Consider the following 115,343-nt stretch of genomic DNA (forward strand, 5'->3'; position numbering starts at 1 on the left):
ATGTCCGGAATGGGTGGCATGAGCGGTATGTCCGGAATGGCTGGTGTTCCTGAAGGCTGGGCATGTCTGGAGTGGGCACCTGCTCAATCAGGTATGAGTGGCATGTCAGGCATGGGTGGCATGTCTGGAATGGGTGGCATGAGCGGCATGTCTGGAATGGGTGGCATGAGCGGCATGTCTGGAATGGGTGGCATGAGCGGCATGTCCGGAATGGGTGGCATGAGCGGCATGTCCGGAATGGGTGGCATGTCAGGTATGTCCGGTATGCAAGGACAAAACTGGGTTCCTCCAAAAAATTAATTAACTCATACTCATCGCTCATTGGGTTACAGAAACTACGGTTTTTGTAACCCAGTCACACAGGGAGTCGCTATTATGCATTCAGGTAGGGAAAAGTGGCCGCTGGTAGCCTTAGCTGTCGCCATTCTTTCGGGGGTTGGTGGCTTGGCTGCTATTGGAGGGGGCTTGTTGTTCGGCAAGGAAAAAGCACCAGAACTATTACTCAGTCAATATTACATGGCAGCGACCACCTCCAGTGTACCTGCAACACCTACAAATACTAGTACCAGTGTTAGCACTGAAAATACTACAACGGTTGCTACCTCAGCAGCTACAGCCCCGGCTGCTACAACATCGACACCAGATCCTGCGCCAACAGCAGTCGCACCTAGTCCTGCTGTTGCGGTAGTCTCTAATGAGGAAATTGCTAAAGAAACGCAAACCAATGCGGATAAATTATTGAGTGAAGTATCCCCAGAGCCAGTAAAAGTTAATTATGAAAATGCGCGTTGGGATCCGATTCACTTTAAGCCAGCTATTGAAAAAGCCAGTAATGCCGAGTGCCTGAAATGCCATCAAGAAGTACTGACTAGTAAGGTACGTGATAGCTCTCCGGCAGGGTTAAATAAAAAGGATACCTTAGCCTGGTATCAAACCTTAGATACCTATCAAGGTGAGCAAATGACCTTTCACCAACGTCATTTAACCGCACCTTTTATTAATAAAGTAGCCACTATGCAATGTATTACTTGTCATCAAGGTAATGATCCGCGTGAGGAAACAGGTACAGGATCAGTTGATGTGCAAAGTGATTTAACCCTACGCAAAATGGTGAATCCACAAGTATGCTTAATGTGTCATGGACAATTTCCTCATGAAGTGATGGGGTTACCTGGGCCTTGGTCACAAAGTGGGGCTGCTTTCCAAAATAACTGTTTATTATGCCATGCAGCGATTCGGACTAATCGTCATCAAGTTAACTTCCTAAAAGCGCATGAAATCGAAAAAGAAGGCATGGCTAGTAGTGATAGTTGCTATGGTTGCCATGGTGGACGAGCTTGGTATCGCATTAGTTTCCCTTATCCGCGTCATCCTTGGCCGGGCAGCGGTGCTGTACCCGATTGGGCAAAAGATCGCCCTACTGAGTCCGACTATCGATTTGTGATTCAAGGGACTACTCCAGCACCTGCTACTGCAACTAAACCATGAGAAGCCAGCCATGACTACACTTGATTGGAAAGATAAATTAAAAGCGGCTTTACAAATGGATCGCCGTACCTTTTTAAAAACCTCTGCTTTAGGTTCTGCTGCCCTAGCAGCGGGTGGGTTAGCCGTAAAGCCTAAAGAAGCTAAAGCTTTCGCTTATGAGCCTTATCCCCGTGATAATGACTTAACTACCGTCGTTACCAGTTGCGCTCATAACTGCGGCTCACGCCATATGTTAGTCGCGCATAAAAAAGGTGATGTGATCGTGCGCTTGTCTACCGATGATGGGCGTTATCAGAAAGATGGTGAATTTGGCAAAGATACTTTTGAAGAACCGCAAATTCGTGCCTGTTTACGGGGGCGTTCTTATCGGTCACGTTTATATTCACAAGAGCGTTTACTCTATCCCATGATACGAGTAGGTGAGCGGGGTGAGGGTAAATTTAAGCGTGCCTCTTGGGATACTGCCTTGGATTTTGTTGCAGGCAAAATGGAAGAGCTTAAGGCCAAGTATGGGCCTACCGCTTTACTCGATCAGTCTTATGCAGGAGCCTCTTATGGGGTATTACATAAATCAGACCAAATTGAGGGCTTATTAGGGCGCTTTTTGGGTATGTATGGCTGCCGTACTAGCTCGTGGTCGGTTCCCTCCTATGAAGGCACAAAGTTTAGCTCACGTATTACTTTCGGCACCATTGAGGATGGTAATGAAGATGATGCCTTTGCCCACTCTAAACTGATCATTATGTGGGGCTGGAATCCGGCTTATACCTTCCATGGGGGCAATACTTTTTATTACATGCGTATGGCTAAGCAACAAGGCTGTAAGTTTGTTTTAGTTGACCCGCAATATACCGATTCTGCCGCTGCCTATGATGCATGGTGGATTCCGATTCGCCCGAATACCGATGCCGCCATGATGGCGGGTATGGCGCACTATATCTTTACCAATAACCTGCATAATCAGGACTTTATTAATAAGTTTGTGCAAGGTATGGATGAGGGTACTATGCCAGACTGGGCGAAAGGCAAAGAGAACTTCAAAGATTATATCTTAGGTAAGTATGACAATACGCCTAAAACACCTGAATGGGCCTCTGCTATTTGTGGTGTATCTGCCGAAGATATTAAAAAGCTAGCCGACCTCTATGCCAATACCAAACCAGCAGCCTTAAAAGCGTCTTGGGCACCGGGGCGTAATGCGTATGGTGAGCAATATAATCGTATGGCTGCTGCTTTGCAGGCTATGACTGGAAATATCGGTGTGCTCGGTGGTTGTTCCGAGGGCATTGGTAAGGCATGGCATGCTGAAGGTGTAGCTTATCCTTATGATGAATTTGCCAATGTGTTTTATGAGTCGATTAAGTCCGACCGTTGGGCGCATTGTGTGCTGAATTACCCCAATGTGAAGCGTGAGGACATCGGCTTGTGGCCGGGTGGACGCGCGGGTGATGGGGTCATTCCTGATATTCGCGGTATTTTCTGGCAAGGTTCCGATTGGTTTAATCAATTAACCAATATTAATAAAGAAATTGAAGCCATGAAAAAATTGGAGCTAGTGGTGTGTAATGATGCCACGATTACTCCATCGGGTTTATATGCGGATGTACTATTCCCCGTAGCGACTCACTTTGAGCGTCATGATGTGGCTTTGCCTTGGTATAAAGGGCATTACTACATTCACCGCCCTAAAGTCATTGAGCCTATGGGTGAGAGTAAAACCGACCTGCAAATTTATACCGAATTAGCATGGCGCTTAGGCGGCGAACAGTTTGGTAAACGTTATAACCCTAAAGCTAACCGTGATTACTTCCTCAATCCTGATGAGGTCGATGAACTCTACCTGCGTGAATGGTGGGAAAATAAGGTCATGGCACATCAACATGTGGAAATGCCTTGGGATGAGTTTAAAAAGCATGGTGTGTATAAATTTATTCTGCCACGCCCCCATGTTGCTTTCCAAGACAATGTAGAAAAGGGTACACCATGGCCTACTGCATCGGGGAAAATTGAAATCTTTTCCGGTCAATTAGCGCAATACGATGATTGGACTAAGACCGCCTATGGTCATGAGATTCCAGCCATTCCAAAATGGATTGAGCCTTGGGAATACCTAGGTGCTAAGGATAAGGTAGAGAAACATCCCTTCCATTTAATTTCACCACATCCTCGTTGGCGGACACACTCGATCTTTAACAATATTGGGTGGTTACGCGAAACCTATGAGCAAGAGGTGACGATTAATGCCTCGGATGCTAAAAAGCTCGGTATTAAAACGGGTGATACGGTCGAGGTATTCAATGATCGTGGGCGGGTGGTCGTACCAGCTTATGTAACCGAGCGTTGTATGCCCGGTGTGCTCGTGATTCATGAGGGTGCGTGGATTGATTTAGATGAAAACGGTGTTGACCGCGCAGGTAATCCCGATATGTTGACCCTAGATGAGCCAAGCCCAGCAGGCGCTTTTGCTTATAACACTGTTTTGGCTGACATTAAAAAGACGGATTTGGCACATAAACCGGGTTGGGATCAGTTAGCTACTTCACGTAGCCACGTATTCCGGCGTGATCTTTAGGGAGAAGCATCATGGCAAATGAAGTAGTTAAAGATCAAGGCGCAATCAAAGAAGCGATTGTCCGGCGCAAAAAAGCAGTCTATACGCCCGTTAAGCCCGTGCAGCAACTCGGCTTTATTCATAATAATGTCGATTGCATTGGTTGTCGTGCCTGCGAGATTGCCTGTAAGGATAAAAATGGTCTACCTCCGGGGCCGCGTTTCCGTCGGGTGATGTATGTTGAGGGTGGGACTTATCCGCAGGTCTATGCGTATAAAGTCAATATGTCCTGCAATCACTGTGCAGAGCCTGCGTGTTTACCGACTTGCCCCACAGGTGCAATCTTTAAGCGCGAAAAGGATGGGATTGTCGATATTGATTCGACCCTATGTATTGGTTGTCGGCGTTGTGAAGCGGCTTGCCCCTTTGGTGCACCCCAATTTATCCCTGAGCAAAATATTGTCTCTAAGTGCAATATGTGTGTGGATGAGATTGAGGCTGGACGTAAACCGTACTGTGTGCAAGCTTGTATGATGCGGGTATTAGACATTGGCCCTATTGATCAATTACGGGCGGGTACTTATCCCACTAAAGCGCGAGCTGAACATGAGACAGTGGTAGGACAAGTCAAAGGCATGGCAAATCCAGAACTCACTCATCCTTCTATAGTGTTCGTGGCACATAGTCAGGGTGTTGTAGCGGGTGCAGCTCCAGTAGCTCCTGCTCCAGCAGCTCCTACGGAGACAGGTAAAACTAATGGCTAATCATTTACTAGAAGATGAGAGAGTGCTAGGACAATTTTGTCAGGTAATAGCGACCGACTTGCGTTTATTGGCGGATTTACATGCTAGTGAATTGACGCGAGAGCGCATGCGGGAGTTATTGGACATTGGTTTTCCGGGACTCTTAGCCTTAGGTTCCTATGATCACACCTTAGCCTTGGCGGTAGAGCAATTAGGTGTGGGTATGGCAAGCTGGCCTAATCCCATACCGGATTCATTAGTCGATGATTTGGCAGCCGATTTTGCGGATATTTACTTAAATGGCAGCTTACATGGTCTACCTAATGAATCGGTTTGGTTGGATGATGAGGAGCTTACTTGCCAGCAACCGATGTTTGAAGTACGTGAGTGGTATGCTCGGCATAATTTAGCGGTTCCGAATTGGCGCAAACTGTCGGATGACCATTTAGTCAATGAATTGTTGTTTATAGCCTATTTACTCGACAAAGTGTCGAGTGAACAGGATAGCCAAGTCTTAGAAGAGGTGGCGCAATTCATGGATGAGCATTTGTTACGCTGGTTATTGCCTTTTGGCAAACGAGTAGCGCTGCGCTGTGCTACTCCCTTTTATAGTTCTTTGGCTTTAACGAGCGCTTTATATGTAGAACAGTTGCGCGAATTAATAGCCATGATTTTAGGTGTAGCCCGTCCTAGTATCGAAGCCATCGAGCTTAAACTCAGGACACAACAATTAGCCGCTAGTGGGGTTCAACCTCTGCGTTATTACCCAGGTAGTGCGCCCAGTTGGTAAGGATTGCATGATGGTGTCATTGTCATGGTTGCGACAAACTCAGCGTGAATGGAAGATACCGGATATTATTCCTGAGCGCTGTGTGCATCAACATTGCGAAATTGCCAGTTGTACGCGTTGTGTCGATAGCTGTCCTACCTCGGCCTGGAGGTTAGATGAGGGTGGATTAAGGATTGATACCACCTTATGTGATAGCTGTGGACTTTGTGTGGCTGCCTGTCCACAACAAGCGTTAGTACAAACTCACTACCCATTGTTAGGCCTAATCAATCAACATAAATCACTATTAGCCTACTGTGAACGTTGTCATGGGGTTAAAGCAGGTAAGGGAGTGGTGCCTTGCCTGCATATTTTTAGTCTAAGTACTTTAGCAGAGTATTATCAATTAGGTTATCGGCATCTATATGTAGCGAGTGGCGAGTGCGAGCAATGTGAGCGCTTTGGTAAAACAGCTACCTTGCAACAGACACTACATAGCCTTAATCAACTACTAGAGAGCCGGCAGGTAGAACCTATTCAACTTACACAACTCGATCAAACCGCACTCAAATCCTATCACAAGCATTTAATGACAGTGCAAGCGGATCAAACGGCTACCAGTCGGCGGCAATTCTTTCGTCAAGCAGTGACTTTAGTAGCAGAAACGGTGGAGCAAGGGGAGTTAACGACAGAGATGATGGCTCCTGCCCAGAGTATTACCTGGGTTGCCCGCTTACCTCATAATACTACGGCAGGTGTGACCTTCCCTTATGTACCAATAATTAATGCCGAGCGTTGTAATGGTTGTGATGCCTGTGTGCAATTATGCCCCCAACAAGCCCTTAAACTCGAACAACAGGCCGATACTTTAGCCTATCAAGTGCAGGTAGAGCGTTGTAATGGTTGTGGTGTTTGTGTGGATGGTTGTGATCAGCAAGCATTGCAAATTGAAGCAGTAAAACCAGCTCCAGAACCTTTAGCGTTAACCACCGCTCATTGCAAAGCGTGTGGTAGTCCGTTTCATTATCCCACCCAGCAAGCCTCGCCTAACTATTGCCGTATTTGCACTCAAACGAATCATTATCGTCGTTTATATCAGGTGTATTAGCTAAAAAGCAGCATCCTTGCTGCTGAGTATGTTTTAGACAAAAAACTATGATTATTTTTAGGTAACTAAAAAGTAGTATTATTTATACAAAAACGAAGTTGAGAGTGGATACGCACCTGCAGTAGAAGATGAGCGTTTAAGATTCGCTTGTTTTTCTAGCATTTCCGCTTCTAATAATAAGCTATCTAAGTCATCCTGTAGGGTTTTGCCACTCAATGTATCCTCGTCTAATTCAAAAGAATCAAGGGGATCGGCTGCCTCTTGTAGTATATCTTTATGTTTAGAGCTGGAGCCTATAGCCGTAACATCGATTTTGTTAAAATCGAGTTTATCTGTGCTATTGAGAGTTTTGGGTTCTGGGTTTAATAGTTTTTCTAACTCAAGCACACTATTATGGCTTAAATCTAGGTCTAGACCCTCCGCTTTATCCCAGTTTTTGTCCTGAGCAGGGGTAGGGGCATCCATATGGATTTGTACAGATACAGATTGATCCGCCTCAATAGTCTTTTCGGCTTTATCCGCAGTGTTATCCATTTTTTGAGATGTTTCAGAGCTAAGAAAGCTGTGCCTAGCATAGGAGGGGGGTGTTTCAGTTACTGCTGCTGTAGTGCTAGAAATAATAGCAGGCTGTGATAGCTCAGTTTCTGACACAGTTTCTTTGGCTGGCTCAGGCTTTGTGGTGCTAACTTCTGTTTTTTCTACGGATTCTGGAGAGGTAATGGCGCTAGTTTCTGCTTTTTCTGCGAGTTCTGAATAGGTAGTGGTGCTGTCTTCCGTTTTTTGTGCCGGCTCTGTAGCTGTAGCCGTGCTGACTTCAGTTTCTGGCACAGGTTTTTGTGCAGCTTCAAGTGTGGTATGACTGCTGAAGGTATTAGGTAAGTTGTTAGCAACTGTGGTTTGAGCAGGCATATCTATTGACAGATCAAGAGCGGCTGCGACTTTTTGTAAGCGTGAGCGTACCTGTTTTTCTTGTTCAAAATCACTGAGTAATTGTTCTAGCTCATGGATATACTCAACCCGTGTCTTTAAGAGCTGACTGTTTTTGATAAAAGGATCAATCAAATCAAGTGCCTGTTTAGTGTTTTTTTTGCTGAGGTTTGAGCTGATTTGATCAATAGAGACGGTTAGTGTTTGGCAATCTTCTTGGATGGCATGACTGCGACTTTGCTCTAATGTCGCTGGGGAATCTTCGGCATCAGCAACGTTGCTGGAGTCTTGTAGTGCTTTTAGGGTTTGCTTGAAGGTTTGAATGTGGGTTTGGTGCTCAAGAATACTCTGAGTATTGGTCTTGGATTGCACGATTAGGTCATTAATCGCTTGCATAATCGATGTTTGGAGTTGTTGTGAATGATTTGGATTAAACATGCTAGCCTCTAAGTTCAAGTAATTATAATAATAGTAAAATGACCAAGATTTAGTGTAAGCGCGTAATGGACATGGGGCTTATCATACTAATAGGAAATTAATTCCGTATTAATTTTCATCACTAGGGCGATAGGTTCATATTTTTATACCGAACGGTTAAAGGTAGTGGGATGGTAGTGGCATTACAACAATTTGCGGCAGAGTATCCTCGCTGGGTAGTGTTAACGGGAGCAGGGGTTAGTTTGTCCTCTGGTATTCCTACTTATCGGGATGAAAAGGGCATATGGCAACGTCCCTATCAGCCGATTCAGCATCAGGAATTTATTCAAAATGCGAACATGCGCCGCCGTTATTGGGCGCGTTCCTTTTTGGGCTGGGCAACTGTGGGGCAAGCTCAACCTAATCGAGCACACTCGGTTTTGGCTGAATTAGAGCAACGGGGAACCGTCAGTTTATTAATTACGCAAAATGTAGATAATCTGCATCAACGGGCAGGTAGTAAACGAGTCATTGATTTACATGGTAATTTATCTCGTGTGGTGTGTTTGAGTTGTGGCACCTTAGTAGAGCGTGCTGAATTACAGGCTCGAATGCAAAGTGAAAATCTTCATTTTATGGGATTAGGTATTGAAGTACGTCCCGATGGCGATGCTGAACTAGATGGTGCAATTATTCAACAGTTTAACCCACCTCATTGTAGTGTATGTGGTGGAGATTTAATGCCTGATGTAGTGTTTTTTGGCGGAATAGTGCCAAGTATACGAGTAGCTAAGTGTATGCAGGCTTTGGAGCTGGCTGATGCTTTAGTCGTGGTGGGGAGTTCACTGAAGGTATATTCGGGCTATCGGTTTTGTGTGAAAGCCCGTGAACTCGGAAAGCCGATTGTGCTGATTAATCCGGGGTGGACGCGGGCGGATGAATTAGCTCAATTAAAAATTACCACACCTTGTGTACCCGCATTGGAGGCATTGCTCTAAGCATTGGAGTTATTAGCCCGCCCTTTGGGTAATAAAATTTGCTTAGGCTGGTTCGGTAATAATACGGCGGTCTCATTTTCTTTTGCTAACCGTTGTTTTTCTTGGCGCATACGCAAGACATACCCGCCCGCAGTACCCCCAGCGGTGGCTAATAACATAACCCCTAAGGTTAAAAATTGGGTCATTAATAAAAACGCACCAAAACTGGCCACACCTGCGACCGCCACCCCCACCTTAAAATTAGCCTTAGCAGAGCTACGGGTCAGCTCGCGGCTCATTTCTTTAGTGATTTCTTTTTGAGTATCTTTCACCGCCCGCGTTTTAGCTCGTTCGGCATTAACCTTAATGCGCTCACGCTCCTCAGCATGCCGCTCCTTAATACGCATAATTTCGTCTTTGTGGTGATGTCCTTCTACTGCATGAAACCAAAAGGCGGTTAATACTCCTACCACTAATAAAGGTACTAGCACACGCAGCCACCCCCAACCCTCGGCATTAATAGGGAAAAGTAGCACTAGGGCTACCGTCACAATTTGCAATAATAAAATACCCGGTAGAAATTTAAGCACGTTATAATCCTTGTTTGGAAGATGACTTTATCCGTTAGAGTATAAAACTTATCTTAGTCAGTGCAGGGGCAAGCTTGAAATATATCATGTTTTAAAGCCCCATAAACATGTTAAGGTGGTAGATCCTTTTAAGTCAAATCCAGATAGCTTGTTAATAAGTTAATACAGCTATTAACTCCATGGTTTTAGTCATTAAAAATATTAAAAAGACTATATTTTTGTTGTGCTGGCAACTAGTTTACTCTTACACTGGAACCACTTGCTGATACAGATTCCCTAGGTATAAATGCTAATACGCTAATATGAGTGATTTTATTAGTTATTAGGTGTTTGTTTTATAAAAACATAATTAAAAGTTAAAAATAAAAGTCCCCTATTTATTTTTAACTTTATCCGGTAAGCTTTTGCTCCATGAACTCAGAAACAGATATTGTACCCATTGCTGGGCGTTTCCGCGGTTTTCTTCCTATTGTTGTCGATGTGGAAACAGGTGGATTCGATAATCGTCGTGATGCTTTGCTTGAATTAGCAATGGTTGTGTTGCGTATTGATGAAAAAGGTGAGCTGCGCCGTTACCGCACTTATAATTGGCACATAGAACCTTTTCCTAATGCTAACCTTGATCCTAAATCCTTAGAGGTCAATGGTATTAAGCCTTTTAGTCCACTGCGCTTAGCTGTGCCAGAAGAGAAGGCAATGGAGGAATTTTTTCGTATTGTGCGTAAAGAGGTAAAGCTCAATGAGTGTAATCGTGCTATTTTAGTGGGGCATAATGCGCCCTTTGATCTTGGTTTCGTGCAGTCAGCGGCGCATCGCGTGGATAGTAAACGTAATCCTTTCCATCCCTTTAGTACCCTTGATACGGTGACTTTAGGGGCAGTCATGTATGGGCAGACGGTACTTGCACGTATTGCCCAAGCAGCGGGTATGGGCTGGGATGCCTCACAAGCGCACTCGGCTGTCTATGATGTGGAAAAAACGGCTGATCTATTTTGCCATTTTGTTAATACTTGGAATACCTTAGATGCTGCGTTTAAAGCAGTTGAGTCTTAAAGTAAATGAATTAAGCTAAAGCACTCAGCGTAAATGCGTAGAAAAGCAGCTTTATAAGGTCAATACCTTTGCCAAAGCTGCGTTTTTAGACTTCTTATCCCGCACTGCACAATAATTTTGTCTCAATGCTTGCAATCAAGAGGGGAATACACGTAGAGTATAACGACCCGACTTAATTACCAGCATGGGACACCTCCTGTTGTTAGTCCCTAATCTATTTTGCTTTTGCAGGCACACGTTACATGTCAGATATTTTACCTACCATCGACCAACCCATTACGTTCGAGCAGTTTGAGTTAGCACCCGCGATTTTAACCGCGATCAAAGAAGTGGGCTATGAAACCCCTTCAGCTATTCAAGCCGCTAGTATTCCGCCTTTATTAGCGGGACGTGATTTACTAGGTCAAGCCCAAACGGGCACGGGAAAAACGGCCGCTTTTGCGCTACCGTTACTGAGCCGGATTGATCCGAGCTCTTATCAAACACAATTATTAGTATTAACACCGACACGCGAACTCGCGATTCAAGTGTCAGAGGCCATGCAAAAGTATGGTCATCATTTGCCCGATTTCCATATTCTGCCTATTTATGGCGGTCAAGGAATGGGCACTCAATTACGCATGCTAAAACGTGGTGTACAAGTGGTCGTCGGCACGCCCGGACGCATCTTAGACCACCTTTCGCGCGGAACTTTAGACTTATCCCATCTGAAAGCTATTGTGCTGGACGAAGCTGATGAAATGCTGCGCATGGGCTTTATTGATGATGTGGATGAAATTTTAAAGCATACGCCGGAAACGCGCCAAGTAGCGCTATTTTCCGCCACTATGCCGGATCAAATTCGCCGTATAGCCTTAAAGCATTTACATGATCCTGAAGAGATCAAAATTGCGGCAAAAACTACCACAGTAGAGTCCATTAGCCAGCACTATTGGATAGTACGCGGTATAAATAAGCTGGATGCTTTGACGCGTATTCTAGAAGTTACCGATTTTGATGCCATGATTATCTTCGTGCGCACTAAAATCAGTACGGAAGAATTAGCAGATCGCTTAGCGGCACGCGGTTTTGCTAGTGCAGCACTCAATGGCGATATGAATCAGCAACAACGTGAAAAAACCGTTGAGCATTTACGCCAAGGTAAATTAGATATTCTGATTGCAACCGATGTGGCTGCACGTGGTTTAGATGTGCCTCGGATTAGTCATGTGGTGAATTATGATATTCCGCATGATATTGAGTCCTATGTGCATCGTATTGGTCGTACTGGACGTGCAGGGCGTAAGGGTGAGGCGATTCTATTTGTGGCTCCGCGTGAAACCCGCATGCTAAGAGCGATTGAGCAAGCGACACGTCAAAAAGTGTCACTCATGCAATTGCCTACTAAGAGCGAAATTGTTGATCGGCGCGTGGAGCAGTTTAAACGTTCACTGATTGAGATGACTCAAGTTGAAGGATTAGAATTCTTTAAAGAGTTATTAAATAATGTGGCGGAAGAAACGGGCTTAGGTCAGGAAGATTTAGCCGCTGCTTTGGCCTATTGGGTACAACGTGAGCAACCGCTGCAACCCGATATTCAAGATATTCCTACCGAGCCTGAACGTCGTGAACGTGAGCGTAGCAGCCGAGGTGAACGAGGCGAGCGTTTTGAGCGTGGCGATAGAGGGGAACGTGGTGAGCGTGAAGACCGTTTCGAGCGTAGTAGTCGTGGACGTACTCCCGCTGCCGATATGGTGCGTTACCGCATTGAAGTTGGTCGCGAGCATGGGGTACAACCTAAGCATATCGTAGGTGCCATTGCCAATGAACTAGATATGGATAGTCAAAATATCCAAAATCTAGATATTCGCAATACTTTTAGCCTAGTCGATTTACCCCAAGGACTGAGTAAGGATGCTTTCATGCACCTGAAAAAAGTGCGCGTGTGTGGGCGTAAATTAGAAATTACCGCAGATGCAGGTGCGCCTACTCGGCCTAGTAGTTCTGGTCGACGCTTTGAAGAGCGCGGTAGCTTTGAAGGTCGTGAGCGCAGTAGTAGCGATCGTCCTGAGCGTGAAAGCCGAGGCGAGCGCCCTGAGCGTGAACGTGGCAGCTTTGAAGGTCGTGAACGCAGTAGCCGTCCTAAAGAGCGTAGCAGCAGTAGCGGTGAGCGCCGTATCAGTGGTGATGCACCCCGTAAACGCCGCTTTAACGATTAGTCTTAAGATCGTTAGTTGATGTTGTAGGGGCGCGCGAGTCTTGTGGTAGAAAGCGCGCCCCGATAATTTGATAAGTTTCTTTACTCACTAAAGTGTCCCAAAATTGTTTAGCACTCGGTGTGCTATACCAAGCAAGTACCGTTGCTACAATCATAATCCCCGACTTCAGCGGTTTACGACTATCTAAGAGTTTCATTGCCGTCCCAAAAGAGCGCTTAATACGCCGATTGGAAAAATCCACGCTATAAAGCTCATCTAATAGTAAATGTAATACAAAACCTAGAAAGACAAATAAGCCTAATAACCAAGCGACAAAAGCCGTTTTACCGAGCCAATTATGGGTAACCGACGCCACCATAAAGGTAGCAAATAAGGCCGCTATTAAGGAATGAATCGAGCCACGGTGCGTGGTGTAGCGATGAAAAAGGGTCCAAAGCGGGTAGCGAATACCTGTAAATACACACAGCCCAACAAACCACATTTCTAAAATAGAAATATCCCGATCCATAGTAAAAATGACCGCAAAGGCCATGGCTATCCCCAAGAGCGAAAACATAATGCTACTCGGATAAGAATGCTGCAAATCGACATCGGGCAAAATCCCCCCTAACGTCCCCATAAAGGCTAGAAATAGAGCCTCATTAGGGGTCACAAAACCGACTTGCAGGCACAGCACGGAAAGAAGTCCAGAGGCAGCGGCAGCGTAGGAAATATGAGTGGTAAAATTTGCCATAACTTATTGAATCCTATGCCCAATCCGTTCCCAGTTGAGTTTATGCTCTTGCATATTAATCGACATCCAAATGAGATCCGCTTTACCTATTACATCACGCAGGGCAACGGTGCCAAAAAAGCGTGAGTCATTACTAGCCGAACGATTATCACCAAGGACAAAGATTTGCCCAGCAGGTACTTTGAAATTAATTTGTGGGGGGAGTGAGGGTTTATCGCGCCAGATGACGTTCCAACTGTGATTCTCAAATTGCTCTCTAACGGTGAGGATTTTACCGGTTTCATCAGCACTAAGGGTATTTAATAGGCTCTTACCATTAATGCTGACATCGGCATTTTTAATGCTGATCTGATCGCCGGGCAGAGCTATTACGCGCTTAATAAAAAATTGAGTACGATCATTGGGATAGACAAAAATCACCACATCCCCTCGCTCTACCTTCGTCTGACAGCCGCTACAGTTATAGCGTTTATTGGCAAAGAGCATATCGCCGGCATAAATATTTGGCTCCATACTACCCGAAGGAACACGAAAGGATTCCACATAGTAATGACGCACATATAGTTTAGTTAGGGGTATGAGCACCACATAGGCGATGACTAATATACCAACATAAACCCCACTACGCTGCCAACTATACTCAAGTGTTGCTCCACGCCAAGCGACCCAAATCGCCCCTAAAGCAGCGTAAAGCCATAAGGCTATCTGAGCCAATACCCATAATAGTAGTCCATCCATGCGATTTTCAGGTGCCATGAATTGCATAATGCCAACAAATACGGCAGGAAAGAGAAAAATATAAATTAAAATTAAATAAATGGCTTTGGTGAGCTGTCCATTGTACCACTGGCCTAAGCCGGGTAGGAAAGCGGATAACAAGAAGGCACTTAAAGGATGTGTTTTCGTCATGATCGATTGGATTGATTATTATCATGCATTGTTTGAAGTGTAGGCGGTTGTACTCTTTATCGGCTGAATCGTCAATGTGCTTGCGCTGATCTGCTAATCCTGCCTCTAGTCGGTATCGCTCTAGCTACTGTGGGTCACTCTTGAATTAAAATTGCTTATAAGATTTATAAATAAAAAATTATATTATTTAATCACAAGTTGGTACTTATGCTTTCAGCTCATGAACCTGCATCACCCCATGGTCAACTATTACCATACTATCACCTGCAAGCGGCTCCTTGTGCTAAGCCACTGGTGCAACCTCAAAGTTTATCTGGCGATCAGCTAGTGATTATCTGTGAGCGAGAAGATATTGAGTTAGGTCAGGTGCTGTCCGGTAAATTAAAAGGTGGCTCGCTAAAAATTAGCGCAGTTTCTTATAAAACGCTACGTATTCAGCCACTTTTTCTGAAGGAATCTCAACCACAGATTGTTTTAGTGGTATTACCGCGCTTATTGACCATAGGGGCAGAAGAGGGTGAAGTGCGCCAAGCGACCACCCGCTTATATACGGTGCTCAATAGTTTACAGCATTATCAGCCAGATACTTTGTTGGTAGCACAGTTTAGCGACGGTCAATTTGGCCTAGATCCTGCTAGTGCGCCTCATTTAGAACAGGTGGGTTGGCGCAGTGTATTAGCCAATTGGTCGAGCCAATATCCACAGGGTCAGGCACGTTTGGTCGATTGTGATAGCTCGACACCTTTGGGGGCATGGAGTGATTTAGTGATCGCGGCCTTACAAATGCCCGGAACATTCCAATCCTTAGCCAAGCGCGAAGACGAATATTATCAATTAAGTCTCGTACCATGGGATGTGCAAAGTTCAGAGAGCGCTTTATCCTTTAAGGCGCAATCAGTAGTGATGGTGTTAGGCGTTCAATCCCCCTTAATTACTATCTATGCTGCTACACTGGCCCAACAAACGGGGGTGAGCTTAGCTTTAGTGGGGCAAGAGGCTTTAGTGGCAAATGAAGCCATGCAGCGGGTGATACAATACTGCCAACAGGCGGGGATTCGAGTACGTTATTATGCCTGTGATCTGACTGAAGAAACGGCAGTAGCCTCAACGGTACAACAAATTCAAAGTGACTATGAAGCGCCGATTGAAAGTGTGATTTATGGTACTTTGAGTGATGATTTGGTGAGTAATAGAGCCAGTCATAGTGTGGATCAGGTACGCAGTGTGATGCACCTTACCCACTATTTACCTAAATTAATGAGATGGCTATCCATAGCTGCAATAGATACGCTATTGGGGGCTAAGCAAGATTATTGGGCAGGTTATACAACTGAGTTAATCCATGCTCATTTAGTGAATCAACGAAGAAAACGCCCGCATTGTGTGGTTCAGATGCTAGCTCTTGGAGATATGCCGGTTAATCAAAGCGTTGATGCACTCCTACCCTTAGCTAATACACACTCTCATTACCCCTTATTTATTGGAGGACAAGAAGCATTAGCCCTTTGGGGGGAGAGTACTCATCCTGTCCCGCTTGAGCCACTTGAATCAGTGGATGAGCCGCCACTGGTTACTCTAGAGCCTATTACAGCAAGCATTATCCCTACAGTGGATGAGTTAAGCATTAATGAGCTAACGCCAGAGTTAGAAGAACAAGATAAGTATCTGATAGCTTCAGAGCTAGAGGCAGAGAAGCATCAACCTATGCCTGCAGAGCTAGAAGCCAATAAACATCTAGTGCCTGCAGAGCTAGAAGCAGATAAGCACCCTACAGCTCCAGAATTGGAAGATAAGGTAACATTACCCAAAGCTAAGGTTGAGGATAAAATTGCTGAGAAAAAGGAGAGGGTGACTCAGCCCCGTCTCTGGTCAGAGCATAGTTTTACGGCTCAAACCGCAGTCAATGAGTATTTAACTGCAGAGGAGTTTGGGCATTGGCAAGCCGATTGGAGCATGGAAATCTTGCGTCCGGTGGTGGCTAGTGTCTTAAATGCCAAACCGAGGATTTTGGTTAATCAGGTAGAGTGTTTGGATTTTTTAGTGGATGGTCATCAAGAGACCACTGCCCGCGTGTATATTGCTGACTTCAACACGAGTCGTTTGGTTTTAAAGTATGAGTATTGGGGTAAAAATGCCTCAGATCAGCATTACCAAGTGGCTCAAGGAAACGTCATATTAGGGTATGGAGCACGCTGTTTAGAACGCTGGTTAGAATTACCATTTCCTGCTGAGGTAGTGGATAAAATACGAGATTTTTTAAATAGTTAAACAGTATCAGAATAACATTTATATCAAGTGTTTTCAGGTGCTTACTTACCCTAAATATGCGATAATTAATCCTTTAAATCAGCCTAAACTATAGCAGGAGTCATCTGCATGGATGAGAACAAAAAGAAAGCATTAGCCGCCGCCTTAGGTCAAATTGAGCGCCAATTTGGTAAAGGTACTGTTATGCGTATGGGGGATAGTACTGCTGCACGTGATGTAGAAGTGATTTCAACCGGATCGATTACCTTGGATGTGGCGCTTGGTATCGGTGGTTTACCGCGCGGGCGTATTATCGAAATTTTTGGTCCAGAATCCTCTGGTAAAACGACTATGGCCTTGCAAGTCATTGCTGAGTGCCAAAAGAAAGGCGGTACAGCCGCATTTGTGGATGCTGAGCATGCCCTAGATCCGACTTATGCCCAAAAGCTAGGGGTAAATGTTGATGATCTCTTAGTCTCTCAACCCGATACCGGCGAGCAGGCTTTAGAAATTACCGATATGTTAGTGCGCTCTACCGCAGTTGATATTATTGTTGTCGACTCAGTAGCGGCTTTAACGCCTAAAGCAGAAATTGAAGGCGATATGGGTGACTCCCATATGGGACTACAAGCCCGCCTAATGTCACAAGCGTTACGTAAACTGACCGGCAATATTAAACGTTCTAATACCTTAGTTATTTTCATCAACCAAATTCGGATGAAAATTGGTGTGATGTTTGGTAGCCCAGAAACCACTACAGGCGGTAATGCACTCAAATTCTACGCCTCAGTGCGGATGGATATTCGCCGTATTGGTGCGATTAAAAAGGGCGATGAAATCATTGGTAACGAAACCCGCGTAAAAGTGGTTAAGAATAAAATGGCTCCCCCCTTTAAAGAAGCCGAGTTTGAGATTTTATACGGTGAAGGCGTATCAAAGTTAGGCGAACTCATCGAGTTGGGTGTGGAACAAGGGTATGTTGCTAAGGCAGGCGCTTGGTATAGCTATAAGGGTGAAAAAATTGGTCAAGGTAAAGATAATGCTCGCCAATTCTTAAAAGATCATCCTGAATTAGCGGCTGAGATTGAACAAGCCGTACGGAATGATTTACTCTCAAAACCTTTGAGTAGTGACTCAGGCTTTGTTGCTGACGCCGATGATTTGGATAATGAGGATGTCTTGGTTGATGATTAATATTGTGTTTCGTTCCTAAGAGAACGGATAATGATGGAACAAGTGAATCCTGTTTACCGCCGTGCTTACCACACGGCGGTTAGTTTATTAGCGGTACGTGATCATTCAAGTGTTGAATTAACGCGTAAATTACGGCAACGTTATGCCGACCTAACCACGGACGACCTAGAGCGAGTGTTGGTCGAACTAGAGCGTAGTGGTTATTTAAGTAATGAACGTTTTGCACAGAGTTATGCTCGTTCCTTGATGAATCGAGGACAAGGGCCTGTCAAAATTTTATATGGGCTACGCGAAAAAGGTATTGCGGCTGAGTTAGCTAAAGACGCCTTAGCTCAAGTAGAGCACGAGGAGTCTATTGATTGGACTCAATTAGCGTCTGAGTTGCGTGCTCGAAAATTTGGAGAGCATCTCCCCAACGATTTTAAGGAACGCGCTCGCCAATCCCGATTTTTGGCGGGGCGTGGTTTTAATTTAGATTCAATTAATGCGGTTTTCCATGAAAAGTGCTGAGGTAAGACAGAAGTTTTTAAACTTCTTTGCAGAAAGAGGGCATACAATTGTACCTTCGAGTTCATTGGTTCCGGGTAATGACCCTACATTACTCTTTACTAATTCTGGTATGGTGCAATTTAAGGATGTATTTTTAGGTATTGATAAGCGTCCTTACTCACGAGCGACCACTGCCCAGCGCTGTGTCCGTGCGGGTGGCAAGCATAATGATTTGGAAAATGTAGGCTACACCGCCCGCCATCATACTTTCTTTGAAATGCTCGGTAATTTTAGCTTTGGCGATTACTTCAAGCGCGATGCTATCCATTTTGCGTGGGATTTCTTGACCCGTGTGATTCAATTACCTAAGGCTAAATTATGGGTCACGGTATATGCCGAAGACCAAGAAGCCTATGACATTTGGGTAAATGAGGTAGGGGTAGACCCGCAGCGCATTTCCCGCATTGGTGATAATAAAGGGGCACGTTACGCCTCGGATAATTTCTGGCAAATGGGCGATACCGGCCCTTGTGGTCCTTGTACCGAAGTATTCTATGATCACGGTGAGCATATTTGGGGTGGGCCTCCGGGATCACCTGAGGAAGATGGCGACCGCTATATCGAAATCTGGAACGTAGTATTCATGCAATTCGAGCGTTCTACTGACGGCGTCATGACACCTTTGCCTAAGCCCTCGGTTGATACAGGGATGGGTCTAGAGCGTTTATGCGCGATTTTGCAAGGCGTACATAGCAACTACGAAATCGATATTTTCCAAGCGCTGATTGGCAAAGTAGCCGAATTAGCAGGCATGACCACCAACCTCGATAATCCGTCCTTAAAAGTCATTGCTGATCATATTCGTTCTTGTTCGTTTATGATTGTGGATGGTGTACTGCCGGATAATGAAGGGCGGGGGTATGTCTTGCGCCGTATTATCCGTCGTGCGATTCGCCATGGTCATAAACTCGGCTTAGATACGCTATTTTTCTACAAAATTGTTCCCACTCTAGTGGAGCAAATGGGACAAGCTTATCCCGAACTCACTAAAGCACAAACGCAGGTAGAAAACGTTCTTAAACGCGAGGAAGAGCTATTTGCTAAAACCTTAGCCAATGGCATGCGTTTAATTAATGAAGCCATTGAGGGTTTAAAAGCGGGTGATACCATCAATGGCGAAACCGCGTTTAAACTCTATGATACCTACGGTTTCCCACTAGATTTAACGGCGGATATTGCCCGTGAGCGTGAGCTAAAGGTCGATGAGGCTGGTTTTGAGCAAGCCTTAGAAGAGCAGCGCCAACAATCACGGGTGGCGGGCAAGTTCAAAGTCGATATGGCAGGCAAGCTCGATGTGAGTGGTGCGACCGATTTCCACGGTTATGATAATTTAGTGGAGTCCGCGACCATTTTAGCCTTATTCCATGAAGGGAATTCAGTCCAACAGCTCCACGCTGGTCAACGCGGTCAAGTGGTGTTAGGTAATACCCCTTTCTATGCCGAATCCGGTGGGCAAATAGGCGACCAAGGCTATGTGCGGATGGGTAGCAGTGCTTTTAAAGTACAGGATACGCAAAAGCAGGGCAGCACTTTTATTCATGATGGTGTGCTGGAGTCTGGTACTTTAGCGGTGGGTAATACGATTCAAGCGGAAGTCGATCAAGAGCGCCGCCAAGCGATTATTCTCAATCACTCTGCTACCCACTTAATGCATGCTGCTTTGCGCCAAGTTTTAGGGACTCATGTAGAGCAAAAAGGCTCACTAGTGACTCCTGAGCGCTTACGCTTTGACTTTTCACAGCCTGAACCTGTTACTGCTGCACAAATTGCTGCAGTTGAGACAATTGTCAATGCAGAGATCCGGCGAAATGTGGCAACCTCTGCACAAGTGATGAGTATGGAAAAAGCGCTTGAAGCCGGAGCGATGGCCTTATTTGGTGAAAAATATGGTGCTGATGTACGGGTACTGCAAATTGGTTTCTCCACCGAGTTATGTGGTGGTTGCCATGTCAACCGCACGGGTGATATTGGACTATTCAAAATCGTCAGTGAAAGTGGTGTAGCAGCCGGTATTCGCCGGATTGAGGCGGTGACGGGTGCTAATGCAATGGCTTGGTTAAATGAAACGGTTAATCGTCTGGATCAGGTCGCACGTTTATTAAAAACCTCTAGTACAGAAGCACCAGAAAAGACTGAGGCTTTGGTAGTTAAAAGTCGCGCTTTAGAAAAAGAGTTGGATCAATTAAAAGGTAAATTAGCCTCTCAAGCGGGTAATAGTTTAGTCGATCAAGCCGAAACGATTGATGATATTAAAGTACTAGCCGTGAATTTAGGGGATGTCGATTCTAAAGCACTGTTAGATACCTTAGATCAGCTTAAAAATAAATTAGGCAAAGCAGCCATTGTTTTAGCATCGGTACAAGGGGATAAAGTAGGGCTGATTGCAGGTGTGACGGCTAATGAAACTAAGCGTATTAAGGCTGGTGATTTAGTGAATCATGTAGCTAGTCAAGTCGGGGGTAAAGGCGGTGGTCGCCCCGATATGGCGCGGGCTGGTGGTACAAATCCAGCGGCTTTAGAGCAGGCATTAGGTTCGGTAAAGGCTTGGGTTGCCGCACAGCTAGGATAGCCTAGGACAGGATTTTGCATTAAAACGCTATGATAAACATAGCATAAGGGTAGGTTAGTTAAATGGCTTTAATCGTGCAGAAGTATGGTGGTACTTCGGTGGGGAGTCCCGAACGCATAGCAGCAGTGGCGGATCGGGTGATAAAATGGCGTCAACAAGGGCATGATGTAGTGGTAGTTGTTTCCGCTATGTCTGGGGAAACCAATCGCTTAGTCGCATTGATTAATGCGATTAATCCGCGCGGTTCTGAACGTGAAAAGGATGTGATTTTAGCCACAGGCGAGCAAGTCACCATTGGGTTGTTGGCCTTAGCTTTAGAGCAAAAAGGTCAAGCAGCACGCTCCTACACGGGTGCTCAAGTTCGTATTCTAACCGATAATGCCCATTCTAAAGCCCGTATTATAGCGATTGATGATGCCCCTATGCGCCGTGATCTAGCCGAGGGTAAAGTCGTGGTAGTGGCTGGCTTCCAAGGTGTAACGGAGGAGGGCAGTGTCACGACGTTAGGGCGTGGTGGTTCGGATACTACTGGGGTAGCTTTAGCCGTGGCGTTAAAGGCGGATGAGTGCCAAATCTATACGGATGTGGATGGGGTTTATACCACGGATCCGCGTATTGAGAGCCGTGCTACCCATATTCCCCGTTTGACCTTAGAAGAAATGCTGGAAATGGCGAGCCAAGGCTCTAAAGTCTTGCAAATTCGCTCCGTTGAGTTTGCTTATAAATACGATATGCCTATTAGAGTGCTATCAAGCTTTGATGATGAAAATGGTAAGAGTACCTTAGTGACGCGTGAGGATGAGGTGATGGAACAAGTTTTAGTACGCGGTATCGCGTTTAATCGTGATGAAGCCCAATTGACCATACGCGGTGTTCCTGATCGTCCGGGTATTGCCTATAGCATTCTAGGGCCTATTTCTGATACGAACATTGAAGTCGATATGATCGTGCAAAATGTAGGCTCTGATGGTTCTACCGATTTTACTTTTACCGTACACAAAAATGATTATGACAAGGCTTTTGGCATACTCAATAATTTGGCGGCTCAGTTAGGTGCCAAAGAGTGTAAAGGTGATGAAAAAATCGCTAAGGTCTCTATTGTGGGTGCCGGTATGCGTTCTCATGCGGGGGTAGCCAGTAAAATGTTTGCCGCTTTAGGTAAAGAGGGGATTAATATTAGGATGATCTCTACCTCTGAAATTAAGGTTGCGGTCGTTATTGATGAGAAATACTTAGAGTTAGCAGTGCGGGTGCTACACGAGGCCTTTGGCTTAGCGGGTTAAATCGCTGTCCACTACGCTATAGACTTTTTGACTAAAAAGCCCGTGTATCTGCCAAAGACGCGGGCTTTTTTATTAGTGCTATGTTATTGATCATAATAATAATTCACACTTTGATAAATAAGTCTGTTGTTTTTTGTCACTTAATGGTAAAAATGCAACATCGAGCGTGAAAAGTTCAGGCTAAGTTCAGTGATTTTGTGTGATTGTTGGTCATGCTGTGCTGGCGGCTGGAAGAGTTCACAAAGTTGCTGACTTTCGTGGGCATAATGATACAGCGATATGGAGATTTGCGTTATGTTGATACTGACTCGGAGAGTTGGAGAGACTCTTATGATTGGGGATGAGGTGAGCGTTACAGTATTGGGGGTAAAGGGTAATCAGGTTCGTCTGGGTATCAATGCACCAAAAAATGTAGCGGTTCATCGTGAAGAGATTTATGAGCGTATTCGTCACGAGAAAAATGATCCGGCTTTAGTCAATGAAGAAAACTAAATAGTCGAAAAAAAAGCTTTACATTGGGAGTTTTATCACTATAATTCTGTGCTTCTAGTTCTTGCGTACTGGAGAGATGGCCGAGTGGTCGAAGGCACTCCCCTGCTAAGGGAGCATAGGGCCAAAATCTCTATCGAGGGTTCGACTCCCTCTCTCTCCGCCATATACTAAGAAGCTGTCGAAAAAATAAAGTAAAATATTTTCTTGACATTAGCTAAGTAAGTATACAGAATACGCACCTTCTCAGCGCGTCCGTAGCTCAGTTGGATAGAGTACCTGGCTACGAACCAGGTGGTCGGAGGTTCGAATCCTTCCGGACGCGCCAATTTAATTCTGAAAAGCTGTAAGCAACCACTTACAGCTTTTTTTTTGTATTCAATAAATGCTTTGGGACTGGCGCTTTATTAAAGGGTTGTGTCTACGGTAGTTTTGGCGGCAAGAATACCGCCATGCTAGACTTTAGAAGAGGGTATATTGATTAGATGAGTGTATTAGCGCTAATCAATAAAATCGGCCTTAAGAATATCAGGGCGTTCTTTATTACGACGATATAATACGGCTACATTACCGACGCGTTGGATTAAGAGGGCTTGTGAGCTGGCTAGAATCTCTTCAATGAGTCCATCGCGTAAATCTCGATCCCCTACACTGAGCTTAACTTTAATAAGCTGATGATGATCCAAGGCGATATTAATTTCTTCCAAAGTGGTAGGCTTTAAACCCTGTTGACCCACCAATACGACAGGATTTAACGCATGAGCGAGGGTACGCAGGCGTTTTTTCTGAGTGTCTTTGAGTTCCATGATAGTTTTCCGATAATCCGCTAGAATGCAGCGAAGTGTAATGAGTTATTAGAACATGGCAAGAAGTAAAAGCAGTCAACGCTGGTTAAGCGAGCATTTTAGTGATCCTTATGTCAAAAAATCCCAGCAAGAAGGCTATCGCTCACGTGCAGTATACAAATTAAAAGAAATTCAAACCAAAGATCGTTTGATTCGTGCGGGTGATAAAGTCATTGATTTAGGTGCGGCTCCCGGAGGATGGAGTCAATATGTGGCTGAAATAGTGGGTGAAAAAGGTAAAATCGTAGCCAGTGATATTTTGCCTATTGATCCTTTGGCCTTTGTTGAGTTTATTCAGGGCGATTTTAGAGAAGAATCGGTACTCGATGAAATCCTGCAAGTATTAGGTAGCGATCAAGTCGATCTTGTTATTTCCGATATGGCACCCAATGTCAGTGGTATGGAAGCGGTGGATCAACCACGTGCCATACATCTATGTGAATTGGCATTAGACCTCGCTTGTAAGGTATTACGTCCTGGCGGACATTTTCTTGTTAAGATGTTCCAAGGTGAGGGTTCTGAGCAATTTCTAAAAGAGGTCAGAACCCATTTTAAGGATGTCAAAATCCGTAAACCATCAGCGTCAAGACCACGCAGTCGAGAGGTTTATGTGTTGGCTCAGCGTTTTGTGGTGTAAGATTTGAGACAAGTTTATAGGTAAAGTCCTACCTAAATTTGTGATGTGGAGAAGTTCTTTGAACGATTTGACTAAAAATTTACTGATATGGGTAGTCATCGCCTTTGTGCTAATTGTGGTGTTCAGTAAGTTTAGCACCACCACTCAACCCGGTGCTCCGTTATCCTACTCTGAGTTTATTCAAAACGTGCGTAATAATACGGTACGTGAAGTCGATATTCGTGGTCAAAAAATTACCGGTGTTACCGTAAATGGCGAGCGTTTTGTAACCTATAGTCCACCTAATGACCCTAAAATGGTGGATGACCTATTAGCTAATAATGTGAAATTTAAAGCGGCTCCTCCCGAAGAGCGCTCTATCTTTTGGGATATTATTATTAGCTGGGTACCTTTCTTATTAATTATTGGTCTGTGGATTTACATTATGCGCCAAATGCAAGGCGGTGGTGGACGCGGGGGCGCTATGTCCTTCGGTAAAAGCCGCGCCCGCATGATGACCGAAGACCAAGTAAAAGTAACATTCAATGATGTTGCAGGCTGTGATGAAGCTAAAGATGAGGTCAGCGAGCTAGTTGAATTCCTACGTGATCCGAGCAAATTCCAAAAGCTAGGTGGCAAAATTCCTCGTGGTGTTTTAATGGTAGGTTCGCCCGGAACAGGTAAGACCCTATTAGCTAAAGCCATTGCAGGCGAGGCTAAAGTACCTTTCTTTAGTATTTCGGGTTCTGACTTCGTGGAAATGTTTGTCGGTGTGGGCGCGTCACGGGTACGTGATATGTTCGACCAAGCCAAAAAACATGCACCTTGCATTATTTTTATCGACGAGATTGATGCGGTCGGTCGTCAACGTGGAGCCGGTTTAGGCGGTGGTCACGATGAGCGTGAACAAACCTTAAATCAGTTGCTGGTTGAAATGGATGGTTTTGAAGGCTCTGAAGGCATTATCGTAATTGCTGCGACGAATCGTCCCGATGTCTTAGATCCAGCCTTATTGCGTCCCGGTCGTTTTGACCGTCAGGTCGTCGTACCGCTACCGGATGTGCGGGGTCGTGAGCAAATTCTGAAAGTTCATATGCGTAAAGTGCCTTTAGGCGATGATGTGCGTGCAGAGTTGATTGCTCGTGGTACGCCAGGCTTTTCGGGGGCTGATTTGGCAAACCTAGTCAATGAGGCTGCCTTATTTGCCGCCCGCTCTAATAAGCGCACCGTGAATATGCAGGAATTCGAGAAAGCCAAAGACAAAATCATGATGGGTGCAGAACGTAAATCCATGGTGATGAAAGAGGAAGAAAAACGCGCCACCGCTTATCATGAAGCAGGCCATGCCATTGTTGGTATGAATGTACCAGAGCATGATCCGGTGTATAAGGTGAGTATTATTCCTCGTGGTCGTGCTTTAGGTGTAACTATGTACCTACCTGAAGAAGATCGCTATAGCGCTTCTAAACAACGTCTCGAAAGCCAAATTTCTAGTCTTTATGGTGGTCGTATTGCCGAAGAGTTGATTTATGGCCCAGAAGGTGTCACGACAGGTGCTTCTAACGATATTGAGCGTGCAACGAGTATTGCTCGCAATATGGTTACTAAATGGGGCTTATCGAGCCGTATGGGGCCATTAGCCTACTCAGAAGATGAGGGCGAGGTATTCTTAGGTCGTTCAGTTACTCAACAAAAGCATATGTCGGATGATACGGCTCATGCGATTGATGAAGAAGTGCGTATGGTGATTGATCGTAATTATCAACGCGCCAAAACCATTCTGAATGAGAATATGTCAGTACTACATGCTATGGCTGAGGCGCTGATTAAGTATGAAACCATTGATCGTACTCAGATTGAAGCATTAATGCGTGGGGATGAACCTCCACCACCAGCGGATTGGACGGATAGTGATTCTGGTAAGAAAGTAGGTGTTCCACCGAAAAATACTGGGACGGGTAGTACAGGTGATACACCGGTAATACCAGCCGCTTAATGAGACCTAGTTAAGGGTGAGAAAGCGCGGTTTATCCGCGCTTTTTTTATGGAGCTGTGTTTATGTTATTACCTACTGATACGCCATCTGTGATGGGGATTATTAATGTAACCCCTGATTCTTTTTCAGACGGGGGACGCTTTAATCAAATAGATCAGGCATTAAGACAAGCTGAGCGTTTATTACATGAGGGCGCAACTATACTCGATATTGGGGGTGAATCTACCCGTCCGGGTGCAGAGGCGGTAAGTGTCGATGATGAGTTAGCACGAGTCATACCCGTATTAGAGGCGCTTAAACAGCGTTTCCCAGAGGCTTTGCTCTCTGTTGATACTTGTAAGGCTGAGGTCATGCAGGCGGCTATTCAGCAAGGTGTCGCTATGATTAATGATGTGTTAGCCTTAAGGGCACCGAGGGCTTTAGAAGTTTGTAGTGCAGCACAAGTATCCGTATGCCTGATGCACATGCAGGGCGAACCGCGCACCATGCAGCAAAAACCTGTCTATACTAATGTTATTAGCGATGTTAGAACGTTTTTGTTGGAGCGAGCGACTATTTGCGAACAAGCGGGCATTCAACGCGAACGTATTTGGCTGGATCCGGGCTTTGGGTTTGGTAAGACCTTAGAACATAATATCACCTTATTACAGCATTTAGAGCAATTAACTAAAACACCCTATCCTCTATTGGTGGGACTATCACGTAAATCCATGATTGGAGCCTTATTAGGCCAGCGTGAAGTCGCGGATCGGGTAACAGGTAGCGTAGTAGCTGCGGCGATTGCGGTATTAAAGGGGGCAAAAATATTACGCGTCCATGATGTTAAAGAGACGGTTGATGCCTTAAAAATTGCCCAAGCCCTGTGGGTATAGCCCTGCTTAGATCAGCGCTTTATGGATATATTTTTTAAAAGGTAAGTAAATATGACCAGACATTATTTTGGGACCGATGGCATTCGTGGAAAAATTGGTCAACGTCCCATGACCCCCGATTTTATTCTTAAACTAGGTTGGGCAGCAGGCAAGGTATTAGTGAATAATAATCACCCCCTCGTCCTGATTGGTAAAGATACGCGTATTTCGGGATATATGTTGGAGTCGGCCTTACAAGCAGGTTTAGAGGCAGCAGGGGTGCATGTACGTTTATTAGGCCCTATGCCTACCCCGGCAGTGTCTTATTTGACTCGTGCTTTTCGGGCTTCAGCGGGTATTGTGATCAGTGCCTCGCATAATCCTTTTGATGATAATGGCGTAAAATTTTTCTCTTCGGATGGCATGAAGTTACCGGATGAAGTAGAAGAAGCCATTGAGGCGTATTTAGAGCGTGATTTTGTGTGTGTGGAGTCGGCGGATTTAGGACGCGCGGTGCGTATTGATGATGCAGCGGGACGTTATATTGAATTTTGTAAGCGTGCCTTACCCGCAGAACAGTCATTAGCCGGTTTACGTCTGGTAGTCGATTGCGCGAATGGGGCGACCTATCATATTGCACCGCATGTATTTGAAGAGTTAGGGGCTGAGGTTGTCACCATTGCCAATAAACCTAATGGTCTAAATATCAATGAAGAATGTGGTGCTACTCATCTCGATGGTCTACAGGCGGCTGTTTCAAAATATCGGGCAGATATAGGGATTGCGTTGGATGGTGATGGTGATCGCTTGATGATGGTTGATCACAAGGGTAATACCATTAATGGCGATCAAATATTAGCGATTATTACCCATGCCCGTGCTAAAGAAGAAGCTTTGGCTAAGGGAGTTGTGGGTACGCTCATGAGTAATCTAGGGCTAGAGCAAGCGATCCAACGTTTAGGTTTACCCTTTTATCGGGCGAAAGTCGGGGATCGTTATGTGCTAGAGATGATGCTACAAAACCAATGTATCTTAGGGGGCGAGTCCTCTGGGCATGTGATTGTGCGTGATATGATGCCTACGGGTGATGGTATTATCTCGGCCTTACAGGTACTCAGCGCCGTAGTGCAAAGTGGTAAAACGTTAGCAGAGCTGAGCGAGGTGATGCAGCAATATCCACAAACTTTGGTTAATGTACGGGTTAAGCAGCCCTTAGATTTAAAGCATACTCTGATTCAATCTGCCGTGGCGGATGTAGAGTCTACTTTAGGGTTGCGGGGGCGGGTATTACTGCGTGCTTCTGGTACGGAGCCGCTCATTCGCGTCATGGTAGAGGGACAAGATTCCTATGAAACTGAGCAGTTAGCTCAACAAATTGCTTCGGCTGTGAAAGCGGCTGCTTAACGATAGGGAGAAGTTTTCCCTAGATTAGGGATTGATTTTCCTAAAACGAGCAGTTACGATTCAGCCCCACAGAGGAGAGGGAGTAGTATATGAGAGCATTACTAGTCGCTGGGAATTGGAAGTTAAATGGTAGTCAAGCCAGTATTAATACCTTAGTAGCGGATATTAATGCAGGTTTAGATAGTTTACATCAAACCACGGTAGCGCTAGTGTGTACTCCATGCGTTTATATTCCTCTAGTACAAACGTTAACACAAAATAGCACCCTGAAATTAGGGGCGCAAAATGTGTCAAAATATGAGGTGGGTGCTTATACCGGTGAAGTATCAGCACTCATGCTTAAAGAGTTTGGTTGTGATTATGTGATTGTTGGGCATTCCGAGCGACGTGCGTTGTTTGGAGAGTCGGATGAGATCTGTGCTCAGAAGTTTGTGATGGCACAACAAGGGGGGCTTATTCCCATTTTTTGTGTCGGTGAGACCTTAGCTGAGCGGGAAGCTAATCAAACAGAGCTGGTTATTAGGCGTCAGTTACAGGCATTACTGGATAAAATAGATGTGCAAGATCTAGTAAATAGCGTGCTTGCTTATGAGCCAAGATGGGCGATTGGTACAGGTAAAGCAGCCACACCAGAGCAAGCGCAAGCCGTACATGCCTATATGCGAGAGATGATTGCTAGCTTAAATAAATCAGTTGCAGAACAATTACAAATTCTATATGGTGGCAGCGTAACAGGCTCCAATGCCGCTGAGCTGTTTGCGATGCCCGACATTGATGGTGGTTTGATCGGCGGAGCGGCGTTGAACGCGGATAAATTTTTAACAATCTGCCGAGCTGGAAATAAGGCTTAAACACAGTATGTTGTATAACATTTTATTGATTGTCCAAATTATAGTATCGGTTGCTATCATTATCTTAGTATTGATGCAACACGGTAAAGGTGCTGATGCCGGTGCTGCATTTGGTAGTGGCGCGTCTGGGACAATCTTTGGTTCTCAAGGCTCAGGTAATTTCTTGAGTAGAACAACTGCTATTTTAGCAGCAGTATTTTTTGTGAATTGCATTGTTTTGGCAATGATAGTTTCTAGCCAAAATCGTGGTAGTTCACTGACAGGTAGTATTATGCAAGGCTCAGCCGTCAGTGCTCCAGTTAATTCTGAAGTACCGGCTGCTCCAAGTACATCTCAACAACCTACATTGCCAGGTGTTCCGGCTAATTCTGAAGTACCCGCAGCTCCTGTTGCATCTACTTCAGAAGTACCTACAGCACCGGCAACAACAACTGCTCCTGCGGTAACTCAGCAGCCTGTAGCTCCGGCTCCAGCGGCTAATTCTGAAGTACCTGCAGCGCCAGCAGCCCCTGCTCAACCGCAGTAGGGGAACCAGTTATGCCGACGTGGTGGAATTGGTAGACACGCTATCTTGAGGTGGTAGTGGCTTATAGCCGTGCGAGTTCGAGTCTCGCCGCCGGCACCAAATTAAAAAGCCCATCCTAGTGATGGGCTTTTTTTCGTTTAGGTGGTGGGAGGTATTATAAATGGCAGGCAGTTTACTCCTTGCAATGGCTTTATTGCATTTTGCTTATGTTTTTATCCCTTCTATACCTCTCGCCCTGAGTGGCTGTTACGGATGGCTAGTATTAGTCTGGCTACTCTATAAATTACCCGCCCGCCAATTTATCCAGTTCTTTGCTTTAGCCGGTTTAGGAGCAATACTTCTAGTCATTGCCGCTATGCGTGGCGCATCTATTTCAATAAGCGAGCTATTAACTCAAAACAATGCGCTATTAGTCATGCTCTATGGAGTGAGTTTTTTAAGGCTTAGTGCTTTACCTAGGGCAGATACTAAACAGCAATTGGGTATTAAGAGTCTGATAGGTAATTTCTTTGGTATTCAAGCCTTGGGTGCTGTGATTAACTTATCTATTCTTGTATTAGTGGGCGAGTATTTTAAATCACATCAGATTTTAAAACGCCCGCAAATCACTCTCATGACTCGTGCTTTTGCTATTGCTGCTTTTTGGTCGCCTTTTTTTGCTTCGATGGGGGTAGCTTTAACCTATGCTCCTAACGCTAGCTTATTGGGTATTTTAAGTTTAGGAATAGGTGTTGCGGTAGTTGCTAGTCTATTAAGCCTATTAGAGTTTAAATACCGTATGGGTAATGCTTTACATGACTTTCAAGGCTATCCTTTAAAGCTTAATAGCTTAGCCTTACCCTTAGGTTTAGCCTTGAGTATTATTGTATTGCACTACTTATTACCTAAGGTGCCGATTTTAACTCTAGTAGCCTTATTAGCCATGATATTTAGTGCTGCTTTATTAATCATTAAAAACTTAGCAGTACAGCAACGCTTTGCAGAGCATGTACAAGCCGCACCTTTACGCATGGCGCGTGAGCTAGCCCTGTTTTTAGGCGCGGGGGTATTAACGGTGGGCTTAAAAAGTGTATTGAGTACTTTTCCTGAGGTTAGCCTATTTAATCAGTTTACTGGCTTAGAGGCTGCATTATCCTTAGGTGTTGCAATTATGTTGGCCTTAATAGGCATACACCCCTTAATTGCTATTGCCCTGATTGGTCCTATGGCTACCCCTTTAGTGGCTAATCCTAATGTATTAGGGCTATTGTTTTTATCCATTTGGAGTTTAGGTGTGGTTGCCAGCCCTTTATCTGGGATGAATGTGATGGTGCGGGGGCAATTAGAGATTGCCGGAGCAGATTTATTCCGCTGGCATATTGGCTATGTAGGGGTGATGTGGGTGTTATTGTCGCTATTGTTTACAGTATTATTGGGTTAGCTTTAATTTAACTAACCCAATATTTCACCGGTTGAGTTAATCAACCCGTATTACGCATTCCTGCAGCAATGGCATTAATAGTACGTAATAATACTTCTAACCAAGGCGAATCAGCTTCACCCGTAGTAGCAACATAATCACGATGCCGTTTAATCAGCGTGATTTGAATATTATTTAGTGGATCTAAATAAGGATCGCGCCGTTTTAGCGAGTATTGCAGAAAGGGAGATTCAGCTAATAGATCGGGGATTTGTGCGACTTGTAGGATCTCTTGTTTGGTCAACTCATATTCGGCACGAATCGTTTCAAAAATGGCTTCCGCATTGGGCGTGCTGGCTAGTTGTGCATAGGCATGGGCGGTACCCATATCAGCTTTATACAAGGCCATTTGCACATTACTGAGCAAGGCACGAAATGCGAGCCATTGTTGATACATGCTTCTCAGCATGACTAAACCATCGGGCTGAGTAGTACGGTAGGTATGTAGAGCCGTACCGATGCCATACCACGCGGGCAGAGTATGCCGCGCTTGCGCCCAACCGAATACCCAAGGAATCGCCCGAATAGAGCTTTTATCACGCACGGTTTGTTTGCGATGCGAGGGACGTGAACCAATATTGAGGCGACCGATTTCTTGCACGGGCGTGGCCTCATAAAAATAGTCCATAAAGCCTTCGGTTCGATCCGTTAGCTCCCGATAGGTATTTTCACCATAGTCCGCAATCGTTTGCATAGCGGTTCTAAAGCTATCGGGAATCGTACGGAATTGCTGGGTGACTAGATGAGCACTCGCCTTAAGCAAGCCGGTTGCACCCACACCTAGCTCATAGGCGGCGGTTTCTACATTGCTATATTTGGCAGCGAGTACTTCACCTTGCTCAGTGAATTTAATTTGCCCATATACCGTGCCAGAGGGCTGCGCAATAATAGCTTCATGAGTAGGGCCACCACCCCGTCCTACTGTCCCACCGCGCCCGTGGAATAAACGACATTTCACGCCATATTGATTGGCAAGCGTAATTACTTGGCGCTGAGCATTATAGAGATTCCAGTTCGAGGCTAAGATGCCACCATCTTTAGCCGAATCAGAATAGCCTAGCATCACCTCTTGGGTATTACCGGAGGCTTGGAGCAATTGTTGATAGATAGGATTGCTAAACAGTTCAGTAAGCACGGAGGCAATACGTTTCAAGTCATCAATGGTTTCAAATAGGGGAGCGACTTGAATATGGCAGTATAGCTCACCTTGTTGATAGCCGATTAAACCTGCTAAACGTGCTAAGAACATGACCTCTAGAATATGACTCGCATAATGCGTCATAGAGATAACATAGGCTCCGAAGGTATCCTCGCCTGTCTCTAAACGCATCGCCAGCATGGTGTCAAACACGGCTAGGGTTTCGGCACTTTGAGCGCTTAAGGTGGGGCGCTGTGGTAGCGGCAGGCGGGGGCGGGTAATCAGTTCTGCTAGCGTTGCAATCCGCTCTTGCTCACTGAGTTGGGTGTATTCGGGGACTAATTGCGTTTTTTGTAAGACTTCCGCTACGGTATTAGTGTGAGTAGTGGATTCTTGGCGAATATCCACCTGATACAAGCTAAAACCACAGGTTTCTACGAGTCGAATTAAATCTTTTAGTTCGCGCCCTGCGATTAAGTCATCATGATGGCTACGCAAAGAATCATTGATTAAGTTAAGCGCTTGTAAGAAGTCTTGGGCAGTCAGATAGGCATGTGGGGGCAGGGAGGCTTGATCATGTTCAATACGAGTCTCTACGGTTTCTAATGTATGCTTGAGGCGCTCTGCCATATAGTTAAGGAGTTGACGATAAGGCTCCTCTGGATAAGGGTTAACGACATTAGGATCGTGTTGCTGAAAGAGTACTTGTTGACTATCGAGGTAGTCACTGAAAGCCGGAGTAGGCGTAATAAACTGAATACTATGAGTCAGCATCGTGCTGAGTTCTTGAACACGTTTTATATACTCTTCTAGTGCTGCTTGCATATGCAAACGAATCGCTTGGCGTGTCACGTCAGCCGTTACAAAGGGGTTACCATCCCGATCCCCGCCAATCCAAGAACCAAAACGCACAAAACTAGGTACAGTGACTTGATGCAGTCCATAGGTGTGGCGTAAGGCACGATCAAAATAACGATATAACAGCGGAATAGCGGCAAAGAGGCTTTCGCGGAAATAATATAAACCATAACGCACTTCATCGAGTACAGTGGGTTTATGATTACGCACCTCATTAGTACGCCATAAGGTTTGTAGTTGGGTACTCAGTTGGCGACGTAAGGCTTGCTGCTCTTCGGGGGCTATATAAGGTTGTGAGAGCTGATCGATAATAACAAAGAGGCGACGTTGTACCGTCATGAGGGTGCGGCGTCTAGCTTCGGTCGGATGGGCGGTGAAGACCGGAATATAGCGAAGTTGGTCTAATAAGGTTTGCACCTGCGCGGCACTTAGACCCTCTTGTTTTAGTTCATTAATAGTACCTTGAACCGAACCCTTCCATAAAGCAGCATTGCTGTCTTGAATCACTAAGCGCCGTCTGCGGTGTTGAAAGTCTTCTTCAATATTATTCGCTAACAAATAAAAGCTATTAAAAGCGCGAATAACTTTCTCAAGTGTGGGTATATCGAGCTGCTCAATCAGACTCATTAATTGCTGACGTAGAGCGGGATCATCTTGTTGACGTAGTTGAATATACCCTTTGCGTAGGGTTTCAACGGTCTCAAGGAGCGCGGTACTTTCTTGGCTTTGTAGAATATCGCCAATCAACTCGCCATATTGACGTACATTAGCTTCTAATTTAGAAACATCTAGAGTAACAGGACTAACAGGGACTGAGGACATAAAAGTGAGGCTCCTACTGATGAAGAGAGCCTCAGTATACTAGGTATAAATTTTAAACTATAGCGTTGCAGTCAGTCTTTATTGTAGACCCGCACAAGCTTGTTCTACTTTTGCAGTCCATAGTTCTGCCTGTTGGCTATTTTTATCACCTGTCACATTTAAACCTTCTACGAGTGTATTAGCTTGCATCGCATATTGATTTAGTTGATCAGGGGATTGTGCTTGCATCGCTTGATTGCGTATGGTGGGCATTTTCTTTTGGGCGTTTAGGAGTTGTTGGCGCATGGCTGTGACTAGTTTTTTAGTACCAGATGCACGAGTCAACATGGTATTAATACATTGTTTTTCCTTAGGATTAGGCTTTTGGCGTAAGTAGCCTTGTAAGGTTTTTTCATCGTCGGTAAGTGCCTTGAGATTAGTGTTCATCTTTCCTATGGCTTGGTTTAAAGCACCGAGGAACTTCTGAGTCTTAGCATTAAAATCGTTCTTATCTTGAGCTAAATCAGCCCATGCAGCATTGCTTATCAGCGTACCCAATAATGTAATAATGATTAACCATTGTTTCATAGTAGTAGTTTCCCTTGTAATTGAGTGGAGCATGATTCGCTCTATATCAGATTTTAACGAATCTTGAGGGCAATAGAACCCCTAAATATGCACTTTCCATGGTTAGTACCCAAACAAGCTGATTAGTTGCATAATGGCCGATAAATAACCTATTTATATTATTTTGTGCATTGCACAAAATTGTTGTTGACAACATAGTATAAACCGGATATTGTGCATTGCATCAAATGGTGCAGCGCACCAATGTTTAAAACCCAACCACAAACCGCGAGGATATTGCCATGACAAACGAAATTATCGATGTATTAAAAAAATTCAGTGAAGATTCTTTAGCAACTGCTCAAAAGTTAGGTGAACTAAACCTCAAAACTTTTGAAAAGCTTACTACAAAACAAGCAGCACTGATGAATTCTTATGTTGAATCAGGTGTGAAAAGTGCTGAGTTAGTTAGCAAAGTGAAAGATCCTAAAGATTTAGTAGCGCTACAAAAAGAGGCAATTACTCAATACAGTTCACAATGGGTCAACAATGTACGTGAAGCTGCTGAAACGTTAACAGCTGCTCGTGATGAGTTAATGGGCATTCTAGAACAAGCTAAAGGCTATACCACTGAAAGCGCTGAAGAGTTAACTAAACTCAATAAGCAATTAGTAGCTGATTCTATGGCTAAAGCAACTCAACAAGTTGAAAAAGCGACTAGCCAAGCGGTTGAAGCGGCTCAAGAAGTTGCTAATTTAACTAAACAAGCGACTGAAAAAGCAGTAAAAGCAGCTCAAGAAGCCACTGAGAAAGCAGTAAAAGCGACTCAAGAAGTAACAGATAAAGCCGTAGCAGCTACTCGTGATGCAGCCGCTCAAACTGTTGCAGCTAGCAAAAAAGTAGCTGATAAATCTGCCTAATTGAAGCTATTAGGTAGTTAAAAGTTGTCTGTCTTGAGTATTCACTATGAGATAGGTGGCTTTTAATGACTGAGCTGACGACACAGTGTCCTCTCTCCTAATCGCTTCACTGTGAAGTCTTATTCAAGCCCGCCCAGCAGCGGGCTGTTTTTTTTAATCATTTCTCTCAATAGATTTTTGGGATAGTGATTTCAGAATATTGCGTTGTACCTGATTCCACATTTGCATATTTTGCTCGCTCATTTTCAGCCAAGTATCTAAGGGCGTGCCTTTAAGTACTTTATGCATTTGTTCGCTAACGGCTTTTTGTTGAGCTTTAAAGGTGCTCATGCTGTGTTCCATGAACTCGGTAAAACCCTGATGGGTGCTTAAACTATAATTACGAATAAATTGAGCCAATACATCGGCACTAAAGAGTGGCTGTCCTCCTGATTCTTGCTCCATAATAATTTGTAATAAAATGCTACGTGTGATGTCCTCGCCAGTTTGGCGATCTACGACTTTAAAAGGTGTTTCATTCATCACCAATTCGCGTACTTCATTGAGAGTAATATAGCTGCTTAAAGTAGTGTCATAGAGGCGGCGATTAGGATATTTTTTAATAAGACGTGCGTCAGGCATGTGTCTCTACCAGTGTCATGGTTAAACCCTATAATTCTAATGAGATGGGGTATTAATTATAAGTACAACTATTACACATGAGTGCTTGCTCATTTAGCAAGACCTAATACAAGCTAAGGTGTAACGGGTACACCTTAACATAAAATACAGCACAATATTAGTGCATGTATTGACCACCATTAGCTGAGAAATCAGCGCCCGTAATAAAGGCAGCATCATCAGAAGCTAAGAAGTTGGCAACAGCTGCAATTTCTTCCGGTTTACCTAAGCGTTGCATAGGAATTTGCGCCACAATCTTTTCGCGCACATCTTCACGGATCGCCATGACCATTTCAGTACCGATATAACCCGGAGAAATGGTATTAACTGTGACCCCTTTACGCACCACTTCTTGAGCTAAAGCCATGGTAAAACCATGTACACCGGCTTTAGCCGCACTGTAGTTGGTTTGACCGGCTTGACCTTTTTGACCATTAACCGATGAAATATTAATAATACGTCCCCAGCCGCGCTCTGTCATACCATCTACGAATTGGTGGCTGATATTAAATAGGCTATCTAAGTTAGTAGACAGCACTGCACGCCACATATCGTAGGTCATTTTAGAGAATTTAGCGTCACGGGTAATGCCAGCATTATTGACAATCACATCGACATTTAAGCCATCTGCTTCAATAGCTTGTTTTAATTTAACACAAGAATCATAGTCACTGACATTGCAATGATAGAGACCGACCGCAAAATCTTGTTTTTCTGCCCATGCTTTGGCCTGTTCTTCTGGCTCAAAGTAAGTGCTAATTACTTTAAAACCAGCAGCAGCTAAACGCTTACAAACTGCGCTACCGATACCACCAGTACCGCCAGTTACTAATGCCACTTTGCTCATGTGTCATATCCTTTACGAGAAGTTAGTACGGGAAAGCCCGTTATCAGCTCTATTCTTTGACTTTCTAAATGAAGTCTGGAAATTGAACCTAATTGGAAGAGTTCCTTAAAGTTAAATGATGTTACAGTTAAATAGTTAAACCTAACCAAAACACCATCAAGGGGCGGAACTCTTATTACCACCCCAAGATTATAGTTTTTAATAAGAGACCTTATCCCGTCACGCGATGATGGGATAGCCTCCTATTTTTGTGTGAGAGTGAGTTGTCAACTAGGTGCGAAAAATAAGATATCAGTTGGTTCTGTATCCCTAGTATTATGTCAGCAGAGCAGGGCTACAGTGAGATTCAATTCCCTAACTGTAGAGGTATACTTACCACCTAATAATTTGCAATGCTGCGACGCACAAAATAACATGACCCTGTACTAGGTACAACCCCCCTTTGAAGGATTGCGTATGACTTCTCCGATAGATGCACAAGTTTTATGGCAGCAAGGGCTGGATCAACAAGCACTATGGAGTCAATGGATTCAGCAGCAAACGGCCCCTTCGCTTAAAAACACCCTAGAGCAAATTCAGGCCGCGAGTACTTTACATCAGGAAGTAGCCCAAAAAATCTTGCCACAACTGTTAGCAGAAGCCCCTAATCCTGCCGCATTAGAGCAGTGTTTGGGGGCTATACAAGACACGATGTCGAATTGGGCACAACGCCAACAGGTTGAGGGGATAATGGATACAGTTACGGCTGTGTTTCAGGCTCAAATACAACAATGGCAAGCCATACAGCAAGCTATGCAAGATTATCAGCGAATAGCTCAGCGTTATAAGGCAGCATTAGAGCAGTTAAATCAGCTCGTTTTCACCGCGTTTAAAGCCAATATGTTGCATGAAGCACCTAAGGCGGCCTCATTACAGGCCATTATTGATCAATGGGGAGAACAGTATGAGCGTGCTTATATTGCTTGGACGCAAAGCGCGGAATATCAAGCCCTGTATGCGGAGTTAGTGCATGCAGGTATTCATTTAAAAGTGGCGGTACAAGACCAGTTAAAGCCCTTATTGCAATGGTTAAATATACCCAGTCAACAGGATGTACAATTAGTGGCGGAGCGTTATCATGAATTGCGCCGCGCTCATTTAGAGTTGCGTGAGCAATTTGAGTATTTAACGGAACAAGTAGCGCTATTAAAGAAGGCATAGGTATCCATATGCAATCCTTACTAGAGACTCAACAGTTACTACAGGAAATTGCCCAACTCCAAGCTAAATTAGCACAAGCTGGGGCAGGGGTGGCAAAAGTATCCTTAGTCACAGGTGTGACACCTTATGATGAAATTGTTTATCAAGAAGATAAGCTGCGCCTGCTTTATTATCGCCCCGAAACCATCACGCTACACGAGCCACTCTTGATTGTGTATGCCTTGGTGAATCGCCCCTATATGCTGGATTTACAACAAGGACGCTCACTACTACAAGGTTTATTGGCACGCGGGCAAGCAATTTATCTGCTTGATTGGGGCTATCCTGATGCCGTAGATCGTTATTTAACATTGGATGATTATATTAATGGCTATCTACATCGCTGCGTACAACAGGTTTTAAAACGTCATACCCTTAAGGCCGTCAATCTGCTTGGTATTTGCCAGGGTGGGGTATTGAGCTTGTGCTACAGTGCTTTGCATCCTACTAGGGTGAAAAACTTAATCACGATGGTCACGCCCGTGGATTTTCATACAGCGGATAATCAACTAAGCCACGAAATACGCCCTATTGATATTGATTTATTGGTCGATACCTTCGGCAATATCCCCGGAGCATTATTAAATACGGTTTTTGCTAGGCTTAAGCCCTATCAGCTAACTCATCAGAAGTACTTTAATATTATTCACGCTTTAGATCAGCCCGCCGCATTGCAAAGTTTTGTTTTAATGGAGCAATGGATTAATGATAGTCCCGATCAGGCAGGAGAAGCTTTTCGCCAGTTTGTGAAACTATTTTTTCAAAATAATCAATTAGTCACGGGCGGGGCAGTCATCGGTCAGCATCCTATTGATTTAACGCAGCTCACTTTGCCAATTCTAAATATTTATGCCACCGAGGATCATATTGTACCCCCTAGTGCGAGCCGAGCCTTACAGGCATTAGTGGCGAGTAGTGATTATGAGGAATTTAGTTTTAACGGGGGGCATATTGGGATTTATGTGAGTACCAGAGCGCAAACTCAAGTCCCCGACAAGATAATCAATTGGTTGCTAGCTCATCAAGTATAGAAGTCATGAGCAGAGCGGTAAGCAAATACACTAAGTTTCGCTATAATTAACGGGTATTATTTCTCAATAAGCTGGGAGCGGCTTTATGCCAAAAAGTTTACTCAATAATCGCCTCGTCAACATAACAGCAGGTTTATTGTTAGTCTGTGTGTTGGGTTGGCTCTTAGTTATCGGGCGCGATATCTTAATTCCATTAATTATTGCGATTGTGATTTGGTATGTGTTGGATACCGTCGCACGTTACTTTCAGAGCATTTCACTTGGTGGCTTTCATGTGCCACGGGTGTTAGCGGTGCTATTAGCATTGGCTATTTCTATTCTATTAGTGCTATTGGCTATGGATATGATTGCGACCAATGCGCGTTCCTTAGCTCAGGATGCACCGAGTTATCAGCTAAGAATTGAGGCAAAAATAAATCATATCTTGGGAGTATTTGCCCCCGATGTAAAACTAAATATGAGCCGTTTTAATGATTTATTTAACTTAGAGAAGCTGGTGAGTTGGGTAGTCAGTGCGGTGAGTGGCTTTTTAGGTATTGCCTCGTTAGTCATTATTTATATTATTTTTATTGTGTCGGAGCAGGCGGCTATTCCCAAAAAAATCACCGCATTATTTACCGATACTGAGCAGCGTGATCAGGTCAATGCAACCCTTGACCGGCTGGATAAAAATATTCGTACTTATTTGACGGTTAAGACTTTTGTGAGTCTATTAACAGGGGTGCTTTGCTATATTGTATTAGCTTTATTTGATGTGAATTATCCCGCATTTTGGGGATTTATTGCTTTTTTATTGAATTATATTCCGACCATTGGCTCTTTGATCTCTGTGATCTTTCCTGCATTACTCTCATTAGTACAGTTCGATAGTTATCTGCCTTTTTTTGGGGTCTCTATAGTACTCACCATGGTTCAGTTCAGTATTGGTAATATTCTTGAGCCTTATTTAATGGGTAGTCGGCTCAATTTAAGTGGCTTGGTAATTATTCTGGCTTTAGCCGTGTGGGGGGCGATCTGGGGGATTACAGGGATGATTTTGAGTGTACCGATTATGGTTATTATTATGCTACTTCTCTCTAGCATGCCTAGCACTCGTCCCATTGCTATTCTCTTGTCTAGCAATGGGGTAATTGATGAGGAAAATAATAATTAGCGAGTAGAAAGCTCTTTATTAACTTTTCTAAAGCCAAAGCCGATTAGTAGCATCCAAATACCGCTACTAATCAGCTCGACAGAGAGCAATATGCCCAACGTGATCGCTGCACTAACGGCGATATTGGTGAAAATCATAATGGCTAAAAGTAGCGAAATCATTCCAGAAATCAACATCCATACCCAACCTGCTAGCGGGCGCAGTTGGAAGGCATAGATTATTTTGACAATACCCGATGCACCAATTAAAGAACCCGCTACGATAGTGAGACTCACAAGGCCAGCTAAGGGGTTTTTGAGTAGGGCTATCCCTAAGATAATAAAGAGCACACCTAATAATAATGACCAAATAAAGGATGAACTTCTGTTAGCACGGAATAATTGTATAGCTTGCAAAATACCACCAACAATAAAAAAGATGGCGGTCATCACTTCAACTGTTAATGAGGCTAGCATGGGTCTAGCGATCCCCATAAAGCCACCGATTAATAACACAATACCGGCAATCACATACCAATACCAACTAGAAGTGATAGAGGCGGCGAGATCACCAGCGCTTGCTGAACCGGCTGCTGAGATTGTACTCATAATGGATTCCTTCTTTAATGAGTTTAAAAAAGTCGAGATGGATAACGTTATAAAATAATATTCTTTGGCCTTAGCTATGGATGACTACACACTGCAAAATGAAGAGGGCATATGTGAGTTAATGCGACACCTAGTACTGGGTTTAGTATAGTTTTATGCCACATGCAACCCGATTTTGAATCTTAAGTTGCTAAGAGGGTCGGCAAGCAGGCTCTCAAGAGGCGAGGCTGGGGGCAATAATAATAATCTAAAAATAATCTAAAAAATGCTTGACGCGGTTTAGATGCTTCAGTAATATTTGTCACCTCGATGCAGTGCAGAGTGACATTGTAATCGTAATCAAACGTCGGGGTATAGCGCAGCCTGGTAGCGCGTCTGTTTTGGGTACAGAATGTCGGGAGTTCGAATCTCTCTACCCCGACCACTTCTTTTGATTATATTATTTATCTTTGCCTTCCTACTGCTCCCGTAGCTCAACCGGATAGAGCAACGGCCTTCTAAGCCGTAGGTTGCAGGTTCGAGTCCTGCCGGGTGCGCCAGCACAGCAGGTTATTTTATGGTGGCTGTAGCTCAGCTGGTAGAGTCCAGGATTGTGATTCCTGTCGTCGTGGGTTCGAGTCCCATCAGCCACCCCAAAACTTCAAACACAACATTATACAAATGCAATCTAGCTATGTATAATCGCCTCCTTCCTAACTTAGCCGACGAACGGTTATAGTTAGTGTGATATGCGAGAATGGCGGAATTGGTAGACGCACTGGATTTAGGTTCCAGCGGGGTGACCCGTGAGAGTTCGAGTCTCTCTTCTCGCACCACTTATTATTTATCCACAACATTTCAATGATGACGTGCCTGTTAAGTAAAATTAACACAGGTACATGATGAGGTATGGCATGCAAGTTTCTGTCGAGACAACCGGTAATATCGATCGTAAAATGACCGTCACCGTTCCTGCTGAACGTGTTGGCAATGAAGTTGAGAAACGTTTACAAAAATTAGCTAAACGCGTACGTATCGATGGCTTCCGCCCCGGCAAAGTTCCTATGAATGTTGTTCGTCAACGTTATGCACAAGCTACCCGTCAAGAAGTTATTGGTGATGTGATTGAGTCATCCTTACGCGATGCCTTAAGCCAAGAAAAATTACGTATGGCAGGTTTGCCACAGGTTGATGTACAAACCTTTGGTCATAATGAACCATTAGCTTATGTAGCTACTTTCCAAGTCTATCCAGAGTTCGAACTCGCCGATGTTTCTAATCTGAATATTAAACGCCCTGTATCAAGTGTGACGGATGCCGATATTGATAAAATGGTCGAGACCATTCGTAAACAACAAAAAGAATGGCAAGACGTTGCACGCACGGCTCAAAATGGCGATTTAGTACGCTTGAATTTCGTAGGTACCTTAGATGGTGTTCCTTTTGAAGGCGGGAGTGCTGAAAACTTCGCTGTGGAATTAGGGGCAGGGCGTATGCTACCTGATTTTGAGGCTGCCTTACTCGGTATGTCAGCAGGTGAGGAAAAAGTAGCAGATGTTAAATTCCCTGATGACTATCAAGCCGAAAACCTAAAAGGTAAAACCGCTCAATTCAAGCTAAATGTTATTAGCGTTCAAGAAGGTGTATTGCCTGAGGTAAATGAGGCTTTTATTGAGCGTTTTGGTCTAGAAAGCAAAACGGTTGAAACGTTCCGCGCTGAAATTAAGAAAAATATGGAACGCGAAATGACTAATGCGATTAAAGCACAAGTCAAACAACAGGTGATGGATGGCTTAGCCGCATTGCATCTGTTTGATGTACCTAATGCTTTAACTAGTGAAGAAGCAAAGCAAGTTCGCCAAGAGTTTATGCAAAACATGGGGCAGCAAATGCCTGATGCGAACCTACCTGATGAGCTATTTAAGCCACAAGCAGAGCGTCGGGTGAAATTAGGTCTGATTGTAGGCCAATTAATTCGTGAAAATAATATTCAACGCGATGCTAAACGTGTGGATGAATTATTAGAATCCTTATCGCTAACCTATGAAGATCCTGCCGCTTTGATTGAGTACTATCGTACTAATCAACAAGCTATGCAGACCATTGAAGCTGCAGCTATGGAAGAGCTGATTGTGGATTGGGTAATGTCTAAAGCCCAAATCACGGATGAGGAGCGTCCTTTTGAGCAAGTAATCGGGCGCGCGCAAGGTAATATTGACACTACAGATGCACAAGCGGCTTAATAGCTACTATCTGTTATCCAATAAAGGATGTAGTACGAATGAATAGTGCCCTCCATACCCAAGCACTGAATTTAGTGCCGATGGTAGTTGAGCAATCTGCTCGGGGTGAGCGTGCGTATGATATTTACTCACGCTTATTAAAAGAACGTGTTATTTTTTGTGTAGGCCCTGTAGAAGACTACATGGCTAATTTGATTGTGGCGCAGTTATTATTTTTAGAGTCTGAAAACTCTGAAAAAGATATTTATCTCTATATTAACTCGCCCGGTGGGGTAGTGACGGCTGGGATGTCGATTTATGACACCATGCAATTTATTAAACCCGATGTTAGTACGCTGTGTATTGGTCAAGCGGCTAGTATGGGTGCAGTATTATTAGCCGGTGGTGCAGCCGGTAAGCGTTTTGTATTGCCTCATTCGCGCGTCATGATTCATCAGCCACTCGGTGGTTTCCAAGGTCAGGCGTCCGATATTGAAATTCACGCGCGGGAAATTTTAAAAATCCGTGCTGAATTGAATAGTATTTTGGCTAAGCACACAGGGCAATCTTTAGACCGGATCGAAAAAGATACGGATCGGGATAATTTTATGACCGCAGAAGATGCTAAGGCCTATGGCCTAGTCGATGCTATTTTGACTACCCGTAGTTAATACAAAATATTGCATTTTATGCTTAATATAAGTGAAAACAGCCTGCTTAGTCAGGCTGTTTTCACTTAAAGCAAGGCTAAATAGAGGGTATAGAGGCTAGTAACCCCATTAAATACGCCTAGAAAGTACAGCATTCTTGTGTTTCTAGGGGTAAATTATAATAATGGGACTTGAAAAATGCCGAATGGGTAGAATACTGTCTTGGTATTAGGCGTTGCATGATTAAAAGCAGAGCGTCAGGTGGTCTGACGTAGGTAGAGGTTTAGATGAGTAAAGATAAAAAGGGTAGTCAAGAGAGTGGCAAGCTTCTGTACTGTTCCTTTTGTGGGAAGAGTCAACATGAAGTACGTAAGCTCATAGCGGGCCCTTCCGTTTTCATCTGTGATGAATGTGTTGATCTTTGTAATGACATTATCCAAGAAGAAATTCATGCGGCACAAACCGGCGAAGATGAACAACATACTTTGCCGATCCCGCGTGAAATTAGAGCTATTCTAGATGATTATGTGATTGGTCAAGATTCTGCAAAACGGGTGTTATCGGTTGCGGTATATAATCATTACAAGCGTCTACATCACAAGGGGGGGAGTAATAATAAAGATGAGGTTGAACTCGCTAAGAGCAATATCTTATTAATAGGCCCTACCGGCAGTGGTAAAACGTTATTGGCTGAAACATTAGCACGCCTCTTAAATGTACCCTTTACTATTGCAGATGCTACCACCTTAACTGAGGCGGGTTATGTGGGTGAGGATGTCGAAAACATTATCCAAAAACTATTGCAGAAATGCGATTATGATGTCGAAAAGGCTCAGACGGGTATTGTTTATATTGATGAAATCGACAAAATTTCACGCAAATCGGATAATCCCTCAATTACCCGTGATGTCTCTGGTGAAGGTGTACAACAAGCCTTATTAAAATTAATCGAGGGCACTATTGCCTCTGTTCCACCACAAGGGGGACGTAAACATCCTCAGCAAGAATTTTTACAGGTTGATACCCGTAATATTCTGTTTATCTGTGGCGGAGCCTTTGCGGGCTTAGATCGCATTATTCGCGAGCGTACCGAGAAAGGTAGTATTGGTTTTGCGGCGAATGTGCGAGCACCGGATACGAAAAAGCTCTTTGGTGAAGTGATTAAGGAAATTGAGGCAGAGGATTTAGTGCGTTATGGCCTGATTCCAGAGTTTGTAGGACGTTTGCCAGTGGTGGCAACCCTAGATGAACTGGATGAAGAAGCCTTAGTGTCTATTCTCAGCGAGCCTAAAAATGCCTTAGTCAAGCAATATGCCAAATTGTTTGAAATGGAAGAGGCTGAATTAGTCATTCGCGATGATGCCTTACATGCGATTGCGCGTAAAGCGATGGAGCGTAAGACAGGAGCGCGGGGTCTACGGACGATTATGGAGCGCATTTTACTCGACACGATGTATGATCTACCGTCGGAGAAAAATGTCAGCAAAGTAGTGGTTGATGAGTCTGTAGTCAATGGCGAAGCACCTCCTTATCTTATCTATGAAAATTTAGAGCCTAAATTAGTAGCCTCTGCTACTGAATAGTCTCCTTGTTCACACGTGTTACAGATATCTAGGGTATCTGTAACACCACTAGTCATACCTTATTCTTATAATATAGTTTTCCATAGGATACCTCGTTGGCTAGTGTACCTAGTCAATGTCTGCACGGGAGTTTCGTGATGTCTGAATCAGAGTTAGCACCGGAGAGTTTAATCGTTCCAGTGTTGCCGCTACGTGATGTTGTAGTTTATCCCCATATGGTGATTCCTTTATTTGTGGGGCGCTCTAAGTCTATCCATGCATTAGATGCAGCAATGGATACGACTAAGCAAGTCCTATTAGTGTCACAAAAAAATGCCGATGTAGAAGAGCCCAGCTTAGAGGATGTTCATACCTTTGGCACCTTAGCCACCATTTTACAGCTCTTAAAATTACCCGATGGTACGCTTAAAGTATTAGTAGAGGGTGTGGAGCGGGCTGAGATCGTTGCTATTGATCAGGGTAGTGAATATTTTGCGGCACGGGTGGAAATTCGTAACTCCTTGTTTGATATTGATGAGCGTCATGTTGACATACTCAGTCGTTCCTTAATTAATTCGTTTGAACAATATGTCAAACTGAATAAAAAAGTACCGCCTGAAATTCTTTCGTCCTTATCGAGTATTGATGATCCGGCGCGTTTAGCTGATACCGTAGTCGCACATTTGGGCTTAAAGATTCCACAAAAACAGACCATTCTAGAAATGTTAAGCGTTGAAGAGCGCATTAAGCATTTGATTGAGCTGATTGAGGGTGAGCTAGATCTGCTGCAAGTAGAGAAAAAAATTCGCGGGCGCGTAAAGCAGCAAATGGAGCGCAGCCAACGCGAGTATTATCTCAATGAGCAAATCAAGGCCATTCAAAAAGAATTGGGAGATATGGATGATGCCGCGCCTAATGAGGTGGAGGAGCTAAACCGTAAAATTGATAAAGCGGGTATGAGTAAAGAGGCACTAGCGAAAGCACGGGCAGAACTCAATAAATTAAAGCTCATGTCACCGATGTCAGCGGAAGCAACAGTGGTGCGTAATTATATTGATTGGTTGGTGAATGTACCGTGGAAAAAGCGTTCACGTATCCTCTCGAATCTAGCCGAGGCCGAGAGTGTTCTTAATGCCGATCATTATGGCCTAGAGGAAGTGAAAGAGCGCATTATTGAATTTTTAGCGGTACAGCAACGGGTGAAAAAACTTAAAGGCCCGATTTTATGTTTAGTAGGGCCACCCGGTGTGGGTAAAACCTCATTAGGGCAATCCATTGCTCGAGCCACTGGGCGCAAATTTACCCGTATGGCTTTAGGCGGGGTACGGGATGAGGCGGAAATTCGTGGACATCGTCGTACTTATATTGGCTCTTTACCCGGCAAAGTGATGCAAAATCTTAGCCGTGTGGGAACCCGTAATCCGTTATTCCTGCTGGATGAAATTGACAAAATGTCGACGGATTTCAGAGGGGACCCGGCTTCAGCGATGTTAGAGGTACTCGATCCTGAACAAAATCATGCCTTCTCCGATCATTATTTAGAGGTGGATTTTGATCTATCGGAGGTCATGTTTGTGGCGACCTCGAATAGTATGCGCATCCCTGAGCCTTTATTGGATCGGATGGAAGTTATTCGGATTCCGGGCTATATCGAAGATGAAAAGCTGAATATTGCACGTAATTACCTCATTCCTAAGCAAATGGAAGCCAATGGTCTCAAAAGCGAAGAGTTGATTCTGAATAATCCAACGCTACTAGAGATTATTCGCCATTACACTCGCGAGGCCGGAGTACGGGGCTTAGAACGTGAAATCTCTAAAATTTGCCGTAAAGTCGTAAAGCAACACTTACTAGAGAAGAAAACTAAAACTACTATTACCGCTAAAAATTTAGCTAAATACCTAGGGGTTAAAAAGTTTGACTATGGTAAGGCAGGCAAGGCGAATCAGGTCGGTCAAGTGACGGGTTTGGCATGGACTTCAGTTGGGGGCGATTTGCTGACAATTGAGAGTGCGCTTTTACCCGGTAGTGGCATGATTAAAAGTACCGGACGCTTAGGCGAGGTGATGAAAGAGTCGATTCATGCCGCTGAAACGGTGGTAAAGAGTCGCTCTAGACAATTAGGCATTACCCGTAAACAGTTAAGTAAGCATAATGTGCATATCCATGTACCCGAAGGCGCTATTCCTAAAGATGGCCCTAGTGCAGGTATTGGTATGGTAACGGTTATGGTCTCGGCAATGACAGGGATTCCGGTCTTGGCTGATGTGGCGATGACAGGAGAGATTACCTTACGCGGGGAAGTGCTACCCATTGGGGGCTTAAAGGAGAAACTACTCGCAGCCCATCGCGGCGGCATTAAACGTGTTCTCATCCCTAAGGATAATGAAAAGGATCTAGCCGAAGTCCCTGATTCCGTCAAAGATGGCCTAGAGATTAAGGCGGTTAAATGGATTGATGAGGTGCTAGCTCTGGCGTTAGAGCGTGCTCCGGTAGCCTTGCGTGATGATGAAGATTTAGAGAGTGATGCAGAAATACAACCCCCCTCAAACCCCGTTACAGCGGAGGAAGAGGTGGAATCGGTACGTACACATTAAAAATTGTTGTATTTTCGTCACTTCTGATAGCTTGGTGCGTTGACTTGTTTTAGAAGGGGCTGGTATAACAGGTGTGCGATAAAACTAGATAACTTGAATAAGGGGTTTATCTAGTTTTGAGAGTTTATCAGTTTCTTTTATAACAAATTTACAAGGATCGCTTTTTATGAACAAATCAGAGCTCATTGATGCCATCTCTGCTAAATCTAATCTGACGAAAGCAGAGGCAGACCGCGCTTATAAGGCATTGGTTGCTACTATCTCTGAAGAGCTTGCAAAGGGCGAGCAAATTTCTTTGATTGGCTTTGGCACTTTCCTAGTTCGTGAGCGCCAAGCACGTTCAGGTCGTAATCCAAAGACCAAAGAAACTATCGAAATTCCAGCTTCAAAAATTCCTGCATTTAAAGCTGGTAAAGCGCTAAAAGATGCAGTAAACTAGCGCCCTCTTGAGCAGTTGGGTGATTAGCTCAGTTGGTAGAGCAACGCCCTTACAAGGCGTGGGTCGGGGGTTCAAGTCCCTCATCACCCACCAACAACTGTGGAGCGGTAGTTCAGTTGGTTAGAATACCTGCCTGTCACGCAGGGGGTCGCGGGTTCGAGTCCCGTCCGCTCCGCCACTCTAATGAGTGGTTGGTAGTAAAGAGTTTGAAAAATATGTTCTGCATATCACGGAGTGGTAGTTCAGTTGGTTAGAATACCTGCCTGTCACGCAGGGGGTCGCGGGTTCGAGTCCCGTCCACTCCGCCACCGTGCAGAACATTATATTGCTTAAGATCGCTGTAATCCTCAGCGGGTGATTAGCTCAGTTGGTAGAGCAACGCCCTTACAAGGCGTGGGTCGGGGGTTCAAGTCCCTCATCACCCACCACTCTGGAGTGGTAGTTCAGTTGGTTAGAATACCTGCCTGTCACGCAGGGGGTCGCGGGTTCGAGTCCCGTCCACTCCGCCACTATTTATCTTTTACTCACCCTTCAGTTTAGGTATGATGCTCCCCTATATTTAACGGGGCTGAACCTTAGTCATCATTTGGGTACTGGGTACGTCTTCATTTTTATCCTTAAACTTTTATAACGATTACGTAAGACCATGCTGCAAAAAATTCATGATAAAGCAAAAGGCTGGGTTGCATATGCAATCATTGGTTTGATTACCATACCCTTCGCCTTATGGGGCATTAACCAGTACTTTGAAGGAGGCGGTAAGCGTATTGTAGCTGTCGTCAATGGTGAGGAAATATTAGAGCCAGCCGTACGCATACAATTAGAGCAATTAAGGCAACGTATGCCTGCGCAATTGGCGAATAATGAAGAACTCATGAAGCCCATGGCGTTAGATGCAACGATTAATCAGACCCTATTAAACCAAATTATCAAGGAATTTGGTTTTAGAGCGAGTAATACCGAGGTGAGTGAAGCCATTCGCCAAGTTCCTCAGTTTCAGGTTAATGGTCAATTTGATACGGCAACCTATCAGCGACTCTTAGAAACACAAGGTTTAAGTCCAGCCCTTTATGAGCAAGACGTTCGCTCAAAATTAACTCAAGCCCAATTGCAAGATGGCATTAACTTAACGGGATTCGTGCCTTTAAAAGCCTCAGAAAGCTATCAAGCCTTACAAGGGCAAGAGCGTGAGATTGAGACTTTTATCCTAAAAGCCGATAACTTTAAGAGCCAAGTACAAATTCCTGAGACGGCTATTAATGAATACTACGAGAAAAATAAAAAGTCGTTTATGACGGAAGAGCGGGTAAAATTAGCCTATGTCGAACTAGATCGTAATGAATTACTGAACTCCATAACAGCGACAGACGACGAGTTAAAGGGTTTCTTCGACACCAATAAAGATCATTATGCAGTACCTGAAGAGCGTACCGCGAGCCATGTTTTAATCTCTATTCCTGATCCTCAAGGGGAAGAGCAAGATAAAGCTACCAAAGCTCGTATTGATAAGCTCTATGATGATATTCAAGCGGGCAAAATAACATTTGAACAAGCAGCACGCGAGCAATCTGACGATAAAACAGCCGCAGCACAAGATGGTTCCTTAGGTGTGATTGTGGCAGGTGATTGGGATCCTAGTTTTGAAAAGGCTGTATTTGGTTTAGCCAAAGGCACTATATCCCAGCCCATTAAAACACCTAGTGGTTATGAAATTGTTAAAGTTACCGAGATTAAACCAGCTCAACCACGTACCTATGAGCAAGCGAAAGTCGATGTCGAGCGTGATTACCGGCGCGATAAAGCGGATAAGAAGGCCGTGGATATTGTTGATCAATTAGAGAAATTAGCCTTTGAAAATAATGGCGATTTAGCGCCTGCCGCCAGCGCAACAGGTCTGGCAGTGAAACAATCGGATTGGGTAACTCGTACTAAGGGCGATGGTATTTTTGGTACAGAGTCGCTACGCCAAGAGGCTTTTTCGGAGGATGTGCGTAATGGTAAAAACTCCGGTGTGATTAGTTTAGGTGAAAGCCGTGCGGTTGTGATTCGTTCCATACAACGTGAGGATGCGAAGCAAAAATCATTGGCTGAGGTAAAAGAATCCATTATTCAAATCCTAACGGCGGAGGAAGCACGTAAATTAGCTTCACAAAAAGGTACTGCTTTAGTCAAACAATTAGCAGCGGCTAATGCTTGGACGGTATTGGATACTAGTGGTTTAGGGGCAAGTACCGATGTCGCTAAATTAGGTTTTATTCAGCGTACAGGTAGCCCAGTAGCACCTGAGTTGGCTAAGTATGTGTTTGCCATGACTAAACCCGCTGCAAATGCGAGTACGTGGGATGGGGTCGCATTAGCCAATGGTGATTACACTGTAGTACAGCTAAAGCAAGTGAAAGAGGGTGCTGTAAAAGACGATATTCAAGTAACCCAAGGCTTTGGGCGTAGTGTTTCACAAAGTGAATTGAATGCAATGTTCCAAGCCTTACGTGATGCTGCGAAGATCGAACGCTTCCCTGAAAATCTCTAATCTCCACTCAGGCTAATAAAAATGCTACCCAGAATAATACTCTGTGGTAGCATTTTTGCTTTTAAGACCTACTCTTTGGGTTGGGTTGAGCAAAATATAAACTAAATAAATACTTGAGCCGGTACACCAAAACGTTCACTCAGTGCTCGAATCTGGCGAATATTCAACTCACGCTTACCACTTAAAATTTCCGACATGACCCCTTGACTAGCCACTTCAGGTAATCCTGCCTGACTAATACCCTGTGTTGCCATCAAATAGCTCAAGGCATCAATACCTGAACCCATGATTTCTATTTCTGAGGTAGCCTTATCCTCATAGGCAGCAATTAAATCTCCCATTCGCTCGGCTAAACTTGCCAAAGGATGCACCTCATCCGCGCCCCCTGCATCTAATACCTCATCTAAGGCGTCCACTAGCGCCTCATATTCTGCCTCATCGCCGGGCATAGTGAGCATAGGAGCCACAAATCCCCAGTGATCCATCGCTGTTTTTACACTGAATGCCATACCCATATCATTCCCTCCAATGACCTTTATCATAATCGGTATGCGTCAATATTGCCCGAATGAATACCCGCCCCGTATTAAAGTGAATTGCTGTAATCACGCGAAGTTTGTTACCACCGACATCAAATACATACAAAGAGCCTACTCGATCCACTGAATTAAAAGTGGTTCGTAAATCGGCAAAATGCTGGAATGAAGAGGAGCAAATGACTCGATTATGAGATTGATAAGACTAAAATCAACCATGAGGTCTAGTCTTGCACTAGACTAGTCAAGTGTGGACAATGCCGTGGCTAATGAGTACTGAGCAAAATCCCTATGAAAATCCATCTCAAAGCCCTCGGCTGCCGTTTGAATGAGGCAGAATTAGAACAATGGTCAACCTCTTTTCAACAGGCTGGGCATGAAGTGATTAGTACTGCAGAGCAGGCCGATGTGGTGGTGTTAAATTCGTGTGCGGTCACTACCGAGGCGGCGGCTAAATCGCGCCGTTTGTTAAATCGGCTCTATCGAGATAACCCACAAACACGCCTTGTCGTGAGTGGGTGCTATGCCACCTTACAGCCTGAAGAAGCAGCGAATATTATGGGTGTGGATTTAATCGTACCCAATAGCACGAAGGACTCTCTACCACAGCAAGTATTAGAGCAATTTTCTGTACCGACTATGCCTTTAGTCGCGACGGATCCGGGGGAAAATACCTTATTTATGCGCGGGCGGCAGCGTGCTTTTATTAAAATCCAAGATGGTTGTCGCTATCGTTGTACGTTCTGTATTGTAACCGTCGCTCGCGGTGATGAGCGTAGCCGCACTGAAAGCGAGATTATTGAAGAAATCAATCAATTACACGACCAAGGTATTCAGGAAATTGTCTTAACAGGTGTGCATGTGGGGGGCTATGGGAGTGATATTGAGAGTTCGCTCTATCAATTAGTGCAGCGGATTTTAACCGAAACGGCTATTCCACGGATTCGCTTTGCTTCAGTCGAGCCTTGGGATTTACCGCCCGATTTCTTTACACTGTTTAGCAATCCGCGTTTAATGCCACATATGCATCTGCCGATCCAAAGTGGCTCAGATTCGGTGCTCAGACGTATGGCTAGGCGTTGTAAAACGACAGAATTTAGTGAGCTAGTCCAACAGGCGCGGCGGCATAATCCCTTATTTAATATCACCACTGATATTATTGTCGGTTTCCCGGGTGAGACGGATGTAGAGTGGCAGGAAACGCTCGATTTTGTGCAAAGTATCGACTTTGGGCATATTCATATTTTTAGCTATTCGGCACGGCAAGGGACTAAAGCCGCGCGTTTACCGGATCAACTACCAGAGGCTATTAAAAAACAACGTAGCCAACAATTACATCGTATTGCCGAGCAACAAAAACAACAATGGCTAGCGAAACAGTATAACCACGTTGTTGAAGTACTTTGGGAGCAACCGCATACCCAAAATGGTAAACTGAGCTATACCGGATATACCCCTAACTATTGTCGCGTGGAATTAGTCACCGACACAGTAGGGTTAGATAATCAGATCACTCAAACCGCTCTTAGTGCTCATCCACAGGAGCTAGGTTTATTATTAGGAGTACTTAAGCCATGAAAGCGATGGCACGTCACTTAGGTTATTGGCTGTTGTTAGTATTATTACTCGGCGGCTGTATGGGGGAGGATAGTAAAGATCCTCAAGCGATTGCTAATCAGTTTTGGAATGCCGTGACTACAAATGATATGGAAACGGCAAAAAATCTGACTACTTGGGATAGTGTGCAGTATTTATCGTTTTTAAAAACCGCCCAATTAAATCCACAGCGTTATGAGTTGGGCGAGCTAAAGATGCTTGAAAATAATACTAAAGCCGAAATCCCGACCGTATTACACGGGGGAGAGCTAGGTAATGTGAATATTCCGGTACGAACTATCCTAGTCAAGGTCAATGAGGAGTGGCGTATTGATGTACAAAGTACGTTAGGCGCATTAATTCAGGGCACCATGGGGGCGGTCGTCAATGAGCTTAATGGCTTATTACAACAGGGACTCAAGGGGCTAGATGAAAAAATGAATAAGACTTTGGATGGTTTGGGGGAGCAATTAAATAAGAGTTTAGATAAGTTACAAAAAGATTTACAAATTTCTCCTCCTGTCAATGAAGAGCCAGCCGCTAAAGATCAAATCATTTAAAGGCTAGTTTGGCGTGGGGAATATTATACATCCCCACGATATGGTTGATATTTGAACAATTAAAAAAATCCCATTTGTCATAGTACTGCTATTATTAAATGAGTCGGGAGGGAGTTTATTCCGACTGGGGATGAAATTCTTCATTTTTTCCTCATCCCTGAATGCATCTATTGTGGGTGAGTGCTATGCCTAAGCTGATTATTAAACAATCCAAACCCTTGACCTCATTAAAAATTACCTTAATAGCCCTATTGAGTTTAATTTTGATGATCGCCGCTACTTTGCTAGGGTTCAGACCCTATCAAGAGTTGCCTACTTCTTTATTAAGTGCTGCAGATACTACGGCTCAAACACAGTATCAAACGGCACATGCCAAACTCAGTCGTTTAGTCGCAGACTTTAATCAGCAATTTACGCAAAAACAACAAGGCTCTAAACATTATCACGAGCAGGCAGTCGCACAAACAGATGTTATTTTAGAGCAGCTTAATCAATTAGATCGTATAGTCGAGCAAGCCAAATTACCCAATGAAACCTTAAAGACCTTGGGTGCTACACACCAATATCAACGTGATTATTGGGATGCACAACGTCATTTTCAGTTATTACGCTTAGATCGTTTTGCAGAGGATGCGTTATTGGCTAGCAGTCAGACAGAGGTGGATATACCCCTCATCACTAAGCAGGTAATAGAGGCAGAACCGGTAGCAAGTAAAAAATTCCATTTTGCCACCCCTCCCTCAGGTGTCAACTTACCGGCTGCTTTTTGTGTACCTGGGGCAAGTACTTGCCAAGTACCATAGTTGAGATTCTGATTGGATACCACGCCCCCTTTTATGGCTGCCACCTCGTGAGCAACATTCTGTAGAACTGTTCTGCTGCGGGTGAGGTTTTGGTTTGCGGTACACGAACCACACCCACGGTACGGGTCACCGTGGGACTCCCCAGCGGAACGGCTGCTAGCAACGGGTGCGGGTCAGCCGGAAGGGACATGCGTGGAAGTGCGGCAACCCCCAGACCAGCCTCGACCAAACCTAGTGAGGTTGAAAGATGTTGCACCTCGTAATGAGGTCGAGGCCGAACCTTGGCTCCAGCCAGTGCCAGATCCATGATTAAGCGATTGCCACTGGCTCGTCCGACAGTGATGAAGTGATGATTCGCCAGCTCAGCCCAAGTCACCTCGTCACGGCTCGCTAGTGGGTGATCTCGGCGACAAGCCAGATAGAAGGGCTCTTCGATCAGCGGTTCAAACACAACGTCGGGATCATCGGCACCCAGCAGGGTGATGCCGAAATCCACCTCACGGTTGATGACGCTTTGCAACACTTCATTGGCTCCCGCATCGACAATACGGAAGCGGATAGCAGGATACTCCCTGATGAAGTCTCCGATCACATCAGGCAGAAAGTAATAAGCAGCGGTCGGGATACAGGCGATGCTGACCAGTCCAGATCGGCGCTCGGCTATCTCGCGCACAGAAAGCAGCGAGGTCTCCAAATCATCCAGCAGCCGTCTAGCACGGGGCAAAAAGTCTCGTCCAACAGCGGTTAGCGAAACACGACGTGTAGTGCGTTCTAGCAACGGGACACCCAGCGTTGCCTCTAGCTTCTGAATACGACGAGTCAGTGCTGGCTGAGACAGGTAAATACTTTCCGATGCAGCGCGAAAGCTTTGCATCTCGGCGGTAACAACAAAAGCCTTAAGGTCTTCCAGATCAATATTCATGTGTATATTGCAATAGTCGTTCAGATTATTGCATTTCACACGTATCGCCCACTCATGGCAATATCTTTTTATCGCAGGTCATCAAGCACCCGTTATAGGAGAGTCCAGATTATGTCCAAAATACCATGCGTTCTAATGCGTGGCGGTACGTCGCGCGGTCCATTTTTCCTGTCTTCAGATTTACCCTCAGATACTGCTGCCCGTGATGCCGTTCTGATCGCAGCGATGGGGTCAGGCCATCCCTTGCAGATTGACGGAATCGGCGGCGGCAACCCTTTGACCAGCAAGGTCGCTATTGTTGCTCCTAGCCAGAAACCGGGCACGGATATCGATTACCTTTTTGCTCAAGTGAGTGTTGAAAAGGCTCTGGTCGATACCGCGCCGAATTGTGGCAATATGTTGGCTGCGGTCGGCCCCTTCGCCATCGAGCAGGGCTTGATTGCGGCGACTGATCCTGAAACCCGGTTGACAATTCTGAACGTTAATACCGGCAAGCGGATTGAGGCGACAGTGCAGACCCCCGGTGGTGTAGTCAACTATGAGGGTGATATGGCCATCGCGGGTGTGCCAGGCACGGCAGCACCAGTACGGCTGGCCTTTCTGGACGCGGCAGGCTCGAAGACGGGCAAACTACTGCCAACAGATGCGTTGCGTGATGAAGTGCAGGGTATTCCTGTCACGCATTTTGATATGGCCGTGGCTACTGTGTTGATCGCTGCGGAAAGCTTTGGCAAGACGGGGTATGAATTGCCCGCCGAGCTTGATGCAGACCTTGCCTTCATGGCTCGGCTTGAGGCATTGCGGTTGCAATCTGGACAAATGATGGGTCTTGGAGATGTGACCAACATGGTTATCCCAAAACCCATTCTGTTGTCACGTCCGACCGAAGGTGCGACCATCAACGCACGTTATTTCATGCCTCATGCCTGTCATACGGCAGTGGCTATTACTGGCGCTGTCTGTATCGCGGCGGCCTGCTGTACTGAAGGCACGGTCGCGCATGATTTGGCAGTTCTGCCGGATGCGGATGCGCAGGGGCGCAGAATGCTGGTCATCGAGCATCCATCCGGTCGCACGCCGGTCGAGATCGAACAAGATCCCGAAACTGGCGAGATCCGCCGGGCTTCGGTCATCCGAACAGCGCGTAGTCTTTTCGAGGGCTTCGTGCATATCCGCGACAACGTCGCATAATCCATCCCTAAGGAGGAGGAAACCAAATGAAACTGCTGAACAGATCTGGCATCCGGTCGATGCTATTGGGGGCTGCCGTGATCCTTGCCATGCCCATGTCATTGAGCGCCCAAGACTTCGCTGGCAAAACCATTGAATGGACTATTCCTTTCGGGGTGGGCGGTGGCACTGATGTCTGGGCGCGTTTCTTTGCGCCACAGCTTTCTGAGGCTCTGCCCGGCAAGCCTACAGTTGTAGTGCTGAATGTGCCCGGTGGTGGTTCGATTTCAGGCGCGAACCAGTTCGCCAAACGAGCCAGCCATGATGGGCTATCGATCCTAGGCACTTCGGCCTCGACGCAATACCCCGCCATTCTGGGTGATCCACGAGTACGCTATGACTATGCCGACTGGACGGCGGTTTTGGCCTCGCCCACGGGTGGTGTGGTCTATATCGATCCGAAATATGGTGTCACAGGGCCTAAGGATATCGAGAAGCTACGCGCTGAGGAAATCCGCTTTGCCAGTCAGGGGGCTACGGCGCTGGAAATGCCAGTGCTGCTGGGCTTCAAGATGCTAGGACTCAAGATCAAACCCGTCTTCGGCATGGAAAGCCGTGGTGCAGGTCGTCTGGCCTTTGAGCGTGGCGAGGCTGGCATTGATTTCCAGACCAGTTCCGCTTTTCTCAATAGCGTCAAGCCGTTGGTAGATGCTGGCAAGGCGGTGCCGCTGTTCTCTCTGGGCGTGGTTGATGCCAATGGCAATGTCAGTCGTGATCCTTCTTTCCCGGATCTGCCGACCTTTGTCGAATTCTATGAACAGGCGACTAGTGGCAAACCCGAAGGAGAGGCATACGAGGCTTGGAAGGCTCTGATGCTGGCCGGGTACTCGTTGCAGAAGATGATGGTGCTACCCAAGGATGCGCCTCCAGAGGTTATCGCGGCCTATGGCGAAGCAGCAAAGACTATCATCGACGCTCCCGATTTCCGTCAGCGTGCGGGTGACGAGCTGGGTGACTACAAACAGCTTGTCGGTTCTGAGGCTGATGCAGCGTTAAAAGCGGCGCTGACGCTGGATCCGGGAATCCGCAAATTCCTGACTAACTGGCTGTCGGAAGACTACAACGTGCGCATGTGAGGCAGCAGGCGGGGTTTTGTGCTCCGCCACAACTCTCTAGGAGGAAATCACTATGTTTGATATTGCGCTTTCGGCGTTGGGACAGGTTATGTCCGGCGGCCATCTTCTCTTCCTCGTCCTCGGCGTCTGTGTCGGGTTGATCGTGGGTATCTTGCCCGGCCTTGGTGGTATCGCGGGCATGTCTATTTTGTTACCGTTCCTTTACGGCATGAACCCGACCTCGGCGCTTGGTATGCTGATCGGAATGGTTGCGGTCATTCCGACTGGTGACACCTTTACCTCAGTCATGATGGGCATTCCGGGGTCTAGTGCTAGTCAGGCGACGGTTTTGGATGGCTTTCCTATGGCGAAACGCGGTGAAGCGGCACGTGCGCTGTCGGCAGCTTTTACTAGTTCGCTTCTGGGCGGGGTTATCGGAGCGCTGGTACTGTCTTTTGCCATCATCATGGCGCGTCCGCTGGTACTGTCCTTTTCCTCGGCTGAATTGTTCATGCTGACCCTTTTCGGTTTGTCCATGGTCGCTGTCCTTTCGGGGCGCAGTCTGATCAAGGGTATCGCCGCTGCGGGGATTGGTCTGGTTATCGGTACGATAGGTACTGCCCCCGCAACTGGCGAGGCACGGATGACCTTTGGCATTGATTACCTCTATGATGGGGTGCCCTTAGTTGTCGTCGCCATGGGGCTGTTCGCCATCCCCGAAGTCATCGATCTGCTGAAGCGTGGCACTGCAATTTCAGAAACCACCGCACTTGGCGGCGGCTGGGGCAAAGGCGTGCGTGACGTGTTGCGTCACCCTTGGTTGGTCGCTCGTTGTGCTAGCCTAGGCTGCGTGATCGGTGCATTGCCCGGCCTCGGTGGTGCTGTTGTAGACTGGATCGCTTATAGCCATGCGGTACAGACCAGCCGCGATAAGTCGCAATTCGGTAAGGGCGATGTACGTGGTGTGATCGCGCCGGAATCTGCCAATAATGCTTGTCAGGGCGGGGCGCTGATTCCAACTCTGTTGTTCGGTGTACCCGGTTCAGGTTCGATGGCCGTATTTTTGGGTGGCATGGTGCTGCTAGGTATCCAGCCCGGCGTTACCATGGTCGAGACACGACTAGACCTGACTTATACCATCATTTGGTCGTTGGCATTGGCAAATGTCGTTGGTGCTGGTCTGTGCGTTCTTTTGGCTCGCCCCGTGGCGCGTCTGACTCAGGTGCCCTTTGTCTATCTTGCTCCCTTCATGGTGATGATTGCTATGTTCGCGGCCTTCCAAGCCTCGCGCTCTATGGCTGATTTGGTAGCGTTGATTGTGATGGGTGCGGTAGGCATCTATATGCGCCGCTTTGGTTGGCCACGTCCTGCCTTGCTGATAGGCTTTGTGTTGGCACCAGGCGCTGAGAACTATCTGTATCAGGCCGTCCAGTTCTATGACTGGGGCTGGATCACTCGTCCGGGTGTCATTATTATCGGGCTGATTACGGTTGTTTCGGTCTATCTGGGGCTGCGCTTTGGTGCTGAGATTTCCAGCGAAGGCGAAAGCGACGACGCTGCTCAGCAGACACACAGTCGTCAGATCATCTTTGCTGGGCTATTGTTCCTTGTCGCCGCCTATTGCGTGGTCGAGGCCGTACAACTGACCTTCCTCGGCATGATCTTCCCGCTGGCTATCGGTATTCTGGCGCTTATCGCGTCGCTGGTGGTCATTCTTCGGATCAGATCGAGTAGCGCTGCAGAAATCCACGATGACGATGCTAGCATGACTCTGGCGGGGAAATCTTCGGGACGCGAGATGTACTTGGCGGTTTTTGCGGGACTTGTTGGTCTGATCTGGCTGATTGGCTTCATCCCGGCTATGGTGGTCTTCTTCCCTGCCTTCCTGATCATTGCTGGTAAGGCTCGTCCGCTTTCCGCAGCTCTGATGACTGTTGGAGCCGTCGGTTTCATCACTCTTATCACTTGGGCGATGACCCTACGTCTGCCTGAAGGGCTGATTGGGCTAAAGCTGTTTTGATGCAACCTGTGATTCTCCTGCGGCTCGGTAATAACGTGTCGCAGGAGATTCCTTTAAATCACAACCGCACTAGAGCGTAAGCCTAAAATATAATCCCATGCAAAGGGGGCGACAGGCGTGATAGAGAGGCGATTACCGCGCTTTAGCAAGGGCAATTGAGCTAATGCTTCAGTATGATTACGTAATGTGGCTAAGGTAATAGGTGTATCGAATTTTTCCATAATACGCACATCGACCTGTAACCAAGGTAATTTATCAGCGGTACATTTCGGGTCATAGTAGAGGCTATTAGGTAGTAGGGCGCTGCTATCAGGGTAGGCGCTAGAGGTTATTTCCATAATGCCAACAATGGCAGGCTCCTTACAGCTAGAGTGATAGAAGAACGCTAAATCTCCGATTTGCATATGGTCGCGCAATAGATTACGCACCTGATAATTACGGATTCCTTCCCACGGAGCCGTGCCGAGCCTGATTAAATCATCAATACTAAATACACTCGGCTCCGACTTCATTAGCCAATAACGTTGTTCCATAACTGCCCTAAAACCTGTTGACGAGGCTTTAGTTTATCACTGAGCAGGGCCTGGCGTACCGACAATAGGTGCAGGAGCTAGAGGTGCCAAGCTAGGAGTAGGTGGCAACGTAAAAGGTTGCTGCTGCATGGGCATAGGGACGCTCGGATAAGGGTAGGGTTGATAATAAGAGTTATAATTATAACCCCAATTAGGTATCCCCGTATTCATCATAGGCGCATTGAAGGGCATGGAATACCCCCAGCCATTATTAAAACCATTGAAGCCATTATTGCCAAAAAAGGGCATATTAAAGCCATTACCATAATTAAAGCCGTTGCGGTAAAAGCCATTATTGTTGTTATTATCAAAGCTATCGAACATCTCCTGCATCCAATACATCGGTGTCCATTCAGGCCAATCGTTTTCCTCGTAATAAGGGCCATAGGGCCCCATTTTCCATTCCCCATTATTATTGCCAAAGAAGCTGCTGGCTTGAGTGCTAGTAGTGAGTGCTAAGAAGGCTAAGGCTAAGCCGATACGTTTCATAATCTTATGTCCTCCACGAAGGATAACTGAATAATAGTTAGTATATCAGTATATTCTAATATATTACAAGCTATCTAAAATAACGTATACCCCGCTCTGTCACTAAGCTATTAAGTGCTACATCCCAAGGCGCTGAATTTAAGCCGGGGACACGTTGAAACTCATAGCCTATGCCTATTAAGTGCGGTTTTAAAGGGCGAGGTCTACGGTTTAACAACGCAAAGCTACGATCATAAAATCCTCCCCCCATCCCCAAACGTTGTCCTTGTGTACCAAAGCCTAGTAAGGGGACTAAGACGCAATCTAATTGCGCGGCAAACAGGCTACGATAGTGTCCTTGCAGCGGTTCAGGAATATTAAAACGATTATTGTTAAAACGGGTGTGGGGTGTCCAAGGTATCCACTGCAAAGTAGCTATAGGGCGCTGAGCCAAAACGGGGAGGTATATTTTTTGATAGGGTTTTAAGTAGTGGCGGATTAAACGCGGATCGGCTTCCCCACGTACAGGCCAGTAGATACCAATCGCTTGGGCAGAGCGTAGGTAAGGGTGATGATTTAGGTACTGAGCTAAGCGCCGAGCGTGTTGCTGCCGTTGCCAAAAGGAGAGGGCGGCACGGCGGCGTTTAAGTTGGGTGCGGAGGGGTTTTAGATCCGGTGTCATAGAGTATCCTCATGAGAATAACTCTATGGTAGGAAATCAGGATGGCTATAGTCTAAGGTTTTTTTTCGTCCAGTTTAAAACTGGTTTGGTCTAGACTAAATACATCGCCGGCGGTGAGCTGATGCGTTTTCTCATCACCATTCGGTAAAATAGAGGTTAGCAGATAGGCATTAGGTAACATACGTAACAACAACTGCTCTCTATCCCCTTGTAGGGTTAAGGCATCTGGGGGGTATTTAAGCACTATTCTAGCACCTGCATGACGACCATTCATAATTTCTAACCACGCTTTTGCGTTGCTATCCATTGAATCAGCACTAGTTTTAAGCTGAGCAATTTGTTCATTCAAATGGGATTCTGCACTATAACTAATAGTATGCCGACCTAATTGAATGATATCGCCATCTTCTAACCAATATTCTTGTACCGCACGTTGATTGACATAGGTGCTATTGGTGCTTCCTAAATCTTCTAGTAAATATTTAGACGCTCGTAGGCTAATCCGAGCATGTTGATTGCTAACGGTTTTATCACCTAAGACTAAGTCACAGCTAGGGTGACGCCCTATGGTATAGGAGTCTTGTTGTAAGTTAACACGTTTAATAATTTGATTATTGGTTCTAATAACGAGTTGGGGCATGATTTTTTCTCTTAACGATTCATCACCAAGCGCCCGCTATAAACAGGCGGCAGGGCTTGGATAATGGTGGCTAAAGCAGCGGCTTGTTGGCGCGGCAAAATAATACGGTTGGAAAACTCTGGTGTAACGACACCATAGCGAAAATAGGGATTTAGATAGGTCAACGTATGAGCAGGTAAGCCGGCTTGCAGCGCTGCTTGGCGTAAATCAATCGGTTTATTAATGCGCATTTGAGCCAGTATAGGTGCATCAGGGACATGAGGGAGACGAATACCATAACGCTCAGGGTGGCTAATAATTTCCTTAAAAGCCAAGAGGCGTGGTACATACTGCGCGGTTTCTTTGGGCAAGCTGAGTTTCCAATAGCTTAAACGCTGCCCAGAGCGCTGCAAAGGCCATAAGGCGGAGCGCACCCGATTAGGCCCTGCATTATAAGCGGCGAGTGCCAGCATCCAGTCCCCATTAAATTGTTGATTTAGTTCTTGTAAGTAATTTAATGCGGCTCCAGTAGCGGCAAAAGAGTCTAGACGTCCATCATAGAATTGATTACGAATTAGTCCGTAAGAATGCCCGGTCTTAGGCATAAATTGCCATAAGCCGGCAGCACCCGCGTGAGAGGCTGCATCAGCAGTAAAGCCACTTTCCACCAAAGGGAGTAAGGCTATTTCTGCGGGCATGCCACGTCGCTCTACCTCTTCAATAACAATATGGAGGTAACGGCTAGCATTGAGGGCTAAAGCCTGAATACGCTGCGGGTTAGCGGTATATTGACGAATAAAGTATTGTACACTAGGGTTAATAGTATGATCACCTAGTTGGTAACTACGCCCAATACGTTGCCAAATCGAGGAGGATTGATAATAAGCCTCAGCGGGTGTGTTTCTGGCAGTATAGGGATTAAAATTGGCTTTTTGGACAAAAACAGCGGGTGCCCTATTAGGGGCATAGCCCTGTGCTAGTTCATAGGCAAAACTGTTAGTGCTAGTCCCCAGGCTAACCACAACGGAGGTGAGAGCGCGAATTAGCAAAGCATTAAAACGTGCAGGCATATAATTATCCCCATTATTATTATGGTTATCAGGATGACAGAATAATTGCAGCTTGAAAGTACTCATTCATAGAGGAGTAAAGATGCGCTGACCGTTAACTCCTGTTATGCTCTAGCAGGTTTCAAGTGATACCTTTGAATAACCGATATTATATTGAGCCACGCTTAACTAATAAGCACGGGTAGGCTAATTAGTTGTTAGTATTGGGTTGTGTGCCTGACTATAATCGCTACTAGATTGATGAACAAGCAAAAGCCATTACATGATTTTCAGCCCATAAATGCAGCAACGACGGTACTACAAGGCTGGTATGAATCCCATCGTGGGCAAGCAACATTACAACAGCTAAATATCCCCATACGACGTATGACGGCGGATATTTTTGGCTATTATGCGTTGGAAATGGGGCTATTAGCGCCCCATCAAACCTTTTTGACAGAGTCCCGCATTAGTCACCATATTCGTTTAGGGTCGGCGGGGGTGGCCTCACCCTTTATTGATTTGAGTAGCCATTGGACTGCCTTGCCTTTTGAGTTTGGCACTATAGATTTAGTGCTCAGCACCCATAGCTTAGAATTGGTAGCAGACCCTACTTTAGTGTTGAATGAAATCGAGCGGGTCTTAATGCCAGAAGGGCATTGTATTTTGATCGGTTTTAATCCCTATAGTGCTTTGGGGATGCAACAATGGTTAAGTAATAGCCCCTCTAAGCTCAACTTTCCCTCTCCATGGCAAGTCAGTCAGTGGTTACAAGCCTTGGGATTTGAGGTGCTAGAAACGAAATTATTGAGCTATCGCCCGAATTGGGGGGGGATGCGCTTTTGGCACTATACGCGTTGGTGGGAACGTGCCTGCCAAAAAGCTCGCCTACCCTTTAGTCATTTATATATTATCCACGCCCGCAAAAAGGTCACCCCGTTGATTCCGCTGGGAGCTAAGCGTAAATGGTGGCGCTCTTCGGTCTTGCGCCCGGTGGGTAGTATTGCTGTTAAACAAACCACCTCGAATAAGAGTCTATTATGACCCAAACTATGCACTCAGTCGTGTACGCTTTTACCGATGGAGCCTGTCGGGGCAATCCGGGCAAAGGGGGCTGGGGAGTCTTATTACGTTTTGGTGAGCATGAAAAAGAGCTTAAAGGCTATCAAGCCGAAGCGACGAATAATCAAATGGAATTAATGGCAGCGATTCAAGCTTTAGAGGCATTAAAACGTCCTTGCCAAGTGATTTTGACCACGGATTCGCAATATGTACGCCAAGGGATCACCGAATGGATTAGCGGCTGGAAACGTAAAGGCTGGCGTAATGCTAAAGGTGAAGCGGTGAAAAATAAAGAACTATGGCAACGCCTAGAACAAGCAACTTTAAGCCATGAAATTGATTGGCGTTGGGTTAAAGGTCATAGCGGTCATGCCGAAAATGAGCGTGTAGACCAACTCGCCAACCAAGCTATTGAGGAAGGAATTTAAGATGCGCCAATTAATACTCGATACCGAAACCACCGGCTTAGATCCGCAACAAGGCCATCGCCTGATTGAAATTGGTTGCATTGAATTAATAGATCGCCAAGTGACCGGGCGTAATTTTCACTATTACCTACAACCAGATCGTGAAATTGATGCCGAAGCCGTGCAGGTTCATGGTATTACCAATGATTTCTTACAAGATAAACCCCGCTTTAATGAGATTGTGGCAGAGCTAGCGGAGTATGTACGTGGAGCGGAGTTGATTATTCACAATGCACCCTTTGATGTGGGGTTTATTGAGAATGAATTACGGCTAGTGGAATTCCCTACTCAGCGTTTAACCGATATTTGTACCATTACCGATACCTTAGTGATGGCACGTAATCGCTTCCCCGGACAACGTAATAGCTTGGATGCTTTGTGTAAGCGTTATGAAATTGATAACTCTAATCGTCAGTTTCACGGTGCCTTACTAGATGCGCGGATTTTAGCGGATGTTTATTTAGCCATGACGGGTGGGCAGGTGAGTATGGTATTAGAAACCACCTTGGACTCGTGGGGCGGGGGCGCTAGTGCGGGTAAAGGTTTGAGCCATTTAGACTTAAGCCAATTACGAGTGATTAGAGCGAATGTAGATGAAATGGCAGCACACGAAGAACGCTTAGCGGCTATTACTAAAGCAGCAGGCAAGTGCGTGTGGGGCGTTTGACTAGTGCTGTAATCTAGTTACATTTATATCCGGAGTTAAAGAAAAATTATGATTTTTAGACAATTATTTGAGCCGGACTCCTCAACTTATACTTACCTGTTAGCCTGTGAGCGCACAGGGGAATGTGTATTGATTGATCCGGTGATTGATACAGTGGAACGTGATCTAGGGGTATTACAAGCACTAGGTCTCACACTCACTTATACATTAGAAACCCATATTCATGCTGATCATCTCACCGGAGCACGCAAGTTACGCGCCTATACAGGTAGCAAAATTGCAGTGCCAGCCATGGATCAATTAGCTTGTGCTGATATTGGAGTGGAGGAGGGTGTACCGTTTCGGGTCGGGGATATTGAACTAGCTCCACTCTTCACCCCCGGTCACACTGGGACACACCATGCCTACCTGCTCAACAAGGGTATGCAGCCGGTATTGTTTACGGGTGATGCGCTGCTGATTGAAGCTTGTGGGCGTACCGATTTCCAGTCCGGTGATCCGGCGGCTTTGTACCAGAGTATTCACAATAAGTTTTTCAAACTAGTGGATGAAACCCTAGTCTATCCAGCACATGATTATGAAGGGCGGCAGATTACCACTATAGGGCAGGAAAAAAACCGTAATCCGCGTCTGGGGCAGGGCAAGTCTTTAGCTGAGTTTGTGCAGATTATGAACGAGATGAAATTACCCTATCCGCGCAAAATTGATTTTGCGGTGCCCGGTAATCAGGCTTGTGGACAGTGCCCAGAGAATGTGCCCGAACAATATCGTGGCCCTTGCGACATCACCGCATTACCTATTGAATTACAGCGCATAGTTGGCGATCAGGGATAAGGCTTAAGCAAGGTGGGTAATCTTCTCGGAATCCGTCAAGTATTGTAGGTGATCTAACAGCCGGGCAGCGAAAGTGTGTAATAATCTTTGCCTATCACCTAACGAACAAGGAGCGGGTTAATGAATATTGGAATGATCGGGCTAGGACGCATGGGGGCGAATATGACCCGTCGCCTAACACGTGCAGGCCATACCTGTGTGGTCTATGACCGCGATGCGGCAGCGGTTGCTGCATTGGTTGAAGAAAAGGCTCTAGGTGCTGATTCATTACGTAATCTCGTGGAGCAGCTAGAGGCACCTAGAGCGTTATGGCTCATGCTACCAGTAGCGATTACCGACCGAGTACTCGAAGAGTTGACTCCCTTATTGAGTGCTGGGGATGTGATCATTGATGGCGGTAATTCCCATTATCATGATGATATTCATCGCGCTCAAAACTTGCAGAAGCATGGTTTGCACTACCTAGATGTAGGTGTCAGCGGTGGGGTTTGGGGCTTGAGTCGTGGTTATTGCCTCATGATCGGTGGAGAGGCTAAAGTGGTTGAGCGTCTAGAGCCTATCTTTGCTGCTCTAGCACCGGGGGTAGAGCTGGCTGCTCGTACACCGGGTCGGGATGGAGCCGTTTCCAGTGCCGAGCAGGGTTATTTACACTGTGGTCAGCATGGAGCGGGACATTTTGTGAAAATGGTACATAACGGAATTGAATATGGCTTGATGGCGGCTTTTGCTGAGGGATTCAATATCCTACATGGCGCTAATATAGGCAGTCAGGATCATGCCGCCGATGCCGAAACCACACCTATGCGCCATCCAGAATACTATCAATATGATTTTAATCTGCGTGATATTGCTGAGGTTTGGCGGCGCGGTTCTGTCGTGGGTTCTTGGCTACTGGATCTCACAGCAGCAGCATTACAACAAAGCCCCAAGCTCGAAGATTTTGCTGGGCGAGTTTCTGATTCTGGAGAAGGACGTTGGACGGTGCAGGCTGCGGTGGATGAGGGCGTGCCTGTTCCGGTGATTAGTGCGGCGCTATTTGATCGCTTTAACTCGCGTGGTGAGAGTGAGTTTGCCTATAAGGTGCTGTCTGCTATGCGTCATGGTTTTGGTGGTCACTTTGAAAAGCCTAAGCAGTAAGCAGACCCCGTAGTAACCGATAAAACTGAGGACTGCTGTGGCAGGACAGTCCTTCGTTTTTAACTTTACTCCCGTATTGGATTGGCGTATAAAGCCCACACGGTCGGCAGAACCGAGGCGTCGCTGATCCCGTAAGGGAAGCTAAACCTGCCTGTAATTCGAATAGTCATTGTATTTATTGTTTCTATTCGGTGCAAAGTCGTAAGACAGCGACCATCGACGCGGTGATGCGCCGTGAGGAAATAATATGTCAAAAGAAACCATTCCCTTATATGTGGACGATGTGTCTGCATTCGCTCGTTCATTAGCTAAACAGCTAGAAAAAACCACAGAACTACCTTCTCATCTAAGCCTAATGAATATGCTGGCGCGTGCCGGTGGCTACACTAATTATCAGCACTTGCGTACTCAGAAGGCGGTGATGCCTAAGCTAGAAAGCCAATCTGAGCCGGAAAATAGGGAAGATACAGCTCTGATAAGTCTCCCATTCGTAGAATCCCCCCATACGGCTAAGACAGAGGCCATCAATTTACCCTTAGTAGAAAAGACTCTACGTCAATTTGATACCGAGGGAAAACTGACTTGGTGGCATGCTAAGCGCTCAGTACAGGACTTAAGTATCTGGGCGTTGTGGGCACAATTACCAGCAGGTATGGCGATGCACGAGCGCGAGATCAGTGAGCGCCTTAATCATTTGCACCGCTTTGAAGATGCAGCGCTATTGCGCCGTCGGTTGGTAGGATTAGGACTCTTCACACGTAATGAGGATGGGTCGAATTATCGACGAGTAGAACTAAAGCCAACGGCGGACGGATTGGCATTAATTCGCCGCCTTAAGGTAGCTTCTTAGTAAAAGTGGTGGGTTGCTGAAACCAGTAACCTGCTACCTCAAGCTGGCTTAGACGGACAATTGCCTCGCTCTAAAAAAACCGCTAAGGTTAGCACCGTTTTGTTTTACCCAGTCAGTAACATAATGGAGTGCTATCAAGCATGAGCAATTTTATGGAAGCAATGGCGTTTCGCCATGCCTGTAAAAAATTTGATCCCAGCAAAAAAATTCCTGCGGAACAATTCACGCAAATTTTAGAATTTGGACGTAAGTCACCATCTTCTTTTGGGCTAGAACATTGGAAGTTTTTAGTCATACAAACACCAGAGTTGCGTGAGCAATTAAAAGCCGCTTGCTGGGGGCAGGCACAGATTAGTGATAGTAGTCATGTGGTCGTGATTTTGGCAAAAACTAAAGAGGTAGAGCCAGATCAAGCCTATGCCATTCATTCGATTAAACGCCGTGGCCTACCAGAGGAAATGGTTAAGGCCTATATGCAGCGTTATGCGGGTTACCTAGAGAGTGAAGTGTACCCCATTACCAGTATCTATGCGTGGAGCTCTAAACAGTGCTATCTCGCGTTGGCAAATATGATGACGGGGGCGGCTTCTTTAGGTATTGATTCTTGCCCCATGGAAGGCTTTAGCAAAAAAGCGGTAGAAGAGGTGCTGAATATTGATACTAGCTTGTATCAAGTAGCCGTTGTAGTCGCGTTTGGTTATCGTGCAGGAGCCGCTTCTGAGCAGATGCGTCTACCCTTAGATGCCGTAGTTGAGTACCGTTAATAAACCTTTCCTTTCCTACTCAAAGTAGCTACAAGGCGGTGAATTTCAGCCGCCTTGTGTTCGATAGATAATGCCGCCCTCTTAGTCTACGAGAGCCTTTAGGGTTTCTTTGAAAAACTAGTGGAGATAAATAAATTAAGATTATAGTTGGCATTAATAAAAACATTAGGTTATATTTTAATTAACTAATCATTGTATACTGATACACAAGATGAGTAGTATTCTGTTCGCTAAACCTGATTATAAATACACCTTGCAACACTAACTTTTAGGAGTCTGTACGTTGAAATTTGGTAAGAGTGGTGTTCTGGGGCTTCTAACCTTGTTGCTGCTTATCGGTCTTGGGATTTTTTTTAGTAAAAATTACTTTAGGCTATTTAGTGACGACCCCATGATTGTGATCACGAATCAGGTCGGTGATACCGCTAATATGGGGAGGGCGTCTCCTAAACTGAATGAGCAGGGTATGTTATTGGAGGTACTAGGGAGTAAGGATAGTGGTTGCCCGCCGGATACGGTGTTAAACGAACAACAATTGCTAAATTTGCCACAACAGACCTTTAAGACTAGTCATACTTGGAGTAAGGAACCGCAAACCTTTTCAGGACCATTGTTAGAAGATGTGCTCAAATACGTTTGTCCAGACAAAAAATTTATCAAGCTACACCTTCGCGCTCTGGATGGCTATGCTATTGATCTTAATTTTCCAGCTGTACAAAAATACCGCCCTATTGTGGCACTAACCGTGAACGGCGAAGGGATGAAAATCAGAGACAAGGGACATTTATGGGTTATGGCTCCACTTGATGATTTTAATATTCCTGAACGTAGTTTAGATGAATTGCTAATATGGCAGCTAAATCAGATTTCCGTGAACTTAACCGAGTAATACACTTTTCTTATAAAACAAGTATGGTTCAATCTATGCATTGGGTTTTAAGTCCGGTATTAGCATTTGCTATTTACCTCGCTATTTTGAATCTGAGTACGACGTATTTTCGGCTAGAGAACTATCAGCGTGAAGCCGTTTGGAGCTTGGTGCATCTGAATACTCAGTTACAATCAACTCAACAGGATATTCAGCTTTATGAGATGAACGCACTGGATATAAAAGCGCTGCGTATCCGCTATGAGTTATTGTGGAGCAAATTTGCTGTTATCCAGAACAATATTGAGCAAGATAGCATGTTGCGTAATATCACCGAATTACAGACAGCACTCAACGAATCCTTTAATAATTTTAAGGCCATGGAACGCGCTGTTTACTCCGGTGAAGTCATTCCACCTAGTCTATTAGATAAGTGGATTGCAGAGCTCAGTCACGCCCATGAAATTATTAATCGCTACCTTATTCATGAAATCGCCGATGCTGACGGGAGTTATAGTAGAGCCTCTTGGTATACCCTGCTCGATTCTTTATATCTAGTAGCCGCTGCTAGCCTAGCCTTCTTTGTGCATATCGGTTATGTACTTCTAAGCTTGGTACGAGAGCGCTCCGATAACCTCTTTAAACTCAATCACGACGCTCTAACGAGTTTGGCTAACCGCAGTCATTCCATGACTATTTTGGATCAATCTTGCCGTGAAAATATGTTTTTTACTCTGGTTATTATTGATTTAAATGAGTTTAAAAAGGTCAATGATACTCACGGTCATCCGGCGGGTGACCAAATTTTGATACACCTCTCCAATACATTTAGAAAAACCATTAACCGCCACGGGCTAGTGGGTCGCTTAGGTGGAGATGAGTTTGTTTGGATTATTAATACCACCGACCAAGAGGTGGTAAAACACCATTTTCAGGAACTGTTGGAGCAGCTTGCCCAAGCTTATATTATTAATGGCTATGATTTTTATCTGAAACTAAGTGCAGGCGCTAGCATTTGTCATGGTAACAATCCAGATCCCAAAAGCTTAATGGCACAGGCAGACTCAGCCATGTATCAGGCAAAGAAAAGCGGTTCTACTGAGATTGCTTGGTATAAAGCCAATGAAACCCCTGCCAAAAATACTTATCTAAACATGCTCTTCTTTTAGCAGTGATAGGGCATTTCGTATCAGAATGTCAAATATTAGAATCTAACTAACACCTTAAAAAATAAGGTGTTAGTGCTAACCTTAGTTAAGCTTTAGCGCTAAACACGCTTAACCAGTTTAACAATAAATAAAGCAATCACTGCGCCAATGGTCGACCAGACTAGTGAGCCTAACCAAGAAGGCATGCCTGCTAACGCGGGAATAGCACCCGTGATAATACCGCCGATAAAGAAACCAATAAATGAGCCGACTAAACCGACAACAATATTACCAATCAAGCCAAAACCACCGCCTGACATTAGGTTACCTGCAAGCCAGCCCGCTGCAGCACCGATCGCTAACATAATGATAATTTCTACTAAACCCATGATTGTACTCCTAATTGTAATTTATCTAACTTAATGGAATAGATAGTTATTTATATTGAACATGCAAATTGCCTGAAGCTACTTTTAGGTATTGCTGTATAACAGCTTATAGGGCAGCTTCTCTCCCTTTCAAACATATAGACCATAATTGATAGTTAAGGACGATTTATTTGAAATAATAGCAGCCGTTTAAGCATTGGCTGAACAGGGACAAATCACAGCAGCCAAGCCTCTAGCTGGATAAGTTTTATTGACTATCTGTATCATTAGCACTTATCGGGCAGCTATTATGACCCCTTTTTTGGGGATTAATAAAGTTGAAATGATGAAAATATTCTCGGATTTAAAAAATAGTTTCGCTTACCTCCTGATGGCTGTAAGCCTATTAGGGACACCTACAGCGCTGGCTCAAAAACCTACCTTGACCTACCTAAATAGTTTTTCTCTACCAGACTATGAGGTGGATGGTTTGAAGGTGAACGAACTGTCGGATTTAGCATGGGATGAAGATGAACAACTACTCTATGCGGTATCCGATAGGGGGATGTTGTTTCAATTTAAAATAGAGCTTACCCACGATGCTATCAAGCAGTTTAAACCGATTCATGGCATGATTTTACTTGATCGAAAGGGTAAAAAAGTAGATTGGCGTGATGCGGAGGGCTTAGACGTACTGAAGGCTAATAATGGCATTAAGGGGGATACCGAGTTAGTGATTGCTTTGGAGGGCGTACCAAGGGTCGGGCGTTTTACACCGCAGGGGCAGTTAATTGCCGAATACCCTTTACCTAAGGCGCTGCGCGATCCAAAAAGCTATCGAGCGCGTAACACTATGTTAGAGTCCGTCACTTGGCATCCGAAATGGGGCTATATAACGGCTCCAGAACAATCCCTAAAAAACCAGCCCATTACTATGCATACCCTCTATAGCCGCAAGAAACATTGGTCGTTTCCAGCGTATCCTGCCACCAATAGTGCGATTACGGCTTTGCAAACTTTACCTAATGGTAATTTGTTAGTCTTGGAGCGAGCGTGGTCAGGGGTGATGAATCCTTTGGTGATTAGCTTGCGCTATTTAGATTTTCAGCGTTGTGATAAGACAGGTCAGTGCCCTATTGAGAATGTGAGTGTTCTCTCTAGCCTCTTCTTAGTAGATAATTTCGAGGGCTTGACCCATGTGCGCGATAATCTATATTTGATGGTCAGCGATGATAATCAAAGTCGATTTCAACGTACTTTAATAACCCTATTTCGTTTGGAGTTACCAACACCATGATTGCTTTTAAGATGCCAGCTTATCTTCTACGACTTGTAGGAGGCGCTATTGTTATTTGGGTAATAGCGATGGTATGGATGGTGTGGGCTAAAGATGTACATAGCGAAGGTGTACGTGATGTGACAGCACGCGGTAAGCTGACGGCGGATGAGCAAAACACTATTACTGTCTTTGAGCGTAATAGTCCAGCGGTGGTATATATTACCACCACGCAAAAGGTGATTAATCCTTGGACACGCAATGTGAATGAAGTACCTAATGGTACGGGAACGGGTTTTATTTGGGATAATAAGGGACATATTGTTACCAACTATCACGTTATCGAAGGTTATAACGTTGCCAAAGTGCGCATGTCCGATCAGCGCTTATACGATGCCAAATTAGTGGGGGCGAGTCGTGAGCATGATTTAGCCGTGTTACGCTTAACTGAGCTAAAAGATTTACCCAAGCCGGTGCAAATTGGTACTAGTCATGATTTAAAGGTGGGGCAAAAAGTCATGGCAATCGGTAATCCCTTTGGTCTAGATCACACCTTGACCTCCGGTATTGTTTCCGCTTTGGGGCGCAGTATTGATGGTGATAACAATCAACTCGATGATCTGATTCAAACCGATGCCGCGATTAATCCGGGCAATTCCGGCGGGCCTTTACTCGATAGTGCTGGACGTGTCGTGGGCGTGAGTGTGGCGATTTATAGCCCCTCTGGCGTATCGGCGGGGATTGGTTTTGCCATTCCGGTGGATACAGTGAATCGGGTTATCCCACAGCTAGTACGCTCAGGACGTTACGAGCGTTTGGTGCTAGGGGTTAGTATTAAAGATGAAGTCAATGCGGCGGTAACGCGCAGACTAGGTGTCAAGGGGATATTAGTACTACAAGTCACTCCGCGTTCACCAGCGGCTGATGCTGGGATTATTGGCACGCAATTAGATAATGCGGGGGGGTTGATCCTAGGTGATATTATTCAAGCCATTGATGGCAAACCTGTGACTAAAGTGGCCGATATATCACGCATACTGGATACTTATAAGCGTGGTGATACGGTTAAAGTTAAATTATTACGCGATGGTACGGAACCTGTGGAGGTACGCGTAAAGCTCACCCAAACCAATTAATAATATTGTCATAATATTTGGCTAAGTAGAGGTATACCAAAGTCATCGGGTATTTCTGGAGCAGTCTTGGCGGCAAGGATGCCGCCTTGTAGCGTACAGGGATGTATTCACAGCGACTGCGGAGGAAATACCCGATGACTTTGGCTCAAGTACTTACTAATGGCTAGTGTAGCCAAACTAGCGAGGGCTAGGGGAGGCCACGTTCGTGTAGATCAATGATAGGCCATTGCCTTTCTTTGGCGACTGCCGTCAATTGAGGGTCGGGATTGACCACAATGGGATAGGTCACCATCTCTAATAAGGGCAGGTCGTTGTGTGAGTCACTATAAAAATAGCTACTTTCTAATGTTTCGGCATGATTTTTCAACCAATCTTGTAAGCGTGTCACTTTACCCCCCTTAAAAGAGGCCACACCTTCGACTTCATTGGTATAACGCCCATTCACTCGCTTAGGCTCGGTCGCGATTAAATGTTCAATACCAAATGCCTCAGCGATTGGGCGGGTCACAAAGCTATTAGTCGCGGTAATAATCATCAGCGTATGCCCTTGCGCTCTGTGTTTATTAACTAACTCAAGGGCTTTCGGTGACATTTTTTCTTGGATGACCGTCGCCATGAATTCGTGGTGCAGTTTATTTAAGGTCTCATCATCATGCTGGCTCAGCGGGGTCAGCGAAAAGCGCGCAAACTCATAAATATTGAGCGTACCGGCTTTATATTGCTCATAAAATTCCAAGTTTTTGGCAGTATAAGTCGGCCCATCCACTAAGCCTTTGCGAGCTAAAAACTGCCCCCACTCAAAATCACTATCCCCATCTAAGAGGGTATTATCTAAATCAAATAATGCTAAGGTCATGGTACTCGTCCTAAGGTCTGATCAAAGTGCACCATTGTAGCGGGTTGAAATTGCCGAATCATGGTGAATATGAAAGAATCTTATTAAACATTTTTTAGGAGTGATGTCGTGATTGATGAGGACGGCTTTCGTGCTAATGTCGGCATTATCCTCTGTAATTGCGACGGCAAAGTGTTTTGGGGAAGGCGTTTTGGACAAGATTCTTGGCAATTCCCCCAAGGCGGCATTGATCACGGGGAGACACCTTTGCAAGCGATGTTTCGAGAGCTATTTGAAGAAACGGGTTTACAAGCGAGTCAAGTCGAGGTCATTGGTCAAACGCGGGGGTGGCTGCGTTATCGCATCCCCCATTACATGATTCGCCGTCGTGCGAAACCGCTGTGCATCGGACAGAAACAACGCTGGTTTTTGGTACGTATGCTGTGTCGGGACAAAGAGGTTAATTTAACAGCGTGCTCCCATCCTGAGTTTGATCATTGGGAATGGGTGGATTATTGGTCTCCCGCACGTAATGTGGTGTTTTTCAAGCGGCGTGTTTATCAACGTGCCTTATATGAGTTAGCACCGTATTTAGGGCAGGATGATTCAATATTAGAACACTAAACCTAACAGAGGTAGTCGTCTACCTCTGTCTCTCCTGAGCTTAAAAGGGTTTCACCACGGCTAATAGCACAATTAAAATCAATAATAAGCCCGGTATCTCATTAAAATAACGATACCAACGTTGAGAATGTTGGTTAGCATCCGCTCTAAAGGCTAGCATGAAGCGATAGCAAGCATAGTGATAGGCAAATAAGGCCAATAGTAAGAGCAACTTGGCATGAAACCAGCCCATTTTAAATAACACACCCTGTCCTAAGACCAGCATAGTAATACCGAATACTAAGGTCAGGATAGCGCCGATAGTCATGATGCCAAATAAGCGCCGCTCCATGACCTTAAATAGCTCAAAGCTAGTTTGATTCTCCGGCATAGCGTGATAGACATACAGGCGCGGCAGATAAAATAAGCCCGCAAACCAAGTCACCATAAAGATCACATGGAGTGCCTTTATCCAAATATAGAGGCTATCCATTTAACTAGCCTTTAGCTCAGCCACACGTTTTTGTAAGTCTTGTAGAGTGAGATTACCCATCTTAGCCAATACGATTTGCCCATCAGCATTGACGAGGAAATTAGTCGGGGTGACTTTTACCCCACCAAAGGCTTTAACCAGCGAACCATCTTGGTCAAAGACAATGTCATAGTTCATTTGCTTTTGAGTACGCATGGTGCGAATCGCATCCAGATTATCGTGTGGCATGGCAATAGCGATAATAGGAACCGTGGTATTAGCCGGATCTTGTTTAAACTTAATAAGCTCAGGGATCTCTTCCACGCAGCCGGGGCAATCAGTTGCCCAAAATACCACTAGATAGGGATTACCTTTGAGCTTATTCAGCTCAATTTTATCACCATCAATGGTCGTAACCGTGCTATTAGGGGCGGCTTGTAAGCCACCTGATCCGGGTACTAAGAAAAAGAAGACCGCCGCAGCGACCACTACACCCAACACTATTAAAGCTTTAATATCGATTTTCATAACGGAGTCAGTAGTTGTCCAAAAGGGAAAGACGTATTATACATGACATTTTTCTGGATGTAGGATTTGCAGCATGATAGCGTGTAAATGTTGTAAACTGATTGTTATTTAGCCAGATGAAAGCGTAAGGAACGAGTCTAGAGTGGATGTTAGTGGCAAAACGTCACTATTACATGCCAAATAATGTTACTCTTGCACACCATTACGATAAAGTTAAATAGGTAACCAAAGAGGTAACTAGTCGCGCATTCGGGCAGCGATTAGACCCATAAAACTAATTAGGAGTAAATATTAATGTTTGGTAAGAGTTCTAAACCAGCCCCAGCACCTATGCCTTTACCCGCAGTGCCACAAAATACTAGTTCATCGGCTGTAAGTGCTCCCTTGCCCACGAATACCCAACCTCAAGAGCCTAAAGTACGCAGTGCTCGTGTGGATACTTTAATCGGGCGGGGTACTACCATTGATGGTGATTTACAATTTTCCGGTGGTTTACATATTGAAGGGACGGTGAAGGGGAATCTCATTGCCGAGAATGACGATGCTACTTTAATTTTAAGTGAGCAAGGCCGAATCATTGGTGAAGTACGAGTTCCTAGCATGGTGCTCAATGGCTCCATTGATGGCGATGTGTTTGCCCATGGTAAGGTAGAGTTATTTGAGAAAGCGCGTATTTGTGGTGATGTGTATTATAATTTACTAGAGATGGCGGTAGGAGCTGAGGTCAATGGTAAACTGGTACGCCAAAAACCAGAGGCTAAACCTGCCGCACCAGCATTACCACCGGCTGTAGCGACTCCGGAGCTTATCGTAGAGCCACCCGTTGAGAGCCAAAATCAATAGTTTCAGTAAATCATCACGCGCTAAAGGACATATTGCCCTTTTAGAATAACGATGCTAACGTCGTAGCATACTTTTTTAGTAGGAGATTATTAGAATGACTGTTGAGACTGCGTCTCCTCTGGTTTTCACAGATGCCGCTGCTGCTAAGGTCAAGGCTTTGATTGCCGAAGAAAAAAACGACGCTTTAATGTTACGAGTCTTTGTAACAGGGGGCGGTTGTTCAGGTTTTCAATATGGCTTTACCTTCGACGAAAGCGAAAATGAGGGTGATACTGCTGTAGAAAAGGGTGGGGTTAAATTATTAATTGATCCCATGAGTTTTCAATATATGGTAGGCGCTGAAATCGATTATACCGAAGGATTAGAGGGAGCACAGTTTGTAATCCGTAATCCTAATGCTACCACTACTTGTGGTTGCGGCTCCTCTTTCAGCCCCTAAGTCTAGGCGAGATCGATAGACTGTGACGATTAAAGACCACTCTAAAGTGGTCTTTAATATTTTAACGAGATGAATACGCTTAACGCATAGCCACTGTATTAGGTTGATAAGTATTCAAACGCGCTCGCCAGCCAGCTAGGAACCGTGCTTCTCGTTGCTCTAAAGGTGCATTAGCAATACGTTGCAATAATACCTCTTCAGCCGCCAATTTAAAGGCATCCAGTGCTCTAGCCCCTGTGTTAGGTTGCATGGATAATAATACTTGAGCTAAGCCCCAGCCTTGATTGTTATAACGCTCATTAGGATTTAAACCATCCCCTTTAAAGCTCACATAATCCAATAAAGCATATAAGCCTTCAGGTGTTTGCAGTAGGGTTTGGTAATTCTGATTAATAATCGTTTGTTCCCTAGTATTGAATTGACTGAGTAATTCAGGACGGGCTTGTTTTAAACGCTCCAACATAAAGTTAGCTTGTAGGTTTTTAGTATTGGCTAAAAATGCTTGTAATTCATGCATTTGTCTATCATTGAGCGCATTATCAAACGCACGACGATTTCTCCAAGGCCCCCCACGTGTTTGGCGTTGAGTTAGCCAAGTTGGGAGTGCTACCCCGCGTACTTGCATATATTGTAGCAACTCAGGAAAGGTATCATTGTGTTTATAAGTTTGATTATTAGGATACCAAGAGAAGCGTCCTATCCCTAGTACGGCATAATTACCCACGCTATTCCAGCGCACTAATTGATTAGCCTTGCCCCCGGTTTCATTGAGATAAATTTTTTCGGCAATTTGGTTTAAGTTTTTAATAGGTTGTTTCGTCAGTACCGTAGGTTGATAGATACGTACGGCTTGAGGATTGACTTGCGGAGTGGATGTTACCACCGGAGGTCTGGCAACCGCGACATTAACAGCAGGTGTGGTAACAGGTGTTGAGTGATAAGCGACGGGTAGCGCATTAGGTAAAGCAGAGTATTGTGCGACTGTGGCGGATTTGGGTTGGATAACCGCCACAGGAACAGGAACAACAGTGCATGCACTCAAACTCGCCACGACCCCCAGCGATAAGATAACCTGTTTCATAGTAAGCCCTTATTAGTATAATGAAATTATTAGACATTAGTTTTTTAGACATTCATTGAACGCAATTTATAGGTAAAGTGCAAGTCCTTGCGTAAAAAATTATTGACCGAATGAGTGTCCCTAATTTGTACCAATGTTGAACCTTAAATTAGGTACTAATAGTATAATCAGCTTGTTTGAATAGAATCTTAGCTGGGAGAATATAATGGCTAAAATCAAGGTGTTAATGGTTTGCATGGGCAATATTTGCCGTTCACCGACTGCACAGGGTGTTTTGGAGTCTAAATTGCTACAACGCAACTGGCAGCAGTATGTGTTTGTCGATTCTGCGGGTACGCATGCCTATCATGTGGGTAGCCCGCCAGATAAGCGTTCACAGCAAGCCGCCCTACGCCGAGGCATTGATTTATCGGAGCAACGTGCCCGCCTAGTACAGGAATTAGATTTTGCTGAGTTTGATTATGTATTGGCAATGGATATGCATAATTTGCAATATTTACAACGTATGACTCCCCTGGTTTATAAGCAAAAGTTAAAATTATTATTGAGTTTTGCGCCACAATTACCGGCTTTGGCGGAAGTTCCTGATCCCTATTACGGTGGGGAGAATGGCTTTGAGCGGGTATTGGATTTGATTGATGAGGCCACTGAGGGGCTATTAGTAGATATTGAACAGCGCCTCGCATTGGCTGGGCATTAAATGCTACCCAGCCAATGATTCGATTTACTTACTCAATAGGTTGATGCATCCAAGAGGGTAGCTTTTTAGCAGGAGCTACCGCCACCGGAGCAGGAGTGGCTAATTCCTCAAAGCTACGGGCATTCTCACTCTCTGCTGAAAGAACAGGAGCTGGCTCTGCTTCAAACTTTTCCTCGACCTGCTCTATTGCGGCCTTAGTCTCAACCACAATAGGGGTAACAACAATATTATTATTGTCCACCTCAGGTTCTGGGTTAATACTGTGAGCGGTATCGTTAGTAGTAGTTTCCGTCTCTGCTTCAGCCTCTGCAGCTAACGTTTGAGCGGTATCATGAGTGGCGATGTCTGCGCCGGCTTCCTCCATCGCTACTTGTTGAGCCGTATCATTAGAAGACGTTTCCACCTCTAACTCTACCGCTGCTGCTTTCGGGGCGGTATCGTTAGCGCTGGTTTCTACACCTAATGCTTCTACGCCTAAGGGTTCTACCTTTTGTGGTGTAGCTGCTAAAACAATAGCAGGCACATCAGCCGGAGTAGGTTGTTCAATAGCTGTGATATGGTGGTGATCGTCTGCTTCTGCAGCTACTTGCTCTACGGTTTCAGTCGTGATAGCTAATAAATCACGATAGAACGACTCGTCTAGTGGATGCAGATACTTTGGCGTCGTTAAAGCAACGATGGCCTCTTCTGTTTGATCCGTCGATTTCACCAGGTTAGTAAAATCTGCCGTTTCATCCTCAAAGACAGGAACCTGTTCTGTGTCAGCTTCTAGGGTAAAGGAGATTTGTTTGTGCTCATACCGAGTTTTAGTAGTAGGTTGCTCCACGGTATCCACTACAGAACCACTGGCATCGTCAGTTCCTTGGGCTTGCATTGCCGCATCAAAGACTAACTCAGGCTCATAGACAGGATATTCAGGCGCTAGATCAAACTCATGATTATTGACAGGATCATTCGTTTCATTAGCCTCGTCTAAAGCCCAGATAGGAGTATTACCTTCTTCATCCATAATCGGAGCGCCTTTTTCTGGGCGCGATTCACGCCGACTGCGGTGGCGTTGGGAGCGGCGACGATTATGTGCATTACGCGGTACAAAGCTAGGCGTATCGGCTTGAGTGGGTTCTTCAGTAATAATGTCCTCAATAACATCTGTTACTGCTTCCTCTTGAGTCGTGAGAGTAGCCCATTCTTTAGGCTCTTCAGTCTCCTCACTATCTGCAACAATAGGTGTAGTATCAGCCTCAATATCCAACTCATCCCGCCGTCCCCGACGGCGATTGCGCCCTCGGCCTCCACGCGCATTATTGCCATTACTTTCGTGTGGTACGGTAAGGGTAATTTCCACCTCAGCCTCTTCTGCTAGTTCGAGTTTTTCGGCTGAATTGACGTCTTCTAACTCTTCTTTGCGCTCTTCAACTCGCTCCCGATTCCGATTACGGTTCTGACGATTGTTACGCTCTGATCGTGGGCCGCGTGTGGATCGTTCAGCACGTACTGGTGTAATAATTTCATCTACTTCTTCGGAATCATTATCACTAGGCTCTCTATAGAGATCATCGAAATCCTCGTCCTGATCCGGCACACTGCGTTTGGAGCTTGCTGCTAAGGCTTCTGCTTCAATGCGATCATTATCATTCGCCGCCTTCCGTGAACGGCGGTCATCGCGGCTTTTACGCTCCTCACGGGCTGGTGTATCAGCGTGTGCAGGCTCGGTGCTAAATAAGCCGCCTAAAATGCGCCGAATTAAGCTAGTACCGCGATCAGCCACCATAGGTTCATTCATACCCCTACGTGCTTGTGGCGCAGGTTGATTAGGTACGACATTACCTACCACTGGAATATCAATGACTTGAGGGGCTACCTTATTATCAGCACGCGCATCATCCGTACTATGTGGCAGACGCTGAATATGCTCGTAGCTAGGGCCAATGGTCTCAATTTCATCACTGCGCACCCGCACAATATCATAATGCGGTGTATCTAAATGCGGATTAGGCACGATGGTTAGAGTAATATCACGGCGCTGTTGAATATTACTAATTGCCTCACGCTTTTCATTGAGCAAGAAAGTAGCCACTGGAACGGGAGCCTGTACAATCACATGCCCGGTCATTTCCTTCATGGCTTCTTCTTCCATGAGGCGTAAAATCGATAGAGCTAAGGAGTCGGTGTTACGAATATGACCGTGGCCTTCACAGCGTGGGCAGACTAATTGGCTCGATTCACCGAGTGAAGGGCGCAAGCGTTGGCGCGACATCTCTAATAAACCAAAGCGTGAAATACGACCTACCTGTACCCGCGCCCGATCGACTTTTAAGGCATCCCGTAACCGCCGCTCAACTTCGCGTTGATGTTTGCTGGGCAACATATCAATGAAGTCAATCACGATAAGACCACCTAGGTCACGTAGACGTAATTGACGTGCAATTTCATCTGCCGCTTCAAGGTTGGTATTCAGCGCGGTTTCTTCAATATCCTGTCCCTTAGTAGAGCGTGCCGAGTTAATATCAATCGAGACTAAGGCCTCGGTATGATCAATAACAATCGCACCACCAGAAGGCAGATTTACCGAGCGCTGGAAAGCGGTTTCGATCTGATGTTCGACTTGGTAACGACTAAATAATGGGGTGGATTCTTTGTAGTGCTTTAGTTTGCGCAAATTATGCGGCATTACCGCCTGCATAAAGTCATGCGCCTGCTTATAAACCGCCGGGTTATCAATCACAATCTCGCCAATATCACGACGGAAATAATCGCGTAAGGCGCGAATAATGACATTACTTTCTTGATAGAGCAGTGTAGGGGCAGGGTGATGCTCATAGGCATACACAATCGCTTCCCACAGGGTTTTAAGATAGTCTAAATCCCATTGTAATTCTTCTAGTTCTCGATCGACCCCAGCGGTGCGTACAATCGCGCCCATATTATCGGGAATATCTAAATCGGAGAGGGTTTGTTTAATTTGCTGACGATCTTCGCCTTCAATACGCCGTGATACGCCACCGGCTTTAGGGTTATTAGGCATTAACACCAAATAACGCCCGGCAAGGCTAATATGCGTAGTGAGTGCTGCCCCTTTATTACCGCGTTCTTCTTTATCGACTTGCACGAGAATTTCTTGGCCTTCGCGCAAGACATCTTTGATATTCGGGCGACCATTAGTCACATTGGCATTGGGGTGATAATACTCTTTAGCGACTTCACGGAAGGATAAAAAACCATGACGCTGAGCGCCATAATTCACAAAAGCAGCCTCCAGACTAGGCTCAATACGGGTAATAACACCCTTATAAATATTCGCTTTTTTCTGTGCCTTAAAGGTGTGTTCAATATCTAAATCATATAGACGTTGACCATCGACCATTGCCACCCGAATTTCTTCAGGCTGAGTGGCATTAATTAAAATACGTTTCATGTACTACATATCTCGCTATATGTAGTACCTGTTAAAGCACCCCGGTTTAGGACTAACCCTTATCCACTATACACATAGTGAACTTAAACTTTTTCCTTGTCTTTCAGGTTATTAAGTCTGCCTGATTGAAACAGTGTTGAAGTTATGCTGTAAGCTCCATAGGCTATTCAGTTAAGAGGTCATATCACAGAAATAGCTTTTAAATCAATCATTTGTCGACCTTATTGTTAAGCTTTAGGCTTAAATATTGTGAAATGACTACTTTACTAGCTGGCTTAGTAAGACGCTTTATTGCCTCTTACCTAAAATCGGTTTTGCCTACCTGGTCTAAACTAAGATGCAGGTACAGGTACTACGGTTCTTGTTTCGCCTTATGTGGGTAACTGACACACATAAAACAGTAGTGATCTAGCGTAACGGCAGTATTGTCTGTAAGCCCAATACACTATCCCATTATCATCGTCTACGCTGATCGATCAAACTCAGATTAAGAATTTGATTGAATCGTTTGGGTATGCGCCCTATCATGCCTGCCTTTGACGCAGGGAAGGGTCTAGCTGCAAATTGAATGACAGCTTATCACCCAATTTGAACCCTATGCGAATATATCAATTTGACTAATTACATTCAATTAGGATTACGTGCTGGTGTCAGTAAAAACCTAGTTGATTACCCCATGACTACCCCAGTGGTATCTAGGTGAGACTATGACTGTTCAATACCACACGGTTTCCGAGCACGAAGCCGGTCAGCGTATCGATAATTTTTTATTACGCTATTTTAAAAATGTGCCCAAAAGTGTGATTTACCGCATTATTCGTAAGGGTGAAGTGCGGGTAAATAAAGGGCGTATTAAGCCAGAGCATAAATTGGCCTTGGGGGAAGTGGTGCGTATTCCTCCGGTTAAACAAGATGAAGTGCCCCAAGATACTAAAGCCGTAGCTGCGCATAGTTTGCTACAACAAATCGAGCGGGCAGTGATTTTTGAAGATGAGCAAATCATTGCTTTAAATAAACCCGCAGGGATTCCGGTGCATGGTGGAACGGGGCACGAGGTGGGGCTGATTGAAGCGTTTCGTCAATTGCGCCCGAATTTGCCCTATGTGGAGTTAGTCCACCGCATTGATCGGGATACCAGCGGAGTGGTAGCCCTAGCGAAGTCGCGTGAAGCCTTGACCCAATTGCATGCTTTAATGCGTGAGGGGGAGGTGGATAAACGTTATCAAACCTTAGTCGCGGGACAATGGCAAGACGGCGTGCAACATATCACGACTAATCTAATGCGCGAACATAATGCCGTACGCGGTCACAAAATGCGCGTGCTAGACGATGACGACGAGGGCAAAGAAGCGGAAAGTATTTTTACCCCTAAGCGCATTATGTCTCAAGCTACTCTCATGGATGTCAAAATCCTCACCGGGCGTATGCATCAGATTCGGGTGCAGTTAGCGCATTTAGGCTATCCGATTTTAGGGGATGATCGTTATGGTGATTTTGCCCTCAATCGAGAGCTGAAAGCGCTGGGTTTAAAACGGATGTTTTTACATGCCAATCACATGGAGTTTATTTTGCGCATGACGGGGCGGCGTTATCGCTTAGAAGCGCCTTTGCCTGCTGAATTGCATCATGTGTTGCGTGAGTTGCAAAAGAATTAGTTGAACCATCTGATGCAACGTAAGCGGGTATTTCTTCCGCAGTCGCTGTGAATACATCCTTGTACGCTACAAGGCGGCATCCTTGCCGCCAAGACTGCTCCAGAAATACCCGCTTACGTTGCTTACCTTACCTTTAAATCCGCTTAGGTATCCATTGACCACCACCTAGCGACTCTGCTTGCGCCAAGGTCTGCCATGTATATTGTTGGGCTTGTTCAAGTGCTGCTTCTAGAGGTAAACCTTGAGCTAAAAAGGCGGTGCAGGCTGATGCTAACGTGCAACCCGAACCATGATAGGTTTCGGGTAAGCGCTCCCATTCCCATTGTTGGGGGGCTTGCTGAGGCTGATAGAGGCACTGAATCACTTTAGGGGTAGGGGCGTGAGTGCCTGTTAGTAGTACTGCCTTACAGCCAAATTTTAGTAACACCTGAGCCTGCTCACTGCTAGACGCTTTTGGTAAGGCACTCAGTCGTGCTAATTCCGGTACATTGGGGGTAGTTAAGGTAATGTGGGGTAGTAACTGCTCCCGTATTTGGGTAGTCAACTGCTGGCTAGCTAAAGAAGTCCCCCCACCCGCCGCTAATACCGGATCGAGTACTTTGGGAATAGAGGGGTATTTTAGAAGTATCTTTTCCACGATAGGAATTAAATCACTACTACCCAGCAAGCCAATTTTAAGCGCTGCAATCGGCATATCGGCTAATAAGCACTCTAATTGCACAGCAATAATATCTGGACTAATCGGGAGAGTACGTTTCACATTATGCGTATCTTGCACCGTCAAGCAGGTAATGACAGATATCGCATGGCAACCATTAGCCGCAAGCGCTTCACTATCCGCTTGAATCCCCGCTCCGCCCGTGGGGTCGTGTCCGGCTAGGACTAATACTACGGGGCGGGTCATGATAAAGCCGGACTCAAGGCTAATAATTCACGTGTGACTTGTTCTGGGTTTGGTGCTTGTGTGATGACACTTAATACAGCGACACCATCAACGCCGGTTTCCCATACAGTGGGTAAGCGTTCTGCGTTAATTCCCCCAATCGCTACTAAGGGATAGGGGATTTTCTTACGCCAATGCCGAACACCCTCTAAGGTTTGCGGCTGCCAAGGCATGATTTTAGTTTGGGTAGGATAGACAGGCCCGGTGGCGATATAGCTCGGTTGTAGGCTTAAAGCACGTTGTACTTCGTCTTCGCAATGGCTACTAAGCCCTAAACGTATGCCCGCTTGTTGTAGTTTTATCAGATCCGCCGTTTCTATATCTTTTTGCCCTAAATGTACCCCATAGGCACCTAGCTCTAGCGCTAACTCCCAATAGTCATTAATAAATAATTGTGCTTGATACTGTTGGGCGAGTTGCACACTCGTGGCTAATTCTTGCTTTAACGCCTCTCCGGTTAAATCTTTAATGCGCACTTGAATAGTCCGTATACCTAAAGGCAGTAAACGTTCCAACCACTGAGCGCGATCAACAATGGGATAAAGGCCTAAATGGGGATGGGTACAGCGGGCAAAGGCTTGGCGCGGGGTGTGCAAGATAAACTCCTAGAGCGGTCATATAGGGGGTTAGGTTACAAGGTGGTTTCCTGATTGCCAAGCGGGTTCTAGCAATTAGGTGAACTGGATACTCGAATCAGTAATGGTTGCATGACTATAAGTGTCACGAATATAGACTGAAACAGTAGTAAAGTCGGATTTCGACAGGATATATAGTTTAACTAAAGGTAGTTTCGTTGAAGCCAGTGCCGCACTGAAATATGTTTTTAGCATATTATCCAGTGCCACTAATAAGTCTAAACGCCATCCACCGACCATAACAGCCGTAGCAATAGTTTTTATGCCTTTTGCTTCGGCTAGTGATAATACCTGCCTAAATGCGTGGGTTTGAATGCTAAGTTTTTCTGGTTCGGAAAGCGTTTCCAAATGATGAAGCGTTGATGCTATAAAACAATAGGCATATTTACATTCATAATCGGGATGAATAGGGTATATTTTAGTAACCCCTAGAGGTATAGGGTAGTTTAGTGTGTATTCTATATCGTCCCAAACATCGGGGTATAATCTGGCAAAGGCTCTAGCAAGATTACCCTCTAATCCTTTAGCAGCACCATCTATGGTCAGAATGATTCCCTCTTCTGAGCTTTCAAACAGGTTTTTATAGATGATTTCAAGTGCCATGTTTTTATCTGTCCATCTATTAGGTTAGCCTAAGGCTAAATTAATCAATGCCCAAAATCGTCAACATAATAAAAATCAAGATCGAAAGCTAAACCTAATTGGGCAGCTTGCCGAATTTGCTCACGGTCAAAATATACACCGTGTCCTCTAGGTAGGTAATAGCCTACGCATTGTTATACTACGGGTTTTAACGGATAACCTCTATTATACTAACCCTCTTAGCCCAGCAATATTATTGCTTAAACTCAGCTAATTCAGTGCTTAATTGATGATATAGCAGGTTAATCCACTCCATTTCTTCAGTGTGGGTATAGTTGGGGTTTAGGCGAAAATCGGTAGGGCTGATAATGATTTTGGTTTTTGTGGGTGCGATGAGAGCAGAAAGAGTGAATAACTCTTCAGCCACTGTATTACCCATTGCTAAGCACCCAATTGAAACGGAGCTGCCATGAATCATAATATCGCCACCTAATTGATCTCTGCCCTCTAAACGAGCCATTTCCTGATCAAAACTATTCGGGTAGCTGACTCGAATAGCGAGATGATAGCGGCTATTAGGGTTTAATAACGCTGACTGGTAAATACCCTCTGGTACTTGGCGATCTCCCTCTCTAAGCTTTGGCCCTAACTTTCCGCTCATTTGCACAATAGGGTAGGCGCGAATAAATACCCATGATGCTGTTTCAGGTGAGCGAGCATAAACCTCTAATTGGGCCGTATCTTTAAAGGCAAGATAAGCCACTTCTGTAGGAGGATAGTTAACCTTTGCTAACTCAAAATAAGGTCTTAATCGACTCGCAACGCTGCTACCGTATTGCTCTAGTCGTTCTTCAACGGTGTATCCGCCGCGCATCTTTGTATAAATATACTCAATAGTAGTTCGGGTAGGCTCATATGCTAAGGCACATAGGATAGTAATGGCTGTGAGTGAAAGGGTTATTAGGGTCTTTGTTCGCATTGGCTATCCATATAGAGTACTCGGCCTATGTTGATTAGGTGATGGGCTTACGGTTGTATACCCATCGCCCTTAACATAGGCCGAGTTTCATAGCGTTATAACACTACTCTAGAAGCGTTGAATCGCCTGTAGTTTAGGTGCTTGATTATCCGGTTGACGGATATGTTCTTTCATACCCCAGAAACCAAAAAAGGCATGGGGACGTGGAGAAGAGAACGCCACAAATAACTGCCCACCCGCTTGTTTAAAGCCTTGTAATAGTTGGGTATAGGCTTGAGCCATACGTGGATCTTTATTGGCTCCTGATAACAAGGGGTTAGGGTATTGCATACGTGACTTAGTGCCATAGTGTACAAGATGCTGCCCACCTTCATAGGCTACTAAATGTACTTTATACGGGGCAATTAGTTCCGCATGTTTTTGGACTTGCCTGAGCGTCGCTGCAATACCATAAGGCTGTTTGGGGTCATTCAGTAGTGCAAATACATCATCGACGGTTTTTATTTGCATTAAGCTATCTTGATTCGCATAAAAATACGGAGCAATAGCAAACACATCGGTATTTTTATAAACATCATCCGGCTTTAAAAAAAACGGAGTTAAATCCGGGCGACCTGACCAGCCCCCAATGACGCGCACTAAGCGTTGTGTACCGTGAAAGGCTTGTTCAAACATTTGGAAAATTTGTTTACTACGTCTACCATAGTAATTAATCCCCGCCATAATAGGATCTTTAGCTAAGCCTTGTTGTGCTCCCATTTGACGCACATATTTAGCTTGGGAAAAGGCCTCATTCCACGCCTCATTGGTGTATTCCACATAGGCTTTGAGATTAGGGCGTAAATTAGCAGCGACATAGGCGGCATATTGCTGCACTAATTGATCATTGGCGCGGTGGGGGATATTAAACCACGCATTCGCATTTAAGGTATTAGCGAGCTGTACCATCACTTCAAGTGGTACACCCCGTCTGCCTTCTTTACCCCCCCAGGTGGCATTTTGCACATTAGGCATTTGCTGCCATGTTTGGATGTCATTACGGGTAATACCGGACATATTCATAAAGCGTAATAGCTTGAATTGGCGCATGAAATTGAGATAGTCGGGATTGAATAAAACCGTATCGGCATGATCCGCAAAACTCAAATAACTGCCCCCCCCGCAAGCGGTGGCATTCGGTACGGCCTTAAAAGGATTGCCATGGCAAATGCCGCCGGGCATAGTGATTTGAATATTCCGAATCGGGTCTCTAGGGTCAGATTGAGTAATAACTAACGCCGCATTGATTTCATTAGCCGCATTAGGGACTAGTTCAAGGATATCTTGATTAGCGCCGCGCTTAACAACCTTGACATCCTCTTGATAGTTAAGCACCCCTTTGCCCTGATAGCGCACGGTGTATAGCCCTTTAGGAAAGGCATCATAAGGTATCCAGCGAATAAAATAGGTGCCCGCCTGCCCCCCATTGAGGTTGCGTACCCAGCCGAGATTGTCTAATTGAATATTGCCTTTGGTATAGCTGGAGTCTTTAAAGGGTTCGGATGTTTTAAATAAATCCACGAAAGGAAGGCTAGCATCGAAGTGAGTCGATTCATTGGTATTAATGCCAATAAACGGACTGGCTGCCTGAAGCGGAGTGGTAAAGCCCATTACCACTAGAGAGGAAAGGATAGCCCACTGTTTTAATTGCATTGAAGTTCTCTTGGTTTAATTGATTAAAACGTGCGCAGTATAGCAAGGTATGTTGAGTACTTTAATGCCTTAAGCATCTACACCCTAGCATTAAGCTAAAAATAGTGGGTGTCATTGCCTACCACTGGGCTGTGGGAAGATAGTTTTGGGCTTGCTGTGCTTGATGCGCGTTTGAGTAGGGCAATGTATTTGATGGTCAGAACAGACAGAGTAAGTTGGTGATGATAGCAATATCATGTTTTATCACTAGATATCACTAAATGATCAATAGCGATAATTGGTAAAGTTGCTAGACTGGTCATCATTCAAATTAAGCGGAGATATTCAAAATGAGTAAACAAAACGATCATAATTCAGATATAAATAACCCTAATAAAGGTACTCCAGGTACTAACAAAACTTATGATAAAAACCAGGGCAACAGAGGGTGGCAAATGAATCCTCAAAACCCAGCAAATACTGGTCTTGAGCAGAAAAAAACGGAGACATCTAAAATGAACAAGCAAAACGATCATAATTCAGATATAAATAACCCTAATAAAGGTACTCCAGGTACTAACAAAACTTATGATAAAAACCAAGGCAATAGAGGATGGCAAATGAATCCTCAAAATCCAGCAAATATTGGTCGTAAGCAGAAAAAGTAGGTGATAATAAAGGAAGAGATCTGATCGATCTCTTTCTTTCTGCATATGGATGAAATAATGTCAGATAGTAAAAACTCGAAGAAAAGAGTGTTTAAGTGGACACGTGAGCTTGTCCGCTTTGCTATTAATGATGGCAAGACTCAGCAAGAAATAGCTAAATTATGTCGAACACAGCAGTCAATTGTTAGTGCTTGGTATACAGGTTCTAAACAAGGTACGGAGCAACAGCTTAAGCCTTTATTGGATGAATATGGGCATAGACTAAGGAGAAATACATTTAAGGTATACTGGTTTTTAGACACTGAAACTATGCAAAGAACCATTTATCGAGTAGAGGGAAAAGTAATCTTATCACAGGCTTTTTATGATCTTAGACGAGATTATCGTGGCAAACTAATAAAAAAAATTCCAGAGTTCAAACTTGTTATCCATCATCAAGGAGGGCAAAATTTTGTAATCATCCATCAATGTAGGCTTAAATTCAAAGCTACAAACGAAGAGCTTGAGCATAGTGTTGAGGACGCTATATGGTCTTCTTATCATATACTTAATTGCATGGATGTAAACACATTGCTAAAACATGTAGATGATTATGCAAATCAACAGCTTGCTAAATATCCAAGTGACGCAAATACACTTCCATTTTTGATAAGGCGAGCACTATTAAATCATGGTATTCCCATTGATGATATAAAAGAGTATCCTTTAGTTGATAATTTAAAACCCCCAATAGGTACATGAGCACCTTAATGCTCAGTTATACAGGCAGAAAGCCCTTAGACTTAAGTACTTAAATGAGAATAGCCACGTGTAAAGCCTTTTGCTTGCACGATGCGATTAAGTCATTTCGGAATTCACAACCGTTGCTTTATCTTTGAGGCTAGGAGAAAGGGAGACCGATTAGCCGAATCACCGTTGTGAAAAATGGGTATGGGGTGGGATGATATCCAAGCCGCTAGATTTCTAGCCGCTTGGGTATGTTTTTTTAGAAAAATAAATATCATACCCATTTGCTTGGTATGTTTATCAAACTCCTATCTAATCTAAAAAGCCTTATAAGTCAGTAGATTGACCTAAGGATAGAAAATTGGGGGGTAGCTAATGCCCCAACCAAAACGGCGTACCTAATATGGGGGTGCTGGGTTGGGCTAAATCTTGCTCTGGCATCAGACCAGCCTCAAATCCGGCACGTCCGGCTTGTACGGCATAATTAAACCCTTGCGCCATTTGTATAGGGTGATGCGCTTTAGCAATAGCGGTATTGAGCAGTACCCCATCAAAACCTAATTCCATGGCTTGAGCTGCATGTGAGGGTGCGCCTAGTCCAGCATCCACAATCAAGGTTAAGTCTGGAAAGCGAGCGCGTAAGGTTTTGAGTGCATAAGGATTAATCAAACCCTTGCCAGTTCCAATCGGTGCGCCCCACGGCATCAGAATACGGCAACCTGCATCGACCAAGCGTTGACACAATACTAGATCATCGGTGCAATAGGGAAACACCTCAAAACCCTCTTTAATCAAAGCAGTAGCCGCTTCGACTAGACCAAAAGGATCAGGCTGTAGGGTATAATCATCCCCAATCACTTCCAGTTTAATCCAGTGAGTGCCAAACACTTCCCGCGCCATGTGTGCGGTAGTAATCGCTTCTTTAGCAGAATAACAACCGGCGGTATTGGGGAGAATCAAACGCTTTAAAGCTTTAAGTTCACTCCAAAAGGCTTGCCCTGCGGTATTTTGGCGGCGCAATGATACTGTAACGACCTCGGCTCCAGAGGCCACAATACTGTCTTGCATGGTAGTCAGCGCGGGATAGAGCGCTGTACCGATTAGTAAGCGGCTATTTAAGGTCTGATCCGCTAATTGCCAAGTACTCATATTAACCTCCTACATTAGGGCTAAGCACTTCAATACTATCGCCTTGTTTTAGCGTAGTTTTCGTATATTGTTGGCGTGGCACAAATACCCCATTAATAGCCACAGCAAAGGGTAGATCAATATTTTCTAAATACTCGGCAAGTATTTGATCCAGTAATGTATTCGCATGGGCTTGTATGGTCTCACCGTTAAGCGTGAGGGTTAACATAGGGCATACTCCAATTGTTGCTCAAGCTGATAGGCTATTTCAGGGCTCAATAGTATACCATGTCGATATAAGCCATTGGCACGTAGGAGGCCACGTTCTACCTGAAGATGGGGTGCATGGTCGGGCAAGGTGGGGCGGCAGTTAGTACGCAGCGCTACAATCCGCGCCTCAGCAAAGCCACTATGAATACTATAGGCAGCACTTAATAATTCCAAGGCCGAGCGTACACTAATGGGGCTAGAGTCTTCACTCTCAATTTGAGTCGCACCAATCACATAATGATGATGAGGGCGGGGCACAATATAAAGCGCATAACGCGGATGCAACAGGCGCACGAGGCAGTTTAACTCCACCTCAGGGGCGAATACCTCAATCACTTCACCGCGCACCCCACGGAAACCTTGCCAAGCCTCTTTTGCACCGAGGCCGCGCGTATCCACCACACAATCAAAAGTATAGGTATGGTGTGGGGTCTGAAGCGTATAGGCACTAAGTGTCGTGATGGGTGAGGACTCATGCCATTCTACACCGGCCTCTAGTAGCTTGGTCGCTAAGGCATGCATAACTTCGTGTGGGTTGACCCATTGCTCTTGTGGAAACCAAAGTGCTTTACGAAAGCGCTCTGCTAATTCGGGCTGTAAGTCTTTGAGTGCAGCATAGTCTAAATGCTCCGCTTGAGCCGAAGCACGAGCAGCATGATGCTGCAGTACTTGATTAAATTGTGCGAGGCTAGCCGTGTCTTGTGGATGCGCGACGACTAAGCAGCCACCGCGATTTAAGGTCACTAACCCTGTTAGTGACTCCGCTAAACTAGTCCAACGTGACAATGCACTTAGCTCTAATTCAAACACAGCGTTTGAGGCTTCGAGTTCCGTGTGGGGGGTCAGCATACCGGCTGCTGTCCACACTGCACCTTGATTACCGTGCTTACTGTCACTATCAAATAGGCTAACCTTAAAACCCGCTTGTACTAAACGCCAAGCGAGTACTCGACCTAAGATACCTGCACCTGCAATTCCAATGCTAGGCATGTTTACTCCTGCGGCACATAGACTTCAGCGCCTAACTCACGAAATTGTAGGGACTTCTCAGCCATACCCTTTTGGGCATAGTCACGGACTTCTTGCGTAATTTTCATGGAGCAAAATTTAGGGCCACACATGGAGCAGAAATGAGCAACCTTAGCCGCTGGTTTAGGCAGGGTTTCATCATGAAAAGCGCGTGCAGTAACTGGATCAAGAGAGAGATTAAATTGATCTTCCCAACGGAATTCAAAGCGAGCCTTGCTGAGCATATCATCCCGATAACGTGCGCCTGCATGACCTTTTGCTACATCGGCGGCATGGGCAGCGATTTTGTAGGCAATCAGTCCGGTTTTGACATCATCCCGATTAGGTAGGCCTAAGTGTTCTTTGGGGGTGACATAACACAACATAGCGCAACCCATCCAGCCAATCATAGCCGCACCAATTCCGCTAGTAATGTGATCATAGCCGGGGGCAATATCGGTGGTTAGGGGGCCTAAGGTGTAAAAAGGGGCTTCATCACAACAGGCTAGTTGCTTATCCATATTGGCTTGAATCAGGTGCATAGGCACATGTCCGGGGCCTTCAATCATGACCTGTACATCATACTCCCACGCTATTTTGGTGAGTTCACCTAAGGTTTCTAATTCAGCAAATTGAGCCGCATCATTTGCATCAGCAAGGGAGCCGGGGCGTAAGCCATCGCCTAAGGAAAAGCTCACATCATAGGCTTGCATAATCTCGCAAATGTCGCGGAAATGGGTATAGAGAAAACTCTCTTGATGATGAGCAATACACCACTTCGCCATAATAGAGCCACCGCGCGACACAATACCTGTCACCCGATCCACCGTCAGCGGAATATGAGCCAAACGCACACCGGCATGAATCGTGAAATAATCAACCCCTTGCTCGGCTTGTTCAATCAGGGTGTCGCGGAAAATTTCCCAAGTAAGGTCTTCAGCCACTCCCTGCACTTTTTCTAAGGCTTGATACAGGGGAACCGTACCAATCGGAACGGGTGAATTACGCAGAATAAACTCACGGGTTTCGTGAATATTTTTTCCAGTGGATAAGTCCATCACGGTATCCGCGCCCCAATGTGTGGCCCATACTAATTTTTCGACCTCTTCTTCAATACTAGAGCCTAGTGCGGAGTTACCGATATTGGCATTGACCTTGAGCAAAAAATTACGCCCGATAATCATGGGTTCGAGTTCGGGGTGATTAATATTGGCAGGAATAATGGCACGACCGCGAGCCACTTCATCGCGCACAAATTCAGCAGTAATCGGTTGTAGATTTGCCCCTAATGCATTGCCTTTTAAGCGTTGATTACGTTCAGCGGTGGTGAATTCATTGTTTATGGCTTCGCGGCGTTGATTTTCGCGTAGCGCAATGAATTCCATCTCAGGGGTAATGATACCTTGGCGGGCATAGTGGAGTTGGGTGATGCGGCGACCTGATTTAGCGCGACGTAGGGGGCGAGTACTGGCTTTTAAGGTTGAGGTATAGCGTTCGGTATTCTCATCATGATTTAGCCAAGTAGCTCTTAAAGCGGGTAAACCTTTAGCTAAATCAATACTATGATTAGAATCAGTATAAGCGCCAGAGGTATCGTAGAGGGTGATAGTCGTGCCATCGGTCAGTGCGACTTCGCGCAGGGGGACTCGAATAGCGGGATTAGTAGGGTGTGCAATATAGACTTTGCGACTCGCTTCAAGGGGAGCGGGGAGTAGGGAGTTTTTAGGGGTAAGGGTGGTTGCATTCATGTCGTATATCCTTTTGGGGTAAAGGGCATAACGACGCAAGGAAAGTACGGATGAGATATGGACTCGTGCTGACTCTTCCCTACGCCGGTATTAGCCGGATCAGGTTCTACGGGTCCATCAGTTGATGTCTCAGCTTATAGTAAGCACCCCGAGAGTTGCGAGGATTGTAAGCACAGATCGGGGTGCTTGTCACGCAGGTTTGACGGTATCTACATTAAACCATTGGGATACTGCTCTCTAACAAAGCGTTCAAATGCTTCAGTATACGCAGAACCACCTGAACCCCATGATTTAGACACCATCATGGCTGTAAAACCAGGGCCTTTTGGTACATAGTTGGAGGCTTCAAAATCATCAGCTAATGACTTGAGCGCTCCAATGGAGTATTGCTGATTATTAATCGTCACTATGTCTGAGTTATTCAATACTTTATTTTGTGATGGATCGAAAGGAAAGGGGAAGGGGAGTGGGACTTCTCCAATCGTTGTACCTACACTGGCGGGGCCAATTTGAACAGGCTCTTGTGGGGCGGACGTTATGGTTTGTTTCGGTGGGTTTCCTTGTAATGATTTAATCAGATTCATTAATAGGGAAATAAGTGATTGTAATTGATCAGCACTAATAGGGTTTGGTTTAATAGTTTTGTTCGGACCAATATTAGGATTAGAGCTATGAATTCCTCTATTGGCAATGGGGGTAGTGCTAACCAAGGTAATAGAAGGGTAAACCATGCTAGTCATCATCTTTTTCCTTAAAATACTATCTTTCACCCTTAATAATGTAGGTTATTGGTGAAATAGATAAAGGTGGGGCGAGATAGAGGGGGAGGTTGTAGGGATAGGTGGGCTATATAAATCTGTTAATAATTTTAATAGTTATATTTTATAGATCAAGGCTTTATATAGGATAGCTACCTATTAGTGGCTCTTAGGTTAAATCCTACTTGGCCTAGTTAGGATTCTATTTCTATGGGATAAATCCCTTTTCTTTACACTTTCGCAGGTTACACTAACAGGCTGCGTGCTGTTGTTTTTTAATAAGGCTAACTATTTCATGTTTAAGTATTTGATAATATTATTAAAAATAATACTTCCTTTTGTGGTATTAGGATTGGGTTTGGGGTTAGCTAAGTATTTAATGGATTCTGCTCCTGAGCCGCCTAAACGTCCTCCGGTGGATCGTACCCCTGTGGTGGAGGTAGAAACCTTTGCACCCCGTGATTATACCGTCTTGGTTCGTGCTTCTGGCACGGTGAAAGCCCGCGCTCAATCTAATTTAGTATCCGAAGTAGCGGGTAGGGTAATCGATTTAGCCCCTCATTTTCGGGAGGGTGGCTATTTTGAAAAAGGCGATATATTACTGACGCTAGATGACACGAATTATCAAGATAGTATTCGTATTGTAGATAGCAGCATAGCGGCTAATCAGGCGGCTCTACGGCAATTAGATCTGGAAGAGCAAAATGTACTTAATACTATTAAGCTCGCCGAGCGTAATTTAGGGGATATTCAAAGGAATCTGCAATTAGCCCAAAAAAATCGTCAGAATGTCGCGCGTCAAGCCCCTAGTATTCAAAATACCCGGACTTTAACCCAGCAAAATATTGGCCTAGTCCAAAAAAATCTACAGCTTGCTCAGCGTAATTTAAGTCTAGCGCAAAAAAATCTATTGATTAGCAAACAAGAATTAGGGCGAGCGCAAAAACTATGGAATCAGCGTTTAATACCCCGTGCTGAGGTGGAAACAGCGCAGCAAAAAGTGGTACAGCAAGAGCAGGCTATTGTGCAATTGCAGCAGTCCATCGTGCAGCAAGAGCAAGCGATAGTACAGCAGCGCCAACAATTAGAAACCAATCAACAGCAAGTCATACAATACGATCAAAGCGCGGTACAACAAGACCAACAAGTCATACAGCAACAGCAAGCCGTGACGCAACAATTGCAATCGATTGAGAACCTAAAAGGGCAGTTAGCCACCTTTGACACCAAGCGCGATAGTTTACTAGCCAATATCGAAACCAATAAAACACAACGTTTACAACAAGAACGTAATCTTGGGCGCACTAAAATTGTTGCCCCTTATAGTGGTCGGATTTTGCAGAAAAATGTGGATATTGGGCAGTATGTTTCGGCGAATAATACCGTGGCAGTGATTTATGCGGCGGATTATGTTGAGGTCGATATCCCGCTTACTTTAGCGCAGTATGCCCTATTAGATTTACCCACCGGACGCAATGCCAAGACCAAGGACTATCCTAAGGTGGAGTTGAGTTTGCCTTTTGGCAAAAGTAATCAGCATTGGGTAGGACAAGTCACCGGCACCCGCGCCACACTCGACTCACAAAGTCGGCAAATTACCGTAGTGGCACGGATTGATCAGCCTTTCACGGGGGAACATGCCGAAACCTTGAAAATTGGGCAATTTCTCAAGGCGGTTTTACCCGCGCGTACTTTAACTGATGTGTATGTGGTGCCGCCGGCAACCGTGCGTCAAAACCGCGATATTTTAGTGCTACGCGAGAGTAAAGTGCATGTGGTGCCGATTGAAACCTTATGGACGAATGAGGAAGAGATTGTCATTCGCCCCTCAGAACCACTGACCGAACCTGTCATTATTACCCCCTTAGCTCAAGCCAGTGAAGGCATGGCAGTCGCACTCGCAGGGCAGAAAAAGCGTAGGGGTAGACAAAACAAACCTGACCTGGCGGATACTTCCCCCTCGACTGAGAGTAGCTCTACGCAAGAGCAAAAGGGTAATCAAGCACCACAGGGCGAGCGGCGACGTCCTCGCACTGAAGCTAATGAGTCAGGAGGTCAATAATGCAAGGTGGAATGATTGCATGGTTTGCGCGTAATCCGGTGGCAGCTAATCTTTTAATGCTAGCCATTATTATCTTTGGGGTATATGCGGTATGGAAAAAAATCACCTTAGAAGCCTTTCCTGCCTTTGAAATGAATGTGGTGAATATCTCGGTCTCTTATCCTGGTGCGACACCGGCGGAGGTTGAGGAAAGTATTATATTAAGAATCGAGGATGCAATTGCTGATTTAGCCAGTATTAAACGTATTTACAGCAATGCCAATGAAGGCTCGGCTCAGATTAGAACAGAGATTCGGGATGATTACGATTTTGCGAAAGCCCTAAATGAAATAAAAACACGGGTGGATGGTGTCATTGGACGCTTACCAGAGGATGCCGAGCGTCCGGTGGTGGAGCAGGTCACACGTTTACGGGATTTGATTACCGTGGTCGTGGCAATGGATGGTAATGATGAGGTGCAATTACGCCGTACCACCGAGCAGATTCGGGATGAGTTACGCAGTTTGCCGGGCATTACTCAGTTAACCATGAGCGGGGTACGTCCGTGGGAGATCACGATTAGTATTCCGAAAGCCGCCTTAGAGCAATATGGTCTAACCCTTGACTCCGTTGCTTCAGCTATTCGCGCCTCCTCGCGCGATATTCCGGGCGGCACGATTAAAACCAGCGCGGGTGATGTATTAGTGCGTGCCTTAGGGCAGGCCTATCGTAAGGATGAGTTTGCCAATATTAGTATTCTCAGCCGTGAAAATGGCACGCGGATTCGCTTGGGCGATATTGCGACCATTGTCGATGGTTTTAATGATGACCCTTTGTATAGTAATTTTGATGGGCGAGCGGCGGCTTTTATAGATGTGTATCGCGTGGGTGATCAAAATGCGATTACTTTAGCCACTACCGTGAAGGATTATATTGAGCGACGCATGGAAACGCTGCCTGCGGGGGTGGAGCTGAGTTATTGGCGGGATGATTCTAAGGTTATTGAGGCGCGTTTGAGCCTATTGCTGGTCAATGCCATACAAGGCATGTTATTGGTCGTGATTTGTTTAGCGCTATTTTTAAGATTTTCTATTGCCCTCTGGGTGAGTGCCGGTATACCGATTAGTTTTCTAGGTGCGCTAGCGACTATGCCAGAAATTGGTATTACGCTAAATCTAATGAGCATGTTTGCCTTTATTTTGGTGCTGGGTATTGTGGTGGATGATGCGATTGTCACAGGTGATAATGTCTATAGCCATTTGCTAAATCATGAAGATCCACTTAAAGCCGCGATTGAAGGTACGCAAGAAATTTCGGTTCCAGTGACCTTTGGGGTCTTAACCACTGTGGCGGCCTTTATGCCCTTATTATTACTAGAAGGGGATAGAGCGCCGATTTTTGCCCAGATTCCCCTGATTGTCATACCCGTTTTAATTTTTTCACTCATAGAATCTAAGCTGATTCTACCGGCGCATTTAAGTACGTTGTCGATTGAAAAGCCTAGTCGTTGGGATCCTTTAGGTTATTTACAACGGGGCGTTTCAGCGACTATTAATGGCTATATTAATTATGTTCACCGCCCCTTTTTAGAAATGGTGTTGCATTGGCGCTATTTGGTATTAGCTATTTTCATTGTATTACTCCTGCTAAGTATAACCTTATTAGCGAGTGGACGTTATAAGTATGTATTTTTCCCCCGTATTGAAAGCGAGGTAGTATCCGCTACCTTGCGTATGACGGAGGGTACTCCTATTGAAGTTACCTCCCGCCATATTGAGCGTATGCGTAGCATGGCTGAGGACTTGCAAGCTAAATATTTAGAGCCAGATGGCAGCAGTGTGATTCAGCATATCCTTATGACAGTAGGTACACCGAGTGGCGGCAGTTCGCGTGCCTCTAGTAGCGGTCAGTCGCATGTGGCGGGTATTTCCTTTGAGGTCAGCGCTCCCGAAAAACGCATGAATCCGGTTAAAACCCGTGAAATTGCCAGCGAATGGCAGCGCCTCATCGGTGATATTCCCGGCGCGCAAGAGTTAAGTTTCCGCGCTGAAATAGGACGAGCCGGAGAGCCAATTAATATTCAATTAACGGGTGTTAGCTTTGATGAACTGAATGAAGTCGGGGAGTTAATTAAAGAGAAACTAGCCGATTATGACGGGTTATTTGATATTAAAAATAGCTTTGAAAGTGGCAAAACCGAGGTGCAGTTGCGTATTCGTCCTGAGGCGGAGCAACTGGGTTTAACCTTGACCAGTTTAGGGACTCAGGTACGCCAAGCGGTATTTGGAGCAGAAGCGCAAAGTATTCCACGTAATCAGTCGGATGTTAAAGTGATGATACGTTATCCTAAAGAGGAGCGTTATTCCTTATCCGATTTACAAAATTTGAAAATCCGTACGCCTAATGGTGCAGAGCTACCCCTAACAGAGGTGGCAGAGGTAAAAATAGGCCAAGGACGCTCCAAAATTTCACGGGTAGATCGCAAGCGTATTATTAATATCACCGCAGACCTCGATAAGGAAAAGGTCGATGCCACGGCAGTAGGGGCCAGTATTAAAACCTATGTGGTAGAACTATTAAAAGATTATCCGGGTGTTGGCTTTGATGCCGAAGGGGAGCAGCGCGAGCAGCAAGAGTTTAGCCAATCATTGATCTCAGGATTTGGTATTGCGCTCATGAGTATCTATGTCTTATTAGCTATTCCTTTAAAATCCTATGCCCAACCGATTCTAGTCATGCTGGTGATTCCTTTTAGCTTTATTGGCATGTTAGGCGGACATGTGTTGCTGGATATGGATCTGAGTATTAGTAGCTTACTCGGCGGATTAGCCTTAGCGGGGGTGGTGATTAATGATTCATTGGTATTTGTCGACTTTGTTAATCGCCAATTAGAGCAGGGCGTTCCGATTAAGCAAGCGATTCGTCGCACGGGTGGAGCGCGTTTTAGACCGATTTTACTGACCTCGATTACGACCTTTGGTGGCTTAGCTCCCCTGATTTTGGATAAAAGTACGCAAGCCCAGTTTTTAATTCCTATGGCGGTGTCTTTAGGGTTTGGGGTGTTATTCGGGACTTTATTGTCGCTATTTTTGGTGCCGGTGTTATATATGATTTTGGATGATATTAAACAATTACCGCACCGTATCGTGCGGATGTTTACCGGAGAGCCAAAACAAGAAGCGGTTGAGCCATTTAGCCCAACCATGCCACCAGCAGCAGTAATAGAGCAATCACCCCCAATAGCCACCAAGGTATTGCAGATAAATTCGGAGTCTCCTCCTGCATCGCCAGCTTCGTAGTGCGCGTCACGGTTTGAGGCTTCGTATCTGTAGGCGTGTTAAGTAAGGATTCCATGGTTACTTTGCTATTTAGATCATGGGGTTGGGTACTAACAGTATCCACCTCTGAGAGAGTGATATTTGCATCAGGTGTGTTCAGAGAGAGTGGTGGCGTTTCGACCGTTGGGAGCGGTGGAGGCTCATGGGGGGGGGGTGTATGTAGCGCTGTTTCTTCAACAATTTGATACTCGGCTTCTAAAGGGGGCGCAATAGGCGGCACTATGGGGGTCGATTGGGGAGCCGGTGCCGGATTAGGGGTGGGTGTGCTAAAGAAATTAGTGCCTAGATTAACCGATTGGCGGCGCACATGACTGTCGAGTTCATAAGCTAACATCCGAGTTTCGGCGTTATCTAGCATCGGTAACATGCGATGCAGGCGTGTATTGAAGCTAGGACTAGGCCCTGCATCATAAAGTACTGCCCGCGTTTCATCCGGCATAAGGCTAATCAGCTCATCGAGGGCTTGAGTAGGATTATCATTGTGCTGATAACGTTTTAAAGCCGCAAAAGCTTGCTGATCACGCTCAATCACAAACTGTAAGGTCTGAACATCTTTTTGCAAGAGCGAGTCTAATTGAGCAATGGGTTGCCAGCCTAATTCATCGTGATAGACATAGTTAGTATAGGTGACACCGGCATCGGTTAGGCTACGCATTTCGGTTTGCATTTTAGCTTGCCATAATTTTAGCTTATTGAGATCACGCTCGCCAAACTCCCAAATTCCTAAAATATCACCCTTAGTGACACCATCCTTTACGTCATTAATACCGAGTTTGCCTAGATTTTTAATCGCTAAATACGATTTATAGCCATGCTTGACCTCAAGCACTTTGATTCCGTAACGAAACATGCTCTCTCCAATCACTCATTATGGGATATTGTGGGTTATATTAACATACTAGCAAAGTTGAACCTCAACTGATTCGGGACGAGATAAATGGTCTAGGTCATAAAAAACCCGCGACTCCATCCCAAAGTAATTTGCTACCTGTAATAAAGAGCAAGATATAGGCCACTCGATAAAATAAAGTATCCGAGACACGATGATGTAAAATAAAACCTAGCTTCATGCCCAAAAAGGCGAGGGGTAATAACACTAATGAAGTCATGATATTAGTGGTACTAAACTGCCCCATGCTGGTGTAGGGTATCAGCTTGATATAATTGACGAGGGTAAAAAACAAAATGCTGGTGGCTTGATACTCGGTGCGCGGTAATTTTAGCGGTAATAAATACACACTAATCGGCGGCCCACCGGCATGAGCAATAAAGCTGGTGAAGCCTGCAATCATTGCCCAGAACCGTCCTTTAGTGGCACTGGTTTGAGCGGCTTGAATATGGGGGAGTAGATAAGGTTTAAGCCAATGATACAAGGCAAAGCCGACGGCAATGAGGCCTACTAATAATTTAACATCACTCGCCCGTAAGTATTGAGCTGTTAGGGTGCCTAGTGCAATGCCAATCATTGCCGCCGGAACAATGATTTTGATCTGTTCAATATTCCAACGTTGCCAATAGGCTTTTAAGCCCATTAAATCCATAGAACATAAAATAGGCAACATAATAGCTGCTGCCACGACCGGATCAATGGCAAGTGCCATTAAGGGTACGGAAACCACACCTAAACCGCCGCCAAAGCCACCTTTAGAAATCCCTGCAATTAAAATCGCAGGAATAGCCAAGAGGTAAAATAAAGGATCATCAATCAACATACTAAAAAAACTCAGCGTAGCCAGCGTGTCATTCGTCCTATGGTTTGTTGTAGCCGCTCAGGATTAACTGGCTTGGTTAAATAAGTGGTCGCCCCCGCTATAATACCTTTTACCTCATCCAAAGGAGTATCTTTGCCACTGAGCATAATAATGGGGGTTTTGCGGGTTGCAGCGCGTTGGCGAATTTGTTTACACACTTCATAACCATCGATACCCGGCATAATAATATCCAAGAAGATCATATGGTAAGATTTTTGCTCTAAGAGTGCTAGACCTCGTTCTCCATCTTCCGCTTGCTCACAGGCAATATTCATATTGCGTAATTCAATCGCTAATTGCGTCCGAATAGCCAGACTATCATCAATAATCAACGCTAGTAGCGTCTGGCCTGTAGGTTCCGGTGTGGGGAGGATTGGCTCAGGTAGGGTCGTATTCGGTGCTGACAACTGTAATGCATGAGCCGTTTGAGCCTCCGTAGCACTCGGCGTTTGCGCGGCTCTTAACTGATTAACCGCCTCATCCAGCACCCGCATGACCCTAGTCACCAGTAAAGGTGGTGCTAAGAGTAGCTCTTGTGGCGCAATGACCTGATGGTGAATGCGAATAATGGGAATAGGATTTTGTGTTTGTACGGGGGTATCGCCCGCGACGATTAAAATATGAGATTCAGCCGGATTGGGGTGTAGCACATAGGGTTTACCTTGTGAACTACTGAAATTAACCACACGGGTAATAATAGCGGCATCCTTTTCCGCTAACTCATGCAAATAAATCCGTAAAATATGATTCGGTTGCTCGCTCATCCTAATTGCTCCGTGGCCAGTTGAGGGTACGACTCGCTTACTATTCAGGCTAAAAGTGCATCCAATTGAGCCCGTAATGCGGTAGGGTCAACCGGCTTGGTTAAATAGGCATTGACACCGGCCTCAAGCGCCATTTGACGATGCTTTTGAGTGCTGCGTGAGGTTAACATAACCACGGGTAGTGCTTGTTTTTCAGGCCAAACGCGTAAGGCATGGGTTAACTCTAAACCATTCATATTGGGCATTTCTAGATCAGTTAAGATTAAATCGACTGATTCTTGACGCAGTATTTCTAGGCCATTATAGCCATCACGCGCAGTCAAAACATGATAGCCCAAAGGCTCTAATATCTGGGTCATGGCTTTACGATTGCTAAGCGAATCATCGACCACTAATAAAGTGGTTTGCTGACGTGCTGTTGTTGAGATTGGGCCAGAACGGTGGCGTTGATAGCGGCGCTGAGGTGAAAAGTCCACCGTTAATAAGCGTTGTAAATCGAGTACCGGAGCTAAATGACCATTAGGCAAAATACTCGCACCGTATACAAAGCGACTGAGGTTATACCAAGGTGATGAGCTTTTAACAACTATATCCTGTACGGTTGTGAGTTCATCCACACCGAGGAAAAGCCTTTCCCTGCCATTATCAATGAGTAAAAACGATTGATGGGCACCAACATCAACCTGATCGCTACTATCCCATTCCAGTAAACTAGCCAAGGTATAGACAGGTAGTGTAGCACCCTCAAATTGAGCTACCCATTGCCCTTGCTGCTCCGATTGAGCACTACTGTCGATTTGTACTACTTGAGTAATCGTATCGGCTGGTATCGCTACCCAATGCTTGCCAACGCGCGCGATGAGTGCTTGAGTGGTTACTAGGGTTAAGGGGATTTCAATCAGAATACTAGTGCCTTGATTAGGTTCTGAAGCTAGACGTAGTTGTCCACGCAATTGGTGAACCGCATGGTAGACCACATCCATACCCACGCCCCGCCCAGAAGTTTCACTCACCGTCGTGCGGGTACTAAAGCCGGGCAAGAGTATCAGTTGCATAATCTCCTGTTCACTCAAGGTTTGCTCAGCACTGACTAAGCCTTGAGCTTCAGCATGAGTGCGAATAGCCGCTAGATTTAGTCCTATCCCATCATCTCTTAAGGTAATGCGAATATGCCCTTGATGGCGGGTAAAGTGAAGGGTTAATAAACCCTCTATGGGCTTGCCTTGTTCGGTACGCTGCTCAGGTGATTCAATCCCGTGATCAATAGCATTGCGTACCATATGCAATAGCGGGGCTTGAAGAGCTTGTAAAATATCGGTATCTAATTGCAGCTCGGTGCCTTGAAATTCAATTCGGGCTTTTTTATTGGTGCTGCGACAGGTTTCCCGTACCGCACGTTCTAGCCGATTGATTAAACTACTGACTGTAACCAGGCGGGTACCGAGTAATTTAGCGCTTAATTCTTGTTGCCAATGTTTTTGGCGTTGAATTTGCTCTTGCATATCGCGCAGGGTTTGGCGCAGTTGGCGATTGAGTTCACGAGTATCTAATAAGGACTCTGCCAATAAACTATAGGTACTGTATAAAGCGTGATAATCCTCTAATACTAGCTCATCCGTCGCAGTGGTTTTATGGTTGATTTTGCTAGTATTTGCCTGATTTTCAATGGAATCCTCTAGCTCTTCAAATAAACGCTGAATGCGTTGATCGTGTTGCGTTGTTTGCTGGAGTTGCCCTTCGGCGGTATGAGCCTGAGCCTGCAAACGGGCATTACAGGTAATGGTTTCTCCGGCTAAATTTAATAAGGATTGCAACACTTCGGTGGGGACATGAATAGCGCTGGAGGAACCCGTAGGGGCCGGTGTTGTGCGCGTCTCGCTATAGTCCCCTACGGTAATAAAGTCGGGTAATAGTGGCAGGACTAGTGCATTAGCCTCTTCAATGACTGGTGTTGGGGATAGGTTTTGTGCAGTGCTGACTGCAACAGGCGCAGGGGTTACTTTAATCCGATCAATCCAAGCGCCTAAGCCTAGTACTAACGCTTCATGTTGTTCGGGTAGCTCCCCTTGTGAGAGGAGATTATCAAACAAGAGGGCTAAATGATCTGCTGCTGCACTGAGCGTCTCCTCTAACCCATGAGAGAGCCACGGGTCAATGGGTAGCTCTAATAGATCCTCTAAGCGATGGGTAAATTGGACTAAGGGCTGAATACCTAATACCGCACTAGACCCTTTAATAGTGTGGGCTAAGCGCACTGCTTGGCGTTTTTGCTCAGCATTAGCTTGTTGTTTAGTAATGAGCTGCATTAAGGCACAGGCTTGCTCAATTTGCTGAGGTGTTTCTTGTAAATAGGCCGCTAACAGTTCAGGGTGGGTATCCGGTGACCAACGCAATGCGGTATGAGAGGGCGTGGTCGAAGGGGTAAAGGTATTATTAGCCGGTGCTGGAGGCAAGGGCGTGGGGGAAATATCACTAGCGGATTGCCCTAGTTGACGTAGTGCAATCAAAAAGTCCTCAATCAAGCCATTAGGCAGCGGCTCAGGCCAAGCCTCGTGCGTGAGTGCTTGATGTAGCGCGGGGAGATGAGCATCAATAGCCGTATCTCGTAGGCTAGCAGAGCCTAGTTCTAGCCATTGAGTCAGCAAACCTAATTGCAATAATTCAACGCCTGCCTCTGGAATCAGCTCACGGTATTGATTTAATAACGTATCAATATGAGCGGCTAAGGCACTGAATGCAGGCAAGTGATAGAAGCTCGCTGCCATAACTAAACGTTGATACTCTGCTTGAATATTCTCCACTAATGCCGCCGCTAATGCAGGGTCTAGCAGTGCCTCAGCGCTTTGTGCTTGATAAAGCGTAAGTTGCTGGGCTACTTCCTCCATCTCGCCAGCAAAGGCGCGTAAATCATCCATGACAATTACCCTTCGAGTTTAAAGACATTGACAGAGGATACCAAGCGACGGCTGTAATCTGTCATGGTTTTAGTCAGATGGGTTAAGGAACTTAACTCACGCCCCGTGGTTTGAGTGGCTTCTAAAATACGCTCAGCACGTACTTGAATCGCGCGGCTTAAAGCAACTTGATCGGCAGAAGAAGTAGCGATTTGTTCAACGGAATCAATCAATTCATTAGTAGCCTTGAGCGTCACCCGCATTTGGGTCGCGGTTTCTTCCGCTAGATCAGAGCCGGTAATGACTTGCTCAATCGCTTTTTCCATGGTGGAAATCGTGATATTTGCTTCTTGTTGAATATTATAAACTAGGGTTGCAATTTGCTCGGTTGAGTCGCGCGAGCTTTCAGCAAGGCGTTGAATTTCTTCCGCAATTAATGAGAAGCCACGCCCCGCCTCACCAGCAGCCGTGGCTTGCATACTGGCATTGAGAGCGAGAACAGTCGTCCGTTCGGCAATATTATTAATTAAGGTAATAATATTAGAAATTTCTTGCGAGCGTTCACCTAGGCGTTTCAAGCGTTTGCTGGTTTCTTTGACACCATCGCGAATCGTTTGCAGATTATCGAGGGTGCGAGTCACTGTCTCTTGGGTTTTAGCGGTGGCATTGCCGGTGGTGGTCGCTACTTGATTGGCGCGTTGAGCGGAGTCTGCAATAGTATCAAAGCGTTGTAATACTTCATTGAGCTGTTGCTGGGTTTCTTGTGCTTCGGTTTGTTCGAGTTGCGCGAGTTGATTGACCGATTGGGCGTGTTGATTGACATCTAATGAGGTATTTTCTACGGCAAAGGCAATCTGACGGACTTGTTTTAGGACATCGGTGGTATCTTCAGCGAGTTGATTAATCGCATCCGCTAGGGGGCCGGTGGCATCCTCAGTGACTTTAGCCCGCACGGTAAGATTACGATCACTTAAATCCGATACCGCTTGGAGTAGGCCATAGACTGATTCATTGAGGTTTTTATGCTCACGGTCAATTCGCGCTTGAATAGTGAGACGTTCATCCATCATACGATCAAAATTATTACCCAGTTCGGCTAATTCATCTTTCCCCGGTAATTCGACACGAGAGTTTAAATGCCCCGCCTCCACGTCGCGAATAGTGCTAATTAAGCGTTTGATAGATAAGGAAATAGAACGATAAATCCAATAACCTAATAATACGGTCAAGATCAATGCACCTAGAATCGCTAAGCTAGCTTGCTTTACTAAGCGCGACGACTGATCTAAACCTTGGGCAAGATCAAGACGGGTGCTATTGAGATCCGATGACACCGTGGTGGATAGATCACGCACAATGGGGGAGATTTTTTTTGCTAAATCCTCGCGAATAAAACGATTGAGTTCAGTAGGATTTTTGCTGTTGACTAGAGTAATCGCTTCGGTCAAGAGGGTTTGCAAGCTATTCATCGCTTCAAGGGTCGATTTGTCTTGCCTTCTAGGGCGCTGAGGTTGGGGTGAGGTCTTATTTTTTTCGTTATAGGCAAATAGCGGCAATAATTCTGAGCGGAGACGTTGCTCGGCAGCGGTCAGGCGATCTTTTGCGGTGTTTGCCGAGATCATATTGGCATTGAGTTCGTGTAGGGTAAGGCGATAGTCACGATTTAATAATAATAAAGCATCTTGGCTTGCGTATAGGGTATTAATGCGTGTCCCAATATTGGTAAAGGCGAGATAGTTAGTGTTAAGTGCTAATAAGCCTGCCGCTCCTAATGCGGTTAAGACTAATAATGAAATACTCAGTAATAAATAAATGCGCCGTGCCACCGTAAGTTTGCTGAGTATGCTGTGTTTAGTTGTTTTATCCCTGACCATAATAAAGTCCTGCTTGAGTCCTAGCGATAGTGGTAATCAGTCATTAATGAGAGGCTTGTTTGAGTCGTTGAATGAGCGTGCGATGATCAGCCACTAAGAGCTTTTTGGCTTCATAACTCACAACACCTTGAACCCAGCTCGGCAGGAGTGATTCTTGAGAGCGCGGTGTGGGGGGAATATCGAATTTCAGCACTTTAGGGTAACTATCACAGGTTACGACAATGGCTGAGCTTTGAGCCGGTTTGAGCCAGAGGAGCTTGGGTTGCTTAAGCGGGCTAGTTTGACCGTATAGAATATAGTACATATCCACTAAGGGATAAAAATCACCCCGTACCGCCACTAAACCTTTACACCAATGCGGCGGGAAAGGTAGGGGGGATAGTGTGGCTTGTAATAATACCTCCGCCATTGTATCGGGTTCTAGTAATAGCGCGTGAGTACCTACTTGATAGTAAAATTGGGTTAGGGGTGCGACGGGGCGGGTCGCTGGGGTTGCTACAGCTTCGACACTCATAATAAATAATATCCTCTACTAGTAATGCATCACTCTCAATGGGGGTTAGCGTGACGACTTAGGGCAGGGTAAGTGCGGCAATACCGCTTAAAATATCTTGTGCCTCATAGGGTTTAGTAATATAGCCACTAGCACCTTGTTTTTCCGCCCATAGCTTATCTACGGGATTGTTTTTGCCTGATACCATAAGCACGGGAATATGCTGGGTGGCGGTGTTGCGTTTAATGGCGCGACAAGCCTGATAGCCATCACCATTGTCCATAATGATATCCAGCATAATTAAATCGGGATGGTGCTCCACTGCTGCGAGTTTGGCCTCATTACCGGATTGGACTTCAATGACTTTATAGCCAGCTTGTTCAAGCGTTTGCCGTAATTTGACTCGTTCAGTCTGCGAGTCATCGGCAATTAATACGGTGCGCTGGGTACTAGACTCACTATTTACACTCATGACATTAACTATCCCTAGGTTGAAACCTCGCCCTCTAGGAAGATAAACTGCTTTGGGGGAAGCAAACTCTCTTCCCAATTCGCCTCTAAGGGCGTGGATTGAAACATTAATACTGGTCTAGGATGTTATTTTTTGCCAAAAAATTTTAAGCATATGCGCAATAATTATGCTTTTGTGGCGATTAAGTGAGTTAAATAGGATTAATGTTGGAATAAACCTTGAGGCAGGCTATGAATTTAGTCATAATACCGCCCTCATCTATGGAGGCTCATATCGGTTCTCTCGCAATGGTATGTTGTGAACCCCGTCAGGTCCGGAAGGAAGCAGCGGTAACAGCAGATTCATGTGCCGAGATGTGGCTGGTATGAGTCGCCACCATTCTACCTCCAGTCACGCAAGTCATGAGTTATCAAGTATTAGCCCGTAAATGGCGACCACAAAATTTCGAGCAAATGGTGGGGCAACAGCATGTGCTGCGTGCGCTTAAAACTGCTTTAAATGAACAACGGTTGCATCATGCTTACTTATTCACCGGAACACGGGGAGTCGGTAAGACCACGGTGGCGCGGGTATTTGCTAAGAGTCTCAATTGCGAGGTGGGTATTTCAGCCACTCCTTGTGGTGTGTGTCGTAGTTGTGTGGAAATTGCTGAAGGGCGGCATGTAGATTTAATCGAGGTGGATGCTGCCTCACGCACTAAAGTCGAAGATACCCGCGAATTACTAGAGAATGTACAATACGCCCCCACACGCGGGCGCTTTAAGATTTATCTGATTGACGAAGTGCATATGCTCTCCGGGCATAGCTTTAATGCCTTGCTCAAAACCTTAGAAGAGCCACCCGAACATATTAAATTCCTCCTAGCTACCACTGACCCGCAAAAGTTACCTGTCACGGTTTTATCGCGTTGTTTACAGTTTAATCTCAAACGTATGTCACCGGAGATGATTGGTAACTATTTAAAGCAGGTATTAGAGAGCGAGCAGATTCCTTTTGAGGAGGGAGCGCTTACTCTATTAGGGCGGGCGGCAGATGGGAGTATGCGCGACGCGTTGAGTTTAACCGATCAGGCGATTGTGACCGGCGAGGGGCAGCTCGTCGAAGATGCAGTGCGTGATATGTTGGGGCTATTACCACAAGGCTTATTAGCACAATTGCTATTAGCCATTGCCCAAGAGGATACGCTAGCGGCCTTTGCTAGTATTGAGCAGTTATCTCAAATGAATACCGATTTTATGCAAGCGGCGGAGAATGTTATTTCCTCCTTGCATCAAATTGCGATTCGCCAAGCGGTGCCGAGTCCTAGTCAAGATGAGCTATCTACTTTAGTAGAGGTATTGAGTCCGGCGGATGTGCAGCTTTATTATCAGATAGCCTTGTATGGGCGACGTGATTTACCACTAGCGCCGGATGCACGTGCAGGGTTTGAAATGATGATTTTGCGGATGCTAGCATTTCGCTTGGATCAGCAAGAGAGTGTTCACGGGGACGGCAAAAAAAAAACTTTAACACCACCACTGGCACCTAATAATAAAACTCCCGCTACTATTGAGCCTGCTAAGGCAGTACCTGTTCCACCGGCTAAGCGAGAGGTATTACCTTGGGAAGACGAGCCTGCCGCGATTATACCTACACCTAGTCAAGCAGCACCCGTTCAAGCCATAGTACCTAGCCCCACTACAACAGCACCTACCCCCCGTACTGTACAACCGGCTCCCTTGCTACCCGTAATGCCTACACCTAGCATACCCGCCCCGGCAGAGGTTAGTAGTGCTAGCGCTACTCTTAACAATACAACTAGTAGCAGCGAAGAAAATCCTTGGCATGCTATTTTACCTAAGCTGGGTCTCACTGGAATGACCGCAGAGATTGGGCGTAATTGCATCTTAGAGCGTTATGATGCATTAGCCGGACGAGTACATTTACTCTTAGATCCTGCGAGTGACTCCTTACGCTCTGAAAGTACAGAAGCAGCTTTTATTGAAGCATTAAGCCAGTATTATCAACAGCCTGTGTCAGTAGTCTTGCAAGTGAAAGTGTTAACCGCCGAGTCTCCCGCGCAAAAAATTATCCGTTTAAGAGCAGCGCGGCAAAAAGCGGCGGAGACTAGTATTCTCAGTGATCCCTTGGTGCAAGCACTGCAACAAGAGTATGGTGGGGTGATTATTTCGGGGTCGATTCGACCGATTGAGCAGTGATAGCAATTCTGTAGTAGACTATTCGCACATTACATTTAGGAGTACAGCTATGATGAAAGGTGGTTTAGGTAATCTCATGAAGCAAGCGCAAAAAATGCAAGAAAATATGCAAAAAGCGCAGCAAGAAGTGGCAGAATTAGAGATTACGGGGCAATCCGGCGGGGGATTAGTCAGTGTGGTCGTGACAGGCAGCCATGAGTGCAAACGCGTCACGATTGACCCATCCTTATTTGAAGATGATAAAGACATGATTGAGGACTTGGTTGCTGCTGCTTTTAATGATGCGGCACAACGCCTTGATGAGCGTACTAAAGCGCTGATGGCGGGTGCAACCGCTGGCATGCAATTACCGGCTGGTATGAAATTGCCCTTTTAATGGATCAGTATTGATTAGGGAGAGACCTTATTTCTCCCTCCTTCGTCCTTAGTGTCGTGGATCGAAACAAGCAAATAGATAAACAAACATGAGTGATTCTTCCCTCCTTAAAGGTTTGATTGATGCTTTGCGGGTGCTGCCCGGCGTGGGGGCGCGTACCGCTCAACGGATGGCCTTTCATTTACTAGAGCATGATCGTGCCGGAGGGTTATACTTAGCACGTACTATGGCGCATGCTTTAGAGCATATTCATCACTGTCGTTGGTGTCGTACCCTGACCGAAAATGAGCTATGTAAAATCTGCTCCGATAGTGGACGCAATGGCAAGTTGCTGTGTGTAGTTGAGCATCCTTCCGATGTGATAGCACTAGAGCAGGCGACGGATTATCAGGGCTATTATTTTGTCTTAGGGGGGCGTTTATCCCCTTTAGATGGTATTAGTCCCGAAGATATTGGCCTAGATCAGCTTGAAAAGCGCCTCAGTGAGGGGCTAGTGAGTGAAATTATTTTAGCCACTAATCCGACCGTAGAAGGTGAGATGACTGCTTATTATATCAATGATTTAGCCAAAAAATACCATATTACCACCAGTCGCATTGCTCATGGTGTGCCCGTAGGGAGCGAGCTGGAGTATGTAGATAGTAGTACGCTCTCGCATGCTTTTGCAGGGCGGCGTAAATATTAATTTGGGTTTAAATAGGGTTTGCATATGGATCAGAATTGTATTTTTTGCCGTATTGCGGCAGGGACTATGCCCGCTAAAGAATTGTATCGGGATGATGAAGTCGTTGTTTTTAATGATATTAATCCACAAGCTCCCTTTCATGCGTTAGTTATTCCGGTGAAACATCTAGCCACTTTGAATGAGGCCGAGGCGGTCGATCAAGCCGTGTTAGGTAAGCTTATGCTGGTAGCTAAACAAGTAGCCAATGCAGCCGGTTATCCCGACTACAAAGTCCAGATGAATTGTGGCAAAGGCGCGGGACAGATAGTGTTTCATATTCATCTACATGTGTTAGCCGGTCGGATGAGCCATAAAGAAGTAGGTTGATTGGGTTAGTTGTCATTGCATTGTGCTATGCTTGTTAAACATCAATCTAGAGGGATAACAGTATGCAAACCTTCAGTATTCGTGATCTACCTGAACATACAGGCGACCTTAGTCGCACCGCTGAGCAAGGGCAATTGGCATTAGTGACCCATCATGGACAGCCTTTGTTTGTTAGCGTTCCGTTTAGTGAGAGTCTGTTGGCATTTGGTGTACATGTTGCTCTGGCTACCCATCTGTTTCAAGCCAACAGTATGAGTTTAGGTAAAGCTTCCAAACTGGCACGCATGTCTATTGCAGAATTTACCGAACATGTCAGTCGTTTGGGTATTCCAGTGGTAGATTATGATCCTAGTGAGCTAGACCAAGAGCTGGCGTACCTCAACTCATGAAGTCTGTTATCGTCGCTGATACCAGTCCATTAATTGCGCTGGCGAAACTCCAACAACTCACCTTATTGAAAAGCGAGTTTGCCAATGTGCATGTACCATTTACAGTATTAAGTGAGGCAACCCGCGACTTGCAACGTCCTGATGCTCGTCTGATTCGGGATTTTGCCAGTGAGTATTTGATTGTGCATGATGATGCGGATAATGATTTCTGCACCCAATTACGTCCAACGTTGGATGAGGGCGAGCTTCAAGCACTGTATTTGGCGCGACAACTTAATTGTGCTGTATTGATTGATGAATACATCGGGCGACAAGTTGCACAAAGTTATCAAATTCCGGTGGTGGGTGTACTGGGTATTTTGCTTAAAGCGAAACAGTCAGGAACTATTCCAGCAGTTGCACCACTCATCAATGATTTGCTAGCACAGGACTATCGCTTATCAAAAGCCTTGGTGCAAAAAGTGTTGCATGCAGCAGGTGAGGGGTAGGGTTTAACCCACTACCCCTTCACACAAACTACTTGTCTAAGCGTATGCACAATCTCCACTAAATCGCTTTGAGCAGCCATAACCTTATCAATCGGTTTATAGGCGGCTGGTGTTTCGTCGATCACACTTTCATCCACTCGACACTCCACTCCAGCAACAGCGAGTTTATGTTCATCAAGCGATACGCGGCGTTTGGCTTCGGTACGTGACATCACGCGTCCGGCACCGTGGCTACAACTGCAAAAACTTTCTTCATTCCCTAGACCGCGCACAATAAAGGATTTTGCCCCCATACTTCCGGGGATAATACCCATTTCCCCCGCTTTTGCACTCACCGCACCTTTACGCGTAACCCATACATCCTTACCGTAATGGTGTTCGCGGCTGATATAGTTATGGTGACAATTCACTGCCTCTACATCGGCTGTAAAAGGAACGGGGAGCACTTCACGGATCGCCTGTAAAGTACGTGCCATCATCACCTCACGGTTCGCTTGAGCAAAATCTTGCGCCCACGCTACAGCCTCTACATAATCACGAAAATGTGAGCTACCTTCGGGGATATAGGCCAAATCTTTATCCGGCAAGTTGATGAAATAGCGCTCCATATCCTTTTTGGCTAACTCGATAAAGTGTGTACCAATCGCATTTCCCACCCCGCGTGACCCGCTATGTAGCATCACCCATACCGCTTGGTTTTCATCCAAACACACCTCAATAAAATGGTTCCCTGTTCCTAAGGTTCCCAAGTGATGTAGGTTATTCGTATTTTTCAAAAAAGGATGTTTTTCACATAACTGTTGGAAACCAGCGCTAAGTGTTAACCATTTATCTAATACCTCAGCAGGTGGCTGTCCCCAACTGCCGGTATCACGTTTACCACGGGTCGCGATACGCCCATGTGGAACGGCTTGCTCAATCTTTTTACGCATGGCTTCTAATGAATCGGGCAAATCGCTGGCTTTCAACGTGGTTTTAGCCGCCATCATGCCACAACCTAAATCCACCCCGACCGCCGCTGGAATCACCGCGCCAATGGTGGGAATCACGCTACCAATCGTAGCCCCCTTACCCAGATGTACATCAGGCATCGCCGCAACCCATTGATGAATAAAAGGCATCTTGGCAATGTTGAGCAGTTGACGCTTAGAGTTATCGTCAAAGGGTACGTTTTTAGTCCACGATTTAATCGGAGCATGACCTTCCTCATAGAGGACTTCATAATTACCAGTAATAGTCATGATCGTTCCTTATTTGTTGTTAGTGACAACCTCAGTATTGCAAAGGGCGTGCCTAATTATAAAAATGTAAATAAGATATTAATAATCCTGTATTTTTATATTAATCCATAATAGGGCTATGAAAAAATTTCTATGAAAATATATCTTATAGGATAAGCTTTTATTTTATTAGATATCTAGTCAGTATAGTGTTTTATTCTGGTTATAAGTGGATAAGTATGGGGTAATAACGCTTTGTATTCGTGATTAAGTTTGCTATTTTCACGCCCTTCATTATGTTTGAGGACTTACACCATGCCTAAAGCTAAACATGGAATGGATCGACTGACTAATGCCTTGCGCTATTCTCGGCAGGGGTTGCAAGCAGCATGGCGCGAGGAGGCCGCGTTTCGTGAGGAAGCGATTGTCGTAATGTTGAGTATTCCGCTGGCATGGTGGTTAGGTGATACGCCGCTAGAGCGTGTACTGCTGATTG

General features: G+C 45.3%; 107 protein-coding genes, 12 tRNA genes, 1 other RNA gene and 1 riboswitch (1 of these 121 only partly in view). Of the genes, 78 read left to right on the plus strand and 42 right to left on the minus strand.

From position 1 onward, the window contains the following. The 6 genes from A3IK_RS21565 to A3IK_RS0110015 form a co-directional block, all read left to right on the plus strand. A partial coding sequence (locus A3IK_RS21565; RefSeq protein ID WP_020559846.1) for a hypothetical protein occupies positions 1-300 on the plus strand: 300 nt, incomplete at its 5' end. Between the two features lie 75 nt (positions 301-375). Next, positions 376-1,488: a hypothetical protein gene (locus A3IK_RS21570; RefSeq protein WP_020559847.1), complete on the plus strand. Its 1,113-nt coding sequence runs from the start codon at positions 376-378 to the stop codon at positions 1,486-1,488. 10 nt (positions 1,489-1,498) lie between these two features. Beyond that, positions 1,499-4,060, plus strand: coding sequence for a molybdopterin-containing oxidoreductase family protein (locus tag A3IK_RS0110000; protein WP_020559848.1), 2,562 nt, complete (start codon positions 1,499-1,501; stop codon positions 4,058-4,060). A gap of 11 nt (positions 4,061-4,071) precedes the next feature. After that, entirely contained in the window at positions 4,072-4,803 is a 732-nt protein-coding gene (locus A3IK_RS19145) for a 4Fe-4S dicluster domain-containing protein (protein ID WP_020559849.1), read from the plus strand. Then, positions 4,796-5,572 carry a TorD/DmsD family molecular chaperone gene (locus tag A3IK_RS0110010; protein WP_020559850.1) on the plus strand — a complete coding sequence of 259 codons (777 nt, stop codon included), beginning with the start codon at positions 4,796-4,798 and terminating at the stop codon, positions 5,570-5,572. Before A3IK_RS19145 ends, A3IK_RS0110010 begins: the two co-directional genes overlap by 8 nt. A gap of 7 nt (positions 5,573-5,579) precedes the next feature. After that, positions 5,580-6,659 carry an ATP-binding protein gene (locus A3IK_RS0110015; RefSeq protein WP_026220912.1) on the plus strand — a complete coding sequence of 360 codons (1,080 nt, stop codon included), beginning with the start codon at positions 5,580-5,582 and terminating at the stop codon, positions 6,657-6,659. A gap of 78 nt (positions 6,660-6,737) precedes the next feature. Here the strand turns inward: A3IK_RS0110015 and A3IK_RS0110020 are convergent, their stop codons facing one another. Continuing rightward, positions 6,738-8,024, minus strand: coding sequence for a hypothetical protein (locus tag A3IK_RS0110020; protein WP_020559852.1), 1,287 nt, complete (start codon positions 8,022-8,024; stop codon positions 6,738-6,740). A 170-nt stretch (positions 8,025-8,194) separates the two neighbouring features. Here A3IK_RS0110020 and A3IK_RS0110025 point away from each other — a divergent pair, with 170 nt between their 5' ends. Continuing rightward, positions 8,195-9,001, plus strand: a complete 807-nt coding sequence (locus tag A3IK_RS0110025; RefSeq protein ID WP_020559853.1) for an NAD-dependent protein deacetylase — start codon at positions 8,195-8,197, stop codon at positions 8,999-9,001. Here A3IK_RS0110025 and A3IK_RS0110030 read toward each other — a convergent pair. Then, positions 8,998-9,570: a hypothetical protein gene (locus tag A3IK_RS0110030; protein WP_020559854.1), complete on the minus strand. Its 573-nt coding sequence runs from the start codon at positions 9,568-9,570 to the stop codon at positions 8,998-9,000. The two genes, A3IK_RS0110025 and A3IK_RS0110030, sit on opposite strands and share 4 nt — an antisense overlap. 411 nt (positions 9,571-9,981) lie before the next feature. Between A3IK_RS0110030 and rnt the strand changes: the two genes are divergently transcribed. Together rnt and A3IK_RS0110040 are read left to right on the plus strand one after the other, a co-directional pair. After that, positions 9,982-10,623, plus strand: a complete 642-nt coding sequence (gene rnt, locus A3IK_RS0110035) for a ribonuclease T (protein ID WP_020559855.1) — start codon at positions 9,982-9,984, stop codon at positions 10,621-10,623. 242 nt (positions 10,624-10,865) lie between these two features. Next, on the plus strand, positions 10,866-12,821 hold the full coding sequence (locus A3IK_RS0110040; RefSeq protein WP_020559856.1) for a DEAD/DEAH box helicase: 1,956 nt from the start codon (positions 10,866-10,868) through the stop codon (positions 12,819-12,821). On the opposite strand, the gene A3IK_RS0110045 is transcribed toward A3IK_RS0110040, so the two are convergent. Next, a complete protein-coding gene (locus A3IK_RS0110045; protein WP_020559857.1) occupies positions 12,811-13,554 on the minus strand; it encodes a metal-dependent hydrolase in 744 nt (247 codons plus the stop codon). The genes A3IK_RS0110040 and A3IK_RS0110045 overlap by 11 nt on opposite strands. Positions 13,555-13,557: 3 nt before the next feature. After that, the gene (lepB, locus tag A3IK_RS0110050; protein WP_020559858.1) at positions 13,558-14,463 is read right to left on the minus strand and encodes a signal peptidase I; all 906 of its coding nucleotides are present in this window, start codon (positions 14,461-14,463) and stop codon (positions 13,558-13,560) included. 207 nt (positions 14,464-14,670) lie between these two features. Here lepB and A3IK_RS0110055 point away from each other — a divergent pair, with 207 nt between their 5' ends. From A3IK_RS0110055 to A3IK_RS0110090, 8 genes are all read left to right on the plus strand, one after another. After that, a complete protein-coding gene (locus A3IK_RS0110055; protein WP_020559859.1) occupies positions 14,671-16,731 on the plus strand; it encodes a KR domain-containing protein in 2,061 nt (686 codons plus the stop codon). Between the two features lie 108 nt (positions 16,732-16,839). Next, on the plus strand, positions 16,840-17,904 hold the full coding sequence (gene recA, locus A3IK_RS19150; RefSeq protein ID WP_020559860.1) for a recombinase RecA: 1,065 nt from the start codon (positions 16,840-16,842) through the stop codon (positions 17,902-17,904). 30 nt (positions 17,905-17,934) lie between these two features. Next, complete coding sequence (locus A3IK_RS0110065; protein WP_020559861.1) at positions 17,935-18,414, plus strand: regulatory protein RecX; 480 nt, start codon at positions 17,935-17,937, stop codon at positions 18,412-18,414. After that, on the plus strand, positions 18,401-21,022 hold the full coding sequence (gene alaS, locus A3IK_RS0110070; protein ID WP_020559862.1) for an alanine--tRNA ligase: 2,622 nt from the start codon (positions 18,401-18,403) through the stop codon (positions 21,020-21,022). Before A3IK_RS0110065 ends, alaS begins: the two co-directional genes overlap by 14 nt. A 62-nt stretch (positions 21,023-21,084) precedes the next feature. Next, positions 21,085-22,305: an aspartate kinase gene (locus A3IK_RS0110075; RefSeq protein ID WP_020559863.1), complete on the plus strand. Its 1,221-nt coding sequence runs from the start codon at positions 21,085-21,087 to the stop codon at positions 22,303-22,305. A 294-nt stretch (positions 22,306-22,599) separates the two neighbouring features. After that, positions 22,600-22,797: a carbon storage regulator CsrA gene (csrA, locus tag A3IK_RS0110080; RefSeq protein WP_026220915.1), complete on the plus strand. Its 198-nt coding sequence runs from the start codon at positions 22,600-22,602 to the stop codon at positions 22,795-22,797. A gap of 70 nt (positions 22,798-22,867) precedes the next feature. Next, positions 22,868-22,960: transfer RNA gene (locus tag A3IK_RS0110085), tRNA-Ser, on the plus strand. A gap of 85 nt (positions 22,961-23,045) precedes the next feature. After that, positions 23,046-23,122, plus strand: a tRNA-Arg gene (locus A3IK_RS0110090). 172 nt (positions 23,123-23,294) lie between these two features. Here A3IK_RS0110090 and A3IK_RS0110095 read toward each other — a convergent pair. Then, the gene (locus tag A3IK_RS0110095; RefSeq protein WP_020559865.1) at positions 23,295-23,600 is read right to left on the minus strand and encodes a YhbY family RNA-binding protein; all 306 of its coding nucleotides are present in this window, start codon (positions 23,598-23,600) and stop codon (positions 23,295-23,297) included. Positions 23,601-23,655: 55 nt separating this feature from the next. On the opposite strand from A3IK_RS0110095, the gene rlmE reads away from it, so the two are divergent. The 8 genes from rlmE (at position 23,656) to A3IK_RS0110135 (ending at position 31,303) form a co-directional block, all read left to right on the plus strand. After that, positions 23,656-24,276, plus strand: coding sequence for a 23S rRNA (uridine(2552)-2'-O)-methyltransferase RlmE (rlmE, locus tag A3IK_RS0110100; RefSeq protein WP_020559866.1), 621 nt, complete (start codon positions 23,656-23,658; stop codon positions 24,274-24,276). A gap of 43 nt (positions 24,277-24,319) precedes the next feature. Next, positions 24,320-26,251, plus strand: a complete 1,932-nt coding sequence (gene ftsH / locus A3IK_RS19155; RefSeq protein WP_245539473.1) for an ATP-dependent zinc metalloprotease FtsH — start codon at positions 24,320-24,322, stop codon at positions 26,249-26,251. A 62-nt stretch (positions 26,252-26,313) separates the two neighbouring features. Then, the gene (gene folP / locus A3IK_RS0110110) at positions 26,314-27,123 is read left to right on the plus strand and encodes a dihydropteroate synthase (protein ID WP_020559868.1); all 810 of its coding nucleotides are present in this window, start codon (positions 26,314-26,316) and stop codon (positions 27,121-27,123) included. Between the two features lie 51 nt (positions 27,124-27,174). Continuing rightward, entirely contained in the window at positions 27,175-28,506 is a 1,332-nt protein-coding gene (glmM, locus tag A3IK_RS0110115; RefSeq protein WP_020559869.1) for a phosphoglucosamine mutase, read from the plus strand. Positions 28,507-28,595: 89 nt separating this feature from the next. Further along, entirely contained in the window at positions 28,596-29,357 is a 762-nt protein-coding gene (tpiA, locus tag A3IK_RS0110120; protein ID WP_020559870.1) for a triose-phosphate isomerase, read from the plus strand. Positions 29,358-29,364: 7 nt separating this feature from the next. Beyond that, positions 29,365-29,883 carry a preprotein translocase subunit SecG gene (gene secG / locus A3IK_RS20825; protein ID WP_020559871.1) on the plus strand — a complete coding sequence of 173 codons (519 nt, stop codon included), beginning with the start codon at positions 29,365-29,367 and terminating at the stop codon, positions 29,881-29,883. A 13-nt stretch (positions 29,884-29,896) separates the two neighbouring features. Continuing rightward, positions 29,897-29,982, plus strand: a tRNA-Leu gene (locus A3IK_RS0110130). A gap of 61 nt (positions 29,983-30,043) precedes the next feature. Further along, entirely contained in the window at positions 30,044-31,303 is a 1,260-nt protein-coding gene (locus A3IK_RS0110135; RefSeq protein WP_020559872.1) for a hypothetical protein, read from the plus strand. Between the two features lie 40 nt (positions 31,304-31,343). Here A3IK_RS0110135 and ppc read toward each other — a convergent pair whose 3' ends face one another. Both ppc and A3IK_RS0110145 read right to left on the minus strand, forming a co-directional pair. Beyond that, complete coding sequence (ppc, locus tag A3IK_RS0110140) at positions 31,344-34,160, minus strand: phosphoenolpyruvate carboxylase (protein WP_020559873.1); 2,817 nt, start codon at positions 34,158-34,160, stop codon at positions 31,344-31,346. A 78-nt stretch (positions 34,161-34,238) separates the two neighbouring features. Beyond that, positions 34,239-34,727 (minus strand): hypothetical protein, encoded by a 489-nt coding sequence (locus A3IK_RS0110145; RefSeq protein ID WP_020559874.1) that lies wholly within the window; start codon positions 34,725-34,727, stop codon positions 34,239-34,241. 281 nt (positions 34,728-35,008) lie between these two features. On the opposite strand from A3IK_RS0110145, the gene A3IK_RS0110150 reads away from it, so the two are divergent. Further along, positions 35,009-35,626: a phasin family protein gene (locus A3IK_RS0110150; RefSeq protein ID WP_020559875.1), complete on the plus strand. Its 618-nt coding sequence runs from the start codon at positions 35,009-35,011 to the stop codon at positions 35,624-35,626. A gap of 153 nt (positions 35,627-35,779) precedes the next feature. Here A3IK_RS0110150 and phaR read toward each other — a convergent pair whose 3' ends face one another. Together phaR and phbB are read right to left on the minus strand one after the other, a co-directional pair. Further along, positions 35,780-36,247, minus strand: coding sequence for a polyhydroxyalkanoate synthesis repressor PhaR (gene phaR / locus A3IK_RS0110155; RefSeq protein ID WP_020559876.1), 468 nt, complete (start codon positions 36,245-36,247; stop codon positions 35,780-35,782). Positions 36,248-36,404: 157 nt separating this feature from the next. Continuing rightward, on the minus strand, positions 36,405-37,133 hold the full coding sequence (phbB, locus tag A3IK_RS0110160; protein WP_020559877.1) for an acetoacetyl-CoA reductase: 729 nt from the start codon (positions 37,131-37,133) through the stop codon (positions 36,405-36,407). A 456-nt stretch (positions 37,134-37,589) separates the two neighbouring features. On the opposite strand from phbB, the gene A3IK_RS0110165 reads away from it, so the two are divergent. The 3 genes from A3IK_RS0110165 to A3IK_RS0110175 all read left to right on the plus strand — a co-directional run bounded on the left by A3IK_RS0110165 (position 37,590) and on the right by A3IK_RS0110175 (position 40,556). After that, complete coding sequence (locus A3IK_RS0110165; protein WP_020559878.1) at positions 37,590-38,333, plus strand: poly(R)-hydroxyalkanoic acid synthase subunit PhaE; 744 nt, start codon at positions 37,590-37,592, stop codon at positions 38,331-38,333. 8 nt (positions 38,334-38,341) lie between these two features. Then, entirely contained in the window at positions 38,342-39,403 is a 1,062-nt protein-coding gene (gene phaC, locus A3IK_RS0110170) for a class III poly(R)-hydroxyalkanoic acid synthase subunit PhaC (RefSeq protein WP_020559879.1), read from the plus strand. An 85-nt stretch (positions 39,404-39,488) separates the two neighbouring features. After that, positions 39,489-40,556 carry an AI-2E family transporter gene (locus tag A3IK_RS0110175; RefSeq protein WP_020559880.1) on the plus strand — a complete coding sequence of 356 codons (1,068 nt, stop codon included), beginning with the start codon at positions 39,489-39,491 and terminating at the stop codon, positions 40,554-40,556. Here the strand turns inward: A3IK_RS0110175 and A3IK_RS0110180 are convergent. Further along, positions 40,553-41,143, minus strand: a complete 591-nt coding sequence (locus tag A3IK_RS0110180) for an HdeD family acid-resistance protein (RefSeq protein WP_020559881.1) — start codon at positions 41,141-41,143, stop codon at positions 40,553-40,555. The two genes, A3IK_RS0110175 and A3IK_RS0110180, sit on opposite strands and share 4 nt — an antisense overlap. Before the next feature lie 347 nt (positions 41,144-41,490). Between A3IK_RS0110180 and A3IK_RS0110185 the strand changes: the two genes are divergently transcribed. The 15 genes from A3IK_RS0110185 to A3IK_RS0110255 all read left to right on the plus strand — a co-directional run bounded on the left by A3IK_RS0110185 (position 41,491) and on the right by A3IK_RS0110255 (position 51,122). Further along, a tRNA-Pro gene (locus tag A3IK_RS0110185) sits at positions 41,491-41,567 on the plus strand. 38 nt (positions 41,568-41,605) lie between these two features. Then, positions 41,606-41,682 (plus strand) — tRNA-Arg (locus A3IK_RS0110190). Positions 41,683-41,702: 20 nt separating this feature from the next. Further along, positions 41,703-41,778: transfer RNA gene (locus A3IK_RS0110195), tRNA-His, on the plus strand. Positions 41,779-41,873: 95 nt separating this feature from the next. Continuing rightward, positions 41,874-41,958: transfer RNA gene (locus tag A3IK_RS0110200), tRNA-Leu, on the plus strand. Between the two features lie 78 nt (positions 41,959-42,036). Next, complete coding sequence (gene tig, locus A3IK_RS0110205; RefSeq protein WP_020559882.1) at positions 42,037-43,365, plus strand: trigger factor; 1,329 nt, start codon at positions 42,037-42,039, stop codon at positions 43,363-43,365. A gap of 38 nt (positions 43,366-43,403) precedes the next feature. After that, complete coding sequence (gene clpP / locus A3IK_RS0110210) at positions 43,404-44,015, plus strand: ATP-dependent Clp endopeptidase proteolytic subunit ClpP (RefSeq protein WP_020559883.1); 612 nt, start codon at positions 43,404-43,406, stop codon at positions 44,013-44,015. A gap of 266 nt (positions 44,016-44,281) precedes the next feature. Continuing rightward, positions 44,282-45,577 carry an ATP-dependent Clp protease ATP-binding subunit ClpX gene (clpX, locus tag A3IK_RS0110215; protein ID WP_020559884.1) on the plus strand — a complete coding sequence of 432 codons (1,296 nt, stop codon included), beginning with the start codon at positions 44,282-44,284 and terminating at the stop codon, positions 45,575-45,577. A gap of 137 nt (positions 45,578-45,714) precedes the next feature. Continuing rightward, positions 45,715-48,153 carry an endopeptidase La gene (gene lon / locus A3IK_RS0110220; protein ID WP_020559885.1) on the plus strand — a complete coding sequence of 813 codons (2,439 nt, stop codon included), beginning with the start codon at positions 45,715-45,717 and terminating at the stop codon, positions 48,151-48,153. A 166-nt stretch (positions 48,154-48,319) separates the two neighbouring features. Further along, positions 48,320-48,592 (plus strand): HU family DNA-binding protein, encoded by a 273-nt coding sequence (locus A3IK_RS0110225; protein WP_020559886.1) that lies wholly within the window; start codon positions 48,320-48,322, stop codon positions 48,590-48,592. A gap of 17 nt (positions 48,593-48,609) precedes the next feature. After that, a tRNA-Val gene (locus A3IK_RS0110230) sits at positions 48,610-48,685 on the plus strand. 8 nt (positions 48,686-48,693) lie between these two features. Beyond that, positions 48,694-48,770, plus strand: a tRNA-Asp gene (locus A3IK_RS0110235). Between the two features lie 53 nt (positions 48,771-48,823). Beyond that, positions 48,824-48,900, plus strand: a tRNA-Asp gene (locus A3IK_RS0110240). A 44-nt stretch (positions 48,901-48,944) separates the two neighbouring features. Then, positions 48,945-49,020 (plus strand) — tRNA-Val (locus tag A3IK_RS0110245). 4 nt (positions 49,021-49,024) lie between these two features. After that, a tRNA-Asp gene (locus A3IK_RS0110250) sits at positions 49,025-49,101 on the plus strand. A gap of 137 nt (positions 49,102-49,238) precedes the next feature. Then, positions 49,239-51,122, plus strand: coding sequence for a SurA N-terminal domain-containing protein (locus tag A3IK_RS0110255; RefSeq protein ID WP_020559887.1), 1,884 nt, complete (start codon positions 49,239-49,241; stop codon positions 51,120-51,122). A gap of 101 nt (positions 51,123-51,223) precedes the next feature. On the opposite strand, the gene A3IK_RS0110260 is transcribed toward A3IK_RS0110255, so the two are convergent. Then, the gene (locus A3IK_RS0110260; protein WP_020559888.1) at positions 51,224-51,637 is read right to left on the minus strand and encodes a helix-turn-helix domain-containing protein; all 414 of its coding nucleotides are present in this window, start codon (positions 51,635-51,637) and stop codon (positions 51,224-51,226) included. Between the two features lies 1 nt (position 51,638). Further along, on the minus strand, positions 51,639-51,839 hold the full coding sequence (locus A3IK_RS20830; RefSeq protein ID WP_083915714.1) for a type II toxin-antitoxin system HigB family toxin: 201 nt from the start codon (positions 51,837-51,839) through the stop codon (positions 51,639-51,641). Between the two features lie 110 nt (positions 51,840-51,949). Between A3IK_RS20830 and mtaB the strand changes: the two genes are divergently transcribed. The 3 genes from mtaB (at position 51,950) to A3IK_RS0110275 (ending at position 54,617) form a co-directional block, all read left to right on the plus strand. Further along, positions 51,950-53,236, plus strand: coding sequence for a tRNA (N(6)-L-threonylcarbamoyladenosine(37)-C(2))-methylthiotransferase MtaB (mtaB, locus tag A3IK_RS0110265; protein WP_020559889.1), 1,287 nt, complete (start codon positions 51,950-51,952; stop codon positions 53,234-53,236). Further along, the gene (locus A3IK_RS0110270) at positions 53,233-53,814 is read left to right on the plus strand and encodes a hypothetical protein (protein ID WP_020559890.1); all 582 of its coding nucleotides are present in this window, start codon (positions 53,233-53,235) and stop codon (positions 53,812-53,814) included. The genes mtaB and A3IK_RS0110270 overlap by 4 nt, the downstream gene beginning before the upstream one ends. A 185-nt stretch (positions 53,815-53,999) precedes the next feature. Beyond that, on the plus strand, positions 54,000-54,617 hold the full coding sequence (locus A3IK_RS0110275; protein ID WP_162596640.1) for a hypothetical protein: 618 nt from the start codon (positions 54,000-54,002) through the stop codon (positions 54,615-54,617). Positions 54,618-54,648: 31 nt separating this feature from the next. Here the strand turns inward: A3IK_RS0110275 and A3IK_RS0110280 are convergent, their stop codons facing one another. Continuing rightward, positions 54,649-55,539, minus strand: coding sequence for a LysR family transcriptional regulator (locus A3IK_RS0110280; protein ID WP_020559892.1), 891 nt, complete (start codon positions 55,537-55,539; stop codon positions 54,649-54,651). Positions 55,540-55,650: 111 nt separating this feature from the next. Between A3IK_RS0110280 and A3IK_RS0110285 the strand changes: the two genes are divergently transcribed. From A3IK_RS0110285 to A3IK_RS0110295, 3 genes are read left to right on the plus strand one after another with little or no spacing between them, the layout of a single operon-like run. Beyond that, positions 55,651-56,730, plus strand: coding sequence for a 4-oxalomesaconate tautomerase (locus A3IK_RS0110285; protein ID WP_020559893.1), 1,080 nt, complete (start codon positions 55,651-55,653; stop codon positions 56,728-56,730). Positions 56,731-56,756: 26 nt separating this feature from the next. Then, positions 56,757-57,845: a Bug family tripartite tricarboxylate transporter substrate binding protein gene (locus A3IK_RS0110290; RefSeq protein WP_020559894.1), complete on the plus strand. Its 1,089-nt coding sequence runs from the start codon at positions 56,757-56,759 to the stop codon at positions 57,843-57,845. Positions 57,846-57,897: 52 nt separating this feature from the next. Next, positions 57,898-59,844: a tripartite tricarboxylate transporter permease gene (locus A3IK_RS0110295; protein WP_020559895.1), complete on the plus strand. Its 1,947-nt coding sequence runs from the start codon at positions 57,898-57,900 to the stop codon at positions 59,842-59,844. Positions 59,845-59,897: 53 nt separating this feature from the next. On the opposite strand, the gene A3IK_RS0110300 is transcribed toward A3IK_RS0110295, so the two are convergent. The 5 genes from A3IK_RS0110300 to A3IK_RS20340 form a co-directional block, all read right to left on the minus strand. Further along, positions 59,898-60,377, minus strand: coding sequence for an EVE domain-containing protein (locus A3IK_RS0110300; protein ID WP_020559896.1), 480 nt, complete (start codon positions 60,375-60,377; stop codon positions 59,898-59,900). 36 nt (positions 60,378-60,413) lie between these two features. Further along, positions 60,414-60,905, minus strand: a complete 492-nt coding sequence (locus A3IK_RS0110305; RefSeq protein WP_020559897.1) for a hypothetical protein — start codon at positions 60,903-60,905, stop codon at positions 60,414-60,416. Between the two features lie 70 nt (positions 60,906-60,975). Then, on the minus strand, positions 60,976-61,566 hold the full coding sequence (locus A3IK_RS0110310) for a 5-formyltetrahydrofolate cyclo-ligase (protein WP_020559898.1): 591 nt from the start codon (positions 61,564-61,566) through the stop codon (positions 60,976-60,978). A 52-nt stretch (positions 61,567-61,618) separates the two neighbouring features. After that, positions 61,619-62,206 (minus strand): FHA domain-containing protein, encoded by a 588-nt coding sequence (locus tag A3IK_RS21830; protein WP_020559899.1) that lies wholly within the window; start codon positions 62,204-62,206, stop codon positions 61,619-61,621. Between the two features lie 11 nt (positions 62,207-62,217). Further along, a complete protein-coding gene (locus tag A3IK_RS20340) occupies positions 62,218-63,255 on the minus strand; it encodes a transglycosylase SLT domain-containing protein (RefSeq protein ID WP_162596641.1) in 1,038 nt (345 codons plus the stop codon). 240 nt (positions 63,256-63,495) lie between these two features. On the opposite strand from A3IK_RS20340, the gene A3IK_RS20345 reads away from it, so the two are divergent. From A3IK_RS20345 to A3IK_RS0110365, 9 genes are all read left to right on the plus strand, one after another. Beyond that, entirely contained in the window at positions 63,496-64,278 is a 783-nt protein-coding gene (locus A3IK_RS20345) for a class I SAM-dependent methyltransferase (protein WP_020559901.1), read from the plus strand. Continuing rightward, positions 64,275-64,724 carry a ribonuclease HI gene (gene rnhA / locus A3IK_RS0110330; protein WP_020559902.1) on the plus strand — a complete coding sequence of 150 codons (450 nt, stop codon included), beginning with the start codon at positions 64,275-64,277 and terminating at the stop codon, positions 64,722-64,724. The genes A3IK_RS20345 and rnhA overlap by 4 nt, the downstream gene beginning before the upstream one ends. Position 64,725: 1 nt before the next feature. Then, positions 64,726-65,430 (plus strand): DNA polymerase III subunit epsilon, encoded by a 705-nt coding sequence (gene dnaQ, locus A3IK_RS0110335; RefSeq protein ID WP_020559903.1) that lies wholly within the window; start codon positions 64,726-64,728, stop codon positions 65,428-65,430. A 48-nt stretch (positions 65,431-65,478) separates the two neighbouring features. Beyond that, the gene (locus tag A3IK_RS0110340; RefSeq protein WP_020559904.1) at positions 65,479-66,264 is read left to right on the plus strand and encodes an MBL fold metallo-hydrolase; all 786 of its coding nucleotides are present in this window, start codon (positions 65,479-65,481) and stop codon (positions 66,262-66,264) included. 120 nt (positions 66,265-66,384) lie between these two features. Continuing rightward, the gene (gnd, locus tag A3IK_RS0110345) at positions 66,385-67,401 is read left to right on the plus strand and encodes a phosphogluconate dehydrogenase (NAD(+)-dependent, decarboxylating) (RefSeq protein ID WP_020559905.1); all 1,017 of its coding nucleotides are present in this window, start codon (positions 66,385-66,387) and stop codon (positions 67,399-67,401) included. Positions 67,402-67,648: 247 nt separating this feature from the next. Next, positions 67,649-68,251 carry a DUF2087 domain-containing protein gene (locus A3IK_RS0110350; protein ID WP_020559906.1) on the plus strand — a complete coding sequence of 201 codons (603 nt, stop codon included), beginning with the start codon at positions 67,649-67,651 and terminating at the stop codon, positions 68,249-68,251. Positions 68,252-68,391: 140 nt separating this feature from the next. Further along, entirely contained in the window at positions 68,392-69,015 is a 624-nt protein-coding gene (locus tag A3IK_RS0110355; protein WP_020559907.1) for an NAD(P)H-dependent oxidoreductase, read from the plus strand. Between the two features lie 283 nt (positions 69,016-69,298). After that, positions 69,299-69,904 carry a putative pterin-binding protein gene (locus A3IK_RS0110360; protein ID WP_020559908.1) on the plus strand — a complete coding sequence of 202 codons (606 nt, stop codon included), beginning with the start codon at positions 69,299-69,301 and terminating at the stop codon, positions 69,902-69,904. 35 nt (positions 69,905-69,939) lie between these two features. Next, the gene (locus A3IK_RS0110365; RefSeq protein ID WP_020559909.1) at positions 69,940-71,052 is read left to right on the plus strand and encodes a GGDEF domain-containing protein; all 1,113 of its coding nucleotides are present in this window, start codon (positions 69,940-69,942) and stop codon (positions 71,050-71,052) included. Positions 71,053-71,150: 98 nt separating this feature from the next. On the opposite strand, the gene A3IK_RS0110370 is transcribed toward A3IK_RS0110365, so the two are convergent. Continuing rightward, positions 71,151-71,420: a GlsB/YeaQ/YmgE family stress response membrane protein gene (locus tag A3IK_RS0110370; RefSeq protein ID WP_020559910.1), complete on the minus strand. Its 270-nt coding sequence runs from the start codon at positions 71,418-71,420 to the stop codon at positions 71,151-71,153. Between the two features lie 289 nt (positions 71,421-71,709). Here A3IK_RS0110370 and A3IK_RS0110375 point away from each other — a divergent pair, with 289 nt between their 5' ends. Both A3IK_RS0110375 and A3IK_RS0110380 read left to right on the plus strand, forming a co-directional pair. Further along, positions 71,710-72,696: an esterase-like activity of phytase family protein gene (locus A3IK_RS0110375; protein ID WP_020559911.1), complete on the plus strand. Its 987-nt coding sequence runs from the start codon at positions 71,710-71,712 to the stop codon at positions 72,694-72,696. Then, positions 72,693-73,811, plus strand: coding sequence for a S1C family serine protease (locus A3IK_RS0110380; protein WP_020559912.1), 1,119 nt, complete (start codon positions 72,693-72,695; stop codon positions 73,809-73,811). Before A3IK_RS0110375 ends, A3IK_RS0110380 begins: the two co-directional genes overlap by 4 nt. A 187-nt stretch (positions 73,812-73,998) precedes the next feature. Here the strand turns inward: A3IK_RS0110380 and A3IK_RS0110385 are convergent, their stop codons facing one another. Then, the gene (locus A3IK_RS0110385) at positions 73,999-74,667 is read right to left on the minus strand and encodes a histidinol-phosphatase (RefSeq protein WP_020559913.1); all 669 of its coding nucleotides are present in this window, start codon (positions 74,665-74,667) and stop codon (positions 73,999-74,001) included. A gap of 108 nt (positions 74,668-74,775) precedes the next feature. Between A3IK_RS0110385 and A3IK_RS0110390 the strand changes: the two genes are divergently transcribed. Beyond that, positions 74,776-75,270 (plus strand): RNA pyrophosphohydrolase, encoded by a 495-nt coding sequence (locus A3IK_RS0110390; RefSeq protein ID WP_020559914.1) that lies wholly within the window; start codon positions 74,776-74,778, stop codon positions 75,268-75,270. 40 nt (positions 75,271-75,310) lie between these two features. Here the strand turns inward: A3IK_RS0110390 and hemJ are convergent, their stop codons facing one another. Together hemJ and A3IK_RS0110400 are read right to left on the minus strand one after the other, a co-directional pair. Further along, on the minus strand, positions 75,311-75,742 hold the full coding sequence (hemJ, locus tag A3IK_RS0110395) for a protoporphyrinogen oxidase HemJ (RefSeq protein WP_020559915.1): 432 nt from the start codon (positions 75,740-75,742) through the stop codon (positions 75,311-75,313). Beyond that, complete coding sequence (locus A3IK_RS0110400) at positions 75,743-76,249, minus strand: TlpA family protein disulfide reductase (RefSeq protein ID WP_020559916.1); 507 nt, start codon at positions 76,247-76,249, stop codon at positions 75,743-75,745. Positions 76,250-76,543: 294 nt separating this feature from the next. Between A3IK_RS0110400 and A3IK_RS19170 the strand changes: the two genes are divergently transcribed. Together A3IK_RS19170 and erpA are read left to right on the plus strand one after the other, a co-directional pair. Next, the gene (locus A3IK_RS19170) at positions 76,544-77,092 is read left to right on the plus strand and encodes a bactofilin family protein (protein WP_020559917.1); all 549 of its coding nucleotides are present in this window, start codon (positions 76,544-76,546) and stop codon (positions 77,090-77,092) included. A 94-nt stretch (positions 77,093-77,186) separates the two neighbouring features. After that, positions 77,187-77,531 carry an iron-sulfur cluster insertion protein ErpA gene (gene erpA / locus A3IK_RS0110410; RefSeq protein ID WP_020559918.1) on the plus strand — a complete coding sequence of 115 codons (345 nt, stop codon included), beginning with the start codon at positions 77,187-77,189 and terminating at the stop codon, positions 77,529-77,531. Between the two features lie 79 nt (positions 77,532-77,610). Here erpA and A3IK_RS0110415 read toward each other — a convergent pair whose 3' ends face one another. Then, complete coding sequence (locus tag A3IK_RS0110415) at positions 77,611-78,612, minus strand: hypothetical protein (RefSeq protein WP_020559919.1); 1,002 nt, start codon at positions 78,610-78,612, stop codon at positions 77,611-77,613. Positions 78,613-78,817: 205 nt separating this feature from the next. Between A3IK_RS0110415 and A3IK_RS0110420 the strand changes: the two genes are divergently transcribed. Further along, entirely contained in the window at positions 78,818-79,312 is a 495-nt protein-coding gene (locus tag A3IK_RS0110420; RefSeq protein WP_020559920.1) for a low molecular weight protein-tyrosine-phosphatase, read from the plus strand. A 28-nt stretch (positions 79,313-79,340) separates the two neighbouring features. Here A3IK_RS0110420 and A3IK_RS20835 read toward each other — a convergent pair whose 3' ends face one another. Continuing rightward, entirely contained in the window at positions 79,341-82,727 is a 3,387-nt protein-coding gene (locus tag A3IK_RS20835) for an Rne/Rng family ribonuclease (RefSeq protein ID WP_020559921.1), read from the minus strand. 707 nt (positions 82,728-83,434) lie between these two features. Between A3IK_RS20835 and A3IK_RS0110430 the strand changes: the two genes are divergently transcribed. Beyond that, positions 83,435-84,382, plus strand: coding sequence for an RluA family pseudouridine synthase (locus A3IK_RS0110430; protein WP_020559922.1), 948 nt, complete (start codon positions 83,435-83,437; stop codon positions 84,380-84,382). Between the two features lie 133 nt (positions 84,383-84,515). Here the strand turns inward: A3IK_RS0110430 and thiD are convergent, their stop codons facing one another. The 5 genes from thiD to A3IK_RS0110455 all read right to left on the minus strand — a co-directional run bounded on the left by thiD (position 84,516) and on the right by A3IK_RS0110455 (position 89,213). Then, a complete protein-coding gene (thiD, locus tag A3IK_RS0110435; RefSeq protein ID WP_020559923.1) occupies positions 84,516-85,286 on the minus strand; it encodes a bifunctional hydroxymethylpyrimidine kinase/phosphomethylpyrimidine kinase in 771 nt (256 codons plus the stop codon). Next, positions 85,283-85,921, minus strand: a complete 639-nt coding sequence (thiE, locus tag A3IK_RS0110440; protein ID WP_020559924.1) for a thiamine phosphate synthase — start codon at positions 85,919-85,921, stop codon at positions 85,283-85,285. The genes thiD and thiE overlap by 4 nt, the downstream gene beginning before the upstream one ends. 75 nt (positions 85,922-85,996) lie before the next feature. Next, positions 85,997-86,563, minus strand: coding sequence for a hypothetical protein (locus A3IK_RS0110445; RefSeq protein WP_020559925.1), 567 nt, complete (start codon positions 86,561-86,563; stop codon positions 85,997-85,999). Positions 86,564-86,795: 232 nt separating this feature from the next. Continuing rightward, positions 86,796-87,521: a L,D-transpeptidase family protein gene (locus tag A3IK_RS0110450; RefSeq protein ID WP_020559926.1), complete on the minus strand. Its 726-nt coding sequence runs from the start codon at positions 87,519-87,521 to the stop codon at positions 86,796-86,798. 108 nt (positions 87,522-87,629) lie between these two features. Next, entirely contained in the window at positions 87,630-89,213 is a 1,584-nt protein-coding gene (locus A3IK_RS0110455; RefSeq protein WP_020559927.1) for a hypothetical protein, read from the minus strand. Between the two features lie 329 nt (positions 89,214-89,542). Here A3IK_RS0110455 and A3IK_RS19180 point away from each other — a divergent pair, with 329 nt between their 5' ends. Both A3IK_RS19180 and A3IK_RS0110470 read left to right on the plus strand, forming a co-directional pair. After that, complete coding sequence (locus A3IK_RS19180) at positions 89,543-89,860, plus strand: hypothetical protein (protein ID WP_020559928.1); 318 nt, start codon at positions 89,543-89,545, stop codon at positions 89,858-89,860. Between the two features lie 57 nt (positions 89,861-89,917). After that, positions 89,918-90,601 (plus strand): hypothetical protein, encoded by a 684-nt coding sequence (locus tag A3IK_RS0110470; protein ID WP_026220921.1) that lies wholly within the window; start codon positions 89,918-89,920, stop codon positions 90,599-90,601. A gap of 357 nt (positions 90,602-90,958) precedes the next feature. Here A3IK_RS0110470 and A3IK_RS0110475 read toward each other — a convergent pair whose 3' ends face one another. The 5 genes from A3IK_RS0110475 to A3IK_RS0110495 form a co-directional block, all read right to left on the minus strand. Further along, positions 90,959-91,735: a thiazole synthase gene (locus tag A3IK_RS0110475; protein ID WP_020559930.1), complete on the minus strand. Its 777-nt coding sequence runs from the start codon at positions 91,733-91,735 to the stop codon at positions 90,959-90,961. Between the two features lies 1 nt (position 91,736). Then, complete coding sequence (thiS, locus tag A3IK_RS0110480; protein ID WP_020559931.1) at positions 91,737-91,943, minus strand: sulfur carrier protein ThiS; 207 nt, start codon at positions 91,941-91,943, stop codon at positions 91,737-91,739. Next, positions 91,937-92,974 carry a glycine oxidase ThiO gene (thiO, locus tag A3IK_RS0110485; protein WP_020559932.1) on the minus strand — a complete coding sequence of 346 codons (1,038 nt, stop codon included), beginning with the start codon at positions 92,972-92,974 and terminating at the stop codon, positions 91,937-91,939. The genes thiS and thiO overlap by 7 nt, the downstream gene beginning before the upstream one ends. Positions 92,975-92,976: 2 nt before the next feature. Further along, positions 92,977-94,740: a phosphomethylpyrimidine synthase ThiC gene (gene thiC, locus A3IK_RS0110490; RefSeq protein WP_020559933.1), complete on the minus strand. Its 1,764-nt coding sequence runs from the start codon at positions 94,738-94,740 to the stop codon at positions 92,977-92,979. 59 nt (positions 94,741-94,799) lie between these two features. After that, positions 94,800-94,901: riboswitch (TPP riboswitch) on the minus strand. Between the two features lie 48 nt (positions 94,902-94,949). Beyond that, entirely contained in the window at positions 94,950-95,483 is a 534-nt protein-coding gene (locus A3IK_RS0110495) for a hypothetical protein (protein ID WP_162596642.1), read from the minus strand. A gap of 310 nt (positions 95,484-95,793) precedes the next feature. On the opposite strand from A3IK_RS0110495, the gene A3IK_RS0110500 reads away from it, so the two are divergent. Further along, positions 95,794-97,560: an efflux RND transporter periplasmic adaptor subunit gene (locus A3IK_RS0110500; protein ID WP_020559935.1), complete on the plus strand. Its 1,767-nt coding sequence runs from the start codon at positions 95,794-95,796 to the stop codon at positions 97,558-97,560. Further along, a complete protein-coding gene (locus tag A3IK_RS0110505; protein WP_020559936.1) occupies positions 97,560-100,838 on the plus strand; it encodes an efflux RND transporter permease subunit in 3,279 nt (1,092 codons plus the stop codon). Before A3IK_RS0110500 ends, A3IK_RS0110505 begins: the two co-directional genes overlap by 1 nt. Here A3IK_RS0110505 and A3IK_RS21335 read toward each other — a convergent pair. From A3IK_RS21335 to A3IK_RS0110540, 7 genes are all read right to left on the minus strand, one after another. Continuing rightward, positions 100,732-101,727, minus strand: coding sequence for a hypothetical protein (locus A3IK_RS21335; RefSeq protein WP_162596643.1), 996 nt, complete (start codon positions 101,725-101,727; stop codon positions 100,732-100,734). The two genes, A3IK_RS0110505 and A3IK_RS21335, sit on opposite strands and share 107 nt — an antisense overlap. A gap of 97 nt (positions 101,728-101,824) precedes the next feature. After that, entirely contained in the window at positions 101,825-102,589 is a 765-nt protein-coding gene (locus tag A3IK_RS0110515) for a sulfite exporter TauE/SafE family protein (RefSeq protein ID WP_020559938.1), read from the minus strand. 11 nt (positions 102,590-102,600) lie between these two features. After that, complete coding sequence (locus tag A3IK_RS20355) at positions 102,601-103,392, minus strand: response regulator (RefSeq protein WP_020559939.1); 792 nt, start codon at positions 103,390-103,392, stop codon at positions 102,601-102,603. Between the two features lie 44 nt (positions 103,393-103,436). Next, entirely contained in the window at positions 103,437-106,307 is a 2,871-nt protein-coding gene (locus A3IK_RS0110525; RefSeq protein WP_020559940.1) for a hybrid sensor histidine kinase/response regulator, read from the minus strand. Between the two features lie 5 nt (positions 106,308-106,312). Next, complete coding sequence (locus A3IK_RS0110530) at positions 106,313-108,160, minus strand: methyl-accepting chemotaxis protein (RefSeq protein ID WP_020559941.1); 1,848 nt, start codon at positions 108,158-108,160, stop codon at positions 106,313-106,315. Between the two features lie 43 nt (positions 108,161-108,203). Further along, the gene (locus A3IK_RS0110535; protein WP_020559942.1) at positions 108,204-108,674 is read right to left on the minus strand and encodes a chemotaxis protein CheW; all 471 of its coding nucleotides are present in this window, start codon (positions 108,672-108,674) and stop codon (positions 108,204-108,206) included. A gap of 58 nt (positions 108,675-108,732) precedes the next feature. Continuing rightward, positions 108,733-109,125 carry a response regulator gene (locus tag A3IK_RS0110540; protein ID WP_020559943.1) on the minus strand — a complete coding sequence of 131 codons (393 nt, stop codon included), beginning with the start codon at positions 109,123-109,125 and terminating at the stop codon, positions 108,733-108,735. Positions 109,126-109,396: 271 nt separating this feature from the next. On the opposite strand from A3IK_RS0110540, the gene ffs reads away from it, so the two are divergent. The 7 genes from ffs to A3IK_RS0110570 all read left to right on the plus strand — a co-directional run bounded on the left by ffs (position 109,397) and on the right by A3IK_RS0110570 (position 113,627). Then, positions 109,397-109,493: signal recognition particle sRNA small type (gene ffs / locus A3IK_RS20840), an RNA gene on the plus strand. A 33-nt stretch (positions 109,494-109,526) separates the two neighbouring features. Then, positions 109,527-111,323, plus strand: coding sequence for a DNA polymerase III subunit gamma/tau (gene dnaX, locus A3IK_RS0110545; protein ID WP_020559944.1), 1,797 nt, complete (start codon positions 109,527-109,529; stop codon positions 111,321-111,323). A 52-nt stretch (positions 111,324-111,375) separates the two neighbouring features. After that, on the plus strand, positions 111,376-111,699 hold the full coding sequence (locus tag A3IK_RS0110550) for a YbaB/EbfC family nucleoid-associated protein (RefSeq protein WP_211209436.1): 324 nt from the start codon (positions 111,376-111,378) through the stop codon (positions 111,697-111,699). Positions 111,700-111,787: 88 nt separating this feature from the next. Further along, positions 111,788-112,384 (plus strand): recombination mediator RecR, encoded by a 597-nt coding sequence (gene recR / locus A3IK_RS0110555; RefSeq protein WP_020559946.1) that lies wholly within the window; start codon positions 111,788-111,790, stop codon positions 112,382-112,384. 24 nt (positions 112,385-112,408) lie between these two features. Beyond that, positions 112,409-112,750, plus strand: a complete 342-nt coding sequence (locus A3IK_RS0110560) for a histidine triad nucleotide-binding protein (RefSeq protein ID WP_020559947.1) — start codon at positions 112,409-112,411, stop codon at positions 112,748-112,750. Positions 112,751-112,812: 62 nt separating this feature from the next. Further along, the gene (locus A3IK_RS0110565; protein ID WP_020559948.1) at positions 112,813-113,139 is read left to right on the plus strand and encodes a UPF0175 family protein; all 327 of its coding nucleotides are present in this window, start codon (positions 112,813-112,815) and stop codon (positions 113,137-113,139) included. Continuing rightward, positions 113,136-113,627 (plus strand): PIN domain-containing protein, encoded by a 492-nt coding sequence (locus tag A3IK_RS0110570; protein WP_020559949.1) that lies wholly within the window; start codon positions 113,136-113,138, stop codon positions 113,625-113,627. Before A3IK_RS0110565 ends, A3IK_RS0110570 begins: the two co-directional genes overlap by 4 nt. Before the next feature lie 11 nt (positions 113,628-113,638). On the opposite strand, the gene A3IK_RS0110575 is transcribed toward A3IK_RS0110570, so the two are convergent. Further along, positions 113,639-114,868 carry an RtcB family protein gene (locus tag A3IK_RS0110575; protein WP_020559950.1) on the minus strand — a complete coding sequence of 410 codons (1,230 nt, stop codon included), beginning with the start codon at positions 114,866-114,868 and terminating at the stop codon, positions 113,639-113,641. A gap of 294 nt (positions 114,869-115,162) precedes the next feature. Here A3IK_RS0110575 and A3IK_RS0110580 point away from each other — a divergent pair, with 294 nt between their 5' ends. Next, positions 115,163-115,343: the 5' portion of a diacylglycerol kinase gene (locus tag A3IK_RS0110580; RefSeq protein WP_020559951.1), read on the plus strand. 179 nt of this gene lie beyond the right edge of the window; 181 of the gene's 360 nt are visible here — the first part of the coding sequence; it begins with the start codon at positions 115,163-115,165; its stop codon lies off the right edge, out of view.

The organism is Thiofilum flexile DSM 14609, from assembly GCF_000380185.1.
GTDB lineage: Bacteria > Pseudomonadota > Gammaproteobacteria > Thiotrichales > Thiotrichaceae > Thiofilum > Thiofilum flexile.

Bases quoted from the DNA above. Each gene is read 5' to 3' on its own strand.
- A3IK_RS21570 (WP_020559847.1), top strand. From the start codon at position 376: ATGCATTCAGGTAGGGAAAAGTGGCCGCTGGTAGCCTTAGCTGTCGCC.
- A3IK_RS0110000 (WP_020559848.1), top strand. From the start codon at position 1,499: ATGACTACACTTGATTGGAAAGATAAATTAAAAGCGGCTTTACAAATG.
- A3IK_RS19145 (WP_020559849.1), top strand. From the start codon at position 4,072: ATGGCAAATGAAGTAGTTAAAGATCAAGGCGCAATCAAAGAAGCGATT.
- A3IK_RS0110010 (WP_020559850.1), top strand. From the start codon at position 4,796: ATGGCTAATCATTTACTAGAAGATGAGAGAGTGCTAGGACAATTTTGT.
- A3IK_RS0110015 (WP_026220912.1), top strand. From the start codon at position 5,580: ATGATGGTGTCATTGTCATGGTTGCGACAAACTCAGCGTGAATGGAAG.
- A3IK_RS0110020 (WP_020559852.1), bottom strand. From the start codon at position 8,024: ATGTTTAATCCAAATCATTCACAACAACTCCAAACATCGATTATGCAA.
- A3IK_RS0110025 (WP_020559853.1), top strand. From the start codon at position 8,195: ATGGTAGTGGCATTACAACAATTTGCGGCAGAGTATCCTCGCTGGGTA.
- rnt (WP_020559855.1), top strand. From the start codon at position 9,982: ATGAACTCAGAAACAGATATTGTACCCATTGCTGGGCGTTTCCGCGGT.
- A3IK_RS0110040 (WP_020559856.1), top strand. From the start codon at position 10,866: ATGTCAGATATTTTACCTACCATCGACCAACCCATTACGTTCGAGCAG.
- A3IK_RS0110045 (WP_020559857.1), bottom strand. From the start codon at position 13,554: ATGGCAAATTTTACCACTCATATTTCCTACGCTGCCGCTGCCTCTGGA.
- lepB (WP_020559858.1), bottom strand. From the start codon at position 14,463: ATGACGAAAACACATCCTTTAAGTGCCTTCTTGTTATCCGCTTTCCTA.
- A3IK_RS0110055 (WP_020559859.1), top strand. From the start codon at position 14,671: ATGCTTTCAGCTCATGAACCTGCATCACCCCATGGTCAACTATTACCA.
- recA (WP_020559860.1), top strand. From the start codon at position 16,840: ATGGATGAGAACAAAAAGAAAGCATTAGCCGCCGCCTTAGGTCAAATT.
- A3IK_RS0110065 (WP_020559861.1), top strand. From the start codon at position 17,935: ATGATGGAACAAGTGAATCCTGTTTACCGCCGTGCTTACCACACGGCG.
- alaS (WP_020559862.1), top strand. From the start codon at position 18,401: ATGAAAAGTGCTGAGGTAAGACAGAAGTTTTTAAACTTCTTTGCAGAA.
- A3IK_RS0110075 (WP_020559863.1), top strand. From the start codon at position 21,085: ATGGCTTTAATCGTGCAGAAGTATGGTGGTACTTCGGTGGGGAGTCCC.
- csrA (WP_026220915.1), top strand. From the start codon at position 22,600: ATGTTGATACTGACTCGGAGAGTTGGAGAGACTCTTATGATTGGGGAT.
- A3IK_RS0110095 (WP_020559865.1), bottom strand. From the start codon at position 23,600: ATGGAACTCAAAGACACTCAGAAAAAACGCCTGCGTACCCTCGCTCAT.
- rlmE (WP_020559866.1), top strand. From the start codon at position 23,656: ATGGCAAGAAGTAAAAGCAGTCAACGCTGGTTAAGCGAGCATTTTAGT.
- ftsH (WP_245539473.1), top strand. From the start codon at position 24,320: ATGTGGAGAAGTTCTTTGAACGATTTGACTAAAAATTTACTGATATGG.
- folP (WP_020559868.1), top strand. From the start codon at position 26,314: ATGTTATTACCTACTGATACGCCATCTGTGATGGGGATTATTAATGTA.
- glmM (WP_020559869.1), top strand. From the start codon at position 27,175: ATGACCAGACATTATTTTGGGACCGATGGCATTCGTGGAAAAATTGGT.
- tpiA (WP_020559870.1), top strand. From the start codon at position 28,596: ATGAGAGCATTACTAGTCGCTGGGAATTGGAAGTTAAATGGTAGTCAA.
- secG (WP_020559871.1), top strand. From the start codon at position 29,365: ATGTTGTATAACATTTTATTGATTGTCCAAATTATAGTATCGGTTGCT.
- A3IK_RS0110135 (WP_020559872.1), top strand. From the start codon at position 30,044: ATGGCAGGCAGTTTACTCCTTGCAATGGCTTTATTGCATTTTGCTTAT.
- ppc (WP_020559873.1), bottom strand. From the start codon at position 34,160: ATGTCCTCAGTCCCTGTTAGTCCTGTTACTCTAGATGTTTCTAAATTA.
- A3IK_RS0110145 (WP_020559874.1), bottom strand. From the start codon at position 34,727: ATGAAACAATGGTTAATCATTATTACATTATTGGGTACGCTGATAAGC.
- A3IK_RS0110150 (WP_020559875.1), top strand. From the start codon at position 35,009: ATGACAAACGAAATTATCGATGTATTAAAAAAATTCAGTGAAGATTCT.
- phaR (WP_020559876.1), bottom strand. From the start codon at position 36,247: ATGCCTGACGCACGTCTTATTAAAAAATATCCTAATCGCCGCCTCTAT.
- phbB (WP_020559877.1), bottom strand. From the start codon at position 37,133: ATGAGCAAAGTGGCATTAGTAACTGGCGGTACTGGTGGTATCGGTAGC.
- A3IK_RS0110165 (WP_020559878.1), top strand. From the start codon at position 37,590: ATGACTTCTCCGATAGATGCACAAGTTTTATGGCAGCAAGGGCTGGAT.
- phaC (WP_020559879.1), top strand. From the start codon at position 38,342: ATGCAATCCTTACTAGAGACTCAACAGTTACTACAGGAAATTGCCCAA.
- A3IK_RS0110175 (WP_020559880.1), top strand. From the start codon at position 39,489: ATGCCAAAAAGTTTACTCAATAATCGCCTCGTCAACATAACAGCAGGT.
- A3IK_RS0110180 (WP_020559881.1), bottom strand. From the start codon at position 41,143: ATGAGTACAATCTCAGCAGCCGGTTCAGCAAGCGCTGGTGATCTCGCC.
- tig (WP_020559882.1), top strand. From the start codon at position 42,037: ATGCAAGTTTCTGTCGAGACAACCGGTAATATCGATCGTAAAATGACC.
- clpP (WP_020559883.1), top strand. From the start codon at position 43,404: ATGAATAGTGCCCTCCATACCCAAGCACTGAATTTAGTGCCGATGGTA.
- clpX (WP_020559884.1), top strand. From the start codon at position 44,282: ATGAGTAAAGATAAAAAGGGTAGTCAAGAGAGTGGCAAGCTTCTGTAC.
- lon (WP_020559885.1), top strand. From the start codon at position 45,715: ATGTCTGAATCAGAGTTAGCACCGGAGAGTTTAATCGTTCCAGTGTTG.
- A3IK_RS0110225 (WP_020559886.1), top strand. From the start codon at position 48,320: ATGAACAAATCAGAGCTCATTGATGCCATCTCTGCTAAATCTAATCTG.
- A3IK_RS0110255 (WP_020559887.1), top strand. From the start codon at position 49,239: ATGCTGCAAAAAATTCATGATAAAGCAAAAGGCTGGGTTGCATATGCA.
- A3IK_RS0110260 (WP_020559888.1), bottom strand. From the start codon at position 51,637: ATGGGTATGGCATTCAGTGTAAAAACAGCGATGGATCACTGGGGATTT.
- mtaB (WP_020559889.1), top strand. From the start codon at position 51,950: ATGAAAATCCATCTCAAAGCCCTCGGCTGCCGTTTGAATGAGGCAGAA.
- A3IK_RS0110270 (WP_020559890.1), top strand. From the start codon at position 53,233: ATGAAAGCGATGGCACGTCACTTAGGTTATTGGCTGTTGTTAGTATTA.
- A3IK_RS0110275 (WP_162596640.1), top strand. From the start codon at position 54,000: ATGCCTAAGCTGATTATTAAACAATCCAAACCCTTGACCTCATTAAAA.
- A3IK_RS0110280 (WP_020559892.1), bottom strand. From the start codon at position 55,539: ATGAATATTGATCTGGAAGACCTTAAGGCTTTTGTTGTTACCGCCGAG.
- A3IK_RS0110285 (WP_020559893.1), top strand. From the start codon at position 55,651: ATGTCCAAAATACCATGCGTTCTAATGCGTGGCGGTACGTCGCGCGGT.
- A3IK_RS0110290 (WP_020559894.1), top strand. From the start codon at position 56,757: ATGAAACTGCTGAACAGATCTGGCATCCGGTCGATGCTATTGGGGGCT.
- A3IK_RS0110295 (WP_020559895.1), top strand. From the start codon at position 57,898: ATGTTTGATATTGCGCTTTCGGCGTTGGGACAGGTTATGTCCGGCGGC.
- A3IK_RS0110300 (WP_020559896.1), bottom strand. From the start codon at position 60,377: ATGGAACAACGTTATTGGCTAATGAAGTCGGAGCCGAGTGTATTTAGT.
- A3IK_RS0110305 (WP_020559897.1), bottom strand. From the start codon at position 60,905: ATGAAACGTATCGGCTTAGCCTTAGCCTTCTTAGCACTCACTACTAGC.
- A3IK_RS0110310 (WP_020559898.1), bottom strand. From the start codon at position 61,566: ATGACACCGGATCTAAAACCCCTCCGCACCCAACTTAAACGCCGCCGT.
- A3IK_RS21830 (WP_020559899.1), bottom strand. From the start codon at position 62,206: ATGCCCCAACTCGTTATTAGAACCAATAATCAAATTATTAAACGTGTT.
- A3IK_RS20340 (WP_162596641.1), bottom strand. From the start codon at position 63,255: ATGCCTGCACGTTTTAATGCTTTGCTAATTCGCGCTCTCACCTCCGTT.
- A3IK_RS20345 (WP_020559901.1), top strand. From the start codon at position 63,496: ATGAACAAGCAAAAGCCATTACATGATTTTCAGCCCATAAATGCAGCA.
- rnhA (WP_020559902.1), top strand. From the start codon at position 64,275: ATGACCCAAACTATGCACTCAGTCGTGTACGCTTTTACCGATGGAGCC.
- dnaQ (WP_020559903.1), top strand. From the start codon at position 64,726: ATGCGCCAATTAATACTCGATACCGAAACCACCGGCTTAGATCCGCAA.
- A3IK_RS0110340 (WP_020559904.1), top strand. From the start codon at position 65,479: ATGATTTTTAGACAATTATTTGAGCCGGACTCCTCAACTTATACTTAC.
- gnd (WP_020559905.1), top strand. From the start codon at position 66,385: ATGAATATTGGAATGATCGGGCTAGGACGCATGGGGGCGAATATGACC.
- A3IK_RS0110350 (WP_020559906.1), top strand. From the start codon at position 67,649: ATGTCAAAAGAAACCATTCCCTTATATGTGGACGATGTGTCTGCATTC.
- A3IK_RS0110355 (WP_020559907.1), top strand. From the start codon at position 68,392: ATGAGCAATTTTATGGAAGCAATGGCGTTTCGCCATGCCTGTAAAAAA.
- A3IK_RS0110365 (WP_020559909.1), top strand. From the start codon at position 69,940: ATGCATTGGGTTTTAAGTCCGGTATTAGCATTTGCTATTTACCTCGCT.
- A3IK_RS0110370 (WP_020559910.1), bottom strand. From the start codon at position 71,420: ATGGGTTTAGTAGAAATTATCATTATGTTAGCGATCGGTGCTGCAGCG.
- A3IK_RS0110375 (WP_020559911.1), top strand. From the start codon at position 71,710: ATGACCCCTTTTTTGGGGATTAATAAAGTTGAAATGATGAAAATATTC.
- A3IK_RS0110380 (WP_020559912.1), top strand. From the start codon at position 72,693: ATGATTGCTTTTAAGATGCCAGCTTATCTTCTACGACTTGTAGGAGGC.
- A3IK_RS0110385 (WP_020559913.1), bottom strand. From the start codon at position 74,667: ATGACCTTAGCATTATTTGATTTAGATAATACCCTCTTAGATGGGGAT.
- hemJ (WP_020559915.1), bottom strand. From the start codon at position 75,742: ATGGATAGCCTCTATATTTGGATAAAGGCACTCCATGTGATCTTTATG.
- A3IK_RS0110400 (WP_020559916.1), bottom strand. From the start codon at position 76,249: ATGAAAATCGATATTAAAGCTTTAATAGTGTTGGGTGTAGTGGTCGCT.
- A3IK_RS19170 (WP_020559917.1), top strand. From the start codon at position 76,544: ATGTTTGGTAAGAGTTCTAAACCAGCCCCAGCACCTATGCCTTTACCC.
- erpA (WP_020559918.1), top strand. From the start codon at position 77,187: ATGACTGTTGAGACTGCGTCTCCTCTGGTTTTCACAGATGCCGCTGCT.
- A3IK_RS0110415 (WP_020559919.1), bottom strand. From the start codon at position 78,612: ATGAAACAGGTTATCTTATCGCTGGGGGTCGTGGCGAGTTTGAGTGCA.
- A3IK_RS0110420 (WP_020559920.1), top strand. From the start codon at position 78,818: ATGGCTAAAATCAAGGTGTTAATGGTTTGCATGGGCAATATTTGCCGT.
- A3IK_RS20835 (WP_020559921.1), bottom strand. From the start codon at position 82,727: ATGAAACGTATTTTAATTAATGCCACTCAGCCTGAAGAAATTCGGGTG.
- A3IK_RS0110430 (WP_020559922.1), top strand. From the start codon at position 83,435: ATGACTGTTCAATACCACACGGTTTCCGAGCACGAAGCCGGTCAGCGT.
- thiD (WP_020559923.1), bottom strand. From the start codon at position 85,286: ATGACCCGCCCCGTAGTATTAGTCCTAGCCGGACACGACCCCACGGGC.
- A3IK_RS0110445 (WP_020559925.1), bottom strand. From the start codon at position 86,563: ATGGCACTTGAAATCATCTATAAAAACCTGTTTGAAAGCTCAGAAGAG.
- A3IK_RS0110450 (WP_020559926.1), bottom strand. From the start codon at position 87,521: ATGCGAACAAAGACCCTAATAACCCTTTCACTCACAGCCATTACTATC.
- A3IK_RS0110455 (WP_020559927.1), bottom strand. From the start codon at position 89,213: ATGCAATTAAAACAGTGGGCTATCCTTTCCTCTCTAGTGGTAATGGGC.
- A3IK_RS19180 (WP_020559928.1), top strand. From the start codon at position 89,543: ATGAGTAAACAAAACGATCATAATTCAGATATAAATAACCCTAATAAA.
- A3IK_RS0110470 (WP_026220921.1), top strand. From the start codon at position 89,918: ATGTCAGATAGTAAAAACTCGAAGAAAAGAGTGTTTAAGTGGACACGT.
- A3IK_RS0110475 (WP_020559930.1), bottom strand. From the start codon at position 91,735: ATGAGTACTTGGCAATTAGCGGATCAGACCTTAAATAGCCGCTTACTA.
- thiS (WP_020559931.1), bottom strand. From the start codon at position 91,943: ATGTTAACCCTCACGCTTAACGGTGAGACCATACAAGCCCATGCGAAT.
- thiO (WP_020559932.1), bottom strand. From the start codon at position 92,974: ATGCCTAGCATTGGAATTGCAGGTGCAGGTATCTTAGGTCGAGTACTC.
- thiC (WP_020559933.1), bottom strand. From the start codon at position 94,740: ATGAATGCAACCACCCTTACCCCTAAAAACTCCCTACTCCCCGCTCCC.
- A3IK_RS0110495 (WP_162596642.1), bottom strand. From the start codon at position 95,483: ATGATGACTAGCATGGTTTACCCTTCTATTACCTTGGTTAGCACTACC.
- A3IK_RS0110500 (WP_020559935.1), top strand. From the start codon at position 95,794: ATGTTTAAGTATTTGATAATATTATTAAAAATAATACTTCCTTTTGTG.
- A3IK_RS0110505 (WP_020559936.1), top strand. From the start codon at position 97,560: ATGCAAGGTGGAATGATTGCATGGTTTGCGCGTAATCCGGTGGCAGCT.
- A3IK_RS21335 (WP_162596643.1), bottom strand. From the start codon at position 101,727: ATGTTTCGTTACGGAATCAAAGTGCTTGAGGTCAAGCATGGCTATAAA.
- A3IK_RS0110515 (WP_020559938.1), bottom strand. From the start codon at position 102,589: ATGTTGATTGATGATCCTTTATTTTACCTCTTGGCTATTCCTGCGATT.
- A3IK_RS20355 (WP_020559939.1), bottom strand. From the start codon at position 103,392: ATGAGCGAGCAACCGAATCATATTTTACGGATTTATTTGCATGAGTTA.
- A3IK_RS0110525 (WP_020559940.1), bottom strand. From the start codon at position 106,307: ATGGATGATTTACGCGCCTTTGCTGGCGAGATGGAGGAAGTAGCCCAG.
- A3IK_RS0110530 (WP_020559941.1), bottom strand. From the start codon at position 108,160: ATGGTCAGGGATAAAACAACTAAACACAGCATACTCAGCAAACTTACG.
- A3IK_RS0110535 (WP_020559942.1), bottom strand. From the start codon at position 108,674: ATGAGTGTCGAAGCTGTAGCAACCCCAGCGACCCGCCCCGTCGCACCC.
- A3IK_RS0110540 (WP_020559943.1), bottom strand. From the start codon at position 109,125: ATGAGTGTAAATAGTGAGTCTAGTACCCAGCGCACCGTATTAATTGCC.
- dnaX (WP_020559944.1), top strand. From the start codon at position 109,527: ATGAGTTATCAAGTATTAGCCCGTAAATGGCGACCACAAAATTTCGAG.
- A3IK_RS0110550 (WP_211209436.1), top strand. From the start codon at position 111,376: ATGAAAGGTGGTTTAGGTAATCTCATGAAGCAAGCGCAAAAAATGCAA.
- recR (WP_020559946.1), top strand. From the start codon at position 111,788: ATGAGTGATTCTTCCCTCCTTAAAGGTTTGATTGATGCTTTGCGGGTG.
- A3IK_RS0110560 (WP_020559947.1), top strand. From the start codon at position 112,409: ATGGATCAGAATTGTATTTTTTGCCGTATTGCGGCAGGGACTATGCCC.
- A3IK_RS0110565 (WP_020559948.1), top strand. From the start codon at position 112,813: ATGCAAACCTTCAGTATTCGTGATCTACCTGAACATACAGGCGACCTT.
- A3IK_RS0110570 (WP_020559949.1), top strand. From the start codon at position 113,136: ATGAAGTCTGTTATCGTCGCTGATACCAGTCCATTAATTGCGCTGGCG.
- A3IK_RS0110575 (WP_020559950.1), bottom strand. From the start codon at position 114,868: ATGACTATTACTGGTAATTATGAAGTCCTCTATGAGGAAGGTCATGCT.